Here is a 115,343-nt window from a genome sequence, read left to right as displayed (position 1 = left end):
CCGACCTCGGCCTCCAACTGCTTGATCGCCCGGCTCGGCGGCGGCTGGCTCATGTGCAGTCGGGCGGCGGCCCGGCCGAAACGGAGCCGCCGAGACCGGTGCGGGCCGGAATGGCGGCAGACACGACAGGGCTATGAGAGTCCGGCGGGCAGCCTCGTCTCCGCGTCGGTACGGGCCGAATCGAGCTGCTTGCGCGTCAGGTTCTTCACGTGGGACAGGTCTGCGCCCGTCAGGTCCGCATCGGCCAGGTTCGCGCCCTCCAGGTTGGCGCCGTCCAGGATCACGCCCACCAACGGTGTGCCGTGGTGTTCCTTGTTAACTGTGCTCAGGTCGGCACCTTTCAGATTGGCACCGGTCAGGTTCGCGCGAGGCAGCCGCGCACCGCGCATTTCCGCGGAGCGCAGATCGGTACCGGAAAGCTCGAGTGCCGCAGATCGGCGGCGAACAGCTTCGCCCCTCGCAGGTCTGTCTTGACCAGGGACGCTCTGGACAGCGTGGTACTGGTCAGGTCTGCGTTGCGCAGGTCGGCATTGCTCAAGTTGGTGGCCCGCAAGTCCGCGGAGCCCAGTTTCGTTCCCCGCAAGTACGTGCCGCGCAGGTCCGCCTGGGCCAGGACCGCAGGTTGATGGGGAACCTGCCGCCCGATCTCGGTTCCGAAGAGCCAGGCCGAGCGAAGGTCCAGACGGAAGTCCCCGTCGTGAGAGACCCTGGAGCGCATCATGCAGGACTCTCCCCGTGACCATTCGACCATCGCCAATGTCCTCGCCACGTACGTCCGGCTCCACGCCGCGAGGCCGCCGGCGCACGGCCAGGACGTCCCGGCAGACGTCAACGCGGCCCTGACCGTCCTCACCACCCGCAATAGACGCCGCCCAGACGCACATCCATCTTGTCCGCTCCGAGATTGCTCACCGCCGCGGTGTAACGGTCGGTGATCTGCCCCTCCTTCGTCAACGCCCGCTCTTGGCGCGCCTGGTCCAACGCCTGTTGTGCCTGGACGTTGGAGTACCAGAGGCCGGCCACCGCCACGGCGGACGCCACCAGTACCGACACCAGCTCGACACGCCGTGCCCAGTCCATGCCGCCCGACCCGTTCCGCGGGCCGCGCCCCGCCGCTCGTAACCGGCTCCGCACGAGAGTGGACCGGGCGGGTCGGCGCAACCGCGGACGGCGTGAAGACCTTGGCGTCATACGGACATTCGATCGCGGACCTCGGCCCACCACAACCGTTGAGGCCGTGGCGGCCTCCCGGTCGGCTCCGGCGATGTCCGCTCGCTGCGCGTGCTGTGGCAAGCTCGTCGTCGCCGCCTGACTCGACGTCTTCCGCGACGAAGACCAGTTCTCCGTCGTCCGTCGGTCCGCGGCCATGCGGGATCCCGAGGGGCGGTCCCGGCGGCGCCGCGAACGCCCCGCCCCCACCGGCAGCGTCGGGCGCCCACTGCTGTACTTGGAGAGAGTGGGGGGCAGTTGACGCACCACCACACGAAGCGGTCCGCGTTCCGGCCGAGTCACCGAACTCGCCTTCGCTCTGCCGGGACACGGCGGTCATCACCTGAAGGAGCGGCGACATGCGCGCACGAGGCATCAACTACGACACCGGGTTCCTCCCCGGACAGGACCTCTCCCGCAAGACGTTCGACCCCGAAACGGTCCGGCACGACATGGGGGTGATATCCGACGAGCTGCACTGCGATGCCGTACGCGTCTCGGGCCGGGATCCCGAAAGGCTGAGCATCGCCGCCCGGTGCGCGGCAGCCGCGGGCCTCGAGGTGTGGTTCGCCCCGTTCCCCGTCGACCTTCCCGCCGACCGGCTGCCGCCGTTCTTCGCCGACTGTGCCCGCCGGGCCGAAGCCCTACGACGTGGTGGCGCCGAAGTCGTCTTCGTCGCGGGCTGTGAGATGACCGCGTTCTGCGGCGGCTTCATGCCGGGCGAGACCTACGGCGACCGACTGCGGACCATGGCCGGGGCGGACATGGAATGGTGGAACGGCCTCGGCCCGGTACAGGAACGCCTCAACGCCTTCCTCCCGCAGGTGGCCGCGACGGTGCGCGCCCGCTTCGGCGGCCTCATCACGTACGCCTCGGCGCCCTGGGAGTTCGTCGACTGGCACCCGTTCGACCTGGTCGGCGTCGACGCCTACCGTGCCGCGTACAACGCCGACACCTTCCGGTCCGAACTGCGGGGGCACCGCGCACACGGCAAGCCCGTCGCCGTGACCGAGTACGGCACCTGCGCCTACCGAGGCGCGGGTGAGCGCGGCGGCTCGGCCTGGCAGGTCCCCCACGACGCCGTTCCGGACGAGGACGAGCAAGTCCGCTACCTCACCGAACTGCTGGACGCCTTCGAAGAGGAAGGGGTGGACACCGCGCTCTGGTTCACCTTCGCCGGCTACAGCAGGCCCGGAAGGGCCGACCTGGGCTCCTACGGCGTGGTCCGCATGCTCGACGAGAGCCGGTGGGAACCGAAGAAGGTGTTTCACGCGATGGCCGCCAGGTACCGCCGCGACTGAGCGACGGGGCGACGCCGGCGCCCCAGTCCGGGGCGACGCCGGACCGTGTGGTTGGGGAAGACTTTGCGCGTGGCCGAATCCGCGCGAGCCGCTCCCTGGCCGAGGGCGACGGACGGTATCGCGCTCGCAAAGGATGGCTGAAAACGGAAGATGCTCTATGTCCGTTCCGTCGCGGCCGCGTTGACCTCGCTTACTCCGGTGTCGCACGCTCGAAATATAGATGGAACCTACAGCTGGTTCGTCGTCGACGCGCCCGCAGTCGCAAAACAACTGGCATCGGCGAGGTCGCCGGCGGGCCGGACTCAGGAGGTTGCGTATGTGCGGCATCACCGGCTGGGTCTCCTTCGACCGCGATCTCGGCACCGAGAGGGCGGCACTGGACGCGATGACCGAGACGATGGCCTGCCGCGGGCCGGACGACCGCGGCGTCTGGGCGCAGGGGCCCGCCGCGCTCGGCCACCGCAGGCTCGCCGTCATCGACCTGCCCGGCGGCCGGCAGCCGATGAGCACCGAGACCCCGCACGGCACGGTCGCGCTCGTGTACTCGGGAGAGACCTACAACTTCACCGAACTCCGCCGTGAGCTCGCCGACCGCGGGCATCGTTTCACCACCGGGTCCGACACCGAGGTGGTGCTGCGCGGCTACCTCGAGTGGGGCCACGCGCTCCCCGAGCGCCTCAACGGCATGTTCGCCTTCGCGCTGTGGGACGGCCGCGAGGACAAACTGGTCATGGTCCGCGACCGCATGGGCATCAAGCCGCTCTACTACCACCCCACCGCGGACGGGGTGCTGTTCGGCTCCGAGCCCAAGGCGGTCCTCGCCCATCCGTCGGCCCGCCGCCGGGTCCGGCTCGACGGCCTGAGGGAACTCCTCACCATGATCAAGACGCCCGGTCACGCCGTTTGGGACGGCATCCGCGAGGTCGAACCCGGCACCGTCGTCACGGTCGACCGCTCGGGCCCGCACCGGCGTCGCTACTGGGAGCTGGAGACCCGTCCGCACACCGACGGCAGGGACGCCACCGTCGAGCACGTCCGCTCGCTCCTCGACGACATCGTGCGCCGCCAGCTCGTCGCCGACGTGCCCCGCTGCACTCTGCTCTCCGGCGGACTGGACTCCTCCGCGATGACCGCCCTCGCCGCCCGGCAGTTGGGTGAACGCGGTGAGAAAGTCCGCAGCTTCGCCGTGGACTTCACGGGGCAGACCGAGAACTTCGTCGCCGACGAACTCCGCGGCACCCACGACACCCCCTTCGCCCACGACGTCGCCCGCGCCTCGGGCACCGACCACCAGGACATCGTGCTGGACGCCCGGACCCTCGCGGATCCCGCGATCCGCGCCGAGGTCGTCCGCGCCCGGGACCTGCCGGCCGGCCTCGGCGACATGGACGCCTCCCTGTACCTGCTCTTCCGGGCGATCCGCGACCACTCCGTCGTGGCCCTCTCCGGCGAGTCCGCCGACGAGGTCTTCGGCGGTTACCTGCAGTTCTTCGACGAGGAGGCACGCCGCGCCGACACGTTCCCCTGGCTGGTGTCGATGAGCCGCCGCATGGGGGAGGACACGGATGTGCTGCGCCCCGACCTGGCGGCGAAGCTGGACCTCACCACGTACGTGGCCGACGGCTACCGCGACGCCGTGGCAGGCATCCGGCGCCTGGACGGTGAGAGCGACTTCGAGTACCGGATGCGGCGGATCTGCCACCTCCACCTGACCCGCTTCGTACGCGTCCTGCTCGACCGCAAGGACCGCGCGAGCATGGCCATCGGCCTGGAGGTCCGCGTCCCCTTCTGCGACCACCGGCTCGTCGAGTACGTCTACAACACTCCCTGGGCGCTGAAGTCCTTCGACGGCCGGGAGAAGACACTGCTGCGCGAGGCGACCGCGGACGTGCTGCCGAAGTCCGTGTACGACCGGGTCAAGAGCCCCTACCCGGCCACCCAGGACCCCAAGTACACGGCAGCCCTGCAGGACCAGGCCAGGGAGCTGCTCACCCGCTCCGGCCACCCCGTCTTCGACCTCGTCGACCCGGGTCGGCTGCGGCGGGCCGCCGAGCGGGAGGAGCCGACGAGCAGTCAGGCGGGCAGGCGCGGCCTGGAACGGGCCCTGGACCTCGCCCTCTGGCTGGACCTCTACCGGCCGGAACTGGACCTGAGCTGAACGACTCGCCCCTGGGCCTGTCCTGCCGAAGCGGCGCTCCGGGGGCCCGGCGGACCGGTGCTCGGCGCGGGAGGCCGGCCGGACACCGGGCGGACACCCCCGGGCCGCTCGTACGGAGGGGAAGGGCCGTCAGTCCTTCCTGTCGCCCAGCTTCCCGATGTAGTCCTGGGCCTTGTCGACGGCGGCGTCGATCTTGTCACTGTGCTTGCCGCCGGTCTTGTCGTCGATGAGGTCGCCGGCCTTCTCCAGACCACTGCTGATCTTGTCGCCGTGCTCCTCGGCGACATCCTCGAGCTTGTCCTTGAGGTGCTTCAGGCTGTCGAACATGAACCGTCCCCCTTCTACAGGGCTGTAGTAGTCAGGCACTCATGATCTCATCCACGCACGGCCCGAGCGGCCGCCCGGCGTTCACCGCACCATCGCGAGGGCCACCGCGGCGAGCAGCGCGACGTACGTCCAGGCGTGCAGGCGGTCGGGGAGGCCCGGCGGGCGTCGGCGCAGCACCGCGATCACCGGCAGGGCGCCCAGGAGCAGTGCGCCGGCCGCGCGCAGGTCGACGAGGCCCACCAGGGTCACGTCGGCCCGGGTGCCGACGGGGCCCCCGGAGCCGGCCAGGAAGACGGCGGCAGCCGGGAGCGCGATCACGAGGGTCAGCGGGTTGGCCAGCGCGGTCGCCACGTGCATCGTGTGACCGGCCCGCCGCATCGCGGGGACGGTCATGACGCTGCCCCCCACCCCGAGGAAGGCGGCGACCGCGCCGACGGGTGCACCGACGACGGCCGGCAGGGGGCGCGGGGCACCCGGAGCTTCCACCGCCGGGGCGCGCGGGCGCAGGAAACCGGGGCGCAGCAGCAGGTCCACGACGGTGAGGACGACGTACGCCACGAACGCCCAGCGGATCAGCCAGGCCGGTGCGTGGCGGGCGGTCAGCGCGCCGGCCGTGGCGCCGGCGCCCAGCAGGAGGAGCAGCGGGCCGCTGCCGCGCAGGACGCCCAGCACCCGCCGCGGCGTGACGGCGGTGGCGAAGGCGGCGTTGGCCACCATGACCAGGGCCGAGGTGGCCGTCGCCACCCGCATCGCGTCCGCGCCGAGCGCGGAGTCCGCCCACACTACGACGGGGACGGTGACGAAACCGCCGCCGAACCCGAACAGGACGGTGGTCACACCGGTAAGGAGCCCGATTCCGAGCAGAGCCACGAATTCCACACGGGCCACTCCACCAGTTCGGCGGCGGCGCCCGCATTCGATGTCCGGCACGAGACTTTCGCGACCCGGCCAGGACGGCCGTAGCCTGGCCGGGTGAAGAACGTCCCCCTGGCCGACGTCGACGCCGTGGACCGGGCCGTGCTGCCGATCGGGACCGACTACCCGCCCGGGCACCTCCTGGACTGGCACGAGCACCGGCGCGCGCAGTTCCTGTACGGCGCCACCGGAGTCATGGTGGTCGACACCGACGACGGCACCTGGACGGTACCGCCCGAGCGCGCCGTCCTGGTCCCGGCCGGCACCCGGCACCGGGTGCGGATGCTGGGCGTGAGCACCCGCAGCCTGTACATCGAGCCGGACTCCGTACCGTGGTGGCCCGACACCTGCACGGTCGTGGACGTGCCGCCGCTCCTGCGTGAACTCCTCCTGGCGGCCGTGGAGTTCGAGGCCGACTACAGCCTGGCCGGGCGCGACGGCAGCGTGGCCGACCTCCTGCTGCACGAGATCGCGGCGCGCGCCCCGCTCCCGTTCCACGTCCGCATCCCCGCGTCCGCGGATCTGGCCGCGCCGTGCCGGGAGTACCTGGCCGCCCCGGACGCCGGGGTCACCAATGCCTCCTGGGCGGCGCGTACGCACCTGAGCGAGCGGGCGTTCACGCGGCGCTTCCGCGCCGAGACGGGCGACAGCCCGGCCGTCTGGCGGGGCCGGGCACGCCTGCTCGCGGCGGTGCCGCTGCTGCGGTCCGACTCGGTCAGCGAGGTCGCGGGCCGGCTCGGCTACGCCTCCCCCGCCGCGTTCACCGCCGCCTTCACCCGCACCTTCGGCGTCCCGCCGTCCCGGTTCACGCGGGGGCACCCGGGGCGGTCCCACCACGCGGGAGCCGATTAGTCCGGCGTCCGCGAACCGGGCGCCCCCCGGCTGCCCGCCGGCACGCACCTCCGGACGGTGCCTGCGTCGGCACCGACGGGGCCGCGGTGGACCGGGGCCGGAAATCTGCGCATCGACACCGACGGACTCACCGTCGGGCGGGTGGCCGATGCCATCGCCGCCGATACCGCGGTGCCGATACCGTCGTCCCGTTGTCGGGGCAGTGAGCGACGGCGCCGGCTTTCCCGTGATCCACCTCACGACACTCGTAAAGTTGCGCAACCCATAAACTGTCGCCATGGAGACTACGGAAGCGACGAGCTGGGAGACCGCGGTCCTCACAGGAGGCCCGGCCGACGGGGCGCACATGAAGGTGACGGGGCGACCCTGGGTGATCCAGGTGACCCGCGCCTGCGCGCCGGACGACGTGCCCGACGGAGTGCGCGTGGAGGCCGTCTACGTCTACCGGCGCGACGCCCGGGTGAAGGACCGGCCGCTGCGGTACGGCTTCGACGCGGCCAGTCCCTGATTCGGGGAGGCGCCGCCCTCAGCGGGCGGAGTCGCCCCCGGCGGCCGGCCGGACCTCCCCTTGCGCGGCGCCGCTCACCCGCGGCACCGCGGCGGTGGGGGTGGACGCATCCCCGGCCGCGGCGGACGGCGCGGCCTCGTCCCCCTTCATGGCCTTGGCCTCGCTCTTGAGGATGCGCATCGACTTGCCCAGGGCGCGTGCGGTCTCGGGCAGCTTCTTCGACCCGAACAGCGCGATGGTCACGATCGCCACGATCAGCAGGTGCCAGGGTTCCAGTCCGTTGCGGAGCATCCCGCCCACTCTCCTTGTCGCCGGTCGGCGGCCCGCGCCGGACGGCACGGAGCCAATAATTGCTATATTGCGCAACTGTACAACCATGGGGGTGGGGTCAGTCGTCCCCTCCGTATGAGCCGGATGGATGAGGACGTATGAGGACGTATCAGTGACCGCCACGCACGACCGCACCAACCCGTCCCACCGTCGGCGCCGGGCGGACCCGCCCCGCCGCGGTGGGCCCTCCCGGCGTCGCGCCGCCGCGGCGCGGCGCCGCAGGCGCAGCCCGCTGCGGATCACACTCCTGACCGCGCTGGCCGTGGTGGTGCTGGGCACCGCCGGTCTGGGGTGGATCTACCTGAAGCTCAACGGCAACATCGACACCTTCGACGGCGACGGCCTGTCCAAGAACCGTCCCGAGGCCGGTTCCTCCAAGGGCGAGAACGTCCTCGTCATCGGCTCGGACGCGCGCACCGACGGCAACAGCGCGCTGGGCGGCGGCAGCAAGGACGACATCGGCCGCTCCGACACGGCGTTCCTGCTGCACGTCCACGCCGACCACAAGCACGCCACGGCCGTCTCGATCCCGCGCGACACCCTGCTGACCATCCCGCCATGCAGGCTTCCCGACGGGACCTGGACGACGACGCAGACCAACGCGATGTTCAACTCGGCCTTCTCGGTGGGCCAGACGGCGAAGGGCAACCCCGCCTGCACTCAGAACACGGTCGAGGAGCTGACCGGTCTGCGCGTGGACCACACGGTCGTCGTCGACTTCAAGGGCTTCGCGGCACTGACGGACGTCGTGGGCGGGGTGGACGTGTGCCTCCCCGGCGACGTGCACGAGAAGGACCTCAACCCCCACCGCACCACACAGGGCCGACTGCTGTTCAAGAAGGGCGAGCAGACCGTCTCCGGGCAGCAGGCCCTCGACTACGTCCGTCTCCGGCACGGCATCGGCGACGGCTCGGACATAGGGCGCATCAAACGCCAGCAGGCCTTCGTCGCCAGCCTCATCGGCAAGATCAAGAGCAACGGGCTCACCCCGGCCAAGCTGTTCCCCCTCGCCGACGCGGCCACCAAGTCGATGACCGTCGACCCGGGCCTGGGCACGGCCGACAAGCTGATCTCCTTCGCGATGTCGTTGAAGGACGTCGACCTGCACAGCACGAAATTCGTCACCATCCCCTGGCGGTACGAGGGCAGCCGCGTCGCGATCGTCCAGCCGGACGCCGACCGGTTGTGGGCCGCGCTCGGAGCCGACCGCACCATCGACGGCACCGACGCCAGCGGCAGGAACACGGCACAGGCTTCCGCCTCCCCCTCGCCGGAGAGGGAGGAACGGATTTCCGGCGACGGCATCGAGGTCGCGGTCCACAACGGCACCACCGTGCCCGGTCTGGCCTCGAAGGCCGCGACGACGCTCACCGAGCACGGCTTCACGGTCACCGGCACCGCCAACGCGAACAGCCAGGACCACGCCACCACCGTGATCGAGTACGGCGCGGGCCTCGAAGCGCAGGCCCGGACGGTCGCCGCGGTCTTCCCCGGTGCTCAGCTCCGGTCCGCCGGCGGGGCCGGCTCCGGCGTCCGGGTGGTCCTGGGAGCGTCCTACGCCGCCGACGGCAGTTCCGCCGCGCCGGAACCGACCGCCGTGCCCTCCTCGGTCGCGGACGGGGCCCGCTCCGCCGACGACGACCTGTGCTCGGACCTGTCCTACGGGTGACGCCGGCCGCGGGCCGGACGGGTGCGCCCGGCCCCGGGCCGTCGCCGGTCGTCGTAGCGCGTCCTGGCCGCCGCCAGCCCGGCCGCATAGAACACGAGGACGACGGCGAGCAGCACGTAGTACAGGGCCGGCAGGGCCGTGAGGCCGAGCACGGAGCCGAGCGGCGAGACCGGCAGCAGCAGCCCTGCGGCGGCCAGCGCGGCGGCCGCCCAGGCGACCGGGCCCGGGACGCGACCCGCGCCGCGCAGGATCAGCATCACCAGGGCCTGGGTGACCAGGTTCTCGGTGAACCAGCCGGAGTGGAAGACCGCCTCGTCGTCCAGGCCGTCGGGCCCGTACAGGGTGAGGGCGAGGACACCGAAGGTGGCCAGGTCGGCGACGGCGTTGAGCAGGCCGAAGCCGGTGATGAAGCGCAGGAGCCCGCGCGGGCGCAGCAGGGTGGGCCGGTGCAGGGCCCGCGGATCGGGCCGGTCGTGGGCGAAGGCGAGCTGGGCCGCGTCGAAGCAGAGGTTCTGCGCGAGGACCTGGGCCGGGAGCATCGGCAGGAAGGGGAGGAGGAGACCCGCGCCGAGCATCGCGATCACGTTGCCCAGGTTCGAGGACAGGATGATGCGCAGATAGGTGGCGATGTTGGCGCCGGAGTGGCGCCCCGCCGTGATGGCGTGGTCGATCGCGGTGAGGTCCTTGTCCGCGAGGACCACGTCGGCGCTCTCCCTGGCGACGCCCACGGCGTCGCGGTGGACGATGCCGACGTCGGCCGCGTGCAGGGCCGGCAGGTCGTTGACACCGTCGCCGAGGAAGCCGACGGTGTGCCCGCCGGCGCGCAGGGCGGCGGCGATCCGGGCTTTGTGTTCGGGAGTGCAGCGCGCGAAGACGGTGGCACGCCGCGCGGCGGCGGCGAGTTCGTCGTCGCGGAGCCCGTCGACGCCCTCGGCGGTGAGGACGGACTCCGGGCCGACCTGGATGCCCAGATCGCGGCAGGTTCGCACAGCGGTTCCCGGATGGTCGCCGGTCAGCAGCTTGACCGTGACGCCTCGCTTCGCGAGGACCGCCAGCGCCTCGGCGGCGGTGGGCGCCGGCGCGTCCTGGAAGGTGACGAAGCCCCGGAAGAGCAGGCCGCGTTCGTCGGCCGGGGTGTAGTCGCGGGTGCGGGCGGGGCGTTCGGCGGTGGCGACCGCCAGCACGCGCAACCCGTCCTCCGCCTGCGCGGTGGCGCGGGCGAGCAGGCCGTCGCGCTCGTCGTCCGCCAGCGCGCAACGCTGCAGAACGGCCTCCGCGGCTCCCTTGACGACCAGCGTGTGCGTGCCCAGCCGGCCCGGTGTGCGGACGACCGCGGTGGCAAGGCGCCGCACCGGGTCGAAGGGCAGGACCGCCACCGCGTCGTACGGCATGAGTTCGTCTTCGTCCACGGCGTCCAGGACCGCCTCGTCGAGGGCGTCCGGCGCGGGCAGATCGGCCAGGTGAAGGGTCGACCAGGCGTTCACCGCGGCCCAGCGCAGCACCTCGGAGTCTTCGGTGCCCGCCGGCTCGACGGCGCGGTGGACGACGGGACGGTCCTGGGTGAGGGTGCCGGTCTTGTCCAGGCAGAGGACGTCGACGGCGCCCAGGTCGTGCAGCGCCGTGAGCCGTTTGACGATCACCCCGTGCGTACGGGCCAGCAGCGCCGCCCCGCGGGCCAGGCAGGTGGTGACGACCACCGGCAGCATCTCCGGGGTCAGCCCGACCGCCACCGCGACGGCGAACGGCACCGTCTCCAGACCGCGCCCGCGCAGCGCGGCATTCGCCATCAGGACCAGCGGCGGGGTCACCAGCATGAACCGGATCAGGATCCACGAGATGCCGCGCACCGAACGGTCGAAGGCGCCGGCCTCCCGCGGCACGGCGAGACGGCCGTGGGCCTCGGCGAACCGGGTCCGCGCCCCGGTCGCCACGACGACCGCCGTGCCACTGCCGGAGGCGACGCTGCTGCCCTGGAAACAGAGGTGGGGTTCGTCGAATCCCCCCGCTCCCGGTTTCGCGCGTCGCGCGAGGGAGCCCGTGCCGGAACCGGCCGCTGCCGGCATGTCGCGGGCGTCCTTGGCCACGGGGGCCGACTCCCCCGTGAGGGCGGCCTGGTACACCGTCAGCCCGCGAGCCCGCAGGAGCCGTACGTCGGCCGGAACCGGATCGCCCGGACCGAGGCGTACCACGTCACCGGGCACCAGCTCGTCCACCGGGATCTCCCGGAGTTCGGGAGCCGCGCCGTCCTCCGTGCGGCGCTGGGTCGCGGCGGTGGTGGCGACCATCCTGCGCAGCGTGGCCATGGAGCGGTCGGCCCTGAGTTCCGGGGTCGCCCGCAGGACACAGCTCACCCCGACGAGGAGCAGGATCACACAGGCCGTGCCCCAGGAGGCGACGGCCGCCGACACCAGGCCGAGACACCCCAGGACTGCCGTGAACGGATCCCGCAGGCTGCGGACGAAGAGCCGCGGCCACGAGGCGCCGCGATGCACGGGGAGCGTGTTCGGCCCGGACCGTGCCAGCCGCTCCTGTGCCTGCGCCTCGGTCAGTCCTCGCGGCGTGCTGTCCAGTTGCCGCAGCACCTGCAGCACGGTCGGAACGTGCGCACCGGCGGCCGAGAGCTCCTCCGGCGCCGGCGCGGCACCGTGGGCCGGCCCCTCACCGCCGGGTTGCGACGCCGGGGCCGTCTCACGCACCGGACCCGCGCAGCCGGCGCACCGGGGCGGACGCACCCTGGGCGCGGGCGGTGAGCTGGCCGACCATCAGGCGCACCACGGTCACCACGTCGGAGTCGTCGACGAAGTAGACGACCCGTCGCCCTTCCCTGCGGGAGCGCACCAGACCGGCGAGCTTGAGCTTCGCCAAGTGCTGGCTGACCGCGGGAAGCGCCCCGCCCACCCGGTCCGCGAGGTGACTCACATCACTCTCGCCCTGCGACAACGCCCACACGATGTGCAGCCGGGCGGACGACGCCAGCAGCCCGAACGCGGCGGCCGCCTCCGTCAGCACCTCGGCGGGCGGGTCCTCGGACCCACCGACGTCTGCCGCCACGGTCCTTCTCCCTTCCGGCCTGATCATCAGCTCCGTGCTCTGCGCCGACCAGTCTAGGTGCCCGTACTCGCGGGCCGGTCCGCGCCGAGGGGGCCTCGACCGGCCGGACCGGCCCGGCGGTGCGCATCCGCCGGGCCGGTCCGGTCGCGGGGCGTCCTACAAGGTCACGGCCTTGCCGCCAAGGGTGACGGCCAGCTTGCCGTCCGCGGCGAACGACCAGCCGAGGGCACCGCTGTAGGAGGAGCAGCGGGAACCGTTCGTGCCCGTCCAGAACTGGTTGGTGCTGTCCGCGTTCCCGACGGTCTTGTCGTTCGAGCCGGACACGGAGAACCGGCAGGAGGTGTTGGAGCGGTACACCGACGTGCCCTTGTCGAACGAGTAGTTGCGTTCGGCGTTGTCGACGCCCAGGTTGCTGGAGATCGCCATGCTGCCCGGGTTGCTGTTGTACGTGAACCCGTGGTGGCCGTTCTTGAAGGCGATGCTGCGGCGGACGACGTGGTCGACGGCGATGCCGTCGCCGCCGAGCTTGTAGCCGTTGCGGTCACCGTTGTCGTTCACGGTGCCGTCGCTGAGCGTGCCGTTGCCGTACGCCAGCGAGTCCTCGATGGTGACCGGGCCGATCGCCCCGGTCTCGGTCTTGGTGTACAGGTCCCAGCCGTCGTCGATGTTGTGGTGGGAGACGGCGTAGCGGAAGACGTTGCCCGGGCCCGTGGTGAGTTTGGCGGCGAAACCGTCCGCGTCCTCGCCGTCGGAGTCGGCGTTGTCGTGCGACTCGGCGCTCAGGATCAGATTGTTCGCCGGCCACTGGCTTACGGGCGTGCTGGAGGAGATCCGGCCGAGTTGCAGGCCGGTGTCCCGGTTGAAGCGGGTGACGGTGCGCTCGATGACGTTGTTGCTGCCGCCGATGTAGATGCCGTTGTCCCCGGCATGCTCGACGACGATGCCCTTGATGTGCCAGTAGGAGCCGTTCACCTGCAGCCCGCGGTTCGAGGAATCCTCGCTCTGGGCCGCGAAGTTGAGCACCGGCTTCTCGCTTGCGTAGGCGGTGATGGTCGTGCGCGCGGACGCGGTGCCGTTCGCGCCCTCGGGCACGGTGACGGTCTGGCCGTACGCGTACGTCCCGCCGCGCAGATAGATCGTGCCGCCCGGGGCGACCCGGCTGATCGCCGAGGCCAGTGTCGTCGGGTCGGCGAGGGTGCCGGCGGCGCCCTCGGTGCCGGACGGTGCGACGTACACCGTCGTCGCGGCCTGCGTCGCGGCCTGGGCGGTGGCGCCGGAGGCAACGGCGGCGAGCGAGCCGGCGAGCAGGCCGAGGGAGGCGACGAGAGGTCTCATTTTCATCGTTCGATCTCCAAGTGTGGGGGTGGGTCGAGGGCCGGAGCGCGGACCCTGGCGCTGGGGGGAAAGCGCTCTCTATCCGGGACCGTAGCCATACAGCATGAGCAGGTCAAGATTCACGTATGTGATTGACAGTCATCCATACGAACATTTGAGGCATCGACAACCCGTGAGGTCCGCCGTCTCGCAGCACCCGGACAGCCGCCTTGCCCAGCCTGGTAACTTGCTTTGCATGGAACCTGGCAACTCGACCAAGCAGGCCCGCGCAGCCACCCAACTGCGCAAGGGCGTGCTGGAGTACTGCGTACTCGCCCTGATGCGGGACCGCCCCCGCTACGGCGTGGAACTCCTGCACGCCCTGGAGGAGTCCGGCGCCCTGGCCACCAGCCAGGGCACGGTCTACCCCCTGCTCTCCCGGCTCCGCCGGGAGGACCTGGTCACCACCACCTGGCAGGAGTCCGCCTCCGGCCCGCCCCGTCGCTACTACGCGCTCACGGCGAGCGGACGGGCCGCGCTGGACGAGTTCACCCACGTCTGGCCCGGTTTCCGCAACGCCGTCGACACGTTCCTGGCCGTCCCGCACCACTCCGCCGGAGACCTCACATGAAGACACCGACCGACCCCACCCGCGACTACCTCGCCGCCGTGGAACGCGAGGCCTCCGCGCTGCCCGCCGAGCGCCGCCAGGAACTCCTCGCCGACCTCGCCGAACACATCGAGGTGACGCGCGCCGAACGCCCCGACGCGACGCCCGGCGAGATTCTCGCCGAGCTGGGCGATCCCCGCGCGATCGCCGCGACGGCGCTGGCCGAGTCCGGGAGCGGGGAGGGGCCTGCCGCGGCCCCCGGCGGCGTGGGCGCACCCGTGCGGCGCGGCAGGGTGCACCCCCTGGTGCCGCTGCTCATGCTCACCGTCCCCTACCTCGTCACGACGTTCCTCTGGGACGTTCCCGGCCTGGCGTTGTGCAGCGGCCTGATCCGAATCGCCGGCGGGGTGCTGCTGTGCACCTCGGTGCACTGGACCCCGGTCCGGAAGATCGTCGGCGTGGTGCTCACGCTCGTCGCGCCCACCGTCGCCGGGATCGTCTGGCGGGAGACCACCGTCGCCCCGGCCGGCGACACCCCGGCCCTGGTGGCCAACCTGGTCGCGCTCGCCGTCGTGGCCGGGACATCGGCCTGGCTCTGGTCCTCCCGCCGTCCCTGAGCCGAAGCGCCGGACGCCCCCCTCGGCGGTCGTCCGGCGGGAGCCGCACGCACCTCCACCCTGGCCCGGGTGCCCCAGCTTCCGACCTGCCAGCAGGTCGCCATGGCGTTCAGGTACAGAGGGCGAAGCACCACCAGGCTCCAGAGCCCGGCCAGCGGGGAGAACAGGAACATCAGTGCCTGGTGGCGCAGCGTCTCGTCGGTTCTCCGGATGGCGAACAGGCGCAGGCTGACGAGGTAGTTCATCGCGCAGGCCAGGACGAGCGTGTACTGGAGCAGCGAGCCGGTCTGCTCGCGCAGTTCCGGGGTGGCGAGGACCGCCACGGGCACCAGGAGGACCAGGACGAGGTGGGCGTACTCGACCACGGGCATCCAGAAGCCCAGTGAACGCAGCGGCATGTGGCGCAGCCACCACAGGTGCCGCACGGTGGTGCCGCGCATCCAGCGCAGTTGCTGGCGCAGGTAGTGGCGCGGCCGGTCCGGCACCAGGGTGAAGCACTCTGGGAGCCGTCGACGGAGACCTCCACGCGCGGCTCGATGCCCAGCATGCCGAGCTGGCGGACGGCCGGGGCGTCGTAGGTGCGCTGGTGGGTGACCCGGGGCAGCCGGGCCAGGTCTTCGCGGGTGAGCCGGTCCCCGACGCTCGGGTGCTCCTCCTCGGCGACGAGGAAGACCCACCGGTCCTCGTAGAGGTCGGTGGCGGGGAGGTCGCTGATGACGCCGTGCGGCATGAGCAGGCCGTCGGTGGTACCGAGCAGGGCGTCCGTGGCGTCCACGACGGTGGTCGGCGGGGCGGGGCCGTGGTCGGCGTGGTCACCCTGCTCAGCGTGCCGCCGCTGCTGCGCATGATGCGGCCGGAGGCCCTGCGGACGGAATAGCCCCTCGGGACGAAGCCGCAGGACGGGAGCGGGCGGGTCCGTCCCGGCGCTCGTGATGGAGGATGACCGGGTGAACGACGAAGGCAGGACACCTGCCCTGCAATCCCTGACGGGTGCCGCCCGCTGCGCGACCGTGGCCCTCGCCCTGGCGGGAGTGGCCTGGGCTGCCAGAGGAGTGTGGCAGATCCGGCTCGCCGTGGCCGGGCAGCCGCTCTCCGGCCCGCCGGACCAGGGCGGCGGGCAGCACCGCCCGCTGACTGCCCTGGAGGACGCCTACCATCTCGTCAGTACGGCGGGGGACGTCACCACGGTGCTCTGCGCGGTGGCCTTCCTGGCCTGGCTGTCGCGGGCCCGTGACAACGCGCGTCTCCTGTCCGGCGGACGGCTGCGCTACTCCTCGCCCTGGGTGTACCTCGGCTGGATCGTCCCCGTGGCCAACCTCTGGGTACCGCGCGGGGTCGTGGCCGACGTGCACCGGGCAGGCGCTCGGGACACCCGCCTGCCCCGCGTCGTCACCATATGGTGGGTGCTGTGGCTGGTCGGCCTGCTGAGCGGGGTGGGCCTGATGTACGCGGACTCGACGGACGAGGTCATCGCGCGCGCCTACACGGGGGTGGCTCCGCTGCTGGTGGCGGACGCCGCGGTCGTCGGCGCCGCGGTGGCCTGCGGTCTCATGGTGCGCGCGCTCACCGGCGCCCAGGAGAAACGGGCGGCTGCCTGAGGCCGCGGCGGCCAAGCCCTCCTGCCGGGCGCCGGACCCGGGGGTTCCGGCACGGTGTCCGCACGCGGTCGCACCCGGCCGCGTGCCGCCCTGCTGGCTCCCCCTACCATCGCACTGCGTTCCTCGGCGGACACCGACACCGGTCCGGCCGTGCCCGCCGCCCGCATGACCAGATGTCCACCGACGGGGGTGACGGGGCCGGCCGACGAGAAGGGGAAGACTCATGCGCGCCCGGAGCATCGGCACGGCGACCGCAGCGGCACTGGCCGTGGTGGCCGCCCGCGACCTCCTCCAGAAGAAGCACGCACTGCTGCGGAACTTCCCGTTGGTCGGGCACGCCCGGTACCTGCTGGAGACCATCGGGCCGGAGCTGCGGCAGTACATCGTGACGTCCAACGAGGAGGAACGGCCCTTCAGCCGTGATCAGCGCACGTGGATCTACGCGTCGGCGAAGGAGGAGAACAACTACTTCGGATTCGGCACCGACGTCGACGTCGAGCACGTGCAGGGGCGTGCGTACGTGAAGCAGCGCACCTTCGCCCGGAGCCTGCCCGAGTCGCACGGCCGTCCCGACCTGCCCGCCGCCGTGCCGTCCGCCAAGGTGCTGGGCGGACCCCGCGGCCGGGCCAAGGCGTTCCGGCCCGACAGCGTCGTGAACATATCGGCGATGAGCTTCGGCTCGCTCTCCGGCGCCGCGGTCACGGCCCTCAACAAGGGCGCGGCGCTGGCCGGGACGATGCACAACACGGGCGAGGGCGGGCTGTCCCCGTACCACCGCAACGGTGCCGATCTCGTCCTCCAGATCGGCACGGCGTACTTCGGCTGCCGCAACGAGGACGGCACCTTCGATCTCGGCAAGCTCAAGGAAGTGGTGGCGGGGGCCCCGGTCAGGGCGATAGAGATCAAGCTCTCCCAGGGCGCCAAGCCGGGGCTGGGCGGGATGCTGCCCGGCGCCAAGGTGACGCCGGAGATCGCCGCGATCCGCGGCATCCCCGAGGGCAAGGACTGCGCCTCGCCGTCGCGCCACACCGCGTTCGGCGACGTCGACTCGATGCTGGACTTCGTGGAACTGATCGCCGGCGAGACCGGCTTGCCGGTCGGCATCAAGAGCGCGGTGGGCGAGACGGACTTCTGGCGCGAGCTGGCCACGCTGATGGCGCGGGGCGACCGCGGGGTCGACTTCGTCACCGTCGACGGCGGCGAGGGCGGCACCGGTGCGGCGCCCCTCACCTTCACGGACTCCGTGTCGCTGCCCTTCCGGATGGGCTTCTCCCGGGTCTACGGCACCTTCGCCGAGCGGGGACTGACCGACGACCTCACGTTCATCGGCTCCGGCAAGCTCGGGCTGCCCGACAACGCCGCGGTCGCCTTCGCCCTCGGCGCCGACATGGTCAACGTGGGACGGGAGGCGATGCTGTCCATCGGCTGCATCCAGTCGCAGAAGTGCCACACGGACAAGTGCCCCACGGGTGTCGCCACCCAGAACGCGTGGCTGGCCCGCGGCCTCGACCCGGAGTCGAAGGCCACCCGTGCCGCCGTCTACCTGCGTACTCTGCGCAAGGAGTTGACGAAGATCTCGGCGGCCGTCGGCGTGGCCCACCCTGGCCTCATCACGGCCACGGACATCGAGATCCTCAACGGTGACTACGACGCCCGGACCCTGGCCTCGGTCTACGGCTACAAGGACGGCTGGGGCGAACTCGGTCCGCGCCTCGCCGAGGAGATCACCGCGCTGCTGGCGGCCGAGCGGCACACCGCCCCGGACACGCTGAAGGCCTGACCGGCCGTCCCACCGGTGGTGCGGGGGCGCCCACACGGGACGCCCCCGCACCGGTGACCGCGGGAGCGGGCGCCGTCAGCTGATCCCCGGCCAGCCGTCCGGGTGCGCCTCGTCCTCGGTCGCGGCGGCCTGCGACTCGCCGGCGTCCGCGCCCTGCGCAACGGCCGCCTGCGTGTCGGACTCCGTCTCCTCGCCCTCCTGTTGCTGAGGCTCGACGCTCTCGGGTTCCGTTGCCTCACTCATCACGGCCTCCTGTTCGCTGTCACGTCACCGAACCGACGTGCGGGCCCGTCGGCCACGTCGTCGGCCACGTATGAGACTGCTCTCGCCGGGCGGGGACGCGCAATGCCTTGAGCGGGGCGCGGCGCACGCCGCGGGCAGGACGTCAGGCCCGGCGGGCGGCCCAGACGGTGCGTTCGGTGCGTACGGCGAGGTCCGTGCGGTGCAGGATGCTGTTCGGGCCGTCCGTGTCCAGGAGTTCGCCGAGTGCGGCGAGGTCCTGGGGGTCGAGGACGGGCGCGGCGACGCCCCGGATGCGCTGCAGGCTGCCGTGGGCGTAGCGGCCGATCGCTTCGCTGCGCCCGCCCTCGATGTCGACGGTGAGGGTGCGCTCGTCCTCGACGGTGAAACCGGCGGCGGTCAGCAGCCGCCCCCAGTCGGCGACGCGATGCGGCACGTGCTCGGCGTGGAAGCCGTCGGTCGCGGCGTGGGCGCGCTCTTCGAGGCCGGGCCGGTTCTCCGGGGCGTCGGCGGGCAGAAAGCGGGGGAAGCCCGCCAGCTCGACGACGGCGAACAGGCCGCCGGGGGCGAGCAGTTCGCGGACGGCGCGCAGGGCGTGGTCGGGGCGGGCCAATGTGGCGCATCGAGGCGGAGGCCCACACCAGGCCGGGCGTGCCCAGCTCGGGCCAGTGGTCGGCGTCGAGGTCGGCCCGCACGGTGCGTACGCGCTCCTCGACTCCGCGGGCGCGTGCCTTCTCGTTCAGGGCCCGCAGATGTGCGGCCGAGTTGTCGACGGCGGTGACCCCCGCGTCGGGGAAGCGTTCGAGGAGCGCGAAGGTGCCCGCGCCGGTGCCGCAGCCCAGGTCGACGATGTGACGCGGCTCGCTGGTCAGCGGCAGCCAGGCGGTGATGGAGGCGATGTGCTCGGCGAGCACCTCGGGGCGTCCAGGTCGAGGATCTCCGCCTGTCCGTGATCGTCGTGCTCGTGGTGGCCGGTGTGCTCGTGGTGGCCGGGGTGGTGCGCGGATTGGCCGTGGGGCGGGGGCTGGTGGTGCGTCGGGGGCATGGCATCACCGTAAGCCGGTCATGCGTTGATCGGGTAGCGCCTTGCGTATTGGTGCCGTCCACGGCCGAACGGCCCCCGAGGGGGCGCTGTCAGGCGTTTGCCGAGTGCGCCGCCCGTGTGGGTGCGACGGCCAGCGCCGTGTGGAACGCGAACGCGGTCTCGGCGTCGGCCGCGGCGACATCGACGACGACCAGACCCGGCTCCGACACGTGTACTTCGCTGATCGCTTCCATGCCCCGCCTGACGCCCTGCCCCGACAGGCCGGTTCTGCTGCCCTCCAGCGTTCACCCGGACGGGACCCGTCTGCGGCTGACCGGTCAGCCGATGCCTCGCACCGTCTACGTGGGCCGTCCCGGCAACAGGCCGCCCACCAACTGATGCGGCCACACTTCCTTCACTTCAACTCCATGATGTGATCACTTCCGGTAGGCTCCGGGCGCTCCATTCGCACTGCTGAGGGGGAATTCCTCATGTGCATCCGCTACGCCCTGACCACTGCCGCCACCGCGGCCGCTGCCGCACTCGGCCTCGCCGCGGCTGTTCCAGCGCAGGCCGCCGAGTACTCCTCCGCGCTGAAGATCAAGGGCGTGCAGTACGACGCCCCGGACCGGGACTCCAACAAGTGCTCGGGCGGCAACACCAAGAACGAGTACCTGACGATCAAGAACTACTCGAAGACAGCGACCGTGAACCTGAAGGGCTACAAGGTCAAGGACGCCGCCGGGAACACCTTCACCTTCAGGAACAGCCACACCCTGCAGCCCGGCGACCAGGTGAGCCTGCGCGGCGGCCGCGGCACCGACTCCGACGCGAAGAACGTCGTCTACCGCCAGAACTGCAACTTCATCTCAAACAACGACAAGGACACCATCTATTTCTACTAGCTGGGCGGCTCCCGCGCCGACGTCCACGCCTGCACCAAGAAGGCCAACGACCGCGACGGCAACGGCTACACCACCCACCACGGCTGACCAACCGGTCCGAGCACAGCCGGTGTTCCCTCGCCCGCAGTTGAAGGGATCGGTCATGGTCTCCCTGACCCACCTGGCCCTGGTCGCGTTCCTGGCCTGGGTCACTCAGGCTGGTACACCGTCCGATGGCGCCGGGCACAGCCGCCCGGTGACGCTCACCGTGCGGACAGGGCGTTGACCTGCCGGGGTCGGGGTGCGGCTATCCCGTGGTCGGCTTCTGGTCGCGCTTGCCCGCGCCGTTCCCCGGCTTGCCCACCCTGCCTGCAGGACGCCGCGCAAGCGGCTGTCGCGTACCTTGAGCGGGCCTTGGCCACCCAGCGACCCGCACTGTCCGACCCCTTGGGTAAGGTGCCCTTCTCGGACGGCCGGAGCCCTGCGAAGCGCGGCGTTACCGCCGTCACGGCGATCCTGGGGGGATCCATGCGGGCAAGAATTGTCCTACGGCGGTACATGAGTGCGGGCCTCGCCGCGGCTGTGCTGGCACTGGGCGGGACCGGGGTCGCGGGGTCCGCGACCGAGGCGCGGGCCGCGGAGCCGCAACAGCGCATCGTGTACACGGAATCGGCGACCGTCGACGGCGTGCTGACGTTTTCTCTGGTGTCGATGAACGCCGACGGTTCCGACCGGCGGGCCCTGGTGCCGTCCGGAGACGGACTGCCGCGGGGCAAGTACGTCAGCCCGGTCTTCTCGCCCGACGGGCGGCACCTGGCGTTCATCAGCGAGGACGGGTTCGGGGACATCTGGGTCGCCGAGCCCGACGGCAGCGGGGCACGGCCCGTCGTCATGGACGTCCAGGACCCCGACGGGTGGGTGGACCAGCTCGCCTGGGGCCCGAACGGCGACATGCTCTACCTGGGCTTCCAGTCCAAGCCCGGCCACGACCGCCGCCGGCTGATGAAGGTCAACCTCGACGGCAGCGGACTCGACTACGTGCTGCCCGACCAGCCGTACGTGTTCGACGGCCAGCCCTCGGTCGCCCCGGACGGCGTGCTGGCCTTCCTCCGTGGCGGCACCATCCAGGTCTACGACCCGCGCCAGGGCGGTACTCCCACCCCGCTGACCTCGGGCCTCCAGCCGGCGTACTCGCCCGACGGCACCAAGCTCGCCTTCACCCGGCAGACGGCCTCGAGCGGGCCACAGGTATTCGTACGCGACCTGGCCAGCGGCAAGGAGACCCAGATCACGGACGACTCCGGCGGGGTCATCTACCCGTCCTGGTCGCCCGACGGCAACCAGCTCGCCTACCTCGCCGGTGGCACGGACATGCGTCTCACCGTCCATTCCGCCACCGCTGCCGGGGGCCCGGGCACAGCGATCACGAGCGATGACGTGCAGGGCAACGGACGTCCCGCCTGGGTCATCCCCGCCCGCCCTTCCAGCCCTGGTGACCTGACGGGTGACGGCAGGCCGGACCTGATCGCCCGCGACAGTGCAGGCGTCCTGTGGCTGTACCGCGGAACGGGCAGCGCATCCGCCCCCTACGCCGCCCGCACAAGAATCGGCGGCGGCTGGAACACCTACACCTCGTTGACCTCGGCCGGTGACCTGACAAGTGACGGCAAGTCCGACCTGATCGCCCGCGACAGTGCAGGCGTCCTGTGGCTGTACCCCGGAACGGGCAGTACGTCCGCCCCCTACGCCGCCCGCACAAGAATCGGCGGCGGTTGGAACACCTACACCTCGTTGACCTCGGCCGGTGACCTGACAGGTGACGGCAGGCCGGACCTGATCGCCCGCGACAGTGCAGGCGTCCTGTGGCTGTACCGCGGAACGGGCAGCGCATCCGCCCCCTACGCCGCCCGCACGAGAATCGGCGGCGGCTGGAACGCCTACAACCTGCTCAGCTGAACACGGGATCGGTGACCCTCGCCTGGCGGCAAGCGAGGGTCTCGGCCCCAAAGCGCCGGATCATGAGGCGGGCAGCCGGGATGCAATCCCGGACTGCTGGCATGTGGTATGGGGAAGTCCTCGGGATTCCTTGTTCCGGCGGCTGGCGGCGGCCGTCCCGGTCGAAGAATAGAACGCCGGGTCGACTGCTCCGGGCAGGCCGGCTTCCCGGGCCACGCCCGCAGGTCCGCGGTGATGTCCTCCAACGTCGCCGGGAAGGGTACACCGCTGGCGGATGACCATGCCGTGAGCCCAGCACCGCATCCGGGCGGATGCGGCGCCGGCCCCAGGCGGGCGGGGTCGATGCCTGGGTGAGCAGGTCGGCTGGCTCCATCGCGTCGTCTCCGTTTCACCACTGCCTTGTGACAGGCGAACTCGACCGATTGACAGGTGAGTTTGACCGCTAGGCTCAAGGAGACACCTCGCCTGCGGGAATGGTGTCAGCGGTCCCTACGAGCATACGGATCATGAAACGATCCGACGATCTACTGGCAGGGCTGGACGACATCGACTGGGCAGCCCTGGGGGACGCCTACGGCAGCGCCGAGGACGTGCCCGGCCAGCTCCGGACGGTGTGCGGGCTGGACGAAGAGGCCCGGGAGAGCGCCTTCCGCAGCCTGTTCGGCAACATCTTCCATCAGGGCACCCGGTACTCGGCCTCTCCGTACGCCGTGCCGTTCCTCACACAAATCGCTGTCGCGGGACCGGTCGGCGCCGGGCCGACGCGCCGCTGCTGACCCGTCTGGCCATTGATTGGCGCGACGAGTACGACCTCCCGCTCGGCATCGACACCGCCACGTGGCGCGCCGCAGCCATCAGCCCCGAAGAGAATCTGTGCTGGCACGACGAGCAGATCGCCGCCGAAACCGACGAGGAGCGGCTGAAGAACCTGGAGGGACGGGCGTACTGTGCGGCGGGGCACCCCGTCGACGCCCGGGAGGGCGCACTGCGCTCCTACGACGCGGTCCGCGCCCAGCTTCCTGTCCTGATCGAACTGCTCGGCGACCAGGACCCGGAGATCCGCACCAGGACCGCGTACCTCTTCGGCTGGTTCCCTGAGGAGGCCGACGCCACCCTGCTCCCATTGCTGGCCTGCCTCGACGGTGAGCGGGACCCGATCCAGAACCTGGGCAAACTCCGCTACGTCGTCGAGCAGACCTTCTCGCTGCTACACCACTTCAAGCGCCTGGCCGTCCGCTGGGAAAGACGCCTGGACCTGCACGACGCCCTCGTTTCCCTGGCCTGCAGTCTCATCTGCTGGAGACGCCTCAAGAAGACCCACTCGTGATCGTGTTATGAGCTCTCAGGAGCCGGATCGCGGCAGGATCGCGCGCCGCGGCCCTGCGTCGCTGGTGCGGCGCGAGGCGTCACTCGAATCCCTGGACGCAACGCACACCATCACCCCGTCAAGAAATCCACCGAAGAACTTGTCTCTGATTCAGTTTGAGCTCACTCTGGATACGCTTATTCGAGGATCAAACTAGGCCGCTTTCGCGGACCCCCATACAAAAGAACGTATTTCAGACTTGACAACAGCTCATTGAGGGCGACCTCTGGCGCAATCCGTAGCGGGATTACACTAGAGGGCAGATTAAGTACCTCGATGGCTTCATCGCTGAACTCTAGCGTCAGGATATCCCCTGCCCGAGAGGCCCCTTCCACTCCACCATAGTGGACCCCGAGGCTTTCGTTCACGACACTGTAGCTATCGGTGCCATTCCTCACGTTCTGCTCGTCTGGATAATCATTCAGGAATCGGTGGAAGTCGAAATAGAATCCATTCTCGGCCGCATCTTCCCCATCACCAATAAAGACCGAGAAGGTCACACCGGGAACTTCTTCCCGGATCTTCAGAGTTGCAATCTCCCAGTAGGGCATCACTTCAGTCATTCAACCCCAGCTCCATTCGACGCCACCACTCTTGTACACCAATATAACCCCAATTTTCTGTGCCGCCTTTTCCATACGCCCTTGACAGGACTGACAAGGAGGATTCAACCCATGAATGGTAACCGTGTCACCTTGGTTGACGGGCGCCAGGCCAAGTTCCGGAACGTCATGCGAGAAACCCGACGTTTACAGCGGCTAACACAATGAGGTGGCTCGCCCCTGGTTGCCGTGTCCGGGGCGGGAGTTGAGCGTTCGGTGCGGTGTGGGGACTTCGCCGTGGATCGTGTCGGATGAGCTGTGGGATCGCCTGGAGCCGCTGCTGCCGCAGCGTGAGTGGCGCTTCCGGTACCCGGGCCGCAGGCCGTTGCCGGACCGGGAGGAAAAGGGGGCAGCACACAGGGCCGTCGCCGGTCGACCGGGGCCGGGCCGGCTCCAAGCATCACTTGATCACCGACGGGCGCGGCACCCCGCTCGCGGTCCTGCCGACGGGTGGCAACCGCAACGACGTCACCCAGCTCCTGCCCCTGCTCGACGAGATCCCGCCGGTCCGCGGCCGGGTTGGTCATCCTCGCCGGAAGCCGGACTCGCTGTTCGCTGACCGCGGCTACGACCACGACATCTACCGCGACCAGGTCCGCGCCTGCGGCATCGTGGCCGCGATCGCCCGCCGCGGCACCCTGCACGGCACCGGACTGGGCGCCAACCGGTGGGTTGTGGAGAGGAGTTTTGCCTGGTTGCACGGCTTCCGTCGCCTGCGCATCCGCTGGGAACGGCGAGCCGGCATCCACGAAGCGTTCCTCAAACTCGCCTGCTGTCTGATCACCCATCGGCAACTCAGGGCATTGTGCTGACGACGGAAACGCTGGGTACCCCCTGGTTGTCCATGGCTCATGCCATGATCCGGCCTCATGAGTGACCGATCGCTTTCACCTGCCTGGCTGGCCTCGTGGGCAGACAGAGTCTCCGGGACTCTCACGGCCATGACAGGCGAGTTCGAGTATCGGCACGGCTTCCCACCTGGGACCAACCAGGTCCGGCCGGCCGACCACGACGATCAAGCCGCGGCTCGCACGCTCGCCCAAGTCACCCTCACACCAGCTGACCTGGTCACCTTCTACGAAAGCATCGGCGATGTCACCTGGGCGGACGTCGGCAACGGCTACTTCCTCGATCCGGCCGGTGACGTCCTGCTGCGGCTCCAGGAGTACGGCGTTGTCGACGTCGGCGCGGACCGCAAGGCCCATGGCCTGGTCATCGGCTCGAACGGCGGCGGCCTGATCTATGTCGCGGGGCCCGATGGGACCGTCTACCGGACGCGGACGGCATCGCTGGACGAACCGGAGCTCGACAAGGTGGCCGATGACCTACGACAGTTTCTGGTGCTGCTGGAGCGCTCCCTGACAAGGTTCAAAACCGACGGTGACCCGGGATACCTGTAAGCGCAGGCCCCAATGCCCATTTGTTATCCGTTGTAAGCCTGTTCCCCTGGGGTGACCGCATGCCGACCCGATGGCTCGAAGAAGACAACACACTTGTCATGCCCGACGGCGTCCGCGTCGCCACAGCATCGCCGACGCTTTCAGGACTGCACATGGCCCAGAACTCCTACAAGTGGGAGCTGACCGCCGACCGCCGCGAGGTCCGCGGCGCCGACGGCGGCGGTGCCGAATGCAGCGGCGAACCCTGGTTCACCAAATGGTTGATTCAGGCGAGCTCCTCGCGACCCCGAACAGGGCGACTTCGTCGCGCAGCGCCCGCACACACGCGTGGCACCCTCGTCAGACCTGCCATCCCGCTGGATTGCCGCGGTGCTCGGCCTCGACTACCGGCAGCTTGCCGAATGGGCCGCAAGACCGCCTCTACACAGACGCAGGTAACAGGACAGACGCGACGCCTCGAAATCGCAGAAGCCAAGACGGAAGGCTGGCTCGGCAAAGTCGAAGGCCTCCAAGTCAGCCTGGCTGGCGCCGAGCAGAAGCTCCGCCAGCTCGGTCGTGGGAACGGGCAGCACACCGCCGTGGACCTTGGTTCCTGCGTCGGGTGAGCCGAGAGGTAGCCCACCGTGTCAGGGGCCTGAAACGGCAGCCGCCCAGTGATCAGCTCGAAGAGCAGACAGCCGACGGCGTACAGGTCGCTGCGCGGCTCTGGAAGACCTCGTGCCTGCTCGGGGGCCATGTACGGAGGCGTGCCCACAATGAAGCCGGTCTGTGTGAGCCGGTCCGCGGTCGCATAGGGGTCGGCCGCTCTAGCCACACCGAGATCGAGGACCTTCGCCACGCCGGAAGGCGTGATGAGGATGTTGGACAGCTTGATGTACCGGTGCATGATTCCGGCGTCGTGCGCGTGTGCAAGCGCGTCACATATCTGAGCACTCCAAGCCCCTTCGTCCGGGCGGGTGACGGTGCCTTGGCTCAGCATCGTATCCAGGCCCTTGCCTCGAACCAGCTCCATCGCGAGGAACGGGGCCCTGGGGCGCTTCGGCTCGTAGGTGGATGTGACTGAGCGCTTCAGTTGGCCGCTCTGCGTGTCACAGTTGGCCACGTCCCGTGCCCTCAGCCAGAAGGAGCGTGCTTGGTGAACTCGATCGTGCAACCGGACGGAGTCGCAGGCGAGTGGCGAGATCGAGTGGCCGCCGTACGCCGCGGGCTTGCCGAGAACGGGCCGCCGCGGAGTCCCGATGGCGGTCCGGACTTCGCCACCGTCACGCTGCCGGAGCGCGACTGTGATCAGGTACGTGACTTCCTGGTGGACGAGCGAGTCGGCACGGTCGTCGAGATCGGGCTCGCCTATGCCAGCTCGGCGCTGGCGATCGGCGAGGCGCTGCTGCGCACCGGTTCACGGAACCCGCGGCATGTCGTAATCGACCCGTTCCAGTTCACGGCGTACGACGGTGTCGGGTGGGAGCTGCTGCGCAGCGCCGGCCTGGACGACATCGCTGAGCTGGTGACCGAGCCATCGCAGCGGTTCCTTGCTCGGTTGGCCGACGCGGGTTTCGCCGCAGACGCGGCGTTCGTCGACGGCAGCCACCACTTCCACAACGTGTTCGTCGACCTCCATTTCCTGGGCGAGATCGTCCGACCTGGCGGCGTCGTGCTGCTCGACGATGTCTGGTGGCCATCGGTCGGCGCTGCCGTGGCGTACTTCGAGACGAATCTGGGGTGGCGTCCGGTACTGGGCGCTCTGGCTGACGGGACCGCCTACCCGGCCAGCGGTCGGCCGCGGATCGGCGCCTACCGGTTGCCCGATCCGCGCCCGACGCCGGACTTCAAGGAGTTCCGACCGTTCTGCTGATTCGGTGGGACTCGCGAGGCCCCCACCCGAATCGGGCGACCGCGCGTCAGTCACAGCGATGGCACCGCGTCGAGCTTGGAACGTCCAAGTGGAGTGCTCACTGGCCAACTGAAGTGCTCAGTCACATGCCGGGAACGCGGCATTCCTGGACGGCCTGGTCTACAGCTCGATCTCGATGTGCTCCACGTCGGTGAACTCCACGCCCAGCCCGTGCGCGCGAGAGTTGTTGGCACGGAAGTACATCCGGGCGAGGCCATCGGCGGCGATCTGCCGCAGCTGCAGCTCGGTGGCGCCCTGCTCGCGGGCTGTGAACAGCTGGTCGGCGTACTCGGGCGGCAGAGCTTGGGTGATATCGCGGATCCGGGCGTCGTCGGTGGTGCCCGGCGCCGCAGTGAACCCAAACCGGGCGCGGGTGGATACGACCAGCCCGTCGGTGAAGGCCGCCTTCTTCTTGGCCTTGGCCCGCACCTGCGGCTGCCACCGTTTCTTGACCTCACGCTCTATGCGGCCGCGCAGGTCCTGGCGGGGCCGCTTGAGCTGTCCTTTGACGTACCGCTCCACGGTGCGCTGGGAGATCCCGAGCGCATGGGCGGCGGCCTTGGTGCCCTGGTGCTTGACCATCCCGGGCGAGCCCCCGAGCCGGAAGGTGCCGGGCGCCGGCCTGCCCTCGGGCGTGTGCGGCAGGACGTCCAGCGACGGGCCGGGTGAGGGGTAGACCATGGCGTCGGCTTGGTAGCTCGTGATGCGGCGGGCTCGGTGCTGAGGTGGTCTTCGCGAACGGCCCTGTGTTCGGTCTCGGTGTTGTTCGAGCCGCCAGATAGGCGTTCCAGTCCCGAGCAGCGCGGCGAGCCCGCTTGAGCCGCTGTTGATCCAGAGAAGCGAAACATCCTACGGACCAGCACCAACCGCCTGGCAGCCAGACGAAGATCCGGGAGGACAGCATCGGCTCGCGGCGCAGCACGGTGTGGCAGCACTCCCCGCCGACGAAGCTGATCGCCAGCTGGGTGGCCGGTTCGTCCCACAGATAGCGGAGATATTCGAACGCCTCCCCGTTGGTTCATGCTCGCTGGCGGACAAATAGCACGTGTCGCCGTCGGCATCCCGCAGGTTCAGTGCCACGTTCCTTCACATTCGACGATCTGGCCCTTCGAGTTGGCGTGACAAGCCCGTGCCGCGACCTTGCGGGTGGGGTATCGCGCCATCCAGTTCGCGCTGTACTGCGGGATGGATTCCGCGAAGGCGCAGTCGAGGGCGCCACCGACGGGCCGGTAGTGCCAGTGGCCTGCCCACTTGCCGGGACTCTCAGAGATCTCGTAGCGGATCTGGACCGCCGCGCAGTAGCCGTCGGTCGACCTGTCCCACACCCTGCTCTGGACCCAGACCTCACCGTTGTCCTGCCAGTAGATGTCCGTCTCCTGCTGGACACCACCGACGTAGCTCTTCGCGGTCCTGTGCGCCCATCCCGCAGGCGCACCCTGGGTGGTCTTCACCCAGTCGTTTGTGCTGTGCGCCGAGGCTGGTGTGGTGGCGATCAACACCGTGCTGAAGGCCGCGGCCAGCAGCCCGAGTACACGTCGCTTCACTGACTCCCCCTTGATTGTCGTTGCCACGGTAGCGTCGACCTCGCGAGATTCTGTCGTGCGCAGGTCATCTCGGCGTCAACCCCGGGTTGGGCTTCGGGTAAACCTCTGCGGTAGCCGGGCGGGGCAGTCTCGGCCCCCTGCTCCGCATGGAGGCCGTCAGGTGTCGTAACGCTCGGCCTTGGGCGAGCGGTTCATGAGCCGACGGGCCGCTTCGACGGTCGGCGTGCCGTTGATGAGGGCGACGACCTCGGCGATTGGCATCTCCACGCAGTGGTGCCGCGCGAGGGCCAGGATCGACGCGGACGACTTCACGCCCTCGGCGGTCTGTCAGGTGGCCGTCGTCGCCTCCCTCCACGGTCATGTCCCGGCCCAGGTGTTCGCCACAGGTGCGGTTGCGGGACAGCGGGGACATTCAGGGTGGCGATGAGGTCGCCGACGCCGGCCAGACCGGAGAACGCCCTCCCAGCCGGCGGCCTGCGACCGCTGCGCGACCCAGATGCCCCGGGCTGGAGGACGACGGGGCGGAGGAATGAACGCCTACGCCCTCCGAGTGCTCACGGGCCCACCGACCGGGCCCGGCTGCCGTCCTCGAAGCGATGCCGTGGCCGATCTTCTTCACCCCGTGGTCGTCCTCAGGCAGGAGAAAAGCGTCCTCGTCTCGCACGAGGACGTCCCCGTGCCTGCTGCACGGCCTCGAGGACCAGGTCACGGCACTGGCACGGTGCTCGGGCGGCATCTGGAAGGACAGCCGTGGTTCCTACCTGACAACCCACTGCGGAGAGACCTTGCTAGGGGGTGTCTGACAATTCCGGTCTGATCAGCGAGATTCGGCTGAGCTGGCAACCCGGAGGTGCGCCGATCGGCTGGGGGACTGGGCAGTGGCTACGAACGGCGGGCCAGTAGATGGGTGTCGAGGAAGCCCCGATCAGAGGATGGATCGTGGAGCAGCCGGGCGAAGGGATCGAGCCCAGCATCGCCCAGCAGTTCGGCGAGGCGATCCACCGGCCATCTGTAGGCGGGCGCCACCTTGTGGTCGAACCGGACCGGTACTTGTCCGTCGGTCCCGAAGAAGGAGACCAGGAGCAGACCGTTCGGTGCCAGGACGCGTACCTGTTCGGCGAGCAGCTCCGGTAGTTCCCCCGGAGGGGTGTGAATCATTGAGTAGTGGGCCAGCACGCCGCCGAGCGTGGCGTCCTCGATCGGCAGGGATTCCATCCGCGCCTCTTGGAAGCGCAGCGCCGGATGGGCCTGCCGGGCGTGGTCGACCATGCCGGGGGCAAGGTCTAGTCCGAAGGCGTCCAGGCCGAGTTCGTGCAGCATGGCTGTCAGATGTCCGGGCCCGCACCCGACGTCCGCTGTCCGCAGGTTGCCCGTCGCGCGCACCAGTTCGGCGAAGGTGCCGATCATGGCCCGGGAGAAAGGCTGTGTTTCCAGCCGGTTTGCGAACAGCGATGCGTACAGCTCGACGACACCGTCGTAGGCCGTCCTGGTCTCGTCCTGATGATTCGCCACGGGCAGGACTCTATAGCCGGTCGGATAATTGATCTTGTGGCAGGTCGAGGTGAGTTGACGGATGCGGCATGGAGGCGGATAGAGCCCCTTTTGCCTCAGGTGGACGGACGGGGCCGTCCGTGGCGTGATCACCGGCAGGTGGTCAACGGGGTGCTGTGGCGGCTGCGGGCCGGGGCTCCGTGGCGGGATCTTCCCGACCGGTTCGGGACGTGGCAGACCGTCTACGAGCGGTTCGCCCCCTGGGAGGCGGACGGCACCTGGGCACGGCTGCTGGAGCACGATCAGGTCCGCGATGACGCGGTGGGCCGGGTGGAATGGACCGTCTCCGTCGACTCCACCATCAACCGAGCCCACCAGCACGCAGTCGGCGCCCGCAAAAGGGGGATGTGAACGGGGACGAACTGGAGGATCCGGGCCGCTCGCAGGCGCGCCAGGCCCTCGGCCGCTCCCGAGGCGGACTGACCACCAAGGTCCATCTCGCCGTCGATGGCCGGGGCCTGCCCCTGTCGATTGTGCTCACGCCCGGCAACGTCAACGATGCGACGGCGTTCGGCCAGGTCCTCGACGGCATCCGCACCCCGCGCCTCGGCACGAGCCGCCCGCGCACGACACCGGACCGTGTGCTGGGTGACAAGGCGTATTCCAGCAGGGCCATCCGCCATCCGCCATCTGCTGAGGCGCCGGGGCATCGCTGCCACGATCCCCGAGCGCCGCGACCAGGCGGCGAACCGCCACCGACGCGGAACCCTCGGCGGCCGGCCGCCGACCTTCGCCCGCGATGCCGGATGCCTTTGCAGGCAGCTTGGCCATATGATCGACGTCCGCGCACGTGACCACGCGTCAGGCGCGACAACAGGTCACTGCCGCTGTCCCGAACGGCAGCGATCGCAGCTTCACACGGTTCGCGGTTCCAGGTTCGCCCCGCAGGCGTGGCCCAGAGACCGGAGCCGGTGACCGTGGCACCGAGGACGTGCGCGGATCGTTGTCTCGCTCACCCCGGCAGCTCGGGGCATGGCCCGGATGCAGCCATACCCCAGACTCGGGGCCCCTCGGTGGTCGAGGCAGACCAAGCACTGCCGGTCGAAGATGTGCGACGCGTTGTGGACACCCGGCCCTTCGGAAGAGAGCACCGCCATGCCACGGCTCGGTCAGCAGTAGAGCCGACGCAGGTAGGGCCAGGTCTGCGGGCCGACCTTGCCGTCCTCGGCCAGGTTGGTGTCGCAGGCGTAGTTCACGGTGCTCTGAAACTTCTTGGCCGCTGCCTGAGAATTGCGGCCGAAGATGCCGTCGATCGTCCCGGGGTTGTGACCGTGATACTGGAGGAGGCACTGGGCTTCCTTGCCGGCGGAGGTCACCTGCGAGGCGGACGGAACGACAGTGGTGCCGCTGTAGTAGCCGGCGGAGAGGCGGCCGGTGGAGCTCATGCTTACGTTGCACGAGTAGGCCGCGGCAGCGGTGGCGCCGCTCTCGGCCGCGGCGGCGACGCCGCCGGTGGCCGTGCCGCCCAACAGGGTGAGAGAGGCGAGCACGAGCGAGGTACGCCTGTGGGTTGCGGAGAGTGCCATGGAGGGCTCCTGGAGATGGGCGTGGTCGATCTGGACATCGGTACGCGTTCGTTGGATGACGCGGGCAGGCCCGACCGGGGCGACGAGGGACGCGTCCGGCCCCGTGCTGCCAGGTCATGCGCGACTATGACTGGCAACCGGTGCGCCGCTACGTCGGTCCGTCAGCAGCTGGAAGCGGTGTCGATGCGGATTCCGGTCACCGTGAAGGTGTTACTGAAGGTCTGGTTGTGGTTCGGATCCACGCACAGATAGGACGTCGCACCGGTGCCATTGTGGATGTAACGCAGGTAGACCCGGTCGTCGTTGCGTGTGTTGACGACGTAGTTGGCGCCTCGGCTCCGGGAGCCGAGATTCTGGTAGGAGGTCGTGACGTCCTGGAACGCGGCCGTGGGCTCGTCGTCGTCCCAGTCGCTGGAGGTCAGATAGAAGCAGACGCGCGGCCAGTCGCACCCCCTGCGGGAATCAGCCGAAGCGGTCGGCGCCGTAACCATCGTGGTGGTGGCGAGGGCAGCGGCCACTGTCGCCGCAACGGCCAAGCGCTTGGTCGTCCTGCGGTTCGCTCGTACGCGCACAAGGCATCAGCTCCCGTGTTGTTGTTCGGGTGGATACACGTCCGGACAGGCACACCTGACTGCCTCCGCAGCACCGGCCCACGGATGCCATCAGAGGAAGGGCTCAGCAGACCGTGGGGTCCAGGTCACGCAGCTTCGGCCAGGTCTTCGGGCCGATAGAACCGTCGGCCACCAGCCCGTTCTTCTTCTGGAAACGGATCGTCGCGGCCCTGGTGTTGTCACCGAAGATGCCGTCCACCGTGCCGGGGCTGCACTTGACGTACTCCAGCAGACACTGGGCCTCCTTGACGGTGTTGCCCTGGGAGCCCTTGGAGATGATGGTCGTCATCGTCTTGCTGTAGTCGTAGCCGTGGTAGGGAGTGCCGTTGACGGTAAAGATGATGTGGCGGTCCTTGCAGGGCGCGCTGGCCGTCACCTGCACCCCCTTCAGATCATCCTTGGCATGGGCCGAGCCGGCGAAGGCGGTGCTCGCGAGGGCAACGGTCGCGATCCCGATACCGATGAGCTGAGGGGTCTTCGTGATGATCATGGTTTCTCTCCGTCGTGGCCTATGGGCGAGGCGTTGCTCGCCTGCCCGAGTGTGGCGAAGTCGCACGGCGGGCGGTACCTACAACATTGCAGGGATGCCTCGGCCATGGGTTCTCGGCGAGTTCGTCGTCGTCAACGTCGGCTTCGGATGCTGCGCACCGATCTGCCTGGCGTGACGTGCCGGAACGTCACGGCTCCTGGTAGACCTTGTAGATGCGTTTCCGCGGGTGGGCGCTGGAGGGCACACATGCTGCGGGCCATCCCGTCGGAGAGAGACGCGGCCGGAGACATCGACTGTGTCCAACGCGCGCTCGACAGAAGGGAGTCCTAAGCTCACCGGGCGTACTCGCGGTGTTGGGAGCGGGGTGTACCCACCGGCAATATGCCGGTTGGCCGCAGACGTGCGCAAAGAGCATGCCTTCACGCCGCTAGGCAGTTTCGTTTGGATCAGTCGGTCGTTGGTTCGGGTGTGCCGTTGACTGATGCGCAGTGGGCGCGGATTGAGCCGTTGCTCCCGGACCGGACGCCGAGGCGAGGTGGTCGCTGGCGAGACCATCGAGAGGTGATCGACGCGATCGCCTACAAGTTCCAGACCGGCACGCAGTGGGTTCACCTGCCGGAGAAGTACGGCAACTGGCGAGGGGTCTACAACCGGCTGCGGATGTGGGCCGTCGACGGCACCTGGGAGCGAGTCTTCACCGCCCTGGTCGCCCAGGCAGACGCGGACGAGGACCTCAACTGGGCCGTCTCGGTCGACTCCACCATCGTGCGGGCCCACCAGCACGCGGCCGGAGCCCGCAAAAGGGGGCCCCGGCCGGCGAGCCGACCGACCATGCCATCGGCCGGTCCCGCGGCGGACTGACCACGAAGATCCACCTCGCTGCCGACGCCCGCTGCCGGCCCCTGGCGTTCGTTCTCACCGCAGGCCAGGCCGGTGACGCACCCGCGTTCACCGACGTCATGGCCCGCCTGCGCGTTCCCCGCCGACGAGGACGACCCCGCACCAGGCCGGACCTGGTCCTGGCCGACAAGGCGTACTCCTCCCGCGCGATCCGCGAGCACCTGCGCAAGCGCGGCATCCGGGCAGTGATCCCCGTCCCCGCAGACCAGCGCGCACACCGGCTACGTCGGGGCAGCCGGGGCGGCAGGCCACCGGCCTTCGACCGCGAGACCTACAAGCAGCGCAACACCGTCGAGCGGTGCATCAACCGCCTGAAGCAGTGGCGTGGTATCGCCACCCGCTACGAAAAGACCGCCACCATCTACCTGGCCGGACTCCACATCGCGGGCATCTTCCTCTGGTCCGCCCGGTGATCCAAACGAAACTGCCTAGGACGAACACCCCTCCAGGTTGGGGGAGCGTACGGCACATTAAGAGCCGTGCGTGCGTGACTCCCCAGGAACGGGAGAAAGACCGGACCATGACCCGGCTCGCGGGCTGCCTGACCGGCAGCGGTCAGGCCGGGCAGGTCACGCACCGCGATTCGGCGGGCGGCGAAAGGACCATCACGCTCGGACCGCCCGCCGGCCGCTGCCAACGACGAGCGGGAAGGCGGCCACGAGTGACCGTCCGGGAGCCAGGTGAGGACCGCACGGATCCCCGTGCGGTCCTCTACCGCGCGCACCACTCACGGCTCGTCCGATTCATCCAGAACAAGATCGCCGACCACGAGGAGGCGGAAACCTCGCCCACGAGGTGTGGAACGCCTTCCTGCGCCACTTCGCCCGCCACCAGGAGACGTACGATGAACCCGTTGCCCCGTTGTTCGTCATCGCTCGACGAAAGATCGCCGACTGGTACGTGGTCCGCAGCCGGCGCCCCGACCCGCCGGCGACGACGGTCTCTACGGACAACTGACCCAGGCTTCAATGATCTGCCCGGACCGGATCGGTCCCGCCGAGTTGCGCATGGACCTGAAGCAGAGCGTCGCCCGGCCCCCCCCCGGCCAGCACGAAGCTCTGGCCCTGCGCTACATCGATGGCTTGGACCGCGAGACCATAGCCGAACTGATGGGCATCACCGTTGAAGGGGTGAAGAAACTGCTCGGCAGCGCTGTCAGGACTCTGCGGACGTCACCCGACCCGACGGGCTCCGCCAGCAGCACCGCAACGTTGATCGTCAGCACGGACAGCCCCACCAGTTCAGTGAACGGCCCTGCCACCTCCACCCGGGGAGCGGCTCTACACGGTTGACTGCGGTGCGGTGTAGCCGCGGGCAGACAGGCGACGGGCAATGCAGGCCGTAACGGCGGGGATGACTGCGGTCATTCCTGGGCGCCAGCCCGGGACCGCGTTCACCTCGCAGACGGTGTAGGTGTCTTCCGAGGCGAACAGTAGGTCCACGCCGGCGAAGTCCAGCCCCAGCGCGCCGACCGCACGCACCGCCAGCTCTTCCGCTTGCGGATAGCGGCCTGTGCACAGGGTTGCAGAGCCGCCCCTGGAGATGTTGGCAGTAAGGGTACCGTTGCGGGAGGCGTGTACTACGGCACCCACCGGTTCGTCGTCGACCACGACCACGCGCAGGATACGGCCGTGCGAATGGGTCACGTGTTCCTGGAAGAGGAACGGCGCGTCCTGGCTGAGGCTGCCGGCCACGGCCCGGAGCAAGCTCGGGTCGTGGGCCAGGAAGACCTGGCCGCCCTTGGAGCCGCTGACCGACTTCACGACGCAGGGCGTACCCAGGTGAGGGCTGTGGACGACGCCTTCCAAGGGGGCAGTGGCGTAGGAGAGGGTGTCGGGCACAGGCAGGCCGGCCAGGGCGAGTTCCTGCAACTGCCACATCTTGTTCCGCGTCTTGAGCTGGGCATCGACTGAGTTGATGAGGGTGCTGCCCATGCGCTCCAGATGCCGCAGCAAGGTCACTTCGCGGTCGTTTTGCATGGGGCCGGCCAGCTGTCGTACACACACCACCTCAGGAGCGGGCAAGTCCATGCCGCCCAGGGTGCGCAGGACAAGCCGCCCGTCATCGACGCCGAAGAGCAGCTCATCGGTGTACCAGACCGCAAAGCGGGGGCCATGGGTGTCGGCTAGCGCAAGGGCCAGTTCACGGGTGGACCGGCGCAGCGGGGCCAACTGCTGACGAGCCAGCAACCACACGTCGGCGGGTGACGCGACCGCCGGTAGAGCACCGTCCTGTGCGAACACTCTGACTCCTCACCTCTTCGCTGCCCAGGGCCCGCGGCGCCGACAAGACCAGTTTCACCGGTTCACACCGATGCGACCAGACAGCCAGCCGCGACGCCTCCGAACTCACGACGTTATAGCTCAAGCCAGGCGCGCGTCAGACGGCATGTGGAGCACGGGCCGATCTGGTCGCCGGGACACGTACGCGCCGATGTGTCCGGCTCGCTGGTGAGCGGTGCAGGGGCGGTCATCTCATCGGGTTTCCGGTCTGGCGGCCACGGGCAGCTGCTTCGAACGAAGAATAGAACGACAGCGACGATGCCCCGGCAGGCCGGCTTCCTGGGCCGCTGCCCGCAGGTCTGCGGCGACGATGCCCTCCAGCGTCTCCGGAAGGGCTCTCACCCGCGGCATCGGCGACGGCCTGAGCCTGCTGCAGCAGACGTTTCCACGTCTCGTCGGCCGACCACAGCCGGTGGCGTTCATACACCGTCCTCCAGGGGCCGAAGCGCTCGGGAAGATCCCGCCCACCGGCCACAACGTCCATTGCTCACCGGCAGGAACGGCCGCGGCCGTTCCCACTCGGCATCCGTCAGACCGCCCGGACGGCTCCTAGACGAGACGGCGCTTGAACAAGAACTAGTAGTACGCCGGAATCCCGTCGTGGTGCGTCGCGACCGCATGGTTCACGGGCCCCCACCCTCGTGCACCCATTCCACCAGCGTCGCGTTTACCTGCTCATCCCCCGAGCGGGGAACGACACGAAGTTGTACTTCCGCTGGTCACTCATGCACCTACGCTGCCCCGTATGGCGGGCCGCACCCGCTGCGGAGCAGCCAGCAAGTGAGGCATAGAGCCCAGAACAGAGACGTCTCCGTCGGCTAGGGCCGTCCGGCGGATCTTCTCAGAGTCTCCCGGAGCCCAGGCGGTGCTGTGGCACTTGACGGTGCTCGCGATCAATTGGGTCGACACCCGTTCCGAGCTGCGGGAAACTCCTCGCGATGACTCAACGAACCGACACGCCTCCTACGTGGGACGAGCGTACGCAGCTGGCCACCTTCCTCAACTACGCCCGTGACACCGCGCGAACCAAGTGTGAGGGAGTGTCCGCCGAAGACGCCCGCAAGGCCCCGCTCCCGAGTTCACCGCTGATGACGTTGTGCGGGCTGATCAGCCATCTGCGTTGGGTCGAGTACTACTGGTTCCAAGTGATGTTTCTGGGCGAGGAGCTCGCGGGGCCGCTCGCCGAGGCGACCGACGATGACCCCGACCCTGAGATGCGGACAGCAGTCGATGTCCCGTTGCCCCAGCTTCTTGCCGAGTACGAGGAGCAGAGCGCCCGCTACCGTCGCCTGGTGTCCGATCACGACCTGGACTCAAGGGCCAAGCGTTCCATCAGCGACGGCCGCCACGTCGACCTCCGGTGGGTGATCCTCCACCTCATTGAGGAGACGTCCCGCCACAACGGCCACCTCGATGTCGTACGTGAGCTCGTCGACGGGCGGACCGGCGCCTGATACCTTCCGCGCGGGTTGCGAGCTGAGCCACAGTCGGACCGCTGCTGCGGCGACCCTGGCGTGGAAGACGTAGGCCCGGCTGCCTCCTCCTCTACCCCGGCGGTCCCACCACCCATCGCAAGCCGACCCTCGTGGACCTGAGCGGCTGGGACACCGTCATCGCCAACATCTTCTGACGGACACCTCCAGGACCGTCCCACACCGCGAAGGCGAGAACTGTCAGCTCAGAGCAAGGCTTTCCACCAGGCCGTGCCCCGCATCGCCTGGCGCCACTCTCACTCGATAGCCGACACCCATCCGGGCAACCTCACTGCCGGATCAGTCGGTCATCAGGATCAGACTCAGGGCCAGCAGCGCAAGCCCCGCCACCATAGTGACGCTTCCGAGAAACTTGAAGAAGGAAGGGCTGAGGCTCCAGGTGTCTGGGAGCCTCAGATCGCCTGTGCTCTGAGCTTTCAACTCAAGGCCGGCTCGTCTTCGCGCCAGCGTTGCATCGACAGCACCGCGCACATTGAACGCCAACCTCCCTCCGATGAAGACGGCTGCGAACCCCAAGGCTGCGAGGAGGATCAGGACGCCTATCGGGTCGGAGGTGTCTGCGGACGAAGGGCCAGCGATCATGATCATGCCAGACAGCATCGCACCGAACTGGCCTCCCATCACGACTCTGCGGCCACAGCCGACCCGTACGCCTCGTTGGACGACCGCAGAACGCACGAGGACACGCCGTTTCGAGCGGGCGACGGCGGCACGGCGGCCGGACGAGATGGCGCGCTCGAAGTCGTGACTCCGGCGGCCGTGCTCCGGATCCGGCCCCCTCCCCCACCGCGGGGCACCGTCACCGCGGCGCGGGTCAGGACAGCGCGCGGTGCGCGCTCCTCAGAACGTCACGGAAGCGCTCGACGTCGGCGGGGTCGAGATCCGCCACCATCCGCTGCTCCAGCATCCGGGCCGGTTCGGCGTACTCGGCGAGCAGCCGCCGTCCCGCGTCCGCGAGCAGGATCACCTTCTCGCGCCGGTTGCCCGGATTCGGCTCCCGGCGCACCAGTCCCCGGCTCTCCAGCCCGCGCACCATGTCCGCCATCGACTGCGCCGTCACGAACGAGTCGCGGGCCAACTGGGCGGCGGAGATACCGTCGTGGCGCTCCAGCACGGTCAGCGCCGTGTACTGGAGCGCGGTGACGCCCGCGGGCTTGAGCAACTCCTCCAGGCGGGCGCGGACCACGAGTTCGGTCCGCTTGAGCAAGTAGAGCAGCGACGGCCCCGCTTCGGTCGCGGATCCGGCGCCCCCCGTGGACCGCTCCGGCGCTCGTGTCATCCCGTGCCTCCACTGACTGCCGATCCGTGTCTCACGGTGCACCACCCTAAGCCATTGACAGGATTCCTGTTAAAAGAGAACACTGGGAGCCAACCGACAGGATTCCTGTCGATCAATCGTGGGTGCCGGCCCGGTCGGCCTCACCGCCCCTCAGGAACCTCACCGCCATCAGGAAGAGGCACAGTCATGGATCTGCAGGGCAAGGTCGCCGTCGTCACCGGAAGCGGGCGCGGGCTGGGACTGGCCTACGCCCGGGCCCTGGCCGCCGCGGGCGCCGCGGTCGTGGTCAACGATGTCGACGCCGATGTGGTCGACGAGGCTGTCGGCGCCATCACCGCGGCAGGCGGCCGTGCCGTCGGCGTCGTGGCCGCCGTGGGCGACAGCGAGGCCGCCGAGCGGCTCACCGAGGCAGCGGTGGGCGAGTTCGGCCGCCTGGACGTCCTCGTCACCAACGCCGGCATCCTGCGCGACCGGGTGCTGTGGAAGATGACGGACGACGACTTCGACTCCGTGGTCAGGGTCCACCTGCGCGGCACCTTCACCTGCGCCCGGGCCGCGGCGGTGCGGATGCGCGAGCAGGGCGAGGGAGGACGGCTGATCCTGGTCTCCTCCCCCGCGGGCCAGCGCGGCAACTTCGGCCAGACCAACTACGCCGCCGCCAAGGCCGGCATCGTGGCGATGGCCCGGACCTGGGCACTGGAGCTGGCCCGCGCGGGCATCACCGTCAACGCGGTGGTCCCCGTGGCCGCTACGGAGATGACCAAGACCATCCCGGCTTTCGCCCCGGCCATCGAGGAGGCCGAACGCACCGGCACACCGCTGCCGGACCGCCTGCGCAAGGAGGAGGGGCTCGGCACCGTCGAGGACGTGGCTGGTCTGATCACCTTCCTCGCCTCGGACACCGCCAAGGACGTCACCGGGCAGGCCATCGGCATCGGCGGCGACCGGCTGGCCCTGTGGGCCCACCCCAAGGAGAAGTCGGTCGCCCTCACCGACGGCGGCTGGAGCGCCGACGCGATCGGCGAGCACTGGCACGACGGCGTCGGCGCCGAGCCCGAGTCGTTCGGCATCCCGGCTCCCATGGCACCGGAGGCCTGACATGAGCGATCCGGTCATCAATGTCGACGCCCTGACCGCCATCGACGTCCACACCCACGCGGAGATCTCCCGCACCGGCCATGGCGCGCTCGGGCCGGAACTCTTCGGGGCCTCCGAGGAGTACTTCAAGGCGCACGGCCACCGGCAGCCGACCATCGACGAGATGGCCGCGTACTACCGGCAACGGCACATGGCCGCCGTGGTGTTCACCGTGGACGCCGAACACGGCACCGGTCATCCGCGCATCGCCAACGAGGAGGTCGCCGAGAGCTGCGCCGCCCACGCCGACGTGCTCGTCCCGTTCGCCAGCGTCGACCCGCACAAGGGCCGTGCGGGCGTACGGGAGGCACGCCGCCTGGTCGAGGGGTACGGGGTACGCGGCTTCAAGTTCCACCCGAGCATCCAGGCGTTCTCCCCGGACGACCGGATGGCGTACCCGCTGTACGAGACGATCGAGGAACTCGGCGTGCCCGCGTTGTTCCACACCGGGCAGACGGGGATCGGCGCCGGGGTGCCCGGGGGTGGCGGCATCCGGCTGAAGTACTCCAACCCCATGCTCGTCGACGACGTGGCCGTGGACTTCCCCGAACTGCGGATCATCCTGGCGCATCCGTCGTTCCCCTGGCAGGACGAGGCCCTGGCCGTCGCCACGCACAAGCCCTACGTGTACATCGACCTCTCGGGCTGGTCACCGAAATACTTCCCTCCGCAGCTGGTGCGGTACGCCAACACACTGCTCAAGGACAAGGTGCTCTTCGGCTCCGACTACCCGGTCATCACCCCGGACCGCTGGCTCGCCGACTTCGAGAAGCTCGACATCAGGCCCGAGGTCCGGCCCAGGATCCTCAAGGACAACGCCGCCCGCCTGCTCGGCCTGCACAAGGACTGAGGGAGGACGCCGTGTTGAACCAAGGCATCGGCTCCTGGCCCGCCCGCCGGGCACGCAAGACACCGGGGCGCACGGCCCTGGTCCACCGGGACGCCGAGATCACCTACCGCCGACTGCACGAGCGGGTCCTGCGTCTGGCTCACGGGCTCAACACCCTTGGCGTCGCCCGCGGCGACCGCGTCGCCTACCTGGGCCCCAACCACCCGGCCTTCCTGGAGACCCTGTTCGCCGCCGGCGTCCTCGGCGCTGTGTTCGTACCGCTCAACACCCGTCTCGCTAAAGCCGAGTTGACGTACAACCTCGTCGACTCCGGCAGTACCGTGCTGGTGCACGGCGCCGGGCAGGCGGCTACCGCCGCCGCGGTGGCCGCGAACGGCGGAGTCCGGCATCGCGTCACCCTCGGCATGCCGGACGGCGAGGGCCTCGGCTACGAGGATCTGCTCGCTGCTGGTGACACCGGTCCGCTGGACGAGCCCGTCGCCCCGGACGATCCCTGCGTCATCATGTACACCTCCGGGACGACGGGCCGCCCCAAGGGCGCGGTGCTGTCGCACGCCAACATCACCTGGAACAGCGTCAACGTCCTCGTCGACACCGACCTGACCGGCGACGAGGTCACTCTGGTCGTCGCCCCGCTGTTCCACACCGCCGGGCTCAACATGACCTGTCTGCCCACCCTGCTCAAGGGAGGACGGGTCGTGCTGCTGGAAGCCTTCGACCCGGGGACGGTGCTGGACGTCGTAGAACGCCGGCGGGTGACGTACGTGTTCGGGGTGCCCACGATGTACGACGCGATGGCCGCCCATCCGCGCTGGGAGACGGCCGACCTGTCCAGCCTGCGCTCCGTGAGCTGCGGCGGCGCACCGGTCCCGGCACGCACCATCCAGCGGTACCTCTCCCGCGGCCTGGCCTTCAGCCAGGGATACGGCATGACCGAGGCATCCCCCGGCGTGCTCTTCCTCGACCGGGAACAGACATCGGCGAAGGCGGGTTCGGCGGGCGTCCCGCACTTCTTCACCGACACCCGGGTCGTCCTCGCCGACGGCAGTCCCGCGGGACCCGGACAGCGCGGTGAGGTCCTCGTCCAGGGGCCCAACGTGATGTCCGGCTACTGGGGCCGCCCCGAGGACACCGCGGCGGCCTTCACCGGCGACGGATGGCTGCGGACGGGCGACGTCGCCCGCACGGACGCGGAGGGCTACGCCTACATCGTCGACCGGGTCAAGGACATGTTCGTCTCCGGCGGGGAGAACGTGTACCCGGCCGAAGTGGAGGACGCACTCCTCAGTCACCCGGCGGTGCGCGAGTGCGCGGTGGTCGGCGTGCCGGACGCGGTCTGGGGCGAGGTCGGCCACGCCGTCGTCGTGCTGGAGGCCGACCGTCGTGCCGACGGCCCTGAAATCCTTGCGCACTTGCGGGGCCGGTTGGCCAAGTACAAGATCCCGAAGACCGTCGCCTTCGCCGACGACCTGCCCCGCACGGCCTCCGGGAAGATCATCAAACGGGCCGTGCGCCTGGCCCACCCGGCCCCCTCCCCCGAAGCCCCACCATCGACCCCAGGGAAAGGCAGTACCCCGTGACCACCACCGCCCAGGGCCTCGAAGGCCTCGTCTCCCTCGCCGGCCGCGACCTCGGTCGTACCGACTGGCTGGAGATCACGCAGGAGCGTGTGAACACCTTCGCCGACGCCACCGACGACCACCAGTGGATCCACACCGACCCGGAGAAGGCCCAGCACGGTCCCTTCGGTGGTCCCATCGCCCACGGCTACCTCACTCTGTCCCTGATCATCCCGATGTTCGGCGACCTGTTGGAGATCTCCGGCATATCCATGAGCGTCAACTACGGCCTGGAGAAGGTGCGCTTCCCGAGCCCCGTGCCGGTCGGCGCGAAGATCCGCCTCCACGGCGTGGTCGACTCGGTCGAGGAGGTCAAGGGCAACGGCGTGCAGATGGCGCTGACCTTCACCGTGGAGGTCGAGGGCCGTGAGAAGCCCGCTTGCGTGGCTCAGGCTGTGTACCGCCACTACGCCTGACCAGCAGCACACCCCCCGGGGGGCAGGCCGGCCTGGCCGCTGCGACCGTCGGAAGGAATCGGGCGTGGCGCCCGAGGACGCGGGCCGGGCTCCGCCGGGGGCCTCGGTCTGCGGTCTGACGCGCCGAAGTCGCGGGCGGCCAGGCGGCGGTACGTCACCGCGTGTACAGGCCGGGACGCCCGCCGCCCACCTGACCCGGCTATCGACAACGCTCGGTGGCGAACGACTTCGGCTCAGCCCTGCGCCTGCTCCAACAGCAGCAACCAGCGCTGGACCGGCAGTTGGCGGAACAGCCTCGCCGATCCCGTAGTCGACCACGATTGCGGACCCCGCCACGCAGACGGGGCCCACAACCCGCTGTCCACCGGACAGAGGTCAACCGCTGACCGTGATGTTCGAGCTTCCGCTGCTCTGATAGCCCTCGGTGGCCATGATCATGTAGTACTTGAACTGGCCCATGTTCATGCCCGCGCGCGCCCAGGCGTCGAAGTGGTTGCCGGTGGTGATGGTGCCGGAGCCGCTGGTCACCTTCGATTGGCGGACGCTCCAGTACTGCTGGAAGGTCTTGGTGCCTTCCACGGAGGGGGCGTTGTACCGGGTCGTCTGGTAGATGTCATAGGTGCCGCCGTCACTGGAGACGGTGCCCTTGTACGTACCGGTGGGCCGGTAGCTGCCCCAGTTGTCGACGATGTAGTACTCCACCAGCGGGTTCGAGGTCCAGCCGTAGAGGCAGCCGTAGCCGTTGCCCGAGGGGTTGAAGTAGCCGTTGTAGCGGACCGTCCTGCGCCCGCCGGTGCTCCAGCCCTTGCCGGCGACGAAGTTGCCGCAGTTGGTCCACTGGGTGCTGTAGCTGCCGCCACCGTTGAGCGTCATGGAAACGGAGCCGCCGCCGTCGGTCCAGAACGAGTAGTACATGCCGTCGGTGCCGGTCTGGTTGGTGGTGATGGTGGTGGCGGCGTGGGCGGTGCCGGGCAGCAGCAGCCCGGACGCGGTTGCGAGCGCGAGGGTGCCGGCGCCACCGAGGAAGCCTCGTCGGCTCACTCCGTCGAGGGGGGCGCGATTCTGCTTGGTCCGGTCCTGCTGTGTGCCGTCCTGCTGCATGCGTTCTCCCGATGAAGGCGGGTGGGGGGCGAGCGGCTTCTGCCGCCCGCTGCCTTGCACGAACCACGCGGGGCCGCCCGGCCGTCACGCCGTGACAACCGGTCGCCGTGGCCCGCCCCATGACGCGAACGGGCCGACGGCCGCCCTGTCGTTCAGTGGCCACAGCTTTCGCAAGGCGCCATGACCCTGTCAATAGTTTCGACCGACTTTCGGAAACTCTCCTATCCTGGGAGGCGGGCCTGGCGGGCACTAACTTCCTGTTCAGGCGGCTTCTGCCCCGAGGCATCGCGAGAGATGAGATGAGAAGCGGGAGGGCTGGACCGCAACCGAGTGCGTGATGTTCGAAACTTTCGAACCCCGGAGCCGGGTCGGTAGCGGAGACGGATGGCGGCACCGGCGCTGACGCACCGAACGACGCACAAAGGCGGACGATGCCGTCCCGGTCGTCACGGGCCAGAAATAGACGAACGCCGTCCTTCACGCCCTGGCCTGGTTACATCCGGCAGGGCTCGGCCCCTACTCCGCGTCCAAGGCCGCCGACTGGGCTCTCACTGGTGCGACGCGCGACGAGCTGGCTCCTCGCGGTATCACCGTCCCGGTGCTGCACGTCGGCTACATGCCCAGCGAAACGACGACCGCCCGTATGGGCGTCAAACCGGGTCGCATGGGCACCGCCAACACTCAGCCGCGCACCAGCCCCGGTGCGGACGGCTCGATCTCCCCCGCGAAGACGATGATCTGGTCGATGAGGCTCCGTCGCAGATGGACGACGTCCGTTCCCGCCAGGCGGGGGCCTCCGTCAGGTGTGGTGAAGACCCACTGGTACCGGGCCCATTCGTCAGGCATGTCCACCGCGGAGCAGCGCACCATCGTGCCGGTCCCCGCCGGGTGGCGCCGGATGTCCAGCACGAACCGCTCGACCGCCGCGATTCCCTCGCTTCGGCCCAACGGCCCCCAGAAGACCACGTCCGAGGTCAGCGCCTGGGAGAGCAGGGCGGTCACATAGCTTTCGTCCGAGGCGTTGAACGCGGAGATGAACGTGTCGATCGCGGCGCGTGCGGTCTCTTCATGCATGCCTCAGTAATATCAGCCGTTTCGCGTGCGCTCGTCCTACGAGGCCCCTTCCGGTCACGGTCAATCTTCCCGGTCACAGCACTGGTTAGACTCTCGGCACCCGGGCGGCCCGAAGGGGAGACACTTCCGTGCACATGTATGACAATCCGGTGATCAGCGGGTTTCATCCTGATCCGAGCGTGTGCCGCGTCGGTGACGACTATTACCTGGTGTGTTCCAGCTTCGAGTACTTTCCCGGGCTGCCGCTCTTCCACAGCAAGGACCTCGTGCACTGGGAGCAGATCGGCAACGTGCTCGACCGGCCCGGGCAACTGCCGCTGCCTCTCCCCGGTGCCAAGGCGTCCGGAGGCCTCTACGCCCCGACCATCCGTCACCATGACGGCCGCTTCTGGGTCATCAACACCAATATCGACGGTGGCGGCAACTTCGTCGTCTCGGCCGAGCGGCCCGAAGGGCCCTGGAGCGACCCGGTGTGGATCGACCTGACCGGGATCGATCCCGACCTGGCATGGGACGAGGACGGCACCTGCTGGTGTGCCTTCTCCGGCCCCGAAGGGGGCATCAACATGGCCAGGATCGACCCGGTCAAGGGCGAGGTGCTGGAGAAGCCCTTCGCCACATGGTCGGGCAGCGGCCTCAAGTACCCCGAGGCGCCGCACCTGTACCGCATCGGCGACTGGTGGTACCTGCTGATCGCGGAAGGCGGTACGGAACGCGGTCACAGTGTGTCCGTGGCTCGCAGCCGCTCACCGCGTGGCCCCTGGGAAGGCGCGCCCGCCAATCCCCTGCTGTCCCACGGCGGGACCGCCCGCTCCATCCAGAACACCGGCCACGCCGACCTGGTGGAGGCTCCCGACGGCAGCTGGTGGATGGTGCTGCTCGGCGTCCGCCCCCGGGGCTTCACGCCCGACGTGCACGTGCTCGGCCGCGAGACGTTCCTGGCCCCCGTGGCGTGGGACCGGGACGGATGGCCCGTCGTCGCGCCCGTTCCCGTGAGCCATGCGGCCCCGGGTGGGGCCTGGCACCCCCTGCCGGCCCCGCCCGCCCGGGACGACTTCGAGGGCTCCTCTCTCGCACCGCACTGGATCTCGCCGTTCGCCCGCCAGGAAGGCTCCTGGTCGCTCACCGAGCGGCCCGGCCAACTGCTCCTCAACGCCACCGGCCCATCCCTCGACCGACCCGGGTACACCTTCGTCGGGCGGCGCCAGCAGCACCACGACTGCCGCGTCACCACCCTGATCGACCCGGGTACGGGACGCGGCGGACTCTGCGTACGTCTCGACGAGGCCCACCACTACGAGGTGGAGGCCGGGGGCGGGGAGGTCCGTGTCGTCGCCCGGATCGGGCCGCTGCGCCAGACCGTGGCCCGCCGACCGGTGCCGGCCGGGCCGCTGCACCTCACCGTGACAATCCGGACGTCGAACCTCGTTCCCGCGTCGCCCGAACTCACCGACGGCGGGACCACCGGGCCCGACACCATCGTCTTCGGGCTCGGCGATCCCGACGCCACGGATGCCCGGCCGCTCGCCGAGCTGGACGGGCGCTACTTGTCCACCGAGGTCGCCTGCGGCTTCACCGGCCGTGTGATCGGCATGTACGCCACCGAGGGCACGGTCGCCTTCGACTGGTTCGAGTACGCCCCGACAACGTCCGTGTGACACCCGGCGGCACCGGCCACGGAGTGGACGGCCGGTGGCGAGCTGGTGCGCGAGGGACCGCACGAGGGGCAGCAGTGCTCCCTCAGATCCAGGTCGGGGCCGGGACGGGGCGACGTGGTGGGCGGCTCTTCGTCGGACGAACCGGCGGCGTGCCCGTGGTGCAGATGCTGCGTCGCAGGAGGCCGAAGCCGACCATCTTGTGGCGACCGGCAGGCCTGATCAGGATGCCGAGGGCCGAGGTCCGGCCGATGAGTTTCCGGTGGTTGCGCCGTCTACCCCTCGACGAAGGGAGCGCACCATGCGCAAGGTCATCGTTTGCACGTTCCTGACGCTGGACGGCGTCATGCAGGCACCGGGCGGTCCGGACGAGGACGCCGAGAGCGGCTTCCGGCACGGCGGCTGGCAGAAGCCGGTGGACGACGACGAGGTCGGCACGGCCATCGCGGGCTGGTACGAGCACTCCGACGCGATGCTGCTCGGCCGCAAGACCTACGAGATCTTCGCGGCGTACTGGCCGACCGCCGATCCCGGCAACCCGTTCACCGACCGGATGAACAGCATGGACAAGTACGTGGCGTCCCGGACCCTGACATCCGTCGAGTGGCAGAACTCCACCCTGCTGGAGGGCGACGTCACTCATGCCGTACGCCGGCTGAAGGCCACCGACGGCGGCGACATCAACGTCGTCGGCAGCGGCGACCTGGCCCAGACCCTGATGCGGCACGACCTCGTCGACGAGTACCGGCTGACCATCCACCCGGTGATCATCGGGACCGGCAAGCGGCTGTTCGCCGACGGTGCGATCCCCACCGCGCTGGAGCCGGTCAGTGTCTCGACGACGAAGGGAGGCACCGTCGTCGGCGTGTACCGGCCGAACGGCAAGCCGAGTTACGACAGCTACTAGGGTCCGCCTGCCACGACATTCGAGGGCGTCAGCTCGCGCGCTCCGCGCTCGCGGCACTCGCGGTCGCACCCATGGACATGATTCCGCGCAGTCCGTTCCGGAGCACCTCGACGTCGACCGTGCCGAACAGGGCCTGCTGGGCGATGAAGCCCTGGACAGCGCCGATCAGGGTGCGTGCCATGTGGTCGGCGGGGATGTCCTCCCGTACGAGCCCGGCCTGCTGATAGCTCTCGACGAGTCCCGTCCAGCCTTCGCGCAGATGACCGAAGCCGTCCCGGAGGATCGCGGCGAGCTCGTCGTTGCGCAGGGTCTCGGACCACACCTGGAGGATCAGCCGGGCGAAGGACTCCCCGTCTCCCTGGGTGAAGCCGGCCGGGCCCTCGTACACCTGGTGGAGGACGCGGCCGACGATCACGTCCGGGGGCGGCGGCGGGGTCTCGCGAGCGGCGTCCTCGAAGGCGGCGCGGACGGTGGCGAAGCACTCCCGCGCGATGGCACCGATGATCTCTTCCTTACTCCGGAAGTACCGGTAGACCGCGCCCGCCGACAGGCCCGCCTCGCGCAGCACGTCCTGCATGGACGTGGCGTGGAAGCCGTTGCGGGCGAAGCAACGGGCCGCACCGTCGAGGATCTGGCGGCGGCGGGCGTCGAGGTGCGCCTGGGATACACGAGCCATGTGCCCCAAATTAAAGCGAACGTTCATTCTTGACAAGCTTCGAACAGCGGAGCAACAGTGGGACTCACAAAAAACGAACGATCCTTCTCTTTGAAACGAGGGTTCCACCGTGTCCGCTACAGCCCCCGCCCGGCCGCCCCTGCCCGCGGCCCGGCAGATGCTCGTGGTACTCGTGATGGTGCCGGCCGTGATCGCCCTGGCTCTGTGGGCGTTCGCCTGGCCCAATGCCCGGATCGCTCCGCACGACCTGCCCGTCGGCGTGGCGGGCCCGGCGGCCGCTGCTGAGCCCCTGCGGCAGGAGCTCGAACAACGGGACGGAGCATTCGACGTCCACCGCTACGACGACGAGTCCGCCGCCCGCGACGCGATCGAGAACCGGCACGTCTACGGCGCCGTGGTCGTCACCCCGCAGGGCCCGAAGCTGCTGACCGCGAGCGCCGCGGGCCCCGTGGTCGCCCAGTTGCTGACCGATGCCGTCTCGCGCCAGGCGCCGCCCGGACCACGCCTCCAGACGGAGGATGTCGTGGCCGCACCCGAGGCCGACCCACGCGGATCCGTACTCGGATCGAGTGCGCTACCGCTGGCGCTCGCCGGGGTCGCCGCGGGATCGCTGGTGACCCTGCTGGGGCTGCGCGGTGTACGCGCCGCCACCGCACTGGTCGGGGCCGCCGCCCTGGTCGGGCTGGCCGCGGCGGCGATCGCCGACAGCTGGCTGGGCGTGCTCACGGGCAACTGGTGGGCGGAGGCCGGAGCCCTCGGGCTGATGGCGTTGGCCGCGGGCGCCGCGGTGGCCGGGTTCGCCGCTCTTCTGGGGCGGGCCGGCCTCGGCGTCGGCGGCCTGCTCGTCGTCCTGCTCGGCAACCCGTGGTCCGGCGTCACGTCGGCACCGGAACTGCTGCCCGAACCGGTCGGCGCCATCGGTCAGTTGCTACCGCCGGGTGCGGGCGGCACCCTGCTGCGCTCCGTGGCCTTCTTCGACGGCAGCGGCGCCGGCACGGCGATCGTGACGCTCAGCACGTGGACCGTGCTCGGTCTGCTCGTCGTGACACTGGCCGGCCTGCGCGGCCGCAAGACCCCGGCGGCCAGGGAGCAGCACGCGGCCCCGAGCCCGGCGCCGGTGTCCTGAAGCCGGGCGTACCCCTGGACGTGCGCCCTTGAGCGGCCGTACGCCATCCGCTGTAGCGGACGGGTGGCGTACGGCCTCGTCGAGTGCGCGTACATGGACCTGGGCGGCGCGGGCCGCTCCCCCGGGTTCGTGACGGAGGATGCGGGCCGGCCCGCGGGTGGAGAGGCGCCGGCGTGGCGGAAGATCTGTGCCTGGCGCGTCAGGGCGCGGCCAGGCCCGGTTCGCCGGCGAGCCGGAGCAGGTCGTCCGAGGACGGTTTGATCACGCGTTCCGCCTACGCCGAGGTCCCGGACCACCACGGAGAGATCCGCACCCACCGTTCGCGGGTGGGCACCGGCGCCGCCTCGTCGTGCTGAAGCGGCCTGCACGGAGGGTTTGGAACAACGGCAGCACCTGTGCCAGTCTGCGTGTCACTCCTCCGAAAGGTCTGCCCTGATGCTCGGCATGGTCGTCTGGGACATCCGCTCGCGCGCTTCGACGCCAGAGCGGTAACGACTCCCTGCTTCACCGCACACGCCTGTCACCGCTGTTGTCCGGACAGGCGTGGGTTCGGTCTGCTCCTCGTCGAAGTGCTCTTCGTGCCCCCCGCACGTTCGACCACGAGGAGTACGTTGTGTCCACCATCCGCTGGACCGAAAACCACACACAGCAGTCCGCCCGGTGGCATTCCGAGAACGCCACCCCCCTGCCCAAGCGAACCGTCGCCGCCGACGACCGGCTGAAGGCCGACGACGCCTACCGTCTGGCCTGCGAAGGAACAGCACTGCTCTGGCGGGGCGACTTCCACAACGCCCGTCAACTGCTACGAGCGATCGGCCGCCGTATCGACCGCAGAGCGCCCGGGGCGGGTTCTTCCCCGAGCGAGTCCTTCCACCTCCACCGGCGTCACAGGCGCCACCGCGCCCGAGTCCTCGGCAGGCTCTTGGTACTGCTGGACGACGACTACACCCTGGCGTTGCGCCGGGCCCCCGATGTCCGCCGGGCATGTCTGGAGGCCTACGGTCCGCCGACGGGACCCACAGCGGTCTCGCTCAGGGAACTGCTGGGAGTGATCGGCGCCCACCAGTGGCGCTCGAAAGGGATCGACGTGCCGGCGCTGGGCACCCGCATCCACCCCCACTACGGCGTCTTCGCGCCGGTCAGGGGCGAGTACGTCGACCTGGTCGCCCGCGCGCCGCTGCCGTGGGCGACCCGGCGCAGTCCCGCCACCAGTACGGCGTTCGATCTCGGCACCGGAACCGGGGTCCTCGCCGCGGTGCTGGCCGGCCGCGGAATCAGCCGCGTCGTGGCCACCGACGTCAGCTCACGCGCCCTGACCTGCGCCAGGGAGAACATGGACAGGCTCGCGTTGGCCGACCGCGTCGAGGTGTCGGGCCCCGCCCTGTTCCCCGAGGGCCGCGCCGACCTCGTCGTGTGCAATCCGCCGTGGCTTCCCGCCCGGCCGACCGGCCCGATCGAGCAGGGCGTCTACGACCCGGACAGCACCATGCTCCGCGGCTTCCTCAGCGGACTGGCCGGACACCTGCGCCCAGGTGGGGAGGGCTGGCTGGTCCTGTCCGACCTCGCGGAGCACCTCGGCCTCCGCACCCGGCGGCAGCTGCTCGACGCCGTGCACGCGGCAGGCCTCCACGTAGTGGGCAGGATGGACACCAAGCCCCGGCACCCTCGCTCCCAGGACGCCAGTGATCCGCTCCACGCGGCACGCGGCGCGGAGACCACGTCCCTCTGGCGCCTGGCGACACGACCGGCGAGCCGGACAGCGTCGTCGGCAGGGCGGGGCGTGGCGGGGGCGGGGAAGGCGGCAGGCCTCGAAGAGGTGTCGACATGGTGAGCTCACCGGGACGTTCGCGTTCGTAGCGGCGGACGACCTGGCCGGTGGGCCGATCCATACGGCGTAGACGGTTCAGGCCGTGTCGAGTCAGGACGGGGTGGACCGTTGAGGCGGGCGTGGTCAGGATCGGTCCGATGCGGGCGGGCCCGAGCTTGCCTTCGCGCCGCAGATCGCAGATGCGGTTCTCGATGTCCGCAGGCGTGCGGTGGGGTGTCGTCAGGGGCGGCGCGAGCGGTCGAAGAGCCCCGCGTCGCCTTCGGCTCACCAGCGACGGACCCACTTGCAGCCGGTGGCGCGGGAGATGCCCGTTTCGTCTGCGACGCGCGCTACTGGGCGGCCCGCTCGTACCCGGTCGACCAGGAGGCGCCTGCCGTGGGCAGTGAGGCGGGCGTTCGCGTGAGACACGGGTACCTCGTCAGTCCATGGCCGGTCCTCCCGGGGTGGGGCCGGTCGTGTCGTGGAGGAGGAACTGTCCGCCCGCCTGCTCGGCGAGGCCGGCACCGAACAGGGCGCCGGGTGTGTAGGCGCCCGGCCGGCCCTCGCCGCGGGCAAGGCGGGCGGCCACCGAGGCGGCCACCGACGCGGTGTAGGCCATGCCGTCGTCGGCACGCAGCCAGCCCTCCCGGCGGGTGCCGTCAGCCCAGTCGACCACCGCGTGCCCCCACGAGTGACGGCGAGGCGCCGGGGATTCCTTCATCTTGGCCTTGGCCAACCGGCTGAGGGCGAAGCGTCGCAGCGGCTCGATGGACAGCAGCTTTCCGACGAGTGGGGCCACGGCCCGCACGGCGTACGAGGTGGGAGCCATCCCGGTGGTCACTGTGACGGACGGTGCATTGCTGGCCCGGTGTGCGGCGAGGAGCTCGGCGGTGGGAGCGCCCGCGGACTTCGCCCGTTCCCCGTCGGGGAGGGCGAGGTCCTGGAGATCGGCGCCGAGGCGTGAGGTGACCATGCGTCCGTCGGCGTATCGACGTCCACCGGTGGCAAACATGTCGACCATGGAGGCGGCGAAGGCGGCGCCGACGACTCCGGCGCTGAGGGACACCGAGGCCAGCGCGTCGACGCGCACGGCGGCGGGGGTTGGGCGGTCCTGGCACAGCTTGATCACGACGGCTTCGGTGGCCAGCACGCCGAAGCCCGATCCGGTCACCAGCGTGCTGCCCGACTGTTCGGCCTCCTGGTCCAGGTCGAGCAGGCGGGGGACTGCGGTCAGATCTGCGGCCAGGTCGAGGTAATGCCCACCGGGCATGCACGCCCGGGCGATGACCGGGGCTGTCTGCGCGTAGTTCCCGATGCCGTTGAAGACCACGGCAGGCCGCTGCCGGGTGATCTCGGCCGCGATGCTGTCGATGCCGTTCGCGATGACGACTCGGCTGCCGAGGTCCGCAGCGGTCTTGCGCAGCCGGTCGCCGTCGCGTTCGCGTCCGACCAGTACGGGCTTGAGTCCCTGGGCGGCAAGGTTCGCTGTGACGGCGCTTCCGATGCGCCCGCTCGCGCCGAGTATCCAGATCTCCTCGGGTCGCGCGCTCTGCGTGGTGTCGGTCATGAGCCTGCTCCTGTCGTGCCGTGAATGCGGCGGTCAGCCGCCTAGCCGAATACAGCGGTCGCCCCCTCACAGTGATGTCTCACTGTGTCATCACTGACTCTAGCACTGATGACACAGTGAGACATCACTTGCTATCGTCCGACTATGGCCAGATGGGATCCCGGAACCGCGGAGCGCCTCACGCAAGCGGCGCTCGAGCTCTACACAGAGCATGGGTACGACAACGTGACAGTGACACAGATCGCCGAACGGGCCGGGATCACCCGCCGCTCGTATTTCCGCTACTTCCCCGACAAGCGCGAGGTTTTGTTCGCCGGCTCGGAGCGGCTGCCCGCCGCAGTACGTGCGGCAGTCCTGGACGCCGACCCGGCTGCTTCCCCTCTGTCGGCAGCGCTCGCGGCTCTCACTCAGGTCGGCGCCGCCCTTGCCGAGCACATCGACCGCACCGCTGAACGCCGCGCTGTGATCGACTCCAGTCCGGAGCTTCAGGAGCGGGAGCGCACCAAGCTCGCTGTGCTCACGAACGCCATCCAGGACGCACTCCTGCAGCGGGGCGTCGACGACGACAACGCGAAACTGGCGGCGCAGATCGCCACCATCGCATCCCAGAACGCCCTCGACCGCTGGGCTGAGGCGCACGGCGAGACGGACTTCGCGACCTGCCTCAACGCAGTCACCGTGTCGCTCCGGGACGTGCTCACCGAAGGCATCGACCGTCGGCAGGGTGAATCGTGCTGCGCCAGAGGCGCAGAGCGTGCAGCAAACGGATGTCAGCGAGCAATTGTCGATACCTGTGAACTGGCGACCCAGCGGGGTGAGGGAGGCTTGAGTCTCCCGTAGGGGGAGGCGGGAGAGTGCGGGCATGAACGGCGACACGCTCTTCACGATCGGTGACCTGGCCCGGCGGACCGGGCTGACGGTCAAGACCATCCGGTTCTACTCCGACACCGGGATCGTGCCGCCGACAGACCGCAGCCCGGCCGGCTACCGGCTCTACGACATCGAAGCGCTGACGCGTCTGGAGCTGGGGCGCACCGCGTGACCTCGGACTCGACCTTGCCGTCATCCGGCAGGTACTGGACCGGGAGGTCTCCGTGCCCGAGGTCGCGGCCGCACACGCCGATGCCCTGGAGATCCAGATCCGCACGCTGCGACTGCGGCGCGCCGTGCTGCGCGCGGTGGCCCAACGCGGCTCCAGCCCCGAGGAGATGGACCTCGTGCACCAACTTGCCAAGCTTTCCGACGACGAACGCCGACGGCTGATCACCGACTTCATCGGCGACACATTCGTCGGGCTCGGCGCCAACGCCGACTTTGTCGATATGATGCGCTCGGCCATGCCCGAACTGCCGGACGACCCCGAACCCGAGCAGGTCGACGCCTGGGTGGAACTCGCCGAGCTCACCCAGATCCCGACTTCCGCGCGGCCGTGCGTCGCATGGCGCGGTACCAGGCGGCCGAGCGCGCCCAAGGCGACCGCACCGGCCTGCGCCACTGGCTGCTGACACGCCTGGAGATCGCCGGCGACCCCCGCGCGGAGCGCTACTGGCACCTGCTCGCCGTCATCGACGGATGGCCTGTCCCGCCCAGCCTGGCGTCGGTGTTCACGTGGTTCACGCAAACCTTGCGCGCTGGCACCGGGCAGCCAGCCCGCATGGAGTAGTCCCGGGCCTGGCGGCCGGCCCGTTCCCTCGCGGCTTCGGTCGACTTGATGGGGTCCGTGGTGCGGGGCGGCTGGCCGTCACCGGCTACGACGACATCGACGCGGCGTCGATGGTCTCCCCCGCGCTGACGACGGTCGTCGACCCGGCCCGGGAGATTGGCCGTTCGGTGGCCCGGCTGCTCATCGACCGGCTCGATGGGGCGGGGGCGCCCGGGAGGTCGTGTTGACGCACCGGCTGGTACGTCACGCCTCTGCGTGAAACCAGACGCGGACGGTGCCCCCGCCCAGAGTCGCCGGCCGATCTCGCTGCCGCGTTCACCAAGCACGGCCGCGCAGCCCGGGCCGCCGGGGAAACGTCAGTCGTCGAGGGCCTCCAGGACGTCGCCGAGGTCGACGAACTTGAAGCCGGTGGCCTCCCGGTCGTCGTCCTCCGGAGAGGCGTGACCGTCTTGTACGACGAGCAGGCCGTCCGGGTACCTGCGGCCGAGCGGCTCGGCGAGCACGTCCGCGCCGTCGCACTCCTCGGAGCCGTCCAGCGACCCGGACGCGGCGCCCACCCGGAAACCGCCCTCGTACTCGTAGTCGTCGGAGCGTTCACGGTCGTAGGCGACGAAGGTGTCGTCGCCCTGGCTGGAGGCGAGCAGGTAGCCGTCCCCGTCGTCCTGCTTCAGCAGGGTCAGCCCCTCGACGTCCGCCGACATCCGGTCACCGCCGAAGCCGGGGTCGTCACCCGCCAGGCACTCGTCGGAGGCCTCGTCGTACGTGGCCGGCACACCGTACTCGCGGACCTTGTCCTGCAGGACGGGAGCACCCTTGAGATCGGCCCGCAGGCGCCAGATGCCCACGTCCTCCTGCCCGGCGAAGAGCGTGCCCGTCTCCTGGTCGACGACCATGCCCTCGACCTGCGGGCCCTCGCCGGGATCGCCACAGGGGGACCACTTCGTGCCGTCGGGCATCGTGAAGACGGCGGGCAGGTCCAGGGTGCGGACCTTCCGGTAGGACACCTTGCCCCGACTCGTCGTGGTCAGTTCCAGCAGCGCGATGCGGGTGGTCGCGTTCTGGCTGACGAGCGCGTAGGACTTGCCGGTCGCGGAGTCGGTGTAGGTGGCCAGGCCATAGGCGGTGCTCTCCTCATTGACCTCCTCCTGCGAGCCGGAGAAGATCCACGGGGCCGAGGGGTCCGTGACGTCGGTGAGCGGGGCGTCGGACCGGTCGCCGTCGACGCGGTAGATGCGCAGCTTGTCGCTGCCGCGGTCGCTGACGACCGCCAGGTCCGTGGCGTCGGAGCCCAGGGACGTGTCGTGCACCAGGTCGACGTTGTTGAAGCGGCCGGGAGCGTCGTCCGCGCCGGGTGCCGCGGGCGCGGGGACCGACTGCACCTGCCGGGCGTCGAGGTCGTATACCCGCAGGCCGCCTTCCTTGGCCGTGGCGATGACGAGGCTGGCGTCCGGGTCGGCGGAGTTGCGCCAGATCGCCGGGTCGTCGGCGTTCGCGTTACCGCCCTCGTCGTCGTCGAACAGCGCGGCGGTCTCGGCCCGAGGAACGACCACGGGCGGTGCGGCGGGCGCCGATGCCTCCGCCGAGGGTACGTGCGCGAGGGCGGCGGTGAACACCAGCGTCGCCGTCGCCGCGACGACACTGGAACGGTGTCTTGTGAACGCGTGCACGGACGGTCTCCTTCGTCAGGGAGCTGGTGGGACCGGCGCACATCCGGCGTTGGGCCGGGACCGCACCCACCAAGGGGACGACGTCACATGATCGTGAACGCAGGCGGAGGTACCGCATCACCCCGGCGACCCCTCGACGACGGGCGCATGACCGAGAGGTGAATGAGCCCACCCCGCCGTCCACACGACCGCCCCGGCGCTGATGGGCACCGACTGCCCCGCTCCCCAGCGCTGCTCCGACAGCACACTGCAGGGACGTGGCCCCCGTCGACCAGGACGAACACGAACTCGACCTCGGCACCCACGTCAACGCCTCCCCGGAGCAGCGCCACGGGGCCTGCTTCACACACGCCCCGAACCTCAGCGACCGCGCGCGTCACCACTGCACCCTGCTGCTCAACGCGATGGGGAAGGCCGGTTTCACGAACTACGGGACCGAGCTCTGGCACTTCTCGGCAGCAGACCACTACGACGCGCTGATTGCGGCAGCAGCCGCACGCTCGCTACGGGCAACTGCCCGGCGGTAGCGCTCTCCCGGAAGGTGCCGCGGTGCCGGAGCTCTTCGTGGGGCGGCTACGAGGGGCGTTGTCAGAGGCGATTGGCAAGATTGCGACCATGAAGGTCACTCCTGTCACTCCGCCACGGCCGATCGACGTCGCCGCGGTCTTTCCTCGACTGGCTCCGCTGGCCCGCACGGCGACCCGTCTGCACCCCCGCCCTGGGGCGCCGACGTGGCATGACAGCTCGATCGGCGGGCCGCTGCTGTGGCCCGCCGAGGAGCCGTGGCCACATTGCGAGGAACCGCATGTGGTGGATGGCATCAACCCAGCGCTGTCCCCGGCGGATCTGCGGCTGGAACGACGGATCTTCGCCGCCTCGCACGGCCGGGACCTGACTCCGGAGGAACAGGAGGCTCTTGAGCGGATCCGGCCCCCTCGGACGTATCCGGTGAGGCTGGCGGTCCAGGCGTACGACGGCCCCATGGCGATGCTGCCCGTCGCGCAGCTGTACGCAAGGGATGTCCCCGATCTGAGCCCGCCGGAGGGCAAGGATCTGCTGCAGGTTCTGTGGTGCCCCTTCGATCATCCGATCATGCCCAGGACCCTGCTCTTCTGGCGTTCGGCAGCCTCCGTCACCGACATCCTCGACACTCCACCCGAGCCGCCCGCAGTGCAGTTCGACGGCTATCTACCGGACCCGTGCGTGCTCGAACCGGAGCAGATCACCGAGTACCCCGACCATCTGGAGCTGAGCGAAGAACTGCGGGAACAGCTCAAGCAGTTGAGTGTGCCGCAGACGGCAGAGGAAGGCATGGACCCGGACACGTACTACGACTGTGTGCTGTCCAACGCACCCGGCTGGAAGGTCGGCGGCTGGCCCGCTTGGGACGCCACCGACCCCAGCTCGCAGCCCTGCTCCGAGTGCGGCACCGACATGGAGCTCCTGATGACCGTCGCCACGTTCGAGGAAGGCGACGACGCCGGGAACAGCTGGTCTCCGCACCCCCACCCAGGTGCTGGACCGTACCCCGGCCACCGCGGCTTCAACGCGACCGGGGTCCAGATAGGCAGCGGCTACCGGCAGCACCTGTTCGTCTGCCCGGCAGAGCCCGAGCATCCGCACATCGAGTTGATGACGTAGCCCGTCCGCAGTGTGCAGCCGGGGTGTCACGGTGCGGGAATGCCGTGACGGCGGGTGGCCGCGAGGCTCGGGGTACCTACCTGCGGCCCGGCATCCGAGAAGGAAACAGGCCATCCCTGACCGAGGTTCGAGTCTCCCGGTGGAGCCGAACCACTGCTCCTCGGCCGCGGCCGGGCTGTCAGCGCCGCGGGCGACCTCCGGGACCCGGCATGGTCCGCATCGAGGACGACCAGCCATCGCCGGTGGACAGTCACACCGGGTCGGGCAGGTCCATGAGCGCGAGCTCGACCGGATCGACCACGGCGGTGATCTCGGTGATACGGCCGTCGGCGACGGTGAAGGCGAGCAGGGACAGCGGAATGCCGTCCTCGTTCCAGGCGATGACGCCGGGTCGCCCGTTGACGATCGCCGCATGTCCGTGCGCCGCGCCGCCGGCCAGTCGGGCGCGGCCTGCCACCTCGGTGACGGCGTCGGCGTCCTGGCGGGACAGACGCAGCTACGCCTCCTACACCGCGTCGTCCGCGTCGGCGTGCGAGCCGAGCACTCGGTAGGCAACGGCTGTGAGCCGGACGCGGTGCGCCTCGAAGGCCTCGGCGATCCGATCGGCGGGGTGGGCGCCGGACATGGTGTTACCTCCCTGGAAGCTGCTCCGTCACAGGGGTGACGGGCGCCGGCCCCGCAAGGTAACCCCGACCAAGGAGAGCAGCCTGCCATGCAGAACCGACTGAAGAACAAGAACACCAACAACCCCGACGTGTGGAAGGCGGTCGGGCACCTGCAGAAGGCGATCGCCGCCGGGGGCGTCGACCCGAAGCTGCTCGCGCTGGTCCACTTGCACTCCAGCCAGATCAACAGCTGCTCGGCCTGCCTCTACGCCAGTGTCGCCGGGGGGAAGAAGGCCAGTGACACCGACGAGCGGCTGCACAACGTAGCGGCGTGGCGTGAAGCCCCGTTCTGCACCGATGCGGAGCCTGCGGCACTCGCGCCGGCCGAGGCCGCCACCCGGCTGCAGGACGGTGCGGAGGGGGTCACCGACGAGATCTGGGAAGAGGCCAACGCCCAGCGCCCGGTTCTGCCGCTCCCGCCCGGCCGTAGCAGTACGAGAAACAGGGCGGCCGATGCAGAAGTCCTTGGCCGGCGTGGTCCTGGGTTCGCCAACTGCGGCCACGCCGAACCCGAGTTCGTCCGGCGCATGATCCAGAACGCCTTGCCACCCCCGGTACCGCCACCTGTTTACTTGGCGCATGACCGACAAGATGAGTCACAGCAACGTCCACCGCACCACGGCTCCCGCTTCCGGCGCCGAGATGGTCGAGCCGTACGGAGACGGGACGGGCTTTCGGTTCAAGATCCGCAACGTGGAGATCGACGGCCGGGCCGGCGTGGTGCACGTGCGCGGAGGAGGTTCGCACGAGGTCACCTTCGACCTGCTGCACGACTGCTCGGAGTGCGGCAACGCCGTCAACCAGGTGATCGTCGGCCTGGCGGGCCAGGACCGGGCCCAGGCATCGGTGTGGAACGGCAAGCAGCGCAGCGGGGGCGGCGTGAAGGTGGTCAATCCCGGCACGCGTGTCGAGGCCCTGGCGGAGGACAACCCGGGCCCGGCGCAGTGGGTGAACGTGACGTGCGACGTCGTCGTCCCCGACGAACCCGGCGTCTACTCGGTTCGAGCACGTTACGCCCAGGCGTATCAAGGACGCCTGATGACTGCCGAAGGACGTGCCGTCCCGCAGCCGGAGTACCAGGACGTGCTGGGGTGGTGGAAGGTCGACCGTCCGGAAGGGCCCGGCCCGGAATCGACCATAGGCACCATCGTCGTCGAGGCGTGAGGCTGCTGGTCAGCCTCTGCGGCCAACTCCACGGGCTTGAACGGGCCCGGCCCGGTCCAACCCCCGACGCCGATCGCGGCCCGGCGGCCCGCTTCGCCCGCCTCACCCGCCTCACCCGGCAGGGGCGGGCTCCAGGGAGCACGCCCCCAAGGGCAGGGTCTGCCGAATCGGTCGATGCCGTCCGCCTGGGCGTGTGGTCAGGGCACATCGCTGCTGTTCCGGCACTACTGCGTCCACTCGTACGCGTGGTCGCAGACGAATTCGGCGAAGGCGCGCGGCGGACGGCCGGTCAGTTCGAGCACCGCAGTGCTGACCTGGTCTTCGCGTCCCTCCTTGATTCCGCGCTCGACGGCGGCAAGGGCGTCTGCGAACTCGGTCGGCATTCCGGAGGCACGGTGGACGGCAGCCTGTTCCTCCTCCGTAATACGCCGCACCCGCACCTGTCTGCCGGTCTGCGCGGTGATGATCTGCGCGGCCTGTGGATAGCTCATCCCGTGCGGCCCGGTGATCAGGTAGTCGCTTCGAGCGCCCACCTCCGGGTCAGCCAATAGCGCGGCAGCACTGGCCGCGACGTCCCGCGCGTCGACCCACCCGAGCTTGCCGTCACCGGCTGCCGTACGGATCTCACCGAGTCGATGGATGTGCTCGGCCAGTGGGTGCGGGCGCAGGAAGTTCTGCATGAAGCCGGACGCGCGGAGTACGACACCTCCGGGCTGGGCCTGAACCTGGGCTGCCATCGCCACGGCACTGGGCGCGTTCGGCAGAACAATCGCGGAGCCGAGCATCACGAGGCGCTGGACACCGGCCCGCTGTGCCTGGCGCAGGAAGGGTTCGACCAGCGGCAGCGGGTCCACACTCTCCACCGGCGGCAGCAGGAAGACCCGGTCCATCCCGTCGAGCGCAGGTCCGAATGTGGTCGGGTCGTTCCAGTCGAAGCGGATCGGATCGGGGTCGGCTGTGGCTGGGTTCCGGCTGGCGACCCGAGCCCGCACACCAGCGTTGCGGAGCACTTGCACCAGCGCCTTGCCGGTCTTACCGGTCCCTCCGGTCACGAGCACTCCGGACATCAGGCGTCCTTCCTTTCAAGCGAGTCGATGAGCCCGGCGAGGGTCCCGGCAGCGGCGGCCGCCGACAGCGGGCTCCAGTAGTCGCGGAACAGAGCGATCAGCCCGTCGCGGACCGTGAGAACCACGATGTAGTCCAGGAGGTAGGGCTGGGAGGTGGCCACGGTGCGGCCGGTAGCCGTCCACTCCACCACGACGGTGTCCGCTTGATCCGTGGGCCGCACGGTAAGCGCGGCCACCTCCTTCATGTCCATCAGCTCCGGATAGTGAGCGAGGTAGGCGCGCACCTCCTCACGTCCGCGGAGAACGCGAGGGGAGTTCCCGGCTGCGAAAGGGAATTCCGCAATTCCGTCGGGGGCCCACAGATCTGCCACGGCATTCATGTCTTTGGCCAGCAGCAGGTCGATCATGCGGCGAAAAGTCTCCTCGGGCGTACTGTGCACCATTCCTCCTCGTAGTCAGCAAACCGACTGGACCACCATGCACAGCAGGCTTGTGGGCGCGGAACGGACGACTAAGCCCCGGACCAGCAGTACGAGGCTCAGTCATCCCTCCTGTGACACCATGGAAGAGTGAGCAGCCAGGAACTCGCAGACTTTCTCCGCCGCCGACGCGAGGACCTGCGACCAGAAGATGTGCAGACCGGAGCGACGCTTCCACCAAGTCGGCGCGCCCGTCGCACACCCGGATTGCGCCGCGAGGAAGTAGCCGCCCTGGCGCAGGTGTCGGTGAGCTACTACGAACGGCTGGAACGGGCGCGGGCTCCCCGGCCCTCACCGCAGGTGCTGTCCGCGCTGGCGACGGCTCTCCAGCTCACTGAAGCCGAGCGTGACCATCTGGCCCGCCTGGCCGGACAAGTACTGCCGGCCGAGAACGACGGTGCGCCGGAGCACGTGCCCGAGGACGCCCAACGACTGCTCGGCAGACTCGACGGCATCCCTGCCTACATCGTCAACGACCGGCAAGACATCGTCGCATGGAACGCAGCAGCCGCAGCTCTGATCACCGACTTCTCTCGTCTCACACCCGAGGAGCGCAACCTCACGCGCATCTCAACGAGATTCCGTGACACGCTCTGCACCGGCGCGCCCGGTTCGGAATCTGATTTCTCTCGGCAGGTAGCCGCTCAATTGCGCGCAGCCAGCGTTCTGTACCCCACAGACAACGTGCTCGCGGAGCTGATCAACGAATTCGCGGCCCACGATCCAGACTTTGCGAGAAGCTGGCGCAATCATGCTGTGAGCCCCATACCGGGCGTGCGAAAAAACCTGCACCACCCCACACTGGGCGAGCTCGAAATCGACCGGCACACCCTCAGCCTGCCCGGCTCGGGTTTCTCCTTGGTGATGTACACGGCAGAATCCGGCAGTCCCAGCGCCGCTGCACTGAAGAGCCTTTGACCGCTGCCACGCCCGAGCACCGAGACCGTGGGCACGATCGGGGGCGTTCATCGCGGCCGGCGGCTCAGGAACCAGCCACGTTTGTGTGCGCGGTCCAGCCGGTCGCTCGGATCCACTCGGCCAGGTCCAGGGTGGCCGGCTCGATCGCGCGCACCGCGGAGAGGTCCGCAGGGGATCCCGCCGCCTCCGCGAACTCGCGGAACATCACCCTGTCGAGGTCGTTGGGAAGCACGCTCAACGGGAGTGCCTCGTACCGGGCCGGGAGCCCGGCGCGCACCCCGAAGGCCGCGGCGATCCGGGGGCCCGTCAGCTCGTCGCCCACGAGCTCGACGACTCCGCCGGGCGCCTGCGCGGTGCCGAGCAGAAGCGCGGCGGCGACCCGGCCGATGTCCCTGACCGAGATCATCTTCAGGGGGACGTCCTCCGGCAGCGGCAGCCTCAGCACGATCTCCCCATGCTCCAGGCTCGGTGCCATCACACTCGCGAAGTTCTCCATGAAGGCGGTCGCACGGACCATCGAGGCCCTGAGGCCGGACTTCCGCAGATACTCCTCGATCGAGTGCTTCGAGTCGTGGTGCGGCACACCCGACTCCCGGTCCGCGCCGAAGACCGAGTTGAACACGACGTGCGGGACGCCGGCCTCGACCGCCGCGTCGACGAGCGTCGTACCGATACGGATCTCCGCCTCGACCTCTTCGAGGCTGTTCGCCTCCGGGGTCATGAAGTAGAACCCCTTGACCGTCACCAGCGCGTCGGCCAGTGACGCCGGGTCGTCGGCCCGGATGGCCGCCAGCTCGACGCCGCGGGCAGCGAGCGCCTGAGCCCGGTCGGACTGCGGGTTGCGGACCAGAGCCCGCACCCGCGCCTTGTGGTCCAGCAGCGCGTCGACCACCGCCCCGCCCTGTTGCCCCGTCGCGCCGAAGACTGCGATCGTGCCGGTCGTGTGTGCGCTCATCGCTGCCACCCTCCACTAGTTCACGCCGTGAACAAAATTAGTTCACGGCATGAACCTCGTCAAGGTGCGCGTGCGCGTTCGGCGGAACCTCACGGTGTGGTGGGTTGGTTCGAGGCGGCCGAAGAGAGATCCGAGGTGTCCACGATGGCGGTGGCCACGCGCTCGAAGTCGCGCTGGTCGTCGGCGTCGAGATTCCTCGCGATCTCGGGCAGGCGCTTGGCGACCGCGGCGTAAACGGCCTCGCCGAGCACCTTCCCCGTGGGCGTCGCACTGAGCATGACGACCCGGCGGTCCTGCGCCGAGCTTGCCCGGTCGACCAACTCGCGCCGCGCAGTGCGATCGACCAGCTGGCTCAATGCGTTCTTGGTCATACCCAACGACGCGGCGAGGTCAGCCATCCGCCGCGGCTCGTTCCTGACCGCGCAGAGCAACGTGGCCTGCGAGGGGGTCAGGTCGAACTCGGCGCAGACCTCCGCGTACTTGCGCTGAATCACAACCGAGAGCCAGAAAAGCTTGTCGCCATAGTCCACACCGACCTCCCTGGTCCGATGGCAAACGGCCAGCCTACTCGTCGCGGGCCGGCAGCCTGCACGGGGCGGCCTTCTGGAGTCGGCCATTGCCATTCGTCCCGCAATGCGGGTGACAGCACGCGTCAGTGGATCGCCGACGAGCGTTTCTCATGGGCCGCCGAGGACGAACGCGGCGCCAAGAACGGCCGGTGAGTCTGTCCGCGTACGTCCGGGACGGTCAGTTCAGCAGGGCGGCCGTGAACGTCTGGCGGTGGTCCACCAGCCAGGTCTGCATGCGGTCCCAGCGTTCCCATCCGCCACGCTCGGCCAACGCCCGGAGATGGACAGGGTCTCCGCCGGCCACACGGCGGGCCACGAAGGCCCGGCAGACCTCCGTGGCCTGCTCGATGACACCGGGCAACTCGGCGCGGTCATTCGACGAGAGGCCGTAACTGTCGGCAAGCATCCGCAGCCGTGCGGCCGCGTCCAGTCCAGGGGGATAGAGTGCGGCCGCAGACCCGGGATCGAGCATGGGCACCCAATAGCGGGCAGTCATAGCGACATCCCAGAGGGCACGGCCCAGGGCCGCCAAGTCGAAATCGATCACTGCCGCGGCACGACCGTCGCGGAAGATGACGTTCTCCGGACACATATCGTTGTGGCACAACATCGTTCCTCCCTCCGGGTCGGCGAGGTCCGGGGGCCACTCGGCACGGGTGTCGATCGCGGCGACCGCGCTGGTCTCATGCAGACGCCGCAGCAAAGTCCCCACGGATTCGAGGGCAGAACTCGTCATCGCCCAGTCCGGGAACGGCGGCAGAGCCGCGTCGCCCGGGATGAACGTCAGCTGCTCACGGCCATCTGCGGTGAGACCGACAGGGCTCGGCGCCCCGTTGAAGCCGTGCTCCTTCAGCGCAAGGAGATGGGCATGCAGGGCGCGCGCATTGTGTGGTGCCGGTCGCTCCACCAACTCCCCCCGCCGGAAGACCGCCCCCGCGTTCGCCATCCCGCCGACCAGGGCCTCGTCTTCAGCCGTCATGAGAATCACGCTATCGCCAGATCAACCTGCGCGGGCCGGGCCGCAAACTCGGCACGAGAAGACGGCCCGTCGAAAGACCAGTACCGCGCACCGGACCGACTTCACCAGGACGTCACGCTGAAGACTTCGATCGGCCCTCGCTGGCAGCCCAGCAGGAGGAGCGCCAGGCTTCGCCGCACGGCACGGAACTCCACGTCATCGGCATCCACCTCTACCTGGAGCGGCCCGACGGGAGGGGTGCTGGTTGGAGCGCACGTCGACGGCGTTGTGGGTGTTGGCCGCTTCTGGTCGGCTGCTGCGGATCTTGGCAGCCTCCGCGGTCCAGGCGTCGGCCTCCGTGAGGCGCCCCAGTTCCCTGAGGCGGGTACCGACATCGGTCAGTGCCAGGACGAGGCAGTCCCGGTGGAGGGCGGGGTTGGCGTCGGTCCGGGCGAGTCGACGGTAGATGTCGGCGGCCTCCTTTGCTGGTGGGAGTGCCTGGGCCGTGCGCCCCGATTGTGCGAGGCGGTGTCCGAGGATGGTCAACGCCAAGGCGAGACCGGGCAGATGCGCGGTGGGGTGGTCCGCCGCCAAACGGCGGTTGAGGGCGACAGCCTCCTCGGCCGGTGTGATCGCCTCCGCCGTGCGCCCCACAATCGCCAGCGCCATGCTGAGGTTGATCAGCGATTGCCCGAAGCGAGACGCGTAGCGGTCGGGGTCCGCCTCGGCCAGCCGGCGGTACAGATCAGCGCCTTCCCGGACCTGGTCCACGGGCAGGATTCCGAAGCCGTTGCTCAGCGTGTACGCGAGGTCGGCCTGATGGACGACCGGGTCGGCCTCAGCCAGTTGGCGGTAGAGGCGGACGGCCTCCTCGGCCGGCGCCATGGCTTCGGCACGACGGCCGACGTTCCTCAGGCGCACGCTGAGGGCCGCCAAGGCCTTTGCAAGACCGGCTTGATGCGCGGCGGCGAAGCCTGCGCCGACCAGTTGGCGGTAGAGGTCGACGGCCTCCTCGGCCGGGGCGACAGCCTCGCGGTTGCGGCCCCCTTCGGCATACCGGTAGCTGAGAAGGGTCAGTGCCAGCGCGAGCGAAGGAGTGTATGCGGCGGGGTTCGCCTCGACCAGCCTGCGCCCTATCGCCACCGCCTCCTCGCTGGGGGCCAGAGCCTCCCGCCTGCGGCCCAGATCCGACAAGCTGTTGCCGAGGTTGTGCAGGGAGGCGGCGAAGGGGCGAAGGTAGGCGGCGGGATAGGTGGCGGCGAGCTGCCGGTAGAGCTCAACGGCCTCCTCCACTGGGGTGAGAGCCTCGTGCAAGCGACCCACTTCAGCGAAATGACCGCCGAGGTTGGACAGCGAGAGTGCGAGGTGGGGCAGATACGCGCCGGGGTCGGTCTCGGCGAGCCGACGCCGGATCGACACCGCTTCCTGGGCCGACACGATGGCTTCGTGACCCCGTCCGGAATGATGGAGCCGGGCGGCAAGGTTGGTCAGCGCGAGCGCCAGGTCGGGAAGATGCGCGACGGCGTCGGTGCGGACCAGATCGCGGTAGAGCTCGGCGGCCTCCTTGCTGGCGGCAAGGGCTTCTTGCCGACGGCCGAGGTCGGCGAGAACATTGCCGAGGATGGTCAGGCCGGCGGCAAGCCCGGGCCGATGAGTAGCGGGATCGGCCTCGGCGAGCGAGCGCCGGATCGCCACCGCCTCCTCGATCGGGGGCAGGGCCGTGGTGTGCAATCCGGCGTTGCTGGTGCGAAATGCGAGATCGTGGAGCAGACGCGCACGGGTCGCGGGGTCGGTGGTGGCGGCGAGCCGGTGGGCGGTCAGGCGTTGGGCCAGGGCCGCAGCGCCGACGTCGAGGTCGAAGTGGCTGACGTCCGGCAGCTTGGACGCGATGCGTTCCAGGACCGCCAGGTCGAGGTCGGCGAGCTTGGTCAGGCGGGTGATCGCGGCGCTTCCCGCCGTAAGGGCCAGTTCCGGCTGGCGCCGCAGCAGCGGCTGCAGGTGCTCGGTGGTCAGGTGGGGCCACCGGTGGGCGGTCTCGATGAGGACGGTGAGGGCCTGGCGGGTGAACGGGGTGGGGTCGGCGTCGTTCCCCGCTGGTGCGAGCAACAGGCCGGGCGCGGTGGTGGACCAGGAATCGGTGGCGTAGTAGCGGAACTGCTCCTCCTTGCCGGGCAAGGTGAGGGCGAGGAAATCCTCACCGAGCCGGTCGGGGGTGAGCGGCTCCAATGCGCGGGTGGGATCCTCGGGCGGGTAGCAGTACGCGTGATCGTTCAAAACGTGGCCGGCCGCCGCCTTGGTGTCGGTGACGCCGGTGCGGACCAGCGCAGCCGCGGCGTCGGCCGCGTCCAGGGAGCGGGTGAGGGTCGCGACGTATACCGTGCGGCGCATGGTTTGTTCGGTGACGCGCACCGGGCCGCGTCCCTGATCGTGAGAGGACCGCCAGTGGTCGTGCTCGCGGTCCAGCAGGTAGGACGACAGCGCGGCCTGGTCGCTTCCGGCTGGAGCGGTCCAGCCGCGGGCCGCCGCGTCGACGTCGACCAGCGCCCTCATGTGCACGGTCAGCGTCAGGCCGAATGCTGGACCGTCGAGGTCCCTGGGGAGCGCGACACCGACGGAGTCCGTGATGTCGAAGATCTCGGCGAAGCGGTCGCGGGCCGCGGTGTACATCTCGGCGCGTCCCTCAGAGGTGTTGGGGAGTGCCTGTAGTTTCACGGCGTCGACATCGAATATGTCGAGCTTGGACAGCTGATGGGCGAGGCTTTGCCACCAGGTACCAGCGGGACGTGCGAGGAGGAGGATACGCAAACGGTCGCGGGCGGCGTCCCGGTGCTGACGCACAAGCGCGATCAGGTCTTCCAGGGGCCAGCGTTCGGCGTAGTCGACGATCAGAACCAGGCCAGGTGCGCGTACCGTCAGGTGCTCGTCGCCGCCGCCAGCCGAGGCTACCTCCGAACGATGACGGGCCAGCGCTACGGACCACCCGGCCTGTGTCGAACGAGTGGCGAATTCGATGGCCAGACGCGTCTTGCCCTGACCGCCCTCGGCATGAAGCAGCCGCACCGACAGTCCCGGTGACCGGTCCTCTCGCCATGACTCCAGGACATCCAGCTCTGGGCGTTGCCGGAACGGCACGATCCTGTACCGGGCGGCCAGCAGACGGCTGGGAACCCGGGCGAATCCCGGCGTCCGGGCCGGTTCGGTGAGGAGGAACGGCTCCACTCGATAGGGGGGTTCGTTGCGGTAGATGTAGTTGTACTGGTCACCGTGCTGGACCGCGTTGACCTGGCCGCGGCTGCCGGCCTCGATGGCCTGCGTGAAGACTGCTGGTTCGCGCTGACGCGATCCGGCCGACTCCTCACTCATTCGTTTACCTCACCCGAGCCTTCGGCCCTTGCCGTTGCTGGTGGGGACGAGTCCATGTAGTAGTTGTGCTGGCTGCCGTGCTGCACGGCATTGACGATGCCGTGATCGCGAGCGATGTTGGTCTGCGCCCAACTCTGCTGTGCCCCGGGCAGATCCTGCTGGATCCGGTCCACCAAGGCGTGGAGTTCCGCGGCGGCCTCGGGGTTCCGTTGCAGGAAGTCCTCCAGATCGTCCTGCCATCGGGGAAGCTGACGCTCGCGCTCCCGCTCTGTGTCCTGGGCGCTTTCCACCCGGCTGGCGCTGCCGTCCAACTGAACCTCGACGGCGGCCTGCTGAGCCGGGACGTAGCGGCGGTAGAGTGCCACTGTCGCATTGCGCGCGTTCTCCCAAGCACCTGTCGCCATTGCGGCGACGATGGTGGTTGCTCCCGTCATGGCCAAGGTGGCGACTTCTTGCTCCAAGATCGAGGTCTCCCTGCTTCGGTACGCGGAGCGGACCAGCCAATGGGTAGGCCCGCAGGACGAGGCGCTAGGCCAGCTCCACCTTCGACGACATGCGGACCATGGCCGTTCACCCCCCACCCATAACGGGAACGTACATATCAGCAACTGTCTGTTATGCCAACTGGCTTGTCTACGGGAAACACGTCGGCACCCGGAGCGTCGTCGTGGCAGTGCGGGCGACGGTGCTCAAGAAGCTCCGCTGAGCCAGTCGCCGCGCAGCGCTTCCACCCGGCGGCCGGCTCAGGCGTCCGGGATCCAGCTGCCGTGGAAGCCCAGCGGTACCCGACCGGGCAGCTGGACGCGGGCGAGCGGGTGACCGTCGAAGTCCTGGGCCGACAGAATCACCAGATCGGTCGCTCCCCGATCGGGGTCGTTCACGTACGACAGCACGTAGCCGTCGTCCTCGTCCCGCGCTCCGCGCCGCGGGACGAACACCGGCTCGCTGACCGCCGCGCCCCCGGGGAACCGGTGGACCTGCCTGCGGTCCCGCGGCATGTCGTGCTTGACCAGGTAGTTGCCGAGCTTCTCGTCCGGGCACGCCCCGTCGACGGCCTCGTAGGCGCGCCACATCTCGGCCGCGCTCGCGGTGTAGGCATAGCGGTGTCGTCGGGAGACCAGGGACTCGTTGATGCGGGGGAATTCCTGCGGACGGTCGTCCAGCCGAGTGGGACGGACCCGGTCGGCGCGCAGGTCGATCGTCCACCGGTCGAGCGTGGGGGATCCGGTCGCGGAGGGTCCGCCCCGGCCGCGTCCGGCGGCGTAGAACGGCGCCGGGAAACCGATGTACTCCAAGACGACCGTGTCACCGTGGTCGTAGGCGTTGAGGGTGTGCGAGTAGTACACGGGGTCGATCTCGAACCAGCGCGTGGTGCCACCGGCGCGCGGCAGGAGCCCGAGGCGCATGGGGTGCCTGTCGTTCCACACGTAGGGCACGATCGCGCCGGCCTCCGCGGCGGCGCCGTCGAAGGTGATCGGAACGTCCACGATCACGACGTACTTCTCGGTGAGCGCGAAGTCGTGCATCATCGGCGCGTCCGCGACCGGGATGCGTGTGGCGGGCCGGGCCCCGCCGGTCCGATCGATCACGAGGTGACGCACATGGTCCCAGGTGGGGTAGTAGGCGATCGCGTGCAGCTCGTCGGCCGCCTGGTCGTACTTGGTGTGCGCGGCGAGGGGACCCCTGAGCGTGGAGCGGAAGTCGTAGGGCCGCACGGTGCCGAGTTCGCCGTCCAGCTCGTACGGCAGTGGCCCGCCCTCCTGCATCGCCAGGATGCGGCCCTTGTACGGGATCACGTGGGTGTTGCACGCGAAGTCGTCCGGCGGTACCTGGCCCGGGTAGGTCTCCCCCAGCTTCGCCGCCACTTGGGAGGACCGCACCCAACGGTTGCGGTACCACTCCGCGCGCCCGCCGCGCAGCCGGACCCCGTGCACCATTCCGTCACCGATCATCCAGTGGTGCGCGCGGACGTCCTCGACGCCGAGCGCGTTCGGGCCGTTGCGGAGGTAGCGGCCGTCCAGGTCGCGCGGGATGCGGCCGACGACATGGAGGTCGAAGGTGGTCAACTCCTCGGTGACCGGGGCGAAGGCTCCGTCCAGGAACGGGGTCGCCCCGGTCTTACCGCTCCGCCGCGCTTCGGGAGTCGTCTGCGCCGCAGCCGTGAAGAAGCCGGGCCCGAGGCCGCTCCCCACCACACTGCCCGCTGCCGCGACCGCGGTGCCCTTGAGGAGTTTCCGCCGCGTGTGACTGGCCATCGTGGTCCCCGTTCCGTGTCGGTGTCCGGCTGTGGCCGGGTTCGTGGTGCCGGGACCAACCCTCCTCCGCGAGCGGTGCGGAAGCAGGTGTCCCAGGCCCCGAATCCCGGGGGTGCTGGCACCACCCTCCGCGGCGCGACGGACGCCGGCGGGCACGGTTCTGGACAGGAGTAGGCGGTCGGCTTCGTCATCTGCCCCTCCCCCGCATGGACGGAGCAGGGCGCCGGGAACTTGTGCGGCGGCGGACGGATGTCGGTCAGTGGTGGGCCGCCAGGAACGGCAGGACCACGTCGGCCATCTCGTCGGGTACTTCCTCCGCGAGGTCGTGGCCCGCGTTGAAGACGTGTCCGGTGACGTCGTGGGCCACGAGCCGCGCCTGGTCCTCGTTGCGTGCACCGATGAAGGCGGAGCCGCCGAGTGCCAGGACCGGGATGTCCAGCTTCTTCCGGGCGGCCTGCCGGTTCTGTTCGGCGTCGGTGAGCATCGCCCGGTAGACGGCGAGCATCGCGCGGATGCCGCCTGGCATGGAGTAGCAGCGCACGTGCTCCTCGACGGCGTCGGGGGTGGCGGTGTCGGGGTGGCTGCGCTCGTTCTTGATCATGTAGGTGATCAGTTCGCGTTCGTGCCCGGCGATCAGCATCTCGGGGACGTCGGGCTGGAAGTAGAAGCCCAGGTGCCACAGGTGCATGCCGCCGGAGACGTTCTCGGGGGTCAGGGCCGTGTGGTCCTCGAAGCCGAAGCCGGGGAACAGCGCTTCGGCGAAGACGAGGGCGGTGACGTGTTCGCGGTGCGGGCGGCGAGTTGGTAGCCGATCACGGCGCCCCAGTCCTCGCCGATCACGGCGTAGGTCTCGTGTCCGAGGCGGACCATCAGCTCGGCTATGTCATCGCTCATCGTCGCGGAGTCGTAGCCGCTGACAGGTCGGGCCGAGTCGCCGAGACCGCGCAGGTCGGGCACGACGACAGTGTGGTGGGGCGTCAGCTTCGGGACCAGGTGGCGCCAGTGGTAGCCGGTCTTGGGCACGCCGTGCAGCAGTACCACGGCGGGGCCGTCCCCCGCCGTCCGGTAGTGCAGGCGCGTGCCGTTGACAGCAGCGCGTCCGGTGCGCAGGGGTGTTGTGGTGTGGTCGTACATCATGACGCGGTTCTTCCTCTCGTTGATGTGTGCGGCGGGTTGACCCGGTCGACCGGACCGGCATTTTCTGTATCGCACGTTCCATATTTGGGGCACGCGAACGCCCAACTGGCGGCGGGAGCCTCAGTCGAGGACGGTCAGGGCGAGCTCGGCGAGCGGTTCGAGGCTGCGGACGTCCGGCGTGATCTTCGAGGAGACCAGCAGCCCGTTGAGGAAGGTGATCAAGAACGCGGCGACCCTGTCCGGGTCATGCCGCCCCGCGATCTCGCCCCGCTCCACCGCGGACCGCAGCACCTCGACCAGCACCTCCCGGCTCGCCTCCTGCATCTCGCGCACGGTGCGCCGCGTCGCCGCGTCCCGGGGCAGTCGCTCACAGACGGCGTTGACGGCCAGGCAGCCCCGGCCGTCGTTCTCTGCGGCGATGCGGATCCGCTCCGTCAGCAGGGCGCGGATCGCCGCACGGACGTCCGCACCCTCCTCCAGACTGCGCAGGGCGGCCGCCGCCAGCGTGGTGCGGTAGTGCTCCAGCGCGGCCCGATTGCGAGGCGAGTGAGCAGGCGTGCCCGCGACCCGGTCGCCCGGCAACAGCAGGCTGCAGGCGCAAGGCATCGGTGGAGCGACCAGGGCCAGGGGCAACGGCGACTGAGCCGGCCGGAGGTGTGGTGATCAGACCGGTTTGTCGAGCACCAGGGCGACGTAGCCCGTGCAGCGTCCCACGGAGCGGTGGGCGTCGACACTGGCGAGGGTGTGCCGCCAGTCCTGTTCGCTGAACTCGCGCAAGTCGGGCCAGCGCAGGCACAGCAGTTCCCGGCCGGCCCGGTTCGTCGCCATGCGTGTCAGGAGAGCGCCGAGACGGGAGAAGCCTTCGATCACCGGACGGGTCCAGTCGACGGCGCGCCGCAGGGCGAACCCCATCTCCTCCGCGTGCCTCAGGTAGCGCCTCAGCGGCTCGAACTCGTCGAACTGCCACGCCTCGCGTACGAGGCCCAGTGGATCGAGCTGCCGGATCATCGGCGGATCGTCCGTGTTCCAGACGAAGTCGACCAGGACGAACCTTCCGCCGGGTCGCAGTACCCGGAAGGCTTCGGCCAGCAGGGCGCGGCGGTCGGCAGGAGAGAGGTGGAAGGCCGCCTCCAGGCAGAGCACCCGGTCGAACGAGCCGTCCGTGGCACGGATGCCCTCTGTCTGCGGCAGGTCGGTGACATCGGCAACGGCGAAGGTGGCTCGGACCGCGTCGCCGTACCGGGCGCGAGCCTGTGCGATCTGGTCGGCGCTGATGTCGACCCCCACGGCGTGACAGCCCGCGGCAGCCAGCCGGGCGGTGGTGTGGCCGCGTCCGCAGCAGGCGTCCAGCACCCGGTGCCCCGGACTGACGTGCAGGAGTGCCAGGCTTCTGGTCTCGAGCCGTCGTTGGAACCAAGCCAGCCCACCGACGATTCCGGGGAGGGTCGGAAGGGTGTGGTATCCGAGGTTGACCAGTGCGCCCCAGCCCAGGTGCCGGCACAACCGGAACAGTGGGTTGGCGTCGCCGTAGGACGCCGCAAGGCGGTCCTGGCCCAATGGGGTTCCTTCCTGTGTGTTCCAGGCGGCTCGCAATACCCCGGAACTCAGGGGCATGCAGGCGTGCCGGACCGTACCGACGCAGGTACAGAACAGGTGCTTACCGACGAAAGCGGCGGTGTGCCGACGGTTCTGCCGGAATATCAGCACAACGAGTGGTGCCGTCCCCGTGGGCTCGTTCCACCGCTTTCCGCGTGAGAACGTGGGCCGGAATCAGGACGAGAGCGGGGGGGTACGGTGCGGGTGGCGTTGACCGGTGCCACGGGTTTCCTGGGCCTTCGGCTTCTGCACGAGTTGTTGCGCCGTCACCCCTCGGTCACCGTGCTCGCGCGTGGGGAACCCGACCGCGTACGGCAGCGGATCGCCCGCGGCCTCGGCCGGTTCGCCCCCGGCCTCGCGGGCCTCGTCGACCGCGTCCAGGTGGTGTCCGCCCGGATCACCGAACCCGGCCTCGCCCTGCCGAAGAGTGACTACCAGGAACTGGCGGACTCGCTGGACACGATCTGGCACTGCGCGGGGAACACCACACTCGACGGTGACCTGGCCACGCTGCGCGAGGTGAACGTGGAAGGCACCCGGTACGTCCTCGACCTGGCCGGGGCCGGACGCCGTACCCCCGTGGTGTTCCACATCTCCACGGCGTTCGTGGCCGGGGCGCGTCGGACCGGAATGGTGTACGAGGACGAACTGACCGATGCCTACGGCTTCGAAGGCACCTACGAACGGTCCAAGTTCGAGGCGGAACAGTTGGTGCACGCGTGGGCGAGGGCCACCGGCCGGCCGGTGACGATCTTCCGGCCAAGCGTCCTGACCACCGGCCTGCCGCCCCACCCGGATCTCCCGGAACACCCGTTGCTGAACATCACGCGGAACCTGTCCGGCATCGCACGGAGCCAGCTCGGTCCCGGCCGGACACCGGACGTGCTCCTCTCCCCGACCCGCCGCTTCCGGATCCTGGGGCGGCCGGACGGACAACTCAACCTGATGCCGGTGGAATCCGCCGCCGCCGTGATGGCCCGGATCGCCGACCTTCCTCCCTCCGACGGGGTGGAGACCTACCACGTCGTGCACGGCCAGGAGACACCGGTCGACCTGTTCGCAAGACTGCTGGAGCACCTCTCCGGGGTCCGAATCGCAGTGGTGCCGGAGCTGCCCGACCCCTCGCCCTACGAGTCGGTCCTTTCACTGGTCAGGGGGGTGTTCTGTTATCTGCGGCACCACCGTCGGTACGACGACTCCCGGGTGAGGGCCAGACTCGGGCCGGCGGGCGTCCCGGAACACATCAGCCTGGAGTACCTGCTGTCCGGACTCCCGCCCCGAACGGAGGCTGCCCCGGTTGACCCGGCACCGCATCGCTGAACTGCTGTGGTCCGCTTCGAGACGGCGGGCCGACTCCCTGGGCCGTTCCCCGGGAGTCTCCGAGTCGCGTCCCCGGGCGTACTCCTCCGTGCCCGGCAGTGCGGCCACCCGGCAGGCGGGGGACCCGGCGAACCCGCCCTCCGGCGGTCGTGCCGCCGCGGACGGTCGCCACAGGCCGGCCGGTCCCACCGGGAACGGGCACGCGCCGGCCGGAGGACCTACGCCCGCGCCTACGCCGCGTCCGAGAGGAGCCGACCGGTGAACACCACGCTGTCCGAGACGCCCGGACGGGCCGCCGACGCGCCCCAGGTGTGCTGGCGGCCCGGCCCGGAGCCGGCCGCGTTCGACCCGGCCGGGATCTCCGCCTGCGCGGCCCGGATCCGTGAGCCGTTGTACGTGGTGGGCGGCGGATCCGGTTATGGACTGGCCGTGGGCGGGACGCTCGGGCCCGGCGGGGGCCACCCTCTCGTCGGGCTGGCCCCACCGGTGTACCCGGAGTGGCTCGGCGACCGAGGCTTCGCCGAGGCACACGGAACCCGGTTTCCCTACGTGGCCGGGGAGATGGCCAACGGGATCGCCACCACCCGGATGGTGACGGAACTGGCCGGAGCCGGGCTCATGGGCTTCTTCGGCGCCGCCGGACTCGCCCCCGACCGGGTGGAACAGGCGGTGACGGAGCTGACCGCGGCGTTGGGCGACGCGCCCAACTGGGGCGTCAATCTGATCCACTCGCCCGGCGAGCCCCGACTGGAGTCACAGGTCGCCGACATCCTGCTGCGTCACCGTGTACGCCGGATCTCGGCCTCCGCGTTCATGGACCTGACGCCCGCCGTCGTCCGCTGCGCGGCGGCCGGACTGCGGCGGGACGCCGACGGCCGGGTGGTCAGGGACACCTGTCTGTTCGCCAAGGTGTCCCGTCGTGAGGTGGCCGCGAAGTTCATGTCGCCCGCGCCGGAGGCGCTGTTGGACGCGCTGGTCCGGGACGGGGACCTCACCGCCGAGCAGGGCCGGCTGGCCCGCCTGGTCCCGGTCGCCGAGGACGTGACTGCCGAGGCCGACAGCGGCGGTCACACCGACAGCCGTCCGCTGTCCGTGATCCTGCCCGAGCTGCTGGCGCTCCGGGACACCCTGGTGGCCAGGTACGGCTTCCTCCGCCCGCTCCGGGTGGGTGCCGCGGGCGGTCTGGGCACCCCCGGAGCGGTGGCCGGCGCCTTCGCACTCGGCGCGGCCTACGTGATGACCGGATCGGTCAACCAACTGGCCGCGGAGTCCGGGGTGTCCGCGGACGCGCGGGAGCTGCTGGCCGGAGCCGGCGTCACCGACGTGGCCATGGCCCCGGCCGCGGACATGTTCGAGCAGGGCATTCAGGTCCAGGTGTTGACGAGGGGCACCCTGTTCGCGGCGCGCGCCAGGCGACTGTACGACGTCTACCGGAGTCACCGGTCCCTGGCGGAGATCCCCGCCGACACGCGGCACAGACTGGAGAACGAAGTGTTCGGCGCGGACCTGGACGCGATCTGGGCGGACACCGAACGGTTCTGGCTACGGCGCGACCCCGGACAGCTGGCCAGAGCCGAACGCGACCCCAAGCACCGGATGGCCCTGGTATTCCGGTGGTACGTGGGCAGCGCCAGCCGATGGGCGATCGAGGGCCGGCCGGAGCGCCGCACCGACTACCAGTTGTGGGCCGGCCCTTCGCTCGGCGCGTTCAACAACTGGGCCCGGGGCAGCCTGCTTGCCGATCCGTCCCGGTGCACCGTCACGCAGATCGCCTTGAATCTGCTGGAGGGCGCTGCCGTGATCACTCGCGCGCACCAGCTGCGCACCTTCGGGCTTTCCGTACCGGCTTCCGCCCTGACCTTCCGTCCCCGCAAACTCACCTGACCCCCTGCAGGAGTATCCGCGCAGATGAGAGCAGAACGTGCCCAGGTTCCCGTCGCGGTGGTCGGTCTCGCCGCGTTCACCCCAGGATCCCGAGACGTGGCAGGGTTCTGGCGGAACGTCCTCGCCGGCCGGGATCTCATGACCGACGTACCGGAGGAGCGCTGGTCACCGGCCGACCATTACGACCCCGACCCGTTCGCTCCGGACAAGACCTACGTGCGCAGGGGCGCCTTCCTGCCCGACTTCGAGTTCGACCCGTTGGCGTACGGAATTCCGCCGAGCGACCTTGCGGCCACCGACACCGCCCAGCTGCTGGCCATGATGGCCGCGGGTGACCTGCTGGCCGACTGCGGCCTCGGGCAGATGACCGCGAAGCAGCGGGAACGGGTCGGGGTGGTGCTGGGCACCAGCGGCCTGGCCATGGGGTTCGAGGTGTCGGCGCGGCTTTCCCGGCCGGTGTGGAGAAGGGAACTCCTCGCCTCCGGTCTCGACCCGGCCGCGGCCGACGAGATCTGCGACCGGATCAGTGCCAACTTCCCGGCCTGGACCGAGGCGACCTTCCCCGGTCTGCTCGGCAACGTGGTGTCCGGCAGGATCGCCAACCGGTACGACCTGCACGGCGTCAACCATGTGACCGACGCCGCGTGTGCCTCGTCGCTGGCCGCGCTCTCCACCGGACTGGGTGAGCTCGCCCTCGGCAGCTGCGACCTGGTGATCTGCGGCGGCGTGGACGTGCTGAACGACATCACCATGTACGTGTGCTTCTCGAAGACTCCGGCGCTCTCTCCGACGGAGGACTGCCGGCCGTTCGCGGCCGACGCCGACGGCACCATGCTCGGCGAGGCCGTGATCATGTTCGCGCTGAAGCGGCTGGCCGACGCCGAACGCGACGGGGACCGGATCTATGCGGTGATCCGGGGCCTCGGGGCAGCGTCGGACGGCCGGAGCAAGGCCATCTACGCGCCGCTGGCCGCCGGTCAGGAACGGGCGCTGCGCCGGGCGTACGACGTCGCCGGGTACGGCCCGCAGAGCGTGGAACTCGTCGAGGCGCACGGCACCGGGACCAAGGCCGGTGACGCCGCCGAGTTCGCCGCGCTGAGAGAGGTGTTCCAGGCTGGAGGACGCCCCGACCGGCAGTGGTGCGCCCTGGGCTCGGCCAAGTCCCAGTTCGGGCACACCAAGTCCTCCGCCGGCGCCGTCGGAATGCTGAAGGCCGTACTCGCCCTGCATCACCGGGTGTTGCCTCCGACCATCAAGGTGGGGCGGCCCAACCCCGAACTCGAGCTCACCGATTCTCCCTTCTACCTGAACACCGCCACCCGGCCCTGGATCAGCGGCGACGGTCGACCGCGCCGCGCCGGCGTGTCGAGCTTCGGCTTCGGAGGCACCAACTTCCACGTCACGCTGGAGGAATACGTTCCCGCCGGGGGCGGCCGACGGGCCTGGCACCTCCCGGCGGCCCCCTGCGAACTCGTCCTGTTCAGCGCGCCGTCCCCCGGCGCACTGGCCGAACTGATCCGCCGGCCCCAACCCGACCGGCCGCTGGCGGCGATCGCGCGGGAGTGTCAGGCGGCGTTCAGGACCGAACACCGGGCGAGGCTGGCCGTGGTGGCCGACGACGCCACCGACCTGGCGGGACGGCTGGACGCGCTGGCGGCCCGGGTGGAGGCCGGGGTGCCGTTCTCCGCACCCCGGGCGCACTTCGCCACCGGTGATCCCGCTCCCGGCCGGGTCGCCTTCCTCTTCCCCGGCCAGGGCGCGCAGTACGTGGGCATGGGCGCCGAACTCGCCGTTCACCACAGGGCGGCCCGGGAGGCCTGGGACGCGGTCGCGGCAGTCCTCCCGGTGCACCGGGAGGTGTTCCCGCCCCCCGTGTTCGGCGAGGAGGACCGTGCCGCGCTGGAGGCGTCACTGACCGCCACCGAGGTCGCTCAGCCGGCGCTGGCCGCGCACAGCCTGGCCCTGCTGGCCGTGCTGTCGGAACTGAAGCTGACGCCTGACTGCGTGGCAGGGCACAGCTTCGGTGAACTGGTCGCCCTGCACGCGGCGGGCTCCTTCGACGCCCCCACCCTGGTCCGGCTGGCCCGGCGGCGGGGTGAGCTGATGCGGGACGCGGCCACCACCGCCGGGGGGATGCTCGCGGTGCACGGGCCGCCGGAGCGCATCGAGGAGCTGACGGAGCAGGTGGACGGGGTGTGGGTCGCCCACCACAACACGCCCCGGCAGGTCGTCCTGGCCGGCACGGACGAGGCATTGACCGCCGTGGAGGCCCGGTGGGCCGCGACCGGCATGGTCATCCGCCGGCTGAACGCCGCTGCCGCGTTCCACAGTCCCCTGGTCGCCGACGCCACCGAGCCGTTCACCCGTTTCCTCTCCGACCTCACGGTCCACCGGCCGGCTCGGACGGTGTACGCGGGAGCCGATGCGGCCCCGTACGGGCGCGAACCGGCGGCGGTGCGGCGCGGCATCGCCGCCCAGCTGGCCGCGCCGGCGCGGTTCGGCGACATGGTGGAGGCGATGTACGAGGACGGGGTGCGCACCTTCGTCGAGGTCGGGCCCGGCACCACCCTGACCGGGCTGACCGGTGAGGTACTCGGTGACCGTGAGCACGCGGCGATCAGCCTCGACCGGCGCGGAAGCCACGGGTTGGCCGCGTTCCACGACGGGCTGGGGCGGGCCGCGGTGCGCGGGGTCGCCATGGACCTGTCCGCGCTGTGGGAGGGGCACAAGCCCGTGCCCGAGCCGGATGGTGAGGAGAAACCACGGATGACGGTCCTGATCAACGGCGGCAACCACCGCGATGACCATCGTGGCGGACGTGCCACTCCCGCGGCTGCGGGACCGGTGGCGTCGCCCGACGGGGCGTCGGGGCGGCCGGGGCCGTTGGTGCCGCCCGCGGAGGTGTCGGAGGCGACACCACCGGTCCCGGTCCCGGGCCCCGGCACCGCGCCGCCCGCCCCGAGCCCGATGCCGGCGGCGCACGTGTCGGTCCAGCCGGTGGCCTGGTCGGCGCCGGTGTCCTCGGCCGGCCCGTCCTCGGAGCCGGTCCCGGATCCCGCCGAGCCGGCCGGGCCCGGCCCGCAGGCACCGCTGATCCCCGGCCAGGTGGCCATGGGCGGGTCCGGAGGCGTCCGGCCGGGCACGCCGGCTCCCGTGGCCGCCCCGAGCGTCCGGTCCACCGGCTCGGCCCACCCCGCTCCGCCGACGGAATGGTTGCGGCTCCTGGCCGAGGCGCAGCGGCAGAGCGCGGAGGCACATGCCACGTACCAACGGGTGACCGCTGAGAACCACCAGCTCTACCTGCGGACGGCGCATGCCTCGATGGAGGCTCTGCTCGGCGCCGCCGGTGCCCGTCCCCCTGCCCTCGGCGCGGACGACACGCAGCCCTGGCCCGTCGAAGAGGTCGCGGTGGGTGCCGTCGGCGCGCAGGTCGTGCCTTCCGGTCAACCGGTCCACGTCCCCATTCCGTCGGGTACGGTCCCCGGCTCCGGCGAGCCCTTCCGTTCCGGTTCGGGCGGCGACAGGGACGAGGCGACGGCGGCTGTGCCGGCGCCGTCTCCGCCGGCCACCGTCGTGCCGTCGTCCGTGGAGGCCCCGGCGCCGGGGCCGGTGCTGCTCGAGCCGCAGCCGGACGTGTTGCGGCCGGACGGGCTGCCACTGGACGGGCTTCCCCTGGACGCCGAGTCGATCGGCGCGCTGCTGCTGGAGGTGGTCGCCGAACGCACCGGCTACCCGGCGGACATCATCAACCTCGACATGGAACTCGAGGCCGACCTGGGCGTCGACTCCATCAAGAAGGTGGAAGTGCTCTCGCGGGTCCGCCAACGTGTGGGTGAACTGCCCGCAGCCGACCTGTCCGAGCTGGCGTCCTTGCGCACACTGCGGGAGATCTCGGTCAAGGTCGCCCAGCTGGCGGGACAGATCGACGCCGTCGGCGACCAGGCGTCCGCCGGTCCCTCACCGGTGCCCCCGCAGCCTCCCGGAACCTCCGCCCCCGGATCCCCCGGGCACGTGGACTCAGAGCCCACCGCCGGTCCGGAGGCCACCGATGCCCCCACCGCCGAAGCCCCCACCGCCACCAGCCGTCCGGAGCCGGTCCGCCTGGCGGTACGCGCCCTGCCGCTGGCGCCGGTCGGGCTGGCCCTGGCCGGTCTGCGCGACCGGAAGGTCCTCGTGCTCGACGACTCCACCCCGGTGGGTCCTCTGCTGGTCGAGGAACTCGCCGCCCACGGTGTGCCGGCCCGGCTCGTCACCGCTCTTCCGGCCGAGGCACGGTCGGTGATCCTGCTGGACAAGGGCGACGACGCGCCGGCCGCCTTCGCGACGGTCCGGGGGCTGGCCGACCGGCTCAGCTCGGACGGCGGCCTCCTGGTCACCGTGCAGGACACCGGGGGCGACTTCGGGCTGAGCGGGAACGGCGGCCGGCCGGCGCATGGTGGTCTGGACGCACTGGCGAGGACCGCCGCCCGGGAGTGGCCCCTGGCCACGGTGAAGGCCATCGACTGCGCACGCACCGGGCGAAGTGACCAGGAGGTCGCTGCCGCGATCGCCGCCGAGCTCACCGCGGGCGGGCCCTCGATCACGGTCGGTCTCCCCGCCGACGGAAGCCGGACGGTTCCGCTGGCGTGCCCCGCCGTACCCGGCCCCGTCGAACCCCGGGCCGACGCCGACTCGGTGATCGTGGTCACCGGCGGCGCACGCGGCGTCACAGCGGCGGCGATCCGCGAACTCGCGGCCGCCCACCGGCCCAGACTGGTCCTCCTCGGCCGTACCGCACTGGCCGATGAGCCCACGGGGCTGGCCGGAGCCACCGACGAGGCCGGCCTGATCCGGCTGCTCGCCACCGGCCCCCGCCAGGCCCCACCAGCCGAACTCGCCGCCGAGGCGCGGCGTGTGCTGGCCGTACGTGAGGTCCGGCAGACCCTGCGGGCCCTGGAGGACGCGGGCTCGCCGACGCGCTACCTGTCCGTGGACACCCGGGACGAGGCGGCCCTGCGCGACGCCCTGGCCGAGGTACGCCGGGACTGGGGCCCGATCACCGGAGTGGTGCACGGCGCCGGAGTGATCGCCGACCGGTTGATCGGTGCCAAGACCGACGAGCAGTTCGCCCGGGTGTACTCCACCAAGGTGGACGGGCTGCGCGCCCTGCTGGCCGCCACCGCCGACGACCCGCTCTCCCTGCTCGTGGCGTTCACCTCGGTCTCCGGAGTGTTCGGCAGCCCGGGGCAGGCCGACTACGCGATGGCCAACACCGCCGTCGACCACCTGCTCTCCGCGTACGCCGCCGCCCGTCCCGGTTGCCTGACACGCTCTGTGGCCTGGGGTCCTTGGGACGGCGGCATGGTCACCCGGACGATCGCGGAACGGTTCCGCGCCGCCGGGGTCGAGCTGATCGAACCGGCTGCCGGAGCACGCGCGTTCGTCGCCGAACTCGCCGACCCCGGCGGGCCCACCCGGGTACTGCGCGCCGCCGGGGACCTGGCTCCCGACGTCCTTGCCGGGCAGGCGACGGTCGCCGAACTGATCCTCGCCCGGCCGCAGTACGCGCTGCTGGACGACCACCGGATCGACGGGGCACCGGTGGTCCCGGCCGCCGTCCTGGTGCACTGGTTCACCGGGCTGGCCCGGTCCTGGCGGCCGGACACCGGCCCGTTCGTCCTCCACGGCCTGCGGGTACCGCGCAGGATCGAACTGCAGGAACCGGGGGAAAAGCTCGTGCTGCGCGGCCGGACGAGCACGGACGGGTCCGCACGGCGCGGCGGTCTCGCCGTCGAACTGGGCACGGTGGGGGCCAAGTACGCCGACGCGGTGGTCGCCGACGGCCCGCCGCCGGACCCACACCCCTGGCGGACCCCGGAAGGCCTCGAAGAGGTCCCCGAACCGTACGACGGACCGGAGCTCTTTCACGGCCCGCTCTTCCAGGTCCTGGACCAGGTCCGGCTCGGCGCCGACGGGGGTGTGGCCGCGCTCCGCCCCCGGGACGCCGAGCCCTGGCGGGCCGTGCCCTGGACCGTGGACGTCGCCGCGCTCGACGGCGCCCTCCAACTCGCCGTCGGCTGGACGGTACGGGCCGGTGTCGGCGCGGCGCTGCCGGTGTCGATCCGGGAGTGCCGGATCCACCGGGCGGGGGCCGACTGGGAAGCCGCGCGCGTCGTCGTCTGGGCACGACGGACCGACGGGATCTCCGCCGAGTGCGACGCGGCCGTCCTGTCCGAGAACGGCACCGTACTGGCCGAACTGCTCGGGGTGGAACTGATCCGCCGGCCCGACCCGACCGAGGGATGACGCGGATGCGTTCTTCGGAGGCGACTGCTCGGCAGGCGCCGTTCTTCGAACCGGTCGCGATCGTCGGGCGCGGCTGCGTACTGCCGGGTGCGCTCGACCCGGACACCTTCTGGGCCCGGATCGCCGCAGGCCGTTCCGCCCTCTCACCGGTGCCCGACGGACGCTGGCGGGTGCCGCCGGCACGGGTGTCGGGCGCACCTGGTGACAGCGATCGGATCTGGACCGACATCGGAGGCTACGTCCACGGCTTCGACGAGGCGTTCGACCCGACCGGGTTCGAGCTGCCCCCGGCCGAGATCGCCCCACTGGACCGGGCCTTCCGCTGGGTCCTGCACGCCGGTCGGCAGGCGTTGAACGAGGCGGGCCGGCCCGATCTCGGCCGCGCGGGGCTGGTCCTGGGCAACCTGGCGTACCCGACCACGGCCATGGCCCGGTACGCCGAGCACGTGTGGCTGTCCGGCTGGGGGCGGCCGGGGCCGGGCGACGACGCCGGCCCCGATCCCCTGAACCGGTTCGCGGCCGGTCTCCCCGCCCATCTGGCCGTTCGCGCGCTCGGCCTCGGCGCCGGCGGTCATGCCCTGGACGCCGCCTGCGCCTCCTCCCTGTACGCGCTCAAAGCCGGCTGCGACCGACTGCGGGACGGGGACGCCGACCTCGTGCTGGCCGGGGCGGTGGCCGCCGCCGACAACCTCTACATCCATCAGGGGTTCTGCGCGCTGACCGCGTTGAGCCGGTCGGGCCGTAGCCGTCCCTTCCACCGGGAGGCGGACGGACTGGTGCCCGCCGAGGGCGCGGTGCTGTTCGCACTGGCCCGGCTCGACGACGCACTGGCCCAGGGCATGCCGGTCCTGGGCGTGATCCGGGGCATCGGGCTGAGCAACGACGGCGCGGGCGGCGGCCTGCTGGCCCCGGACCGGGCCGGTCAGGAGCGCGCCGTGCGCGCCGCCTACGCCTCGGCCGGGGTCGCACCGGAGACTGTCTCGCTGGTCGAGTGCCACGCGCCGGGCACCCCGAGCGGGGACCTGACCGAGGCACTGGTGATGCGTGAGGTGTTCGCCGATGCGGTGGACCTGCCGATCGGTTCGGTCAAGTCCAACCTGGGGCACCCGCTCACGGCGGCCGGCGGTGCCGGTCTGCTGAAGGTTCTCGGTGCGTTGCGTGCCCGGGTGCGGCCACCGTCCCTGCACGCGGACGCGCCGCTGGACGTGCTCGCCGGAACACCGCTGCGACTGCTGCGGGAGGCCGAGGAGTGGCGCGGGCGGCGCAGGGCAGCGGTCAGCGCGTTCGGATTCGGCGGCGCCAACGCGCATGTGGTCGTCGATGCCTGGGAGCTCGGTCGGGCCGCGTCCACCGCTGCCCTCTCGCCCCGCCCTGTTCCCCGTCGGCCACGGGTGGACCAGCGGGTGGCGATCGTGGCGATCGGTGCACGGGCCGGGTCGGGGACCGGCTACCGGGACCTGTGTCACGCGGTCCTGGACGGCGCGCCCAGCCCCGGCCCCCGGCGCTCCGTCGAGGTCGCGCTGGCCGGGCTGCGGTTCCCTCCGGCCGATCTTGCCGAGGCGTTGCCGCAACAGGTCCTTGCCTTGGAGGCGGCCCGGGAAGCCGCCTCCGCGACCCGGCTGCCGCCCGACCGGACGATGGTCCTGATCGGCATGGGCACGGACCCCGAGGCGGCGCGTCCCGGTGCCCGCTGGCGTGCGCCGGGGTGGGAAACGGCCTCCGGCCTGCCCGCTCCGGTGCCTGACTGGCCGGACGCCTTCCGCGCTCCGCTGGTCCCGGAAACCGTGCCGGGCACCATGCCCAACCTGGTGGCCCACCGGATCAACACCCAACTGGACCTGCGCGGCCCCAGCCATGTGGTCTGCGCGGAACAGGCGTCCGGCCTGGTCGCCCTGGATCTGGGAGCGCGGGCGCTGCGGGCGGGAGAGGCGGACGCGGTGCTCGCGGGCGCGGTCGACCTGTCCCACGAGCCCGTGCACCTGGCGGCGCTGGGCGCGCTGGGAGATCACCGGCCCGGTGGTGACGTGGCCGTCGTCCTGGTGTTGAAACGCCTGACCGACGCCGAGCGGGACGGTGACCGGGTCATCGCGTTGCTCGACCACACGACGGACCGGACGGCCCCCGTCGGCCTGCTGGTCGGCGACGCGGACGCCGGAGGCACGGACGGGACCCACCGGATGCGGGATCGCGAGGTCCCGCCCGATCGTGACGGCGACAGGACCGACAGGGGCCGGGCGGGGGACCAGGAGGACGGGGACGACCGGGACGACCGGGACGTGACCGGAGAGGACGGCGAGCCGTCCGGCCGGCCGCCCACGCCCCGCGTCACCGCCCGGTACGACCACAGCGAGCTGTTCGGGACGGCCCATGCCGCGCACGGCGCGCTGGCCGTGGCGGTGGCCGCGATCGCGGTCCACCACCAGGCGGTGCCACGGTCGGGTGCGGCCGCGCTGCCCGCCGACGCGCCCCTGACCGCCTGCGCCCGGGTGACGCCCCTCGGCGCCTCCCCGATGGCGGTCCGCCTGCGCCCGGCCGGCCCGCCGCTGCCGTGGTCCTCGGTCGCGCCCCGCTGTCACGTGTTCTCCGGCGCCGATCGGGCCGGGGTGCTGGCCGCACTGGCCGAGGGACGGGAGTCCGGCGCCGGTCCCGCTCGCCTCGTGGTGGTGGTCGACCGGGTCTCCGAGACGCTGGGCGAACGGCTGGCGGTCGCACGCCACTGGTTGACGTCCGGCGGGCCCCGCCCGGACCGGATCGCCTACCAGGACGCCCCCACGGGCGGGGAGGTGGCCTTCGTCTTCCCCAGCGGCCAGGCGAGTTATCCCGGGTGCGGGGCGGAACTGCGGCTCGCCCTGCGCGCCCCCCGTACCGAGGAGGCCGCCCGGCCCGTCCCGGTGCCGGAGCCCCGGCACCCCACCGGCACCGACCCGGTCCCGGTCGTGACGCGGATCCGGGACACCACCGAACTCGCCGCCCTGCACGGCGAGATCACCCGGAGCCTGCTGGGGCTGCGGCCGGACGCGGCGATCGGCTTCTCCTCCGGGGAGTCGACCGCGCTGATCGTGCTCGGGGCGTGGCCCGACGCGGCCGGCCTGTACCAGGCGGTCTCCGACAGCGACGTTTTCCGGTTCGACCTGTCCGGGGAGTTCCGCGCGGCGCACCGGTTCTGGCGCGGACACGGCCTGGAACGGGGGCGTTGGGCCGAGTACCTGGTGCACGCGACCCCGGCCGACGTGCGCGCCGCCCTGGCGGGCGAACCACTGGCCCACCTGCTCGCCGTCGACTCGCCCGACACGTGCGTGATCGGCGGACTGGACGCGGCCTGCCGACGCGTGCTGGACCGGATCGGCCCCGGGCTCCCGATGGCCGACGGGTACCAGATGGTGGCGCACGCGCCCGAGGCGAACCAGGTCGCGGCCGCATTTCGCGCCCTGCACCGTCGGCCGACCAGTCCCACGCCGGGCATCCGCTATTACAGCGCGGCCACCGGCGAGCCGTACCCGGTCGATCCGGACCACGTCGCGGACGCGCTGCTCACCCAGATGACCAGCACGCTCGACTACCCCAAGGTGGTCGAGCGGGCCTGGACGGACGGGGTGCGCGTGCTGATCGAGCACGGCCCGCAGAGCGGACGCACCCGGTCGATCCGCCGGATCCTGGCGGACCGGGACCACTTGGCGGTGGCGCTCGATGTGCCGGGACGGGGACTGCGGCAGCTGTGCGACGCGGTCGCCGAACTCGCCGCCGCCGGGATCTGCCCTGATCCCGCGCCGCTGTTCGACCGGCTCACAGCGGCCGCCGGGCTGCCGGCCGATCCGGGGAGGACGATCACCCTGCCGGCGCACCCGCCCGCGATCCGGCTGCCCGGAACAGATCATCCGGAGCAGCGGATGGAACCCGCGCCGCTGTCGCCTCCGGCGACCGTACCGACGACACCGGTCGGCGCGCCGCCCGGTCCCGGTACGGCGTCCCCCTCCGATGCCCAGGGCCCGGCCTCGCCGCGTGCCAGGGCTGTACCCGTCGCACGAACCGCGTCGACCGGCCCGGTGACCGCTGCGGACCACCCGGTGCAGCCCCTTGCCGCTGCGAACCGCCGGGCGCCGGCCGTGGCCACTGCCGACGATCCGGTGCCGGCACTCGCCGCCGCCCACCACGCCCGTCTCGCCGTCGCCCAGCGGGAGTACCTGGAACGGCAGGGCCGGGCGCACGCGACGTTCCTCCGCACCCGGCAGCTGGTGATCGGTTCTGTCCCCGCCACAGCGGCCGGCGGTGACCGGGCCCTGTCCCCCGCCCCGGATCCCGCGCACCTGCCGCAGGCCGTCGAACCCGCCCCGGTGGCGATCCCGTCACCGGGCTCTCCGGCTCCGCCGTGGCCACCGGCCGTACCGGAGCGGCCCGCACGGGGGCTGTCGCTGCCCCTGGAGCGTGCCCGGCTGGAGTACCTGGCGCACGGGCGGATCTCCGACGTCTTCGGTCCCGCCTTCCGCGCGCAGGACCACAAGCGACGGCAGACCCGGTTGCCGCGCCCCCCGATGCTCCTGGTGGACCGGGTCACCCGGCTCGACGCGGAACCCGGCTCGATGTCCACCGGCACGGTGCACACGGAGACCTACGTCGCCCCGGACGCCTGGTACCTGGATCCGGCAGGCCGGATGCCCGCGGGCCTGTTCATCGAGGCCGGCCAGGCCGACCTGCTGCTGATCAGCTGGCTCGGGGCGGACCTGCTCGACCACGGCGACCGGGTCTACCGGCTGCTGGGCTGCGAGGTGACGTACCACGGACCGCGGCCGTCCGTCGGGGAGACGCTGCGGTACGAGATCCACGTCGAGGGCCATGCCGAGCACGACGGCGTGCGGCTGTTCTTCTTCCGCAGCGACTGCTACGTCGGAAAGGAGCTGCGGCTGTCGGTACGCCAGGGCCAGGCCGGTTACTTCACCGACGCGGAACTCGCCGGTTCGCAAGGAGTGCTCTGGAGCCCGGGACCGTCACCGGCAGGGGCGGTCGACCCGCCCGCTGTTCCTCCGTCCGCCACCGCTTTCGGTCCCGACGCCGTACGCGCCTTCGCCGAGGGCCGGCCGGCGGACTGTTTCGGCCCCGGCTGGGACGTGGCGCGCGCCCATGTGCGTACCCCGACTCCCGGACAGGGCCGGCTGTGGCTGCTGGACGAGGTGAGCTCACTCGACCCCGCCGGGGGCCCCTGGGGCCGTGGCTACCTGCGTGCGGAGAGCGAGGTCCGGCCTGACGACTGGTTCTTCGACGGCCACTTCCACAACGATCCGTGCATGCCCGGCACGCTCATGTTCGAGGGCTGCGTGCAGGCGATGGCGTTCTATCTGGCCGCGCTGGGCTTCACGCTCGACCGGGACGGCTGGCGGTTCGAGCCGGTGTCCGACGAGTCCTACCGGATGCGCTGCCGGGGGCAGGTCACCCCGCGAAGCCGTCGGGTCCGCTACGAGGTGTTCGTCAGCGGACTGTCGTCCCGTCCCCGGCCCACGCTCCGTGCCGACCTGCTCTGCACGGTGGACGGCCTGCCCGCTTTCCACGCCTCCGGGGTGGGGCTGGCACTGGTCCCGGACTGGCCCCTGGAGTACTGGCGGTGGCTGGGGCCGCCCGCCGTTCAGACCAGTGGGGCACCGGTGCCGCTGCCGGTGCTCGGTGGATTGCGCGGTCTGGAACCCGACCCGGCGGCGGCCACTCTCGCCGGACGGACCGTGGACTTCCCGTCGATGCTGGCCGCAGCCTGGGGCCGGCCCAGCGTGTTCGGCACCCGTGGAACCCGGTTCGACGGCGGCAAGCGCTGCGCCCGACTGCCGGGCCCGCCCTACCTGTTCGTCACCCGCATCGTCGACGCCGGCCTCGAACCGGACCGACCGCGCCCGGGTTCCTGGCTGGTCGCCGAGTACGACGTACCGGAACAGGTCTGGTACTTCGAGGAGAACGGTACCCGGGTGATGCCGTTCGCGGTGCTCAACGAGGTGGTCCTGCAACCGTGCGGGATGGCCGCGAGCCTGCTGGTTCCGCAGCCCCCGGACGCCCCCGAACTGTTCTTCCGGAACCTGCAGGGGAACGGCACCGTCCTGCGGGAGGTCCCTGCCGGGACCCGCACCCTGCGCACCAGGGTCGAGATGGGGGACCCCTCGCAGTTCGACGGCGTCACCCTCGTCCCGTTCGAGGTCTTCTGCGAGGCGGTCGACGAGACCGGCGCCCAGCTGCCGGTCATGGAACTGTCGACGCAGTTCGGGTACTTCCCGGCAGCCTCGTTCGCCCGGCAGCCCGGACTGCCTCCCAGCGCCGCCGAACGCGCCCGGCTGGCCGAACCCTGCGACCGGGTGGTGGAGCTGCGGCATCGTCAGGAGCGCCACGGCTCCGGTTCCCTGCGGCTGCCCGGACCGATGCTGCTGATGCTGGACCGGATCACCGGGTACTGGCCCGATGCCGGACGGGCGGGTCTTGGCCGGCTGCGCGCCGAGCGCAAGGTCGACGCCGGGGACTGGTACTTCCGCGCCCACTTCTTCACCGACCCGGTGCAACCCGGATCCCTCGGCCTCGAAGGTGTGGTCCAGCTGCTCCAGTGGTACCTCCTCGAACGCGACGCCGGCACCGGGCTGACCGCCCCGCGCTTCGAGTCCGTGGCCGTCGGTCACGAGGTGCGCTGGCTCTACCGGGGCCAGGTGGTGCCGAGCGACGGGCTGGTCACGTTCGAGGCCGAGATCACCGAGTACGGGACCGACGCGCGCGGCCGATACGCATGTGCCGAGGCCTGGCTGTGGGTCGACGGACGTCGCATCTACCACCTGCCCCGCATCGGGGTCCGGGTGGTCGACGGCCATCCGGCCGTGCGGGAGCTGGAGCTGGACCCTGCCGTGGACACCTGGCTGGACGACCACCGGCCCAACTTCGTGGTTCCCGCGGTGCCCATGATGACCACGGTGGATCAACTCGCCGCCGCCGCGGCCAGGCTGACCGGTCAGCCGGTCGTCGGCCTGCGCGAGGTTCAGCTGCACCGCTGGCTTCCCCTGCCCGGCCCCGTGCGGATCCGTACCGACGCCGAACCGGCGGCCGGGGAAGGGACCGCGGCTCGTCTCTCCGTCTGGCGGGAGGCCGGTGAACTGTCCCGGTACGAGGTGGTCGGTGAGGCCACCGTACTGACCGGAGCCGTGCCGGGGCCTCCCCCGGCCCTGTTTCCTCCGCTCCCCGACGGCCGGCCGCAGCCGGACCCGTACGAGGCGGCTGAGCTGTTCCACGGCCCGGCGCTGCGGTACCTGACCTCACTGACCGTGGGCTCCACCGGCTCCAGCGCGGTGCTCGACGCCGGGCGGGGCACCACGCCGTTCGGCCAGCTGGGGCAGGGGCTGCTCGACGGCTTCCTGCACGCCATCCCGTCCCAGTCGCTCTGGCGGTGGATTCCCGGCCTGTCCCGCGACCTGGTCGGCTACCCCCACCGGTTGCCCTGGCTGGACCTGTACGAGCCGCTGCCGACCAGCGGTGAGCTGCGGGTCGAGGCCCGGTTCGCCGGCTTCGACCAGGGGCACCACCTGCTGCCGGTGATCGACGTCCAGGCCCGGGTCGGCACCCGGCTCGTGGCGCGCCTGAGGCTGGTGGAGTTCCTGGTGCGCCTGCCGGGGAGCGAACGGATGCCGCTGCGGGACCGCAGGGCCTTCGCGACGGGCCTGCGGTATGTCCCCACCGCCCGTCTGTCCCACACCCGGGACGGGATCACCACACTCTCCGTCGACACGGTCCGCCGGTTCGACACCCTGCCGGGCACCACCTCACGGATCTACCGGCTTCCGGCCGGTCTTCCGCTGCCCGAACGCAGCACGCGCATCGCCGTCAAGGAGCACGTGTCCGGCCTGGCCAGGGCCCATCCCGGACAGATCGAGGTGGCAGCCGACCTGCGCTCGGCCTGGGTGGCCGGTGTCCCCGGCACGGTCTGGCCGGTGCGGGTCGAACCCGAGGCGGACGTGGTGGTGGTGCGTTGCCCTCTCCCCGACCGAGATGCCTGACCCGGCTTTCGGATGCCGGGTGGGCCGTGTTGTGTGTGATGGGTCGTCACAAACGCTGATCCTCAATTGTCATGGAGAGAGTAGGACGGAGTGACCTCGTCGCTTCGTCGATGACATCTGTCGACGCTTTCCAAAGGACGACCGCATGAACCAGATCAACGTCGCACGCCCGGACGCACCGATGAGGGACGAGGCAGTTCCGTCGCGCTACGCGCTGAAGGTCGGCGACATCGATGTCACAGTGATCAGCGACGGGGTGCTGGCGATCAACCCCGCGACGCTGGCCACCAATGCCGACAGGGCCGAGCTGTCGGCCTGGCTCCGTGACAACTTCCTGCCGCCCGAGGTGATCGACTACCCGCTGAACGTGTCGGTGGTCCGCAGCGGGGACCGGACCATCCTCATCGACTCCGGGCTGGGTACGGAGTTCCCGGGCTTCCCCCGGGCCGGGCAGTTGGCCATGAGGCTGGATGCCGCCGGGATCGATCCCGCGTCCGTGACCGACGTGGTGCTCACCCACTTGCACATGGACCACATCGGGGGACTGCTCGTCGAGGGCCTGAGGGGCCGGCTGCGCAAGGACCTCCGGGTCCACCTGGCCGCCGCCGAAGCCGAGTTCTGGCAGGCGCCCGACTTCTCCCGCACGGCCATGCCGGCGCCGGTGCCCGAGACGCTCGTCACGACCGCCGCGCGGTTCCTGGATGTCTACCGCGGCCAGTTGCGCCCCTTCGAAACCGAGTTCGAGGTGGCGCCCGGTGTACTGATCGAGCGCACCGGCGGTCACACTCCCGGTCACAGCATCGTCCGTCTGGAGTCGGGTGGGGAGCGGCTGACGTTCGCCGGTGACGCTGTGTTCCAGTGCGGGTTCGACCAGCCCGGCTGGTACAACGGTTTCGAGCACGACCCCGAGGAATCGGCTCGGGTCCGGATGCGTCTGCTGAAGGAAATGGCGGCGAGCGGTGAGCACCTGATGGCCAGCCACCTGCCGTTCCCGTCCGTCTGCCACGTGGCGACCGCCGGCAACGCCTTCCGTTTCGTGCCGACGGTCTGGGACTACTGAGTCTCGGCATCGCTGCCGGCTCCGTCAGCCTGAGGGGTTGGGCGGAGCGGATGCGGGCAGGCTCGCGGCGAGCGCCGCAGCCTGCCCGCGCGGCTGGGACGGCGCTCCGACCACCGAGCCCCTTCGGGTCGTTGAGGACCTGAGTGCCCAGAGGCGCCACCTTACGGGTCGCGTGGACGAGATCGCTCTTCACCCTGTTTGACTGGACGGCCCCTCGTACGGCGACGCCCCTGCGGTGCGCTGCGTGTCGGTACCGGTGGTCTGGTCCCGGATGCCACGGAAGGCGGACAGGAGCCGCAGGGGTCCACCGACGGTGCGGCATTCCGTCGGCACGCGGTCGCGTCGTCCGGCGGGCCGAGGACTCGGGCGAGGCTTGTCGGTGGCGGTCCCGGACATGTGCCTGCGTGCGGATCTTCCCGTTCAGCCGGGTGTCGTCGTCGGCCGTTCGGCGAGCACCGTGCGCAGTTGCCGTCTCGAACTGATCCCGAGCTTGGCGAACACCTTGCGCAGGTGCCACTCGACCGTGTGCGGGCTGAGGAACAGTTACGCACCGATCTCCGGATTGGTCAGCCCGTCCCGGGCGAGCCCCGCGATGTGCGCCTCCTGCGGGGTCAGGGCCGCCCCGGCCGCCGTGCCGCGCCGCGCGACCGTCTCCCCGGTGGCCTGCAACTCGCCGGCGGCACGGGCCGCGTACCCGCTCGCGCCGAAGTCGGTGAACATGTCGTAGGCCGTCCGTAGCTGGTCCCGGGCGTCGCCCTTTCGGTTCTCCCGCCGCAACCACTCCCCGTACACCGGGTGCGCGCGGGCCAGTTCCACCCGTAGCCGGGTGCGGCCCAGCCGGTCGACGGCCTCCCGATAGGACTTCTCGGCGTTTCTCTCGGCCTCGCTGCCCGCGGCACGAACCGTGCGGCAGCCCTGCGCGTGGGCCGCCAGATGGTCGAGGAGTGCGGTGTTGTCGATGCCGGCCTCTCCCCGCACCACAAGGGCGGCGCTGCGGCCGTCCCGTACTTGCGCCGTCAGTTGCTCCACGGTCTGACGATCACGGCTGCGACCGAGCACCACGCACCCCGCACCGGGCCAGAAGGCAGTGACAACGACGAGGCTACTCCTGCCGGTGTCGCGCGTCTCGCGGTCCGGACGTCGGCGCGCGTCCTCCGAAAGCCGCCACCAGCGGGTTTCCTGCTGCGCATGAAAGACACGGGGCGTTTGCGGTGCCGACCGGCGGATCGCCTCATTCGTGCGACCCCTTGGGGGATCCATAGCCCCGGGGCCGGCCGACCGTGGCGCTTCCGGAGCCCGAGCGGGTCGGTCTGAGGGAGCGAGCTGCGGACCCGCAACGGTCACGGCCGTCGGTCAGTGATCTTCGGGACGGACGATCCGGAGGGCCGGGCGGCCTCGCCCGAGAACCCCTGGCCGCCCGACGGGCGAAACCGCGAGTGAGGGGGCTACTCAGCGGCGTGCGCCCCTCCGTCCCGCGTTCCCGGAGTCGACGACAGGGCCGGCTGTCAGCCGGGTCCCGCCCGCCGCCTCTGCATCCCTGTCGCCGCCGTCGACATGTCCCAAGCCCGGATCACCAATGTCATCTGCCACCTGTACGAGGAGGGCCGAGGCCGACGTCACAGCGCCTGCCCCGGCCCTTCCGTACAACGCGACGTTCCCGGTACCTGGCTCATACGACCGACGCCTCGCCGACACCGGCGTGACTCCGACCGGCCACGGCGCGCCGCACACGGGCCGTCCGCCAACGACCGCTCAGGGAGCGGGCGGTGGTGTGGGAGCGCCGCGCGGTGGGGCGATCTTCGCGTACGTCGCCGTCCCCGCAGCCTGTTCGGGAACGACGGCGGCCGCGTCCGCGGGGGCGGCGGTGATGCCACCGCCCGGGATCCAGCCACGGTCGACGACCTTCGTCTGCATGATCCATGCACCGGCCAGGATGAGCAGACCGAAGGTCAGCATGCCGATCAGAGCCACGGTTCCGTCGAGCTTGCCGATGCTGCCGAGCACGGCACCGAACCAGCCGAAGTCGGCGTCGCCGAACGTCGTGTTGGCCTCGCCGAACGAGCCGAGCGCCTTGAGCAGGATCGCCGGCAGGAACGTGATCAGCAGACCGTTGAGAAAGGAGCCCACCGCGGCACCCCGGCGTCCGCCGGTGGCGTTGCCGTAGACACCGGCCGCGCCGCCGGTGAAGAAGTGCGGCACCAGGCCGGGCAGCACCAGGGCCAGACCGAAGGCCGGATTGAACACCCAGACGAGGGCCGCCAGACCCGTCAGGCCGCCCAGGAAGCTGAAGATGAACCCGATCAGTACGGCGTTCTGCGCGTACGGGAAGACGATCGGGGCGTCCAGGGCCGGCTTGGCACCGGGCACCACACGCCTGGCGATGCCCTGGAAGGCGGGCACCAGTTCACCGAGGATGGTGCGGACGCCGAAGAGGATGACGGCGACGCCGATACCGAACTGCAGGCCCTGCATCACCGACTGCATGATGTAGTTGCCCACGTCGGCGGCCGGGTCACCGCCACTGCCGGCGAACGCCTTGAACGCCGTCTCCTGGCCGGCCTTGGCCAGGAACAGCAGGGACATCACCAGGTAGATGAGGACCATCGACAGAGCGGTGGCGACCATGGAGTCGCGCAGGAAGCGCAGCCCCTCGGGCAGCTTCATCTCCTCCGTGCTGCGGCTGTTCTTGCCCACGAGCTGCCCCGTGGCGCCGGACACGATGTAGCCGGCGGTGCCGAAGTGGCCGATGGCCAATGTGTCGTTGCCGGTGACCTTCTTCGTCCAGGGATGCGCGAGGGCCGGGAGGGCGACCAGCAGGATGCCCAGCAGCACGCCGCCGCCGAGCACCACCGCGACCGAGCCCTGCCCGGCGGTGGCCATCACGATGGTCAGCAGGGTCGCCATGAACAGCATGTGGTGGCCGGTGAGGAACACGTAGCGAAGCGGCGTGAACCGGGCCAGGGCCAGGCTGACCAGGAACCCGAGGATCATCAGCCAGGCGACCCGGGCACCGAACTCGCTCTGCGCGATGCCGACGATGGCCTCGTTGGTCGGAATCACGCCGTGGGTGCCGGTGGTGCCCTGGATCATCCGGCCCAGCGGATCCAGGGACGAGCTGACCAGTCCCGCGCCCGCTCCGACCAGCAGCAGGCCCAGGGTCGCCTTGATGGCGCCGCCGACCGTCTGCCCGACGGACCTCTTCAGGGCGGCCAGTCCCACCGCGGTGATGATGCCGATCAGGTAGGCGGGCTGGCTGAGTATCTCGTTGACGAGAAACTTCGCGATGTCTATGACCCAGTCCATGACAGGTTCTCTCTCGTCACACGTCGTAGGTGTCGCGCAGGACCGCGTCGACCTCGGTGGTGCTGCTGAAGTCGCGGACGACCTTCACGGGGATGCCGACGTCACCCAGCGTTCTGGCTATCTCCTGAGAGGTGAGGATGGCGACCGCTTCCGACGCCTTCCCCTTGGCGGAGATGGTGTCGGTGGCCTCCACCGACACCTGACGGGACCAGCCCCAGCGGTCGAGGACCTGCTCCAGGGTGTTCTTCAGGAACAGACTGGTTCCCACGCCGTTGCCGCAGACGGTGAGGATCTTCTGCTCCGACAGGGCCGGAGCGACGTCCTTGGCCGGGGCGGCCGGTGAGCCGCCGCGGCCGTCGGCGCCGGTTGGCTCACCTTCGAGCACTCGCAGCACTTCCTCGGGGCTCGTCGCCTGCTGCAGGGCGCGGACGTTGTCGCCGTCGGCGAGTACTTTCGCCAGCGCGGCCAGCGCCGCCGTGTGCGCCGCCGAGTCGACGGCGGCCAGCGCCACGACGAGGTGCACCGGATCATTGGTCTCATGACCGAAGGCCACGGGAGAGGCCAGCCTCACCCAGGACATGCCGGTCTTCAGCACCGCCTCGAAGGGGCGGGTGTGGGCCAGGGCGAACCCCGGGGCGATGACGATGTACGGGCCGTTCTCCTCGACGTTCCGTACCATCGCCTCGGTGTACTCGGCCGTACTGATGCCCTCGTCGACCAGCACCTGCCCGGACGCGCGAACGGCGGACCTCCAGTCCTCCGCTTCTACGTCGAGCCGGATGCCGTCGACCGACAGAAGGTCGGTGAGTGCGCTCATGACAGTGGAACCTCCTTCGTGGGCGTGAGCCGGCCGGTTTCAGCTCATGACTGTTCCGCCGTTACACCCCTACCTGACCATCCGTGACCTGATACGTGACGCCGGTGAGGTGTGAGGTGCGTCTCGCCATCCGAAACAAGGAAATGGTCGACGACCAGGAAGGGACGCACCGTCGAGACACCCGATGATCTCGAACTTTGATTCGATTACCATCTCACCGTGCATGAGACCCCACCTGTTCGGCGACGCGGCCGCTCTCGCCGGGAGCAACGACGTCGCCGCAGGGCCAGGCGACGCCGCATAACGTGGACCGTGACGTCGATCTCGATCCTGATCGGCGGTGCCACCGTCTACGCCATCGCCGGGAACGACTCCGGTGAGTCGTCCGCGTCCGCCCGGGGGAAGGCTCCGTCCCCATCGGCCGTCTCCGCCCGGACGAAGGCGGGCGAGGCGCCTGCGGACGCACCGGAACCGTCACCGTCGCCCACCTCGACACAGAAACCGTTCGATCTCGGGCCGGCTCTGGCGCCCGTGACCGCGCTCTTCGGCGACAACCGCATGTCCGTGGCGATGCTGGATGTCGAGAGCGGTGCCATGGCGACGTACGGACACGACGCCTTCGACACCGCCAGCATCGTGAAGGTGGACATCCTGGCGACCCTGCTGCTGCAAGCGCAGGACCAGGGGCGGAGGTTGAGCACCGAGGAGCGCGCCCAGTCCGCCGCCATGATCCAGAAGAGCGACAACGAATCGACCAGTGCCCTGTGGACCCGGATCGGCAGCGCCTCGGGGCTCGACGCGGCCAACGAACGGCTCGGCCTGTTTCAGACACACGGTGGTTCAGGGACCGTCTGGGGCATCACCCAAACCACGGCGGAGGATCAGATACGTCTGCTCCAGTCCGTGTTCGGCGACAAGTCGCCGCTGAGCGAGGCGTCGCGGGCCTACATCCAGGACTTGATGCGACACGTCGTGGGAAGCCAGACCTGGGGCGTGTCCGCGGCAGCCGACTCGGGCACGACCGCGCTGAAGAACGGGTGGCTCAAGCGGACCCAGACCAAGAAGTGGGACGTCAACAGCATCGGTCGGATAGAGCGTGGGGGGCGCGTCTATCTGATGGCGGTGCTTCTCAACGGCTGCAGCACCCAGGAGGTCGGCATCAGCATCGTGGAGCAGGCGTCGCGGGCGTCCGCCACGGCGTTCTCCCGGAAGCTCGGGGACAAGTCCACCACCTGACGCCGACCGGAACCCGGGACCGTGTCGACGCCTCGACGGGATCGGAGCCGGGCCGCAGACGGGCTTGAGTCTCCCCCCGGGAGAGGGCCCACGCTGGCGGACATGAACAGCAATGATCTCGACGAACGCGTCGCCGTGGTGGCGGGCGGCAGCAAGGGAGCCGGGCTGGCGACGGCGCGGCTGCTGCGCGAGGCGGGGGCGAGGGTCGTCTCCATCGCCCGCACGGCTCCGGAGACGGCCGAGGTGGTCTTCGTGCCCGCCGACCTGAGCACACCCGAGGGCGTCAAGGCGTCGTCCGAGGCCGTGACCGAGCTGGTCGGCGTGCCGGACATCCTGGTGCATGTCGTGGGCGGCTCCCGCTCTCCGGCCGGGGGATACGCGGCGCTCGACGACGAGCGGTGGACGCAGGAACTGTCGCTCAACCTTCTGCCCGCGGTCCGGCTCGATCGCGCGATCGTCCCCGGCATGGTGGCTCGTGGTTCGGGCGCGGTCGTGCACGTGACCTCCATCCAGCGCCGGATGCCGCTGCACGACTCGACCCTGGCCTACGCCGCGGCCAAGAGTGCTCTGGCCACGTACAGCAAGGGTCTCGCCAACGAGGTGGCCCCGGCGGGTGTCCGGGTCAACTCGGTCGCTCCCGGCTTCATCCGCACCGACGGCGCCGAGGGCCTGCTGGCACGCCGGATGCGCGAGGGCGGCATCACCCGCGAGGCCGCGCTCGCCGAACTGATGCGAGTACTGGGCGGCATCCCGCTGGGACGGCCCGCGGAGCCCGAAGAGGTCGCCGAGACGATCGCGTTCCTGGTTTCGGACCGGGCCAGTGGCATCACCGGATCGGAGCACGTGGTCGACGGCGGCACCATCCGCACCGTATGAACCCTCACCGTCACGACATGGGAGAAAGCCGTGCAGGACATCCGTGCCTTCGTCGAGGAGTACGTCGCCGCGGCGACGGGCCCCGACCCCGAGCGCCACATCGCTCTGTTCCGCGACGACGCCGTCGTGCACGACGACGGGCGCACCCTGAGAGGACTCGCGGAAGTGCGCCGTTGGCGCGAGGAGACGCCGAACGTCGACTACGACCTGCTGGAGGTGGCCGGCACCCCTACCGCCTGCCGGGCCGTCGCCCAGGTCTCCGGGGACTTCCCCGGCAGCCCGGTCACCCTCCGCTTCGCCTTCGAGCGCGACGTACGGGGGAAGATCACCGTGCTGACCATCACCCCCTGACCACGCGCGGCCGGACGACGGCCCGCCCACGAGGAGGAGCGCTCCATGGCGGACAGACTGACGATCGGGGAGTTCTCCCGCGTCACGCACCTGAGCATCCGCATGCTCCGCCGCTACCACGAGCAGGACCTGCTCGTCCCCGCCGAGGTCGACCCGGACACCGGCTACCGCTACTACTCCCCCCACGCAGATCCGGCCGGCGCTGACCATCAGGCGCTTCCGTGACCTGGACCTCCCGCTCGCGGATCTTCGGCGGTTTCTCGCCGCCGAGTCCGCGGGCGGGCCGGACGACGGCACCGCGCAGCAGGTCGTCGCGGCCCACCTGCGCAGGCTCGAGGACCGGCTCGGCCGAACCCAGCGGGCCGTCGAAGCGCTGCGGGAACTCCTCGACCCGGAGGCGGAGCGGGCGGTGACACTGGAGGAGCTCCCCGCTCGGCGCGTACTGGCCGTGTCCATCGAGGTACCGGAGGGAGCAGGCCTCGCCTGGTACGACGAAGCCATGCGAGACCTGGACGCGGCAGCCGGAGAGCGCTCCGTCCTCCCCCCTGGCGGTCGGTACGAGCACACCCTGTTCACCGAAGGCCATGGCCGCGCCACCGTCTACGTTCCCTTCGACGCTCCGCTGCCGCCGGAGGTGCCCGGCACGGTGCGCGAGCTGCGCCTGTCGAGGCGTACGGCCGCGGTCGCCACCCATCAGGGACGGCACGACGACCTCGACCTGACGTACGGCGCCGTGGGTTCCTTCGTCGCCCGCAACGACCTGCGCTCGCAGGACCTCGTCGAGGAGGTCTACCTCGTGGGGCCGCGCGACACCGACCGGCCCGAGCGGTGGCGCACCCTCGTGGCGTGGCTGATCGCTCCGGAGAAGGGCTGACCCGCGGCGGTCGGTCCCGTCCGCCGCCCGCCCGGCCGACCGGGGCCGGGGGTCAACGGAGGGAGTGACCCGCGACGGGCCCGCACACGTAGTTGCCGGGCTCGGCGGGGTCGTCACTGATCCAGAACTGCGTCCACAGCGCGGCGAACTCGGACCGGCTGAGGTGGCCGTCGGCATCCTGGTCGAGACGGTCGAACACGTCACCGGTCACCACCCTCTGCCCGTGCCACAGGTCGATGAGCCTCTGGTGCTCGTTCCTCGAGATGCGGCCGTCACCGTTCTCGTCCACCGCGTCGAAGACCGTGTCGGCGGTGGCGGCCACCGCGTCCCGCATGGCCGGCAGCCGGTCGACCATGGCGAGGAGGTCGTCCATGTCGATCCTGCCGTCGTCGTCCGTGTCGACGGCCTCCGAGAGGTGCTGCCACCATCCCAGCAACACGTCCTCCACCCGAGCGGCCAGTTCGCCGTCCGCCCGCACCCGGGGCAGCCGGCTCCACCGGGTCGTCAGGGCCGCGAAGTCCGCCTCCTCCAGGCAGCCGTCGCCGTTCACGTCGAAGGCGTTGAACATGTCCTGCAGCTTGGTCCGCTGAAACTCACTGGCCATCACATGCCCCTTCTCTCGCGGTGCTGAAGGGATGCTGTCCGCGCGCGCCGGTCCCCCAACGGCGTGTGAGAGCGCGAGGTGTCACAGCGGCGCCGCCGAGCGCTCTGCCCCTGCGCCGAGCGCCGGTTTGAACGGGTGGCGCGCCCTCCGCCAGGCCGCCGGACACCGACCGGTCAGGCAGTGTCGACGTCGGTCAGGACGAGCGGAAGCCGGTCGCTCGCTCCCTCGACCAGACGGACCGGGATCTTCCAGTCCTTCTGGTGGACGTGGCACGCCGGGTACGGGACGTCCGGGTCGTCGTCGCAGGACGCGGCCGTCGCGGAGACGTGCAGCACGCCCTCGGGCACCGCCGGGTCGAGATCGAGAGAGCGGGACAGGTCGGTGCCCGCGCCCTCGCCCGCACGCAGCAGTTCGGGCGGGGTCGCGGAGACCAGGAGCCGTGTCGCGGGCCCGTAGCGCAGGTCCGGCTTCTGACCGGCGGGTGCCCGGAAGGCCACTTCCAGGCGCACGGTGCCCGGTGCCGTCTCCGTCGTCTCCCGCCGTACGTCCTCGCCGGCCCCCGCGCCCAGGGCATCCTGCGGCAGCCGTAGCCGGGTCAGCCGGTGCCGGGCCGACTCGACGACCAGGATGTCGTCGCCGACGACCACGGCGTCGCTCGGCTCGCGCAGGTCGGATGCCAGCGTGCTCACCTCACCGGTGGGCGGTGCGTAGCGGCGGAGGGCGTGGTTGTAGGTGTCGGCGACGACCACCGAGCCGTCCGGCAGGGCCGCGACGCCCAGGGGGTGCTGAAGCAGTGCCCGGGCGGCGGGACCGTCGCGGAGTCCGAAGTCGAAGAGTCCGGTGCCCACCGCCGTGCGGACCGTGCCGTCGAGCTCCACCCAGCGCAGGGCGGAGGTCTCGGAGTCGGCCACCCAGAGCCGGTCCTCCGTCGCGGACAGCCCCGACGGCTGCGCGAACCACGCCTCGGGGCCGGGCCCGTCGACCAGTCCCTCGTTGCCGGTTCCGGCGGTGACGGTGACGCTCCCGTCCCGCGGATCGTAGGCCCAGAGCTGGTGCACCCCGGCCATGGCGATCCACACCCGGCCGTTCCACAGGGCGACGTCCCAGGGCGAGGAGAGGCTCACGGCACGGGCGGCTCCGCGGGCGGGCTCGCCCGGTCTCCGCTGCCTGCCGGTCCCGGCCAGGGTGGTGACCTCGCCGGTGACGGGCTCGTACCGGCGCAGGGCATGGTTCGCAGTGTCGGCGACGACGACCGAGCCGTCGCCGAGCAGGGCGAGTCCCTGCGGCTCGCTGAACTCGGCCCTCTCGGCCGGGCCGTCCGTGAAGCCCCGTCTTCCGCTGCCGATGCGCCGCACGGGGCTCTCCCCGTCCTCGGCGAGCTCCACCAGTTGATGCCGGGTGGTGTCGCTGACCAGGAAAGTACCGGAGGGCAGTGGCACGGCCTTGCCGGGGAAACGCAGGGTCGTCGGCTCCGGCTCCAGCGCCACGTACGGGGCGTCGCCGCGCCGCAGGGTGCCCTTGGCCGCGTGCTGGGTCTCCAGTTCCTCGACCAGCCGCTGGATGGCGGGTGCGTGTCCCTCGCCCGTGTACTGGGCGACGACGTAGCCCTCTGGATCGATCACGGCGAGGGTGGGCCAGGCGCGTACGGCGTACTGCCGCCACGTGGCCCGCTCCGGGTCGTCCAGGACGGGATGCTCGACGCCGTAGCGCTCGACGGCGTCCAGGACGGCCCGGTGTTCGGTCTCGTGCGCGAACTTGGGCGAGTGCACGCCCACGATCACCACGGAGTCCCGGTGCGTCTCCTCCAGCTCGCGCAGTTCGTCCAGGGCGTGCAGGCAGTTGACGCAGCAGAACGTCCAGAAGTCGAGGACCACGATCCGTCCGCGAAGCGCCGCGAGACTCAGCTCCCGGTCACCGGTGTTGATCCAACCGCCCCTGCCCACCAGCTCGGGGGCGCGGACCCGTGCACGCTTCACCATGGTTCGAGCCAATCACACCGGCCGCACTCCGACCGAGCGCGCGACGCCTGCTCGTCCCGAACCAGAAGGAACGCGGCACATGAAACTCGTACGGCTCGGTGAGCCCGGGCCGCCACCCTCGCATCGTCGAGTTCCCCAGCCGCTCTTGGCCGGCAGGTACGGGTCGGGCCGCTCGGTGCTCAGGGCCGAGCGGGAAGGTCCTCCAGGAAGTCCGCCGCCGGTGTGAAGAACAGCGAGCCGGTGACGGGGGTGGAGAAGTCCAGGATGCGGTCGTGCGGTGCCGACGCGGTGCCCAGGAACATCCGCTCCAGCATCGTCTCCGTCACCTCGGGGGTGCGGGCGTAGCCGATGAAGTACGTGCCGAACTCCTCGCGGCCCACCGACCCGAAGGGCATGTTGTCCCGCAGGATCTCCAGATCGCTTCCGTCCGGACCGGTGACACTGGTGAGGGCGACGTGCGAGTCGGCCGGCTTGGCCTCGTCGGACAGCTCCACGTCGGACATCTTGCGGCGGCCGATCACCCGCTCCTGGGCTTCGACGGAGAGCCCTTCCCACGCCTCGACGTCGTGCAGGTACTTCTGCACGACGACGTAGCTCCCGCCCGCGAAGGCCGGATCCTCGGCACCGACGAGCACGGCCCTGCGCGCCGCGGCTCCCGTCGGGTTCTCGGTCCCGTCGACGAAACCGAGCATGTCGCGTTCGTCGAAGTACTTGAAACCGTGCACCTCGTCCTGAGGGGTAACCGCTCCGCGCAGCCGGCCCATGATCTCGGTGGCGAGCGCGAAGCACAGGTCCAGCCGTGAGGCCCGGATGTGGAAGAGCAGGTCACCCGGGGTGGCGACCGCCCGGTGCACCGGCCCGTCCAGCTCCCGGAACGGATGCAGCCCGGCCGGACGCGCCCCTGAGAACAGGCGGTCCCAGGCCTCGGAACCGATGCCGGTGACGCAGCTCAGCCTGCCGTCGGGCTGCGCGCGGAAACCGACCGCTCGCTCCAGCGAGGCGACATCCGACAGCAGGTCCCGGACGGTGTCCTCCCCGCCGCTGTCGATCGTGACGACGAGGAAGATCGCCGCACTGGTCAGCGGTGACAGAACCATCTGGGGCTCCGGCTCCTCGACTTCTCCGCCCATGAACGAACACCCTTCCTGGACCGACTCCTACCTCCGCACACCATGTCACATCAGTGTGGGTGGGTGATGCCGGGCATCACGTGCTCAATGCGGAGCGCGCGGGTCCCCGACGGAACCCGGTTCGGCGGGCGCCGGCCCGGTCATGCGGCCTCGTAGTCCTCGGCCCCGTCGCCCCCGCGCGTCTGACCGGCGGTGTCCTCGCGGTCTTGCCGGTCCGCGACGCGGTCCGTGGCGAGGTGCCGTTTCGCACGGTGCACCAGGTGCCGGGCCTGGGCCTCCTCGACGCCGAGGACGGCAGCGATCTCGGAGTAGGGGAAGTCCAGCGTCTCCCGCAGCACGAAGGCCGCCCGTTCCGAGAGGTCCAGCTGCTCGAGCATGAGCAACACGTCGAACCCGACCGGCTCCGTGCCCGCGGCGGCGCTCCCGCCCTCGTTGCCGGTCTCCAGGGGCTCGGGCAGCCAGGGGCCGATGTAGGACGCGCGCCGCTGCTTGGCGGAGTGCGCGCCGTGGATCGACACTCGTATCGTGGCCGTGATCAGGTAGGCCTGTGGATCAGCCACCACCGCACGGTCAGTGGCCTGCCAGCGCAGCCGGACGTCCCGCACGACCTCCTCTGCCTGCGTGGCGCTGCCGAGCATGCCGTAGGCGATGCTGAACAGTCGCGGCCCCTGCCGGACGAAGACGTCTTCCGCCCGACCGGGTGATCCGGTGGGTGGCTCCCGGTGTGACACCGAGCGCTGCGCAGGTCCCCGCCCGTCGCCACTGTCGTGTTTCCCAACCCTCTTGGCGCCCATCACTCCACGTTTCCTTCCCGAGACGAGTAGCCGAACAAGGGCCTCGTTCAGACGTCGTGGTACTTCATGGCCCGAACCTACGCCGCCGCCGAAGGCGATGGGGACCACTGAGCGGATCGGCAGTCATTCCGCAGTCATTGGTCACGCAGGGAAGGGGGAACGTTTCCGAGCAAGCGCGTTCGCCGAATCCCAGAGGTTGCTCGAGGAACGCGCAGACCTTCTGTACGCCGTTCGCCACCGATGCGTCCAGCCCACACCACAGGGGGATCTTGTCGGTGACCTCCGCGACGTATCCACCCTGGTGGGTGTGATCACGACCGGGCTGGGTGACCGCTTGGAAGAACTGCGGCGGGGCCGGTCCAGGGTGCTGGAGAAGGGGCACGCGGTGGTGCTCGGCTGGTCCGACCAGGTGTTCACCGTTGTCGGTGAGATGATCCTCGACCAGGCCGGCAGGGTACGGGGGGCCGTCGCGGTGCTCGCCGATCGCGATTCCGCCGTGATGGCCTCGGACCTCAACGCGGCGCTGGGGATGACGCGCGGCATACGCGTCGTCTGCCGTACGGGCGCGCCGACCGACCCCGCTGCCCTCGCGCTGCTCACTCCTGCCGCGGCGCACTGCGTCCTGGTGCTGCCGGGCGACGACGACGCCGCCGACGCGGAAGTGGTCCGGGTGCTGTTGGCCCTGCGAGCCCTGCTCGGCGCCGGGGCGGGCCCGCCGGTGGTGGCCGCCGTACGCGACGAGCGGTTCCTGACCGCGGCCCGGCTCGCTGCCGGAACGCGGGGCGTCGTCCTGGACGTCGAAGTCCACCACGGCGCGGCTGCTCGTCCAAGCCGCCCGGCATCCCGGCTTGGTGCGGGCGTTGAGGGATCTTCTCGATCTCGCGGGCGCCGAGTTCCACGTGCTCCACGCACCGGACGCCCTGGGACTGACGTTCGCCGAGATTTCGCTGCGGTACGAGGAAGCCTGTGCTGTCGGGTACCTGACGGCCGACGGCCGTGCCCTGCTCACACCGGCGTCCAGCGAGCGATGCGGACCCGGGGACCGTTTGATCGTCGTTGCTCGGGACGATCGGCCGCCTGTTGCGAGGCAGGAGGGCAGCGCTGTGGATCCCACCGTCATGGCGGGCCCGCACGACCGACAGCGGTCTGTCTCGAAGACGTTGCTGCTGGGGTGGAACCGTCGCGCTCCACTGGTCATGGACTCGCTCAGCCGCACCGCCCAGCCGGGCTCGCACCTGCACGTCGTCACCGGTCGCGACGACGGACCGGTGACCGCGGGGGACATGGGCCCCACTGCAGGGCCGGACAGCGGTCAGGCCGCTGTCCGGCGGGTGAGGGCCGGCAGTGTCCTGGTCCTGATCCGACGGTAGGTCGCGAAACCGTTCACGGTCACCGCTGCCCAGATGACGGTACTGAGCAACGGCCACCACAGCTCACGGCCCTGCGCACCTTCGACCAGCCCGACGACCGAGTTCAGCGCCCAGCCGACGGCGAGGAGGAGGGCCGCCCACCTGGCCCACCGCCAGATCGCCATGGTCCCTCGTGCACGGGATTCCTGCCGAGTCCGTTCCCTGCGCCGAAGTCGTGTGTCCATCATGACTCTTCGTCTGCCCGTCATCCGGCGTCGTCTCCTCGCCTTCGCGAGGAAGGCCGAAAACCGAGTTCCGGATCGGGCCGGACGGTCCGCTGTTGAAGGGATTTCGACCACTCGTCACAAGGGCGAGCCGTCGCTTGTCGAATGGGCATGACCGACTCTCTGAAATCGAAGACGCACACCGCCGATCCGGTCGTCCTCATCAAGACCTACACCGTGCCGTCGGAGGAGGCCGACTACTTCACCGAGGCGTACCAGGAGAACGCCCGCATCATGTCGAGGCAGCCCGGATTCATCCGCTCCCGGCTGCACCGCCCCCTGGCCGACGCCCCGGAGACGCGGTTCGTTCATGTCGCCGAGTGGTCCTCGGGCACCGAACTCGACAGGGCCACGGGCAATGAGGAGTGGCACGCCGCGCTCAAGCGCCTGTTCGACGACCCCGAACTCCACATCACGTCTGAGCCCGCCGGCTACCGCGTCGTCGTCGAGTTCCGTCCCTCCTGACGCGGGCAAGTCCGTCGGCGGGTCCGAGGGCGCGCCGAACCGCGGGGTGAGGCACGGGACTTACGGCCTCAATGACATCTAACGGTGCCGCCGGCGAGTGGGTCACAACACACCGTGTTGAACCATGCAGACTTTCGTGGCACCTACAACCAGCTTGGCCCTATAGTCATCCTCGCATCGAGTTGCCTTGCGCCGACGGCCTGCCACGGCCGCTGGTCGGCGCGCCTCGATGCCCGTTACTTCTTCTTGATTAGGAGCATCACCTTGCACAAGTCACGAAGGGCAGTTGTTCTGCCCGTCGGTGTCACGGTGGGCGCACTCGTCGCGGGTGGCCTGTTGGCCATGTCGGGCGCGGCGCAGGCCGACACGGCGGGCGACGCCTCGGGGAAGCGCCAGGAGACCCTGCTCGCCGCCGCGGACGAATACCACGTCCCGCCCGCCGTCCTGCTCGCCCTGTCCCACCAGGAATCGGCGTGGGACGGACACGGCGGCCTGCCGAGCACCGACGGCGGCTACGGACCGATGAATCTCACCGACGTCACCCCGGCCATGCTGGCCGGCGGCGGTGCCGGTGCCGCGGGCCGTGCCGACCTCGATGCCCTTGCCGCCGACCCCGCCCTCCACACACTGCGCAGGGCCGCGGAGTTGACCGGCCTGTCGGTGCGGGACCTGCGCGAGGACGACGCCGCGAACATCCGGGGCGGCGCCGCGCTGCTGGCCTCGTACGAACGGGAGTTGGTCGGCGGAACGCCCGCGGACCCGGCAGCGTGGTACGGGGCGGTGGCCCGCTACAGCCAGGCCAAGCAGGAGAAGGCAGCGGCGCGCTTCGCCGACCGCGTCTTCCGCACGATGCGCGGCGGTGTCTCCCTCACGACCCAGGACGGGCAGCGCCTGCGTCTGGCCGCCAGCCCCTCGATCACCCCCGACCGGCGGCAGATCGACGCCCTGCACCTGAAGACGGCGGCCACGGCGGCCGCCACCGAATGCCCCACGACGGTCGACTGCACCTTCGTCCCCGGCTCTCCGGTCGGCGGCCAGGTGGCCGACCGGCCCGCGAACGGCATCCGCATCGACACGATCGTCATTCACGACCTGGAGTCCACTTACGACGCCGGTGTCGCGGGCCTGGCCAACCCCACCAACCCCGCCTCGACCCACTACGTCATGTCGTCGTCCGGTGCGGTCACCCAGATGGTCCCGACCAAGGACATCGCCTTCCACGCCGGAAACTACTCGACCAACCTGCACTCCATCGGGATCGAGCACGAAGGCTACGCCGCTCACGGCGCCGCCTGGTACACGGAGTCGCAGTACCAGGCCACGGCCGACCTGGTGAAGTACCTGGCCGCGCGCTTCGGCGTACCACTGGACCGGCAGCATGTCGTCGGCCATGACAACGTTGCCGGGCCGAACTCCGCGCTGGTCTCCGGCATGCACTGGGACCCCGGCTACGCGTGGGACTGGAACCACTTCATGAGCCTGCTCGGGGCGCCGGTCAGCGGTCTGCCCGAGGTGCCCCAGCCGGGCGAGGTCGTGGCGATCACGCCCTCGTTCACGGACAACGTGCAGACCTTCCAGGTGTGCCCCTCCGACGACCCCACCGGGCAGACACCCACCTGCACCGAGCGGCGGCAGCAGACCAACTTCGTCTACCTGCGCACCGCCCCGGGCGAGACCGCACCGCTCTTCGGCGACCAGGCGATCCACGGCACCGCTGCGGGTACCAACCGGGTGAACGACTGGGGCAGCACGGCCCAGGCCGGTCAGCAGTTCGTGGTGGCGGAGGTGCGGGAGGACTGGACCGCCGTCTGGTTCAGCGGGGCCAAGGTGTGGTTCCACAACCCGGGCGGCGTCAACACCCGTATCCGCTACGGAGTGAAGATCATCAAGCCCGCCGGGAGCGCGCCGGTGGCACTCTACGGCTCCAGCTATCCGGACAAGGCCGAGTATCCGGCCGGCCTCGGCGCCTCCACCCAGGCCCCGCTGAGCATGTACTCCATCCCGGTCGGACAGGCGTACGTGGCCACCCAGGACGCCTCGGCCACCGACGACTACTTCCCGTCCAGCGGAGCGGTCGTCGTCGGCGGGAAGAAGATGTACACCGTGCAGTACAACCACCGCGTCGCGCTCGTCTACGCGAACGACGTCATCGCGACCAAGGCGATTCACCACTGGGAGAACGACGGCGTCTGACCGTCAGGCCCCGTCCCTGACGTCGATCAGGGACGGGGCCGGCACGTCGCCCGAAAGATGCGCCCGGTCCAGGTGGCCTCGGGCTGGGCTCGACGGTCACCGACTCGGTGCGGTGGACGCCCACAGGTCGTCCCAGGTCTGCATGCCGGACCGCTCTGCCGCAACCGGTCTCGTGTCCGGTCGCTCACAGCCAGTTGCGGCGGGCCGCCGCCACGCCGGCACCGAACCGGTTGGTGGTGCCCAGCTCCGCGTACAGGTTCTGGATCCGGCGGCGCAGGGTCCGGGTCGAGACGCCGAGCTGGCGGGCGATGGCGTCGTCCTTGACGCCGGCGGCGAAGAGGGCCAGCAGCTGGCGCTCCTCCTCGGTCGGCCGCCGCGCGCCGCCGCCGCCCGGACCGGCTTCGTCCGGTCCCGGTGCCGCGGAGGTGTCCGCCTCGCTCAGACGGGCGGCGACGGCCCAGTAGCGGTCGAAGAGTTCGGACAGCACCTCGATCAGGGGCGGCGCCTCGGTGTAGAGGCAGTCGGTGCTGCCTCCGTCCAGGGTCAGCGACACCATGGCCGCCGAGCGATCGACCAGGGCGAGCTTGACGGGCAGCGCGGGCACCACGCGGGCCTCCTCGCCTCGGGAGACCAGACTGCCCAGGTCCTGCCAGCCACCGTCGTCGTCGAAGCTGGCGGCCGCGTAAACGGCCCGTACCCGTACCCCACGGCGGATCGCGGCCTCGTCCAGCGGCTCGTTGGGAGCCAGCAGGTAGGGCGGGCGCTCCAGCTCGCAGATCTCGCGCCGGGCGGCCTGCTTGAGCCGGTAGTAGCAGTCCCCGACCTCCTCCGCGCCACTGATGGTCCGGGTGTCGGGCTGGGGGGTGCCCGACCTCCGCGCCTCGTCGAAGAGTTCACCGAGCGAGGCGGCGGCGTCGCGCACGGCCGCCAGCTGCCGGGTGCGCGACTCCACCAGGGCGGCGAGGGCGTGCCGCGGATCCACGGTCTGGTACTCGCCGGAGGAGCGGCGGCCGAGCAGTCCGTTGCGGTGCAGGCGTTCGAGGTGGGCCACTGCCTGATCGCGGTTCAGCCCGAGGGCCGTGACGAGGCTCTCGGCGGTCCCGCCCCCGCGTGTGAGCAGCTCGCGGTAGACGGCCTCCGTGTCCGCGTCGAGTCCGACCAGCGCCATCGGCGCATCGGTTTCCGCCATCGCTCTCCCACCCTGACCCCTGTGGCGCGAGAACATCCGGAGCGCCTTGCGTACCGTACGCCGAAACACCGGAATTACACACGGTGCAGTGTGTCGCGCTTGCCGAATGTTGCACCTTTTGCAGCGTGACCACATGGTGACATGACACAGGAGTGCCAGAGATATGTCTTTACAGCCTCGCGACCGGGATGGCTGACTTCGATCGATCCCTGCACATCTAGGCAGTTTCGTTTGGATCACCGGGCGGACCAGAGGAAGATGCCCGCGATGTGGAGTCCGGCCAGGTAGATGGTGGCGGTCTTTTCGTAGCGGGTGGCGATACCACGCCACTGCTTCAGGCGGTTGATGCACCGCTCGACGGTGTTGCGCTGCTTGTAGGTCTCGCGGTCGAAGGCCGGTGGCCTGCCGCCCCGGCTGCCCCGACGTAGCCGGTGTGCGCGCTGGTCTGCGGGGACGGGGATCACTGCCCGGATGCCGCGCTTGCGCAGGTGCTCGCGGATCGCGCGGGAGGAGTACGCCTTGTCGGCCAGGACCAGGTCCGGCCTGGTGCGGGGTCGTCCTCGTCGGCGGGGAACGCGCAGGCGGGCCATGACGTCGGTGAACGCGGGTGCGTCACCGGCCTGGCCTGCGGTGAGAACGAACGCCAGGGGCCGGCAGCGGGCGTCGGCAGCGAGGTGGATCTTCGTGGTCAGTCCGCCGCGGGACCGGCCGATGGCATGGTCGGTCGGCTCGCCGGCCGGGGCCCCCTTTTGCGGGCTCCGGCCGCGTGCTGGTGGGCCCGCACGATGGTGGAGTCGACCGAGACGGCCCAGTTGAGGTCCTCGTCCGCGTCTGCCTGGGCGACCAGGGCGGTGAAGACTCGCTCCCAGGTGCCGTCGACGGCCCACATCCGCAGCCGGTTGTAGACCCCTCGCCAGTTGCCGTACTTCTCCGGCAGGTGAACCCACTGCGTGCCGGTCTGGAACTTGTAGGCGATCGCGTCGATCACCTCTCGATGGTCTCGCCAGCGACCACCTCGCCTCGGCGTCCGGTCCGGGAGCAACGGCTCAATCCGCGCCCACTGCGCATCAGTCAACGGCACACCCGAACCAACGACCGACTGATCCAAACGAAACTGCCTAGTCGGTGAGGTCCCCTTGCCCATCCCCTGGTCCCGCGGACGCGGGCTGACCGTCGGCATCGCCGCCCTTTTGGTGCTCACCGCGACGGCCCCGGCGGCCCCGGCGGCCCCCGCGCCCCCCACCGCTCCGGCGGGTCCGACCCGCGTCCTGACGCTGATCACCGGCGACAGGGTCACGGTGACCGGCGAGGGAGGGGCCGAGACGGTGCTGTCGGTGACCGACACCCGTGGCAGGAGCGGCGGCGCCCATGTGATGTCGGTGGGCTCCGACACGTACGTCTATCCCGAGGCGGCCGTCCCGTACCTCGCCTCGGGAGCCCTGGACGGGCGGCTCTTCAACGTCACTGAGCTGCTCGAGGACGGGTACGACGACGCGCGCGCCGATGAACTGCCGCTCATCGTCACCTACACCGACACGGCGGCCCGCTCGCGCAGCGCCAGGACGCCCGAGGGTGCCCGGCGGACCCGGACGCTCAGCAGCATCCAAGGTGCCGCCATCGCCGCGGAGCACTCCCGCGCGGCGGACTTCTGGACCTCGCTCACCGGTACCGGGGACACCTCGGCCGACGGCTCGACGGCCCGGTCGGCCACGTCCGGGGGCCGACTGGCCGGCGGCATCGCCAAGGTGTGGCTGGACGGCAAGGTGCGGGCAACGCTGTCGGACACGACGGCGCAGATCGGAGCCCCGGAGGTCTGGTCGAGCGGGAACACCGGTGAGGGCCTGGGCGTCGCCGTCCTGGACACCGGCATCGACGCGGGCCACCCGGACTTCGCCGGACGCCTCGCGGCCACCGCGAGTTTCGTGCCGGACCAGGACGTCACCGACCGGAACGGGCACGGCACCCACGTGGCGTCCACCGTGGCCGGGACCGGCGCCGCGTCCGGCGGGGTCGAGAAGGGCGTCGCCCCGGGGGCGTCGCTGCACATCGGCAAGGTCCTCGACGACAGCGGGAGCGGTCAGGACTCCTGGGTCCTCGCCGGCATGGAGTGGGCGGTACGCGACCAGCACGCGAAGATCGTCAGCATGAGTCTGGGGGACTCCCCCACCGATGGCACCGATCCGCTCAGCGAAGCGGTCAACCGGCTCAGTGCGGAGACCGGAGCGCTGTTCGTCGTCGCCGCGGGCAACTCCGGCCCGGAGGCGTACACCGTGGGCACGCCCGCTGCCGCCGACGCGGCGCTGACGGTGGGTGCGGTGAACGGTCCGGGCAAGGGCGTCGACCAGCTCGCGGACTTCTCCAGCCGCGGTCCCCGCGTGGGGGACAACGCCATCAAGCCGGACCTGACCGCCCCGGGTGTGGGCGTGCGCGCCGCGCGCTCGCAGTACGCGCCGGAGGGTGAGGGCGCCTACCAGTCCCTGTCCGGCACCTCCATGGCCACGCCGCACGTGGCGGGCGCCGCAGCCCTGTTGGCCGCCGAGCACCCCGACTGGACGGGGCGGCGACTCAAGGAGGCACTGGTCGGCACCACCGCCGGCACCCAGCGCTTCAGCCCGTTCGACGCGGGCAGCGGGCGGGTGGACGTGGCCGCCGCGGTGCGCTCGACACTGCTGGCATCCGGTGACGCGTTCGCGCAGACGCACTACCCGTACACCCCGGGCCAGACCGTCCGCCGGGACGTCACCTACACCAACTCCGGCCCCGCGCCGGTCTCGCTGGATCTCGCGCTGAGCCCCGCCGAGCTGCCCGAGGGCCTGTTCACCCTGTCGGAGGCACAGGTGACCGTGCCCGCCCACGGCACCGCTTCCGTCGGCGTGATCACCCATCTCGACGCGGCCGAGGACAACGGCGCGTACGCCACCCGCCTGGTCGCCACCGGCGCCGACGGAGACGTGCTGGCCCGCACCCCGGTCGGGGTGAACAAGGAGGGCCGGCGGGCGACCCTGGCGCTGACGGCGAAGGACCGCCACGACGAGCCGCTGTCCGGAACCGTCATCCTCAAGGACGTCGAGCGCGACACCGCGCCGAAGGTCTACTCCGTGGACGCCTCGGGCCGCCTGGACCTCCGGTTGTCCCCGAGCACCTACTCGGTGTGGATGAACTCCGCCGTGCCCGGCGTCGACGGCACGCGCACGCTGGGCTTCGCGATGTTCACCGCACCCGAGGTCGTCCTCGACGCGGACCGCACGGTCGCCTTCGACGCCGACGACCTGCGCAAGGCGACCGCCGTGACGCCACTGACCACGGCCGACCAGTTCCTGCGGATCGACCAGTACCGCGGCAACACCGGGCTGTTCCCCTTCGTGGACAGCTACGTGGTCGAGTACTGGCGCTACGACAGCCTGTGGGTCACACCCACGCCCGAGGTGCGGACGGGCTCGTACACCTTCGCGACCCGCTGGCGGCGGATCCAGCCTCCGCTGACGTTCTCCGCGGGCTCGCAGACCTTCGACGACGTCACGGTTCAGAGCCTGTCGCCCGAACTGCCCGAGGGTACGCGTGCCCACCGGGCCGTCTGGGCCGGTGACGGCTCCGCGGCCGCGTTCCGCGGGGTCGACGTCCGGGATCGCGTCGCGGTCGTCCGCCGCAGCGACACGGTGGCCCCGACGGACCAGGCCGCCGCGGCGGCGAAGGCAGGGGCGCGTCAGCTCCTGATCCTCAACGACGGGTACGGGAAGTTCGACCCCTGGGCCGACCTGCCGGAGGCCGCCCCGCTGCCGGTGGCGTCGCTGGGCACCGACGACAGCACGCGGCTGCTGGCCCGGCTCCGCGGGACCGGCACGACCACGCTCCAGGTCGTCTCCCACCCCTCCCCCCCCCCCCCCCCCGTTACGCCTACGACCTGGTCCGCCGCCACGACGGCGCGGTCCCGCGGGACCCGTCCTACCGCCCGGGCCCCGGGGAGCTGGCACGCGTCGAGGACACGTTCCGCGACACGTCGCAGGGCCGTGCGGTCGAGTACCGCCAGGACATCTCCCTCCTCGACCGTCCGCTGGGCATCGTGCCCACCCGGGTCCGGGCCCAGGGTGAACTCACCTCGTGGGTCACCGCGGACGACGACGTCCGGTGGGTGTCCTTCGCCTCCAGGGCCGACCTGGGCCAGCGGGGCGTGGCGCGCACGTACGAGCCGCGCAGCACCACCCGGGAGACCTGGTTCGCCCCGGTCCAGCACCCGCGCCTGCTCAGCGACGACGGCACCAGTGGGCAGGGCCCCTTCCGGGCCGGTGACAACATCAGCACCTCCGTGATGACCGCGTGGGGCGACTCCGGCGGGCACGCGGGCGTCGTCTGGGCCGACAGCGACACGTCCCGGATCTCGCTCCACCAGGGCGATGAGCTGCTCGGCGAGGACGTCAACGAACGGATCGTCATGGTCGGGAACCTGTCGCCCGACCCGAAGCCCTACCGGCTCGTGCTGGAAGGCAGCCGGAACCTCCCTGACCGCCCGTACTCGACCCGTACCCGCACCGTCTGGGACTTCACCTCGGCCACCACGGATCCCACCCGCCTCACACCGCTGCCCCTGGTGCAGCTCGACTACGCGGTGGACGCCGATCTGTCGGGCCGCGCCCACCGCCGCACGGAGCTGACCGTCACGGCCTCGCACCTCAAGGGCGCGGCGGGAGCCGGCGCGATCCGCACGGCGACCGTGGAGGTGTCGTACGACGACGGCGCCACCTGGCACCGTACGGCACTGCGGACTTCGGAGGACGGCTGGACGGCACGGCTCGACGCACCGGGCAAGGCGCGCTACGCGAGCTTGCGGACGACGGCGAAGGACACCGGGGGAAACGGCGTCAGCCAGACCCTGATCCGCGCCTTCGGCCTGCGATGAGCGCCGGGTGGTGAACATCTCCGGCCAAGTGTCCCGAGGTCATCGGGACGAGGCCTCGGGTTCGTCGAACAGCTTCGAGAGAAACGCGTCGGTGCCGAGCCGCGACGACTCCGTACCGGCCGGGACATGCAGGTACGTGCGGTCGAGCCACTCCCCCAGTTCCGGGACGGGCAGGCTGAAGATGGCTATGCCACCGGGTGCGTTGATCTGGAGCCACGCGGTCTCCCGGCCGGTGGGGGTGTCGGCCCACACCTGCACGTCTCCCAAGCCGCTCGTGGCGCGCAGGCCCTCGTGAAGCAGGTCGCGGCCGACGTGCCAGGTGACCGGTGGGGCGCCCTCGGGAGCGAAGCGGATCGTGACGAGGAGAGGATGGTCGGGATCGTAACGGAACTCCGCAGGCACGTCCTCCCACTCGAGAGCACCCGTCATCTGGCTGAGGCACAAGGAGAGAGGGAGGAGAGCGTGCGCGGCCGAGTGTTGTGCCTGCACACTGTGGTGGTCACCACTCATGACGGCGATTCCTTCCGGTTGGGCGACATGGGATCACAGTCACTGTGGTCCGGGACAGCCGGAAGTTCATCCGTCGGTTGACGGTAGGAATCACACGGAGACCCGTGAGAGGGAAAGGCGTGTCACACCAGGCCGCTGCGCGGACCGATCACTGCGGGCAAGTACCACTACAGTACGTGTCAGCGTGGCAAGACAGTGGCACCCACGGCCGGTGCGGCGGCACCTGAGGCACGCGCCGGTCGTGCCCGACGCGCTCCTCGAAACAGTTTCACCGCGGTAACGACAATCCGGCGGAGCCCGCTCAGTCCGAGGCCGGCTGGTCGTCTCCGAGCGCGGCCAGCGCTGCGGAGAGCCTGCCGCGGCTGGTGATGCCCAGGCGTGGATAGATCCGGTACAGGTGGGCTCCAACCGTCCGGTGCGAGATGAACAGGCGCTGGCCGATTTCCCGGTTGCTGAGCCCCTGCGAGGCCAACTCGGCGATCTGCCGTTCCTGAACCGTCAGGCTCTCCCCCTTGCTCGGGCGCCGACGTCCGTCCGACTCCCCCGCGGCACGCAATTGCTCACGGGCCATGTCGGCCCAGGGTTGCGCACCGACTCGGTCGAACTCGTCACGTGCGAGCCGCAGCGGCTTGC

95 protein-coding genes and 15 pseudogenes (2 of these 110 cut by a window edge) are annotated in these 115,343 nt (G+C 70.5%); 52 read left to right on the top strand and 58 right to left on the bottom strand.

Annotated features, from left to right (window positions below; translation table 11 throughout):
• The 4 genes and pseudogenes from D1J63_RS36460 to D1J63_RS36445 form a co-directional block, all read right to left on the bottom strand.
• Positions 1-86, bottom strand: a pseudogene (locus tag D1J63_RS36460) (LysR substrate-binding domain-containing protein) (its annotated part extends 802 nt beyond the left edge of the window); the annotation flags it as partial.
• Positions 87-131: 45 nt separating this feature from the next.
• Entirely contained in the window at positions 132-389 is a 258-nt protein-coding gene (locus tag D1J63_RS37505) for a pentapeptide repeat-containing protein (protein WP_125635022.1), read from the bottom strand.
• Positions 356-721, bottom strand: a complete 366-nt coding sequence (locus D1J63_RS37500; protein WP_232249657.1) for a pentapeptide repeat-containing protein — start codon at positions 719-721, stop codon at positions 356-358. The genes D1J63_RS37505 and D1J63_RS37500 overlap by 34 nt, the downstream gene beginning before the upstream one ends.
• A 128-nt stretch (positions 722-849) precedes the next feature.
• On the bottom strand, positions 850-1,080 hold the full coding sequence (locus D1J63_RS36445) for a hypothetical protein (RefSeq protein WP_232249658.1): 231 nt from the start codon (positions 1,078-1,080) through the stop codon (positions 850-852).
• A gap of 488 nt (positions 1,081-1,568) precedes the next feature.
• On the opposite strand from D1J63_RS36445, the gene D1J63_RS36440 reads away from it, so the two are divergent.
• Complete coding sequence (locus D1J63_RS36440) at positions 1,569-2,510, top strand: hypothetical protein (protein ID WP_125635018.1); 942 nt, start codon at positions 1,569-1,571, stop codon at positions 2,508-2,510.
• Between the two features lie 316 nt (positions 2,511-2,826).
• On the top strand, positions 2,827-4,668 hold the full coding sequence (gene asnB, locus D1J63_RS36435; protein WP_125635016.1) for an asparagine synthase (glutamine-hydrolyzing): 1,842 nt from the start codon (positions 2,827-2,829) through the stop codon (positions 4,666-4,668).
• A 129-nt stretch (positions 4,669-4,797) separates the two neighbouring features.
• Here asnB and D1J63_RS36430 read toward each other — a convergent pair whose 3' ends face one another.
• Both D1J63_RS36430 and D1J63_RS36425 read right to left on the bottom strand, forming a co-directional pair.
• A complete protein-coding gene (locus D1J63_RS36430; protein WP_031044132.1) occupies positions 4,798-4,995 on the bottom strand; it encodes an antitoxin in 198 nt (65 codons plus the stop codon).
• Positions 4,996-5,076: 81 nt separating this feature from the next.
• Complete coding sequence (locus tag D1J63_RS36425; protein WP_176156087.1) at positions 5,077-5,874, bottom strand: sulfite exporter TauE/SafE family protein; 798 nt, start codon at positions 5,872-5,874, stop codon at positions 5,077-5,079.
• Between the two features lie 93 nt (positions 5,875-5,967).
• Here D1J63_RS36425 and D1J63_RS36420 point away from each other — a divergent pair, with 93 nt between their 5' ends.
• Together D1J63_RS36420 and D1J63_RS36415 are read left to right on the top strand one after the other, a co-directional pair.
• On the top strand, positions 5,968-6,762 hold the full coding sequence (locus D1J63_RS36420; RefSeq protein ID WP_125635012.1) for a helix-turn-helix transcriptional regulator: 795 nt from the start codon (positions 5,968-5,970) through the stop codon (positions 6,760-6,762).
• Positions 6,763-7,039: 277 nt separating this feature from the next.
• On the top strand, positions 7,040-7,270 hold the full coding sequence (locus tag D1J63_RS36415) for a hypothetical protein (RefSeq protein WP_125635010.1): 231 nt from the start codon (positions 7,040-7,042) through the stop codon (positions 7,268-7,270).
• 18 nt (positions 7,271-7,288) lie between these two features.
• Here D1J63_RS36415 and tatA read toward each other — a convergent pair whose 3' ends face one another.
• Positions 7,289-7,561, bottom strand: a complete 273-nt coding sequence (tatA, locus tag D1J63_RS36410) for a Sec-independent protein translocase subunit TatA (protein ID WP_125635008.1) — start codon at positions 7,559-7,561, stop codon at positions 7,289-7,291.
• A gap of 151 nt (positions 7,562-7,712) precedes the next feature.
• Between tatA and D1J63_RS36405 the strand changes: the two genes are divergently transcribed.
• On the top strand, positions 7,713-9,269 hold the full coding sequence (locus D1J63_RS36405; protein WP_125635006.1) for an LCP family protein: 1,557 nt from the start codon (positions 7,713-7,715) through the stop codon (positions 9,267-9,269).
• Here the strand turns inward: D1J63_RS36405 and mgtA are convergent.
• The 3 genes from mgtA to D1J63_RS36390 form a co-directional block, all read right to left on the bottom strand.
• Positions 9,260-11,965, bottom strand: coding sequence for a magnesium-translocating P-type ATPase (gene mgtA / locus D1J63_RS36400; protein ID WP_125635004.1), 2,706 nt, complete (start codon positions 11,963-11,965; stop codon positions 9,260-9,262). The two genes, D1J63_RS36405 and mgtA, sit on opposite strands and share 10 nt — an antisense overlap.
• On the bottom strand, positions 11,958-12,320 hold the full coding sequence (locus D1J63_RS36395; RefSeq protein ID WP_031044115.1) for a metalloregulator ArsR/SmtB family transcription factor: 363 nt from the start codon (positions 12,318-12,320) through the stop codon (positions 11,958-11,960). The genes mgtA and D1J63_RS36395 overlap by 8 nt, the downstream gene beginning before the upstream one ends.
• 156 nt (positions 12,321-12,476) lie before the next feature.
• Entirely contained in the window at positions 12,477-13,661 is a 1,185-nt protein-coding gene (locus D1J63_RS36390; RefSeq protein ID WP_125635002.1) for a right-handed parallel beta-helix repeat-containing protein, read from the bottom strand.
• A gap of 229 nt (positions 13,662-13,890) precedes the next feature.
• Between D1J63_RS36390 and D1J63_RS36385 the strand changes: the two genes are divergently transcribed.
• The 3 genes from D1J63_RS36385 (at position 13,891) to D1J63_RS36860 (ending at position 15,247) form a co-directional block, all read left to right on the top strand.
• Positions 13,891-14,265, top strand: a complete 375-nt coding sequence (locus D1J63_RS36385) for a PadR family transcriptional regulator (RefSeq protein ID WP_125635000.1) — start codon at positions 13,891-13,893, stop codon at positions 14,263-14,265.
• Positions 14,262-14,861, top strand: a complete 600-nt coding sequence (locus tag D1J63_RS36380) for a hypothetical protein (RefSeq protein WP_125634998.1) — start codon at positions 14,262-14,264, stop codon at positions 14,859-14,861. Before D1J63_RS36385 ends, D1J63_RS36380 begins: the two co-directional genes overlap by 4 nt.
• 182 nt (positions 14,862-15,043) lie before the next feature.
• Complete coding sequence (locus tag D1J63_RS36860; protein ID WP_164713132.1) at positions 15,044-15,247, top strand: hypothetical protein; 204 nt, start codon at positions 15,044-15,046, stop codon at positions 15,245-15,247.
• 122 nt (positions 15,248-15,369) lie between these two features.
• Here D1J63_RS36860 and D1J63_RS37495 read toward each other — a convergent pair.
• A pseudogene (locus D1J63_RS37495) lies at positions 15,370-15,648 on the bottom strand (LysR family transcriptional regulator); the annotation flags it as partial.
• Positions 15,649-15,808: 160 nt separating this feature from the next.
• On the opposite strand from D1J63_RS37495, the gene D1J63_RS36365 reads away from it, so the two are divergent.
• Positions 15,809-16,459, top strand: a complete 651-nt coding sequence (locus D1J63_RS36365) for a DUF4328 domain-containing protein (protein ID WP_241235670.1) — start codon at positions 15,809-15,811, stop codon at positions 16,457-16,459.
• Positions 16,460-16,682: 223 nt separating this feature from the next.
• Positions 16,683-18,239: an FMN-binding glutamate synthase family protein gene (locus D1J63_RS36360; RefSeq protein WP_125634994.1), complete on the top strand. Its 1,557-nt coding sequence runs from the start codon at positions 16,683-16,685 to the stop codon at positions 18,237-18,239.
• Positions 18,240-18,314: 75 nt separating this feature from the next.
• On the opposite strand, the gene D1J63_RS36855 is transcribed toward D1J63_RS36360, so the two are convergent.
• The 3 genes and pseudogenes from D1J63_RS36855 to D1J63_RS36850 form a co-directional block, all read right to left on the bottom strand.
• Complete coding sequence (locus D1J63_RS36855; protein ID WP_164713131.1) at positions 18,315-18,482, bottom strand: hypothetical protein; 168 nt, start codon at positions 18,480-18,482, stop codon at positions 18,315-18,317.
• 142 nt (positions 18,483-18,624) lie between these two features.
• Positions 18,625-19,524: pseudogene (locus D1J63_RS36355) on the bottom strand (class I SAM-dependent methyltransferase).
• Between the two features lie 89 nt (positions 19,525-19,613).
• Complete coding sequence (locus D1J63_RS36850) at positions 19,614-19,757, bottom strand: DUF6207 family protein (protein ID WP_164713130.1); 144 nt, start codon at positions 19,755-19,757, stop codon at positions 19,614-19,616.
• 237 nt (positions 19,758-19,994) lie between these two features.
• Here D1J63_RS36850 and D1J63_RS36350 point away from each other — a divergent pair.
• The 3 genes and pseudogenes from D1J63_RS36350 to D1J63_RS37490 all read left to right on the top strand — a co-directional run.
• Positions 19,995-20,495, top strand: a pseudogene (locus D1J63_RS36350) (lamin tail domain-containing protein).
• 450 nt (positions 20,496-20,945) lie between these two features.
• Positions 20,946-22,343 (top strand): FG-GAP-like repeat-containing protein, encoded by a 1,398-nt coding sequence (locus D1J63_RS36345; protein ID WP_164713129.1) that lies wholly within the window; start codon positions 20,946-20,948, stop codon positions 22,341-22,343.
• A gap of 1,165 nt (positions 22,344-23,508) precedes the next feature.
• Positions 23,509-23,670, top strand: a pseudogene (locus D1J63_RS37490) (IS5/IS1182 family transposase); the annotation flags it as partial.
• Between the two features lie 176 nt (positions 23,671-23,846).
• On the opposite strand, the gene D1J63_RS36335 reads toward D1J63_RS37490, so the two are convergent.
• Complete coding sequence (locus tag D1J63_RS36335; RefSeq protein WP_125634989.1) at positions 23,847-24,272, bottom strand: hypothetical protein; 426 nt, start codon at positions 24,270-24,272, stop codon at positions 23,847-23,849.
• Positions 24,273-24,658: 386 nt separating this feature from the next.
• Here D1J63_RS36335 and D1J63_RS36325 point away from each other — a divergent pair.
• The 3 genes and pseudogenes from D1J63_RS36325 to D1J63_RS37485 form a co-directional block, all read left to right on the top strand.
• A pseudogene (locus D1J63_RS36325) lies at positions 24,659-25,123 on the top strand (IS5 family transposase); the annotation flags it as partial.
• A gap of 129 nt (positions 25,124-25,252) precedes the next feature.
• Positions 25,253-25,711, top strand: coding sequence for an SMI1/KNR4 family protein (locus D1J63_RS36320; protein ID WP_125634987.1), 459 nt, complete (start codon positions 25,253-25,255; stop codon positions 25,709-25,711).
• 59 nt (positions 25,712-25,770) lie between these two features.
• The gene (locus D1J63_RS37485; protein WP_241235719.1) at positions 25,771-26,316 is read left to right on the top strand and encodes a hypothetical protein; all 546 of its coding nucleotides are present in this window, start codon (positions 25,771-25,773) and stop codon (positions 26,314-26,316) included.
• Positions 26,317-26,345: 29 nt separating this feature from the next.
• Here the strand turns inward: D1J63_RS37485 and D1J63_RS37480 are convergent.
• Positions 26,346-26,813, bottom strand: a pseudogene (locus D1J63_RS37480) (serine/threonine-protein kinase); the annotation flags it as partial.
• 33 nt (positions 26,814-26,846) lie between these two features.
• On the opposite strand from D1J63_RS37480, the gene D1J63_RS36310 reads away from it, so the two are divergent.
• A complete protein-coding gene (locus tag D1J63_RS36310) occupies positions 26,847-27,563 on the top strand; it encodes a class I SAM-dependent methyltransferase (protein WP_241235669.1) in 717 nt (238 codons plus the stop codon).
• Positions 27,564-27,722: 159 nt separating this feature from the next.
• Here the strand turns inward: D1J63_RS36310 and D1J63_RS36305 are convergent, their stop codons facing one another.
• From D1J63_RS36305 to D1J63_RS36290, 4 genes are all read right to left on the bottom strand, one after another.
• On the bottom strand, positions 27,723-28,283 hold the full coding sequence (locus D1J63_RS36305; protein WP_241235668.1) for an XRE family transcriptional regulator: 561 nt from the start codon (positions 28,281-28,283) through the stop codon (positions 27,723-27,725).
• Positions 28,284-28,672: 389 nt separating this feature from the next.
• Complete coding sequence (locus D1J63_RS36300; RefSeq protein WP_125634985.1) at positions 28,673-29,146, bottom strand: hypothetical protein; 474 nt, start codon at positions 29,144-29,146, stop codon at positions 28,673-28,675.
• Positions 29,147-29,302: 156 nt separating this feature from the next.
• On the bottom strand, positions 29,303-29,458 hold the full coding sequence (locus tag D1J63_RS36295; RefSeq protein WP_125634983.1) for an oxidoreductase subunit: 156 nt from the start codon (positions 29,456-29,458) through the stop codon (positions 29,303-29,305).
• A 570-nt stretch (positions 29,459-30,028) separates the two neighbouring features.
• On the bottom strand, positions 30,029-30,658 hold the full coding sequence (locus D1J63_RS36290) for a class I SAM-dependent methyltransferase (RefSeq protein ID WP_125634981.1): 630 nt from the start codon (positions 30,656-30,658) through the stop codon (positions 30,029-30,031).
• Positions 30,659-30,694: 36 nt separating this feature from the next.
• Here D1J63_RS36290 and D1J63_RS36285 point away from each other — a divergent pair.
• Positions 30,695-31,438: pseudogene (locus tag D1J63_RS36285) on the top strand (IS5 family transposase); the annotation flags it as partial.
• A gap of 368 nt (positions 31,439-31,806) precedes the next feature.
• Here the strand turns inward: D1J63_RS36285 and D1J63_RS36280 are convergent.
• From D1J63_RS36280 to D1J63_RS36270, 3 genes are all read right to left on the bottom strand, one after another.
• Positions 31,807-32,223, bottom strand: a complete 417-nt coding sequence (locus tag D1J63_RS36280) for a peptidoglycan-binding domain-containing protein (protein WP_125634979.1) — start codon at positions 32,221-32,223, stop codon at positions 31,807-31,809.
• A 161-nt stretch (positions 32,224-32,384) separates the two neighbouring features.
• Positions 32,385-32,759 carry a hypothetical protein gene (locus D1J63_RS36275; RefSeq protein ID WP_125634977.1) on the bottom strand — a complete coding sequence of 125 codons (375 nt, stop codon included), beginning with the start codon at positions 32,757-32,759 and terminating at the stop codon, positions 32,385-32,387.
• A 139-nt stretch (positions 32,760-32,898) separates the two neighbouring features.
• Positions 32,899-33,324, bottom strand: a complete 426-nt coding sequence (locus tag D1J63_RS36270) for a peptidoglycan-binding domain-containing protein (protein WP_125634975.1) — start codon at positions 33,322-33,324, stop codon at positions 32,899-32,901.
• A 441-nt stretch (positions 33,325-33,765) separates the two neighbouring features.
• Between D1J63_RS36270 and D1J63_RS36265 the strand changes: the two genes are divergently transcribed.
• Together D1J63_RS36265 and D1J63_RS36260 are read left to right on the top strand one after the other, a co-directional pair.
• A protein-coding gene (locus D1J63_RS36265; RefSeq protein ID WP_241235487.1) for an IS5 family transposase occupies positions 33,766-34,637 on the top strand; the annotation gives its coding sequence in 2 pieces (ribosomal slippage) (positions 33,766-34,126 and positions 34,126-34,637; 873 coding nt in all).
• A 555-nt stretch (positions 34,638-35,192) separates the two neighbouring features.
• On the top strand, positions 35,193-35,516 hold the full coding sequence (locus tag D1J63_RS36260; RefSeq protein ID WP_125634974.1) for a sigma-70 family RNA polymerase sigma factor: 324 nt from the start codon (positions 35,193-35,195) through the stop codon (positions 35,514-35,516).
• On the opposite strand, the gene D1J63_RS36255 is transcribed toward D1J63_RS36260, so the two are convergent.
• Together D1J63_RS36255 and D1J63_RS36250 are read right to left on the bottom strand one after the other, a co-directional pair.
• Positions 35,505-36,467 (bottom strand): RimK family alpha-L-glutamate ligase, encoded by a 963-nt coding sequence (locus D1J63_RS36255; protein WP_125634971.1) that lies wholly within the window; start codon positions 36,465-36,467, stop codon positions 35,505-35,507. The genes D1J63_RS36260 and D1J63_RS36255 overlap by 12 nt on opposite strands.
• Positions 36,468-36,855: 388 nt before the next feature.
• Positions 36,856-37,003 (bottom strand): annotated as a pseudogene (locus tag D1J63_RS36250) (transposase); the annotation flags it as partial.
• Between the two features lie 441 nt (positions 37,004-37,444).
• Here D1J63_RS36250 and D1J63_RS36245 point away from each other — a divergent pair.
• Entirely contained in the window at positions 37,445-37,960 is a 516-nt protein-coding gene (locus D1J63_RS36245) for a DinB family protein (protein ID WP_125634969.1), read from the top strand.
• A 318-nt stretch (positions 37,961-38,278) separates the two neighbouring features.
• Here the strand turns inward: D1J63_RS36245 and D1J63_RS36240 are convergent, their stop codons facing one another.
• Together D1J63_RS36240 and D1J63_RS36235 are read right to left on the bottom strand one after the other, a co-directional pair.
• On the bottom strand, positions 38,279-38,587 hold the full coding sequence (locus tag D1J63_RS36240; RefSeq protein ID WP_125634967.1) for a hypothetical protein: 309 nt from the start codon (positions 38,585-38,587) through the stop codon (positions 38,279-38,281).
• 226 nt (positions 38,588-38,813) lie between these two features.
• The gene (locus D1J63_RS36235; protein ID WP_125634965.1) at positions 38,814-39,278 is read right to left on the bottom strand and encodes a MarR family transcriptional regulator; all 465 of its coding nucleotides are present in this window, start codon (positions 39,276-39,278) and stop codon (positions 38,814-38,816) included.
• 186 nt (positions 39,279-39,464) lie between these two features.
• Here D1J63_RS36235 and D1J63_RS36230 point away from each other — a divergent pair, with 186 nt between their 5' ends.
• From D1J63_RS36230 to D1J63_RS36215, 4 genes are read left to right on the top strand one after another with little or no spacing between them, the layout of a single operon-like run.
• Positions 39,465-40,376 carry an SDR family NAD(P)-dependent oxidoreductase gene (locus D1J63_RS36230; protein WP_125634963.1) on the top strand — a complete coding sequence of 304 codons (912 nt, stop codon included), beginning with the start codon at positions 39,465-39,467 and terminating at the stop codon, positions 40,374-40,376.
• A gap of 1 nt (position 40,377) precedes the next feature.
• Entirely contained in the window at positions 40,378-41,265 is an 888-nt protein-coding gene (locus D1J63_RS36225) for an amidohydrolase family protein (protein ID WP_125634961.1), read from the top strand.
• 11 nt (positions 41,266-41,276) lie between these two features.
• Positions 41,277-42,845, top strand: a complete 1,569-nt coding sequence (locus D1J63_RS36220; RefSeq protein ID WP_125634959.1) for a long-chain fatty acid--CoA ligase — start codon at positions 41,277-41,279, stop codon at positions 42,843-42,845.
• Positions 42,842-43,300 carry a MaoC family dehydratase gene (locus D1J63_RS36215; RefSeq protein WP_125634957.1) on the top strand — a complete coding sequence of 153 codons (459 nt, stop codon included), beginning with the start codon at positions 42,842-42,844 and terminating at the stop codon, positions 43,298-43,300. Before D1J63_RS36220 ends, D1J63_RS36215 begins: the two co-directional genes overlap by 4 nt.
• A gap of 375 nt (positions 43,301-43,675) precedes the next feature.
• Here D1J63_RS36215 and D1J63_RS36210 read toward each other — a convergent pair whose 3' ends face one another.
• The gene (locus D1J63_RS36210) at positions 43,676-44,401 is read right to left on the bottom strand and encodes a glycoside hydrolase family 11 protein (protein ID WP_125634955.1); all 726 of its coding nucleotides are present in this window, start codon (positions 44,399-44,401) and stop codon (positions 43,676-43,678) included.
• A gap of 472 nt (positions 44,402-44,873) precedes the next feature.
• Between D1J63_RS36210 and D1J63_RS37475 the strand changes: the two are divergent.
• Positions 44,874-45,029: pseudogene (locus tag D1J63_RS37475) on the top strand (SDR family NAD(P)-dependent oxidoreductase); the annotation flags it as partial.
• 53 nt (positions 45,030-45,082) lie between these two features.
• Here the strand turns inward: D1J63_RS37475 and D1J63_RS36200 are convergent.
• Entirely contained in the window at positions 45,083-45,475 is a 393-nt protein-coding gene (locus D1J63_RS36200; protein ID WP_125634953.1) for a nuclear transport factor 2 family protein, read from the bottom strand.
• A gap of 134 nt (positions 45,476-45,609) precedes the next feature.
• Between D1J63_RS36200 and D1J63_RS36195 the strand changes: the two genes are divergently transcribed.
• Both D1J63_RS36195 and D1J63_RS36190 read left to right on the top strand, forming a co-directional pair.
• Positions 45,610-47,133, top strand: coding sequence for a glycoside hydrolase family 43 protein (locus tag D1J63_RS36195; protein ID WP_164713272.1), 1,524 nt, complete (start codon positions 45,610-45,612; stop codon positions 47,131-47,133).
• 298 nt (positions 47,134-47,431) lie between these two features.
• A complete protein-coding gene (locus D1J63_RS36190; RefSeq protein ID WP_125634949.1) occupies positions 47,432-48,037 on the top strand; it encodes a dihydrofolate reductase family protein in 606 nt (201 codons plus the stop codon).
• Positions 48,038-48,065: 28 nt separating this feature from the next.
• Here the strand turns inward: D1J63_RS36190 and D1J63_RS36185 are convergent, their stop codons facing one another.
• On the bottom strand, positions 48,066-48,713 hold the full coding sequence (locus D1J63_RS36185; RefSeq protein WP_125634947.1) for a TetR/AcrR family transcriptional regulator: 648 nt from the start codon (positions 48,711-48,713) through the stop codon (positions 48,066-48,068).
• Between the two features lie 157 nt (positions 48,714-48,870).
• On the opposite strand from D1J63_RS36185, the gene D1J63_RS36180 reads away from it, so the two are divergent.
• Both D1J63_RS36180 and D1J63_RS36175 read left to right on the top strand, forming a co-directional pair.
• Positions 48,871-49,839 carry an ABC transporter permease gene (locus D1J63_RS36180; protein WP_125636069.1) on the top strand — a complete coding sequence of 323 codons (969 nt, stop codon included), beginning with the start codon at positions 48,871-48,873 and terminating at the stop codon, positions 49,837-49,839.
• A gap of 613 nt (positions 49,840-50,452) precedes the next feature.
• Positions 50,453-51,670 (top strand): class I SAM-dependent methyltransferase, encoded by a 1,218-nt coding sequence (locus tag D1J63_RS36175; protein WP_125634945.1) that lies wholly within the window; start codon positions 50,453-50,455, stop codon positions 51,668-51,670.
• Here D1J63_RS36175 and D1J63_RS36170 read toward each other — a convergent pair.
• Together D1J63_RS36170 and D1J63_RS36165 are read right to left on the bottom strand one after the other, a co-directional pair.
• Positions 51,669-52,075, bottom strand: a pseudogene (locus D1J63_RS36170) (leucine zipper domain-containing protein); the annotation flags it as partial. The gene D1J63_RS36175 and the pseudogene D1J63_RS36170 sit on opposite strands and share 2 nt — an antisense overlap.
• Positions 52,076-52,085: 10 nt before the next feature.
• Positions 52,086-53,213, bottom strand: a complete 1,128-nt coding sequence (locus tag D1J63_RS36165) for a saccharopine dehydrogenase NADP-binding domain-containing protein (protein WP_125634942.1) — start codon at positions 53,211-53,213, stop codon at positions 52,086-52,088.
• Positions 53,214-53,357: 144 nt separating this feature from the next.
• On the opposite strand from D1J63_RS36165, the gene D1J63_RS36160 reads away from it, so the two are divergent.
• Together D1J63_RS36160 and D1J63_RS36155 are read left to right on the top strand one after the other, a co-directional pair.
• Positions 53,358-54,053: a TetR/AcrR family transcriptional regulator gene (locus D1J63_RS36160; RefSeq protein WP_125634940.1), complete on the top strand. Its 696-nt coding sequence runs from the start codon at positions 53,358-53,360 to the stop codon at positions 54,051-54,053.
• A 22-nt stretch (positions 54,054-54,075) separates the two neighbouring features.
• Positions 54,076-54,876 (top strand): annotated as a pseudogene (locus D1J63_RS36155) (MerR family transcriptional regulator).
• A gap of 356 nt (positions 54,877-55,232) precedes the next feature.
• On the opposite strand, the gene D1J63_RS36145 reads toward D1J63_RS36155, so the two are convergent.
• Positions 55,233-56,543, bottom strand: a complete 1,311-nt coding sequence (locus tag D1J63_RS36145) for a phytase (protein ID WP_125634936.1) — start codon at positions 56,541-56,543, stop codon at positions 55,233-55,235.
• A gap of 257 nt (positions 56,544-56,800) precedes the next feature.
• Between D1J63_RS36145 and D1J63_RS36140 the strand changes: the two genes are divergently transcribed.
• Both D1J63_RS36140 and D1J63_RS36135 read left to right on the top strand, forming a co-directional pair.
• Positions 56,801-57,070 carry a M15 family metallopeptidase gene (locus tag D1J63_RS36140; protein WP_240798879.1) on the top strand — a complete coding sequence of 90 codons (270 nt, stop codon included), beginning with the start codon at positions 56,801-56,803 and terminating at the stop codon, positions 57,068-57,070.
• Positions 57,071-57,092: 22 nt separating this feature from the next.
• A complete protein-coding gene (locus D1J63_RS36135; RefSeq protein WP_307811946.1) occupies positions 57,093-58,184 on the top strand; it encodes a hypothetical protein in 1,092 nt (363 codons plus the stop codon).
• 250 nt (positions 58,185-58,434) lie between these two features.
• Here D1J63_RS36135 and D1J63_RS37470 read toward each other — a convergent pair whose 3' ends face one another.
• Positions 58,435-58,641: a hypothetical protein gene (locus D1J63_RS37470; protein WP_232250001.1), complete on the bottom strand. Its 207-nt coding sequence runs from the start codon at positions 58,639-58,641 to the stop codon at positions 58,435-58,437.
• 255 nt (positions 58,642-58,896) lie between these two features.
• On the opposite strand from D1J63_RS37470, the pseudogene D1J63_RS37465 reads away from it, so the two are divergent.
• Both D1J63_RS37465 and D1J63_RS36120 read left to right on the top strand, forming a co-directional pair.
• Positions 58,897-59,166, top strand: a pseudogene (locus D1J63_RS37465) (carboxymuconolactone decarboxylase family protein); the annotation flags it as partial.
• A 262-nt stretch (positions 59,167-59,428) separates the two neighbouring features.
• On the top strand, positions 59,429-60,013 hold the full coding sequence (locus D1J63_RS36120; protein WP_125634934.1) for a hypothetical protein: 585 nt from the start codon (positions 59,429-59,431) through the stop codon (positions 60,011-60,013).
• A gap of 224 nt (positions 60,014-60,237) precedes the next feature.
• Here D1J63_RS36120 and D1J63_RS36115 read toward each other — a convergent pair whose 3' ends face one another.
• Positions 60,238-61,080 (bottom strand): NAD(P)H-binding protein, encoded by an 843-nt coding sequence (locus tag D1J63_RS36115; protein WP_125634932.1) that lies wholly within the window; start codon positions 61,078-61,080, stop codon positions 60,238-60,240.
• On the bottom strand, positions 61,080-61,487 hold the full coding sequence (locus D1J63_RS36110) for a nuclear transport factor 2 family protein (RefSeq protein WP_232250000.1): 408 nt from the start codon (positions 61,485-61,487) through the stop codon (positions 61,080-61,082). The genes D1J63_RS36115 and D1J63_RS36110 overlap by 1 nt, the downstream gene beginning before the upstream one ends.
• 162 nt (positions 61,488-61,649) lie before the next feature.
• Here D1J63_RS36110 and D1J63_RS36105 point away from each other — a divergent pair, with 162 nt between their 5' ends.
• Positions 61,650-62,477, top strand: a complete 828-nt coding sequence (locus tag D1J63_RS36105) for a helix-turn-helix transcriptional regulator (RefSeq protein ID WP_125634930.1) — start codon at positions 61,650-61,652, stop codon at positions 62,475-62,477.
• Between the two features lie 64 nt (positions 62,478-62,541).
• Here the strand turns inward: D1J63_RS36105 and D1J63_RS36100 are convergent, their stop codons facing one another.
• From D1J63_RS36100 to D1J63_RS36060, 9 genes and pseudogenes are all read right to left on the bottom strand, one after another.
• Positions 62,542-63,432, bottom strand: coding sequence for an NmrA/HSCARG family protein (locus D1J63_RS36100; RefSeq protein WP_125634928.1), 891 nt, complete (start codon positions 63,430-63,432; stop codon positions 62,542-62,544).
• A gap of 89 nt (positions 63,433-63,521) precedes the next feature.
• Entirely contained in the window at positions 63,522-63,962 is a 441-nt protein-coding gene (locus D1J63_RS36095; protein WP_125634926.1) for a MarR family transcriptional regulator, read from the bottom strand.
• Between the two features lie 217 nt (positions 63,963-64,179).
• Positions 64,180-64,980: a phosphotransferase gene (locus D1J63_RS36090; protein WP_125634924.1), complete on the bottom strand. Its 801-nt coding sequence runs from the start codon at positions 64,978-64,980 to the stop codon at positions 64,180-64,182.
• A gap of 195 nt (positions 64,981-65,175) precedes the next feature.
• The gene (locus D1J63_RS36085; RefSeq protein WP_125634922.1) at positions 65,176-68,322 is read right to left on the bottom strand and encodes a tetratricopeptide repeat protein; all 3,147 of its coding nucleotides are present in this window, start codon (positions 68,320-68,322) and stop codon (positions 65,176-65,178) included.
• Complete coding sequence (locus tag D1J63_RS36080) at positions 68,319-68,783, bottom strand: hypothetical protein (protein WP_125634920.1); 465 nt, start codon at positions 68,781-68,783, stop codon at positions 68,319-68,321. The genes D1J63_RS36085 and D1J63_RS36080 overlap by 4 nt, the downstream gene beginning before the upstream one ends.
• Positions 68,784-69,065: 282 nt before the next feature.
• On the bottom strand, positions 69,066-70,577 hold the full coding sequence (locus D1J63_RS36075) for a carotenoid oxygenase family protein (protein WP_125634918.1): 1,512 nt from the start codon (positions 70,575-70,577) through the stop codon (positions 69,066-69,068).
• A 256-nt stretch (positions 70,578-70,833) separates the two neighbouring features.
• Positions 70,834-71,714, bottom strand: a pseudogene (locus tag D1J63_RS36070) (alpha/beta hydrolase).
• Between the two features lie 120 nt (positions 71,715-71,834).
• A complete protein-coding gene (locus tag D1J63_RS36065) occupies positions 71,835-72,320 on the bottom strand; it encodes a TetR family transcriptional regulator C-terminal domain-containing protein (RefSeq protein ID WP_125634916.1) in 486 nt (161 codons plus the stop codon).
• 57 nt (positions 72,321-72,377) lie between these two features.
• A complete protein-coding gene (locus D1J63_RS36060) occupies positions 72,378-73,271 on the bottom strand; it encodes a class I SAM-dependent methyltransferase (protein WP_241235667.1) in 894 nt (297 codons plus the stop codon).
• A gap of 243 nt (positions 73,272-73,514) precedes the next feature.
• Here D1J63_RS36060 and D1J63_RS36055 point away from each other — a divergent pair, with 243 nt between their 5' ends.
• From D1J63_RS36055 to D1J63_RS36035, 5 genes are all read left to right on the top strand, one after another.
• Entirely contained in the window at positions 73,515-74,630 is a 1,116-nt protein-coding gene (locus D1J63_RS36055) for an SDR family oxidoreductase (RefSeq protein ID WP_241235666.1), read from the top strand.
• 258 nt (positions 74,631-74,888) lie between these two features.
• Positions 74,889-76,514, top strand: a complete 1,626-nt coding sequence (locus D1J63_RS36050; protein ID WP_125634912.1) for a PfaD family polyunsaturated fatty acid/polyketide biosynthesis protein — start codon at positions 74,889-74,891, stop codon at positions 76,512-76,514.
• A gap of 24 nt (positions 76,515-76,538) precedes the next feature.
• Complete coding sequence (locus D1J63_RS36045) at positions 76,539-82,799, top strand: type I polyketide synthase (RefSeq protein ID WP_125634910.1); 6,261 nt, start codon at positions 76,539-76,541, stop codon at positions 82,797-82,799.
• A gap of 5 nt (positions 82,800-82,804) precedes the next feature.
• Positions 82,805-90,802, top strand: coding sequence for a beta-ketoacyl synthase N-terminal-like domain-containing protein (locus D1J63_RS36040; protein ID WP_125634908.1), 7,998 nt, complete (start codon positions 82,805-82,807; stop codon positions 90,800-90,802).
• A 145-nt stretch (positions 90,803-90,947) separates the two neighbouring features.
• Positions 90,948-91,862, top strand: coding sequence for an MBL fold metallo-hydrolase (locus D1J63_RS36035; RefSeq protein WP_125634906.1), 915 nt, complete (start codon positions 90,948-90,950; stop codon positions 91,860-91,862).
• Positions 91,863-92,282: 420 nt separating this feature from the next.
• On the opposite strand, the pseudogene D1J63_RS36030 reads toward D1J63_RS36035, so the two are convergent.
• From D1J63_RS36030 to D1J63_RS36020, 3 genes and pseudogenes are all read right to left on the bottom strand, one after another.
• A pseudogene (locus D1J63_RS36030) lies at positions 92,283-92,732 on the bottom strand (helix-turn-helix transcriptional regulator); the annotation flags it as partial.
• 882 nt (positions 92,733-93,614) lie between these two features.
• Entirely contained in the window at positions 93,615-95,165 is a 1,551-nt protein-coding gene (locus D1J63_RS36025) for a PTS ascorbate transporter subunit IIC (protein ID WP_125634904.1), read from the bottom strand.
• Positions 95,166-95,181: 16 nt separating this feature from the next.
• A complete protein-coding gene (locus tag D1J63_RS36020) occupies positions 95,182-95,982 on the bottom strand; it encodes a PTS sugar transporter subunit IIA (protein ID WP_125634902.1) in 801 nt (266 codons plus the stop codon).
• A gap of 312 nt (positions 95,983-96,294) precedes the next feature.
• On the opposite strand from D1J63_RS36020, the gene D1J63_RS36015 reads away from it, so the two are divergent.
• The 5 genes from D1J63_RS36015 (at position 96,295) to D1J63_RS37455 (ending at position 99,319) form a co-directional block, all read left to right on the top strand.
• On the top strand, positions 96,295-97,218 hold the full coding sequence (locus D1J63_RS36015; RefSeq protein WP_241235665.1) for a serine hydrolase: 924 nt from the start codon (positions 96,295-96,297) through the stop codon (positions 97,216-97,218).
• A gap of 102 nt (positions 97,219-97,320) precedes the next feature.
• Positions 97,321-98,094 carry an SDR family oxidoreductase gene (locus D1J63_RS36010; protein ID WP_125634898.1) on the top strand — a complete coding sequence of 258 codons (774 nt, stop codon included), beginning with the start codon at positions 97,321-97,323 and terminating at the stop codon, positions 98,092-98,094.
• A gap of 30 nt (positions 98,095-98,124) precedes the next feature.
• Positions 98,125-98,445, top strand: coding sequence for a nuclear transport factor 2 family protein (locus D1J63_RS36005; RefSeq protein WP_125634896.1), 321 nt, complete (start codon positions 98,125-98,127; stop codon positions 98,443-98,445).
• A gap of 45 nt (positions 98,446-98,490) precedes the next feature.
• Positions 98,491-98,670 carry a MerR family DNA-binding transcriptional regulator gene (locus D1J63_RS37460; protein WP_241235664.1) on the top strand — a complete coding sequence of 60 codons (180 nt, stop codon included), beginning with the start codon at positions 98,491-98,493 and terminating at the stop codon, positions 98,668-98,670.
• A gap of 184 nt (positions 98,671-98,854) precedes the next feature.
• Positions 98,855-99,319, top strand: coding sequence for a GyrI-like domain-containing protein (locus D1J63_RS37455; protein ID WP_241235663.1), 465 nt, complete (start codon positions 98,855-98,857; stop codon positions 99,317-99,319).
• Positions 99,320-99,371: 52 nt separating this feature from the next.
• Here the strand turns inward: D1J63_RS37455 and D1J63_RS35995 are convergent, their stop codons facing one another.
• The 5 genes from D1J63_RS35995 to D1J63_RS37450 form a co-directional block, all read right to left on the bottom strand.
• Entirely contained in the window at positions 99,372-99,923 is a 552-nt protein-coding gene (locus tag D1J63_RS35995; protein ID WP_125634894.1) for an EF-hand domain-containing protein, read from the bottom strand.
• Positions 99,924-100,096: 173 nt separating this feature from the next.
• Positions 100,097-101,902, bottom strand: coding sequence for an NHL domain-containing thioredoxin family protein (locus tag D1J63_RS35990; RefSeq protein WP_125634892.1), 1,806 nt, complete (start codon positions 101,900-101,902; stop codon positions 100,097-100,099).
• A 179-nt stretch (positions 101,903-102,081) separates the two neighbouring features.
• A complete protein-coding gene (locus D1J63_RS35985; RefSeq protein ID WP_125634890.1) occupies positions 102,082-103,032 on the bottom strand; it encodes a Dyp-type peroxidase in 951 nt (316 codons plus the stop codon).
• 140 nt (positions 103,033-103,172) lie between these two features.
• On the bottom strand, positions 103,173-103,763 hold the full coding sequence (locus tag D1J63_RS35980; protein ID WP_277601474.1) for a sigma factor-like helix-turn-helix DNA-binding protein: 591 nt from the start codon (positions 103,761-103,763) through the stop codon (positions 103,173-103,175).
• 127 nt (positions 103,764-103,890) lie between these two features.
• A complete protein-coding gene (locus D1J63_RS37450) occupies positions 103,891-104,637 on the bottom strand; it encodes a hypothetical protein (RefSeq protein WP_241235661.1) in 747 nt (248 codons plus the stop codon).
• 40 nt (positions 104,638-104,677) lie between these two features.
• On the opposite strand from D1J63_RS37450, the gene D1J63_RS37445 reads away from it, so the two are divergent.
• Positions 104,678-105,196 (top strand): hypothetical protein, encoded by a 519-nt coding sequence (locus tag D1J63_RS37445; RefSeq protein WP_241235715.1) that lies wholly within the window; start codon positions 104,678-104,680, stop codon positions 105,194-105,196.
• On the opposite strand, the gene D1J63_RS35965 is transcribed toward D1J63_RS37445, so the two are convergent.
• Positions 105,139-105,360 (bottom strand): hypothetical protein, encoded by a 222-nt coding sequence (locus D1J63_RS35965; protein WP_232250212.1) that lies wholly within the window; start codon positions 105,358-105,360, stop codon positions 105,139-105,141. The two genes, D1J63_RS37445 and D1J63_RS35965, sit on opposite strands and share 58 nt — an antisense overlap.
• Before the next feature lie 210 nt (positions 105,361-105,570).
• On the opposite strand from D1J63_RS35965, the gene D1J63_RS35960 reads away from it, so the two are divergent.
• The gene (locus D1J63_RS35960) at positions 105,571-105,924 is read left to right on the top strand and encodes an antibiotic biosynthesis monooxygenase family protein (RefSeq protein WP_125634884.1); all 354 of its coding nucleotides are present in this window, start codon (positions 105,571-105,573) and stop codon (positions 105,922-105,924) included.
• Positions 105,925-106,188: 264 nt separating this feature from the next.
• Entirely contained in the window at positions 106,189-108,117 is a 1,929-nt protein-coding gene (locus D1J63_RS35955) for an N-acetylmuramoyl-L-alanine amidase (RefSeq protein ID WP_125634883.1), read from the top strand.
• Between the two features lie 184 nt (positions 108,118-108,301).
• Here the strand turns inward: D1J63_RS35955 and D1J63_RS35950 are convergent, their stop codons facing one another.
• Together D1J63_RS35950 and D1J63_RS35945 are read right to left on the bottom strand one after the other, a co-directional pair.
• Complete coding sequence (locus tag D1J63_RS35950) at positions 108,302-109,306, bottom strand: LuxR C-terminal-related transcriptional regulator (protein WP_125634881.1); 1,005 nt, start codon at positions 109,304-109,306, stop codon at positions 108,302-108,304.
• Between the two features lie 236 nt (positions 109,307-109,542).
• Positions 109,543-110,450 (bottom strand): IS5 family transposase gene (locus tag D1J63_RS35945; RefSeq protein ID WP_241235660.1). Its coding sequence is split into 2 segments (ribosomal slippage): positions 109,543-110,054 and positions 110,054-110,450, totalling 909 coding nucleotides; the frame shifts between segments, so codons are not numbered across the junction.
• Between D1J63_RS35945 and D1J63_RS35940 the strand changes: the two genes are divergently transcribed.
• Positions 110,443-113,613, top strand: a complete 3,171-nt coding sequence (locus tag D1J63_RS35940; protein ID WP_241235659.1) for a S8 family serine peptidase — start codon at positions 110,443-110,445, stop codon at positions 113,611-113,613. The two genes, D1J63_RS35945 and D1J63_RS35940, sit on opposite strands and share 8 nt — an antisense overlap.
• The gene (locus D1J63_RS37440; RefSeq protein WP_241235658.1) at positions 113,613-114,200 is read left to right on the top strand and encodes a hypothetical protein; all 588 of its coding nucleotides are present in this window, start codon (positions 113,613-113,615) and stop codon (positions 114,198-114,200) included. The genes D1J63_RS35940 and D1J63_RS37440 overlap by 1 nt, the downstream gene beginning before the upstream one ends.
• A 39-nt stretch (positions 114,201-114,239) precedes the next feature.
• On the opposite strand, the gene D1J63_RS35935 is transcribed toward D1J63_RS37440, so the two are convergent.
• A complete protein-coding gene (locus D1J63_RS35935; protein WP_241235657.1) occupies positions 114,240-114,629 on the bottom strand; it encodes an SsgA family sporulation/cell division regulator in 390 nt (129 codons plus the stop codon).
• Between the two features lie 382 nt (positions 114,630-115,011).
• Positions 115,012-115,343 carry the final stretch of a helix-turn-helix transcriptional regulator gene (locus D1J63_RS35930; protein ID WP_125634877.1) on the bottom strand. 2,392 nt of this gene lie beyond the right edge of the window, so 332 of the gene's 2,724 nt are visible here — the last part of the coding sequence; the start codon falls outside the window, past its right edge; the stop codon is at positions 115,012-115,014.

This window comes from Streptomyces sp. KPB2 (genome assembly GCF_003950055.1).
Classification (GTDB): Bacteria; Actinomycetota; Actinomycetes; order Streptomycetales; family Streptomycetaceae; genus Streptomyces; species Streptomyces salinarius.
This window is presented reverse-complemented; position numbering and strand designations above follow the sequence as displayed.

Bases quoted from the DNA above. Each gene is read 5' to 3' on its own strand.
- D1J63_RS36100 (WP_125634928.1), bottom strand. From the start codon at position 63,432: ATGAGCGCACACACGACCGGCACGATCGCAGTCTTCGGCGCGACGGGG.
- D1J63_RS36110 (WP_232250000.1), bottom strand. From the start codon at position 61,487: ATGATCGACCTGCTGCTGGCCAAAGACATGAATGCCGTGGCAGATCTG.
- D1J63_RS36025 (WP_125634904.1), bottom strand. From the start codon at position 95,165: ATGGACTGGGTCATAGACATCGCGAAGTTTCTCGTCAACGAGATACTC.
- D1J63_RS36225 (WP_125634961.1), top strand. From the start codon at position 40,378: ATGAGCGATCCGGTCATCAATGTCGACGCCCTGACCGCCATCGACGTC.
- asnB (WP_125635016.1), top strand. From the start codon at position 2,827: ATGTGCGGCATCACCGGCTGGGTCTCCTTCGACCGCGATCTCGGCACC.
- D1J63_RS36280 (WP_125634979.1), bottom strand. From the start codon at position 32,223: ATGGCACTCTCCGCAACCCACAGGCGTACCTCGCTCGTGCTCGCCTCT.
- D1J63_RS36440 (WP_125635018.1), top strand. From the start codon at position 1,569: ATGCGCGCACGAGGCATCAACTACGACACCGGGTTCCTCCCCGGACAG.
- D1J63_RS36305 (WP_241235668.1), bottom strand. From the start codon at position 28,283: ATGGTCTACCCCTCACCCGGCCCGTCGCTGGACGTCCTGCCGCACACG.
- tatA (WP_125635008.1), bottom strand. From the start codon at position 7,561: ATGCTCCGCAACGGACTGGAACCCTGGCACCTGCTGATCGTGGCGATC.
- D1J63_RS36190 (WP_125634949.1), top strand. From the start codon at position 47,432: ATGCGCAAGGTCATCGTTTGCACGTTCCTGACGCTGGACGGCGTCATG.
- D1J63_RS36445 (WP_232249658.1), bottom strand. From the start codon at position 1,080: ATGGACTGGGCACGGCGTGTCGAGCTGGTGTCGGTACTGGTGGCGTCC.
- D1J63_RS36180 (WP_125636069.1), top strand. From the start codon at position 48,871: ATGCTCGTGGTACTCGTGATGGTGCCGGCCGTGATCGCCCTGGCTCTG.
- D1J63_RS37505 (WP_125635022.1), bottom strand. From the start codon at position 389: ATGCGCGGTGCGCGGCTGCCTCGCGCGAACCTGACCGGTGCCAATCTG.
- D1J63_RS36115 (WP_125634932.1), bottom strand. From the start codon at position 61,080: ATGTCCGGAGTGCTCGTGACCGGAGGGACCGGTAAGACCGGCAAGGCG.
- D1J63_RS36240 (WP_125634967.1), bottom strand. From the start codon at position 38,587: ATGATCATGATCGCTGGCCCTTCGTCCGCAGACACCTCCGACCCGATA.
- D1J63_RS36360 (WP_125634994.1), top strand. From the start codon at position 16,683: ATGCGCGCCCGGAGCATCGGCACGGCGACCGCAGCGGCACTGGCCGTG.
- D1J63_RS36245 (WP_125634969.1), top strand. From the start codon at position 37,445: ATGACTCAACGAACCGACACGCCTCCTACGTGGGACGAGCGTACGCAG.
- D1J63_RS36065 (WP_125634916.1), bottom strand. From the start codon at position 72,320: ATGCCTTGCGCCTGCAGCCTGCTGTTGCCGGGCGACCGGGTCGCGGGC.
- D1J63_RS35935 (WP_241235657.1), bottom strand. From the start codon at position 114,629: ATGACGGGTGCTCTCGAGTGGGAGGACGTGCCTGCGGAGTTCCGTTAC.
- D1J63_RS35960 (WP_125634884.1), top strand. From the start codon at position 105,571: ATGACCGACTCTCTGAAATCGAAGACGCACACCGCCGATCCGGTCGTC.
- D1J63_RS36085 (WP_125634922.1), bottom strand. From the start codon at position 68,322: ATGAGTGAGGAGTCGGCCGGATCGCGTCAGCGCGAACCAGCAGTCTTC.
- D1J63_RS35965 (WP_232250212.1), bottom strand. From the start codon at position 105,360: ATGGCGATCTGGCGGTGGGCCAGGTGGGCGGCCCTCCTCCTCGCCGTC.
- D1J63_RS36035 (WP_125634906.1), top strand. From the start codon at position 90,948: ATGAACCAGATCAACGTCGCACGCCCGGACGCACCGATGAGGGACGAG.
- D1J63_RS36430 (WP_031044132.1), bottom strand. From the start codon at position 4,995: ATGTTCGACAGCCTGAAGCACCTCAAGGACAAGCTCGAGGATGTCGCC.
- D1J63_RS36345 (WP_164713129.1), top strand. From the start codon at position 20,946: ATGAGTGCGGGCCTCGCCGCGGCTGTGCTGGCACTGGGCGGGACCGGG.
- D1J63_RS36335 (WP_125634989.1), bottom strand. From the start codon at position 24,272: ATGACTGAAGTGATGCCCTACTGGGAGATTGCAACTCTGAAGATCCGG.
- D1J63_RS36270 (WP_125634975.1), bottom strand. From the start codon at position 33,324: ATGATCATCACGAAGACCCCTCAGCTCATCGGTATCGGGATCGCGACC.
- D1J63_RS35950 (WP_125634881.1), bottom strand. From the start codon at position 109,306: ATGGCGGAAACCGATGCGCCGATGGCGCTGGTCGGACTCGACGCGGAC.
- D1J63_RS36165 (WP_125634942.1), bottom strand. From the start codon at position 53,213: ATGACCGACACCACGCAGAGCGCGCGACCCGAGGAGATCTGGATACTC.
- D1J63_RS36010 (WP_125634898.1), top strand. From the start codon at position 97,321: ATGAACAGCAATGATCTCGACGAACGCGTCGCCGTGGTGGCGGGCGGC.
- D1J63_RS36210 (WP_125634955.1), bottom strand. From the start codon at position 44,401: ATGCAGCAGGACGGCACACAGCAGGACCGGACCAAGCAGAATCGCGCC.
- D1J63_RS36020 (WP_125634902.1), bottom strand. From the start codon at position 95,982: ATGAGCGCACTCACCGACCTTCTGTCGGTCGACGGCATCCGGCTCGAC.
- D1J63_RS37440 (WP_241235658.1), top strand. From the start codon at position 113,613: ATGACCGCGTGGGGCGACTCCGGCGGGCACGCGGGCGTCGTCTGGGCC.
- D1J63_RS37485 (WP_241235719.1), top strand. From the start codon at position 25,771: ATGCCGACCCGATGGCTCGAAGAAGACAACACACTTGTCATGCCCGAC.
- D1J63_RS37500 (WP_232249657.1), bottom strand. From the start codon at position 721: ATGATGCGCTCCAGGGTCTCTCACGACGGGGACTTCCGTCTGGACCTT.
- D1J63_RS36380 (WP_125634998.1), top strand. From the start codon at position 14,262: ATGAAGACACCGACCGACCCCACCCGCGACTACCTCGCCGCCGTGGAA.
- D1J63_RS36390 (WP_125635002.1), bottom strand. From the start codon at position 13,661: ATGAAAATGAGACCTCTCGTCGCCTCCCTCGGCCTGCTCGCCGGCTCG.
- D1J63_RS35990 (WP_125634892.1), bottom strand. From the start codon at position 101,902: ATGGTGAAGCGTGCACGGGTCCGCGCCCCCGAGCTGGTGGGCAGGGGC.
- D1J63_RS35985 (WP_125634890.1), bottom strand. From the start codon at position 103,032: ATGGGCGGAGAAGTCGAGGAGCCGGAGCCCCAGATGGTTCTGTCACCG.
- D1J63_RS36200 (WP_125634953.1), bottom strand. From the start codon at position 45,475: ATGCATGAAGAGACCGCACGCGCCGCGATCGACACGTTCATCTCCGCG.
- D1J63_RS36235 (WP_125634965.1), bottom strand. From the start codon at position 39,278: ATGACACGAGCGCCGGAGCGGTCCACGGGGGGCGCCGGATCCGCGACC.
- D1J63_RS36185 (WP_125634947.1), bottom strand. From the start codon at position 48,713: ATGGCTCGTGTATCCCAGGCGCACCTCGACGCCCGCCGCCGCCAGATC.
- D1J63_RS37460 (WP_241235664.1), top strand. From the start codon at position 98,491: ATGGCGGACAGACTGACGATCGGGGAGTTCTCCCGCGTCACGCACCTG.
- D1J63_RS36040 (WP_125634908.1), top strand. From the start codon at position 82,805: ATGCGTTCTTCGGAGGCGACTGCTCGGCAGGCGCCGTTCTTCGAACCG.
- D1J63_RS36855 (WP_164713131.1), bottom strand. From the start codon at position 18,482: ATGAGTGAGGCAACGGAACCCGAGAGCGTCGAGCCTCAGCAACAGGAG.
- D1J63_RS36120 (WP_125634934.1), top strand. From the start codon at position 59,429: ATGACCGACAAGATGAGTCACAGCAACGTCCACCGCACCACGGCTCCC.
- D1J63_RS36320 (WP_125634987.1), top strand. From the start codon at position 25,253: ATGACAGGCGAGTTCGAGTATCGGCACGGCTTCCCACCTGGGACCAAC.
- D1J63_RS36260 (WP_125634974.1), top strand. From the start codon at position 35,193: ATGATCTGCCCGGACCGGATCGGTCCCGCCGAGTTGCGCATGGACCTG.
- D1J63_RS36850 (WP_164713130.1), bottom strand. From the start codon at position 19,757: ATGGAAGCGATCAGCGAAGTACACGTGTCGGAGCCGGGTCTGGTCGTC.
- D1J63_RS36075 (WP_125634918.1), bottom strand. From the start codon at position 70,577: ATGGCCAGTCACACGCGGCGGAAACTCCTCAAGGGCACCGCGGTCGCG.
- D1J63_RS36385 (WP_125635000.1), top strand. From the start codon at position 13,891: ATGGAACCTGGCAACTCGACCAAGCAGGCCCGCGCAGCCACCCAACTG.
- D1J63_RS36195 (WP_164713272.1), top strand. From the start codon at position 45,610: ATGTATGACAATCCGGTGATCAGCGGGTTTCATCCTGATCCGAGCGTG.
- D1J63_RS36045 (WP_125634910.1), top strand. From the start codon at position 76,539: ATGAGAGCAGAACGTGCCCAGGTTCCCGTCGCGGTGGTCGGTCTCGCC.
- D1J63_RS35995 (WP_125634894.1), bottom strand. From the start codon at position 99,923: ATGGCCAGTGAGTTTCAGCGGACCAAGCTGCAGGACATGTTCAACGCC.
- D1J63_RS36090 (WP_125634924.1), bottom strand. From the start codon at position 64,980: ATGACGGCTGAAGACGAGGCCCTGGTCGGCGGGATGGCGAACGCGGGG.
- D1J63_RS36230 (WP_125634963.1), top strand. From the start codon at position 39,465: ATGGATCTGCAGGGCAAGGTCGCCGTCGTCACCGGAAGCGGGCGCGGG.
- D1J63_RS36160 (WP_125634940.1), top strand. From the start codon at position 53,358: ATGGCCAGATGGGATCCCGGAACCGCGGAGCGCCTCACGCAAGCGGCG.
- D1J63_RS36415 (WP_125635010.1), top strand. From the start codon at position 7,040: ATGGAGACTACGGAAGCGACGAGCTGGGAGACCGCGGTCCTCACAGGA.